The sequence below is a fragment of the Christensenella tenuis genome (assembly GCF_014287795.1).
GTDB classification, from domain to species: domain Bacteria; phylum Bacillota; class Clostridia; order Christensenellales; family Christensenellaceae; genus Christensenella; species Christensenella tenuis.
On record NZ_JACOON010000005.1, the window covers coordinates 1 to 114337 of the forward strand.

The window sequence follows — 114337 nt, forward strand, 5'->3', positions numbered from 1 at the left end:
CAGTTCTATTTCAGGACGACGGACGTAACGGGAGTGATCGAGCTGCCGAGCGGAACGGAAATGGTAATGCCGGGAGATAACATCGAGATGGAAATCAAGCTGATCACGCCGATTGCAATCGAAGAAGGCCTTCGGTTCGCAATTCGTGAAGGCGGCCGTACGGTAGGATCCGGGGTAGTGTCGGGCGTTATCGAATAAGAAAAAACGCATATAAGGATTGATGGAGGTATCAACGGAGATTGAGTTTTGTTTCCGTTGATGTATCTGGAAACAAATTAAGGGAGCGGAAACCCGCTCCCTTTTAGTGTCATGTCACACATTCGTCAATGAACGGACGTATTATCAGGCAGCATGGGATTGTTGAGTCCACTGGTATTTGATATAGTTACACACAGCACATGCTGCAAAGCAGGCGGTGAACAACTACCAGAGGCTTTGCAAAATATTTATCATCAAGAGGAGAGAACATGAAGAAAATTGTACTTGTAGTGGCAGCAGTGGTGCTGTGTATGGCATTCGCTGTAGGATGTGCGGCCCCGGCGGCTGCTCCGTCAGAGTCTGCCCCGGCATCGGAGGCGGCTTCTGCGGAAGCATCGGGAGAGGCCTCTGCGGCGGCAAATACGGATTATATGTCCTGGACCGCTACAGAATGGGAAGCGGCGTCGGATGCGGAAAAGACGGCGGCGTCGGAAGCGTTGCTGCTTGATATCGGCGACTACCTGATGGATGGTTTCGCAGCTATGGTGGAGCAGGCCAAAACGGATGACAGCGTGAAAGAACAGATTGACAGCCAGGTGGAAAGCCTGAAAACTCAAATCGAGACCTTCCTTGCAAGCTCGTCGAGTTTCACGATCGGCGACCTGGCGCAGGCCAGCAAGCAGGCTGTAGGCAGCGCGGAATAAGAAGCACAAATAAAAACAGACCTGTGCGTTATGCACGGGCCTGTTTTTTGTTTGCTCAGGAAAAATAAACGATGTATCCCTGCACCAAAATATAAATGATAATAAACGGCAGGACATATTTACAATACCACCGTATTTTTGAGGGAAATGCAAGACCGCTTCCCGTGTTTGCCTCGGCGAGGAAGCCCTTCCAGCCCCAGCCGTATTTGGTGACGCAGAATAAAAGGTAAATGAGGGCGCCGATGGGCAGCAAGTTATTGCTGACGATGAAATCCTCGAGGTCAAGCACCGTCGTTCCCGGGCCGAGCGGTTGGAATCCGGAGAATAAATTATAACCAAGGATGCACGGAAGCGCCAACCCGATCATCAGAAATGTGTTGATGAGCGCGGATTTCCTGCGCGACCAGCCAAACAGGTCCATGCCGAATGAAAGAATGTTTTCAAATACGGCAATGACCGTGGAAAAAGAAGCAAAAATCATAAAGATGTAGAAAAAAGCCCCCCAGATCTGCCCGCCGGCCATTGAATTGAAAATATTTGGAAGCGTAACAAAAATCAGGTCAGGGCCGCTCCCAGGGTTTACGCCAAACGCAAAGCAGGCCGGGAAGATAATGAGGCCGGATAAGAGAGCGACGGAAGTATCGAGCGCCGTGATGCTGACGGATTCCCCAAACAGCCGCCGGTCGCGGCTGACATAGCTGCCAAAAATCGCCATACTGCCAATCCCTACGCTTAATGTGAAAAAAGCTTGCCCCATGGCGGCAAAAATCACCTCGGGCAAACCGTGTTCCATCAGCTTTGAAAAATTGGGCTGCAGATAAAACGCGATACCGGCCTGCGCGCCGGGCAGGGTGACGGAGCGGATGACCAAAACAACCATCACTGCAAGCAGGCTTGTCATCATAAATTTGGAAACCTTTTCCACGCCCTTTTGCAGGCCGAGCGCGCATACGAAAAAGCCGACGGCAGTAATCAGGACCATCCAGCCGATCTGCGGGAAAGCATCCGCCTTCATGGCGGCGAATTCAAGCTGTACTCCGGCGGCGGAAAGGCCCACGAAATCTCCGGATAATGTTTTCACAAAGTATGCGATCATCCATCCCGCGATGGTGGTATAAAACATCATCAAAAGATAATTCCCGGCAATCGCGCCGTAGCTGAACAGGTGCCATTTGCTGCCTTTCGGTTCAAGGGACTGGAAAGAGCGTGCAACGCTTTTCTGGCTGGCGCGGCCCACTGAAAATTCCATGACCATAATGGGCAGGCCAAGAATCACAAGGAAAATCAGGTAAATGATAAGGAAGGCTGCTCCGCCGTATGCGCCGACCACATAAGGAAACCGCCAAATATTGCCCAGGCCGATGGCGCAGCCCGCTGAAATTAAAATAAAACCCAGACGTGAACCAAAGGTTTCGCGTTTCAAACAGATACCCCCGAAATTTTGAATTTACCCAAGCGCCACATCGAGTATCATCATAAGAATGAATCCAACCATCACGCCCGCTGTACCGGAATGGGAATGCTCGCCAAGATGCGCCTCGGGAATCAGTTCTTCCACCACGACATAAATCATCGCCCCCGCGGCAAACGCAAGCAGCCACGGCATAATGCCGGAAATAAGGCCGATCAGGGCCACTGCGGCCACTGCGGCAATCGGCTCCACCGCGCCAGACATGGCCCCCCACAGAAAAGCCTTTCCACGGGTCAGGCCCTCCTGGCGCAAGGGCAGGGCAATGGCGGCCCCTTCGGGTACGTTTTGCAGCGCCATACCAATGGCAAGTGCAATTGCGGAGGCAAGCGTCACCGTTTCACCGGCGCCTGCCTGCGCTGCAACGGCGAATGCAAGGCCCACCGCAAGGCCTTCCGGAATATTGTGCAGGGTGACGGCAAACACCAGCATCGTGCGCTTCCCGAGGTGCGAATGCAGTCCCTCCGGCTTGCTGCTGCCCGGATGCTGGTGGGGAAGGAGATGGTCGAGCGCAAAGAGGAAAATACCCCCGAGTGCAAAGCCGCCCGCCGCCGGAATCCATCCGGTTGTGCCTTGTTCCTCCGCCATTTCAATGGCGGGAATCAGCAAAGACCAAACAGACGCGGCAATCATAATACCCGCCGCAAAGCCGAGCATAACGCGCTGTATTTTTGGATTAATTTCACCGCGGAAAAAGAAGACCGATGCAGAACCGGCCGTGGTCGCCGCAAACATCAGGCCTGAACCCGCAAGAGCAAGCAGGAATGGATTCATAGTAGTTCTTCTCCTCTGAAAATAAATAATTACATATCATTAATAAGCCGGAAAACGAAAGGCGAAACGGTTTTCATTAAAAAATACGCGAGCAAAAAAGAATTGCAGGACAGTTTTTGTTTTTTGATTCGCACAGAGGCTATTCCCGCCTTTAGGGGAAAAACCTATGCAGAGATATACCGGAACAGTTCACCACCCTATTAACCCATATACTTTTTCTGTCTGGAAAATATCGAAAAGACCTTTCGCGCAGGGCGGCGCGGGATATCCCGCGGTAACAAAGTAAAAAGTTCAGCCTTGTTTGGCCTGCGCTGTAGAAAGATAGCGTTCCGGCTTTTGCTGCGTTACCGCAGGCGGCTGGCCATCGAGGGGCTCCTGCACGAGCCCGGCGCAGCGGGACGCGCGGGGAGAAAAAGGAACCGTCCGCCAGATGAACCTGCCTGCATAACCGGGAGGCAAACACAAGGACGAGTTCCGGCAATTGGCAGCAACTACTTTTCCGGCGGAAGGTCGAGCGCCGCGCGTGCAAGGTTGCGGGATTTCTTACTGGAATTTTTATAAGAGTCAATAATTTCTTTATAAGGAAGCAAAGCTTTTGCTTCGCGGTCCTTGACAGAAGGGCTGTTTTCGCCAAGCAAAAGAAAATCGCAGGATACACCCAAATATTTTGCGAGAGTAATTATCGTATCGCTTTTGACCTTGGAAGTGGGGCGAGCCTTCCAATTCGTAAATGTACCTTCAGAAATACCAGTATCCTTATGAACCTGATAGGGAGTGATTCCAGAATCCTCCAATATTTTTAGTATTCTTTCAGATACTTTCATAGAACCCCTTTTTAAATTATAATTTAGCATTGACGCATACATTTAAATGTAGTATACTTAATGAAAAGCAAAACACACCCCAAAAGTGGCTTTGCTTCCACAAGTAAGCGGACAGGGCTCGCAACCATTTCGCTTACTTGTAGTATGATTTTATCACAGCGCTTTTGATTTTACAAGGCGGTGAATAGGATGAACGAGACAACCGTATGCGAGGGGTGCGCCGTAAAGGGCGACAAAACCTATTGCCTTTCCTGCCGCATCATACAAAGCTGCATCGAACGGATGCGCGAAGTGCTCAGCGGATGCAGGCTCGATGAATGCAACATACTTGCCCGGGAGATAAAGCATCTCACGGAACTGGAATATGCCCGTGGACGGGCCGCCGGTTATGAGGCTGGGGTTGCAGAAGCGGATGAACTAAAGAAACGATACCTCGCGCACATGGAGCGCAAAGCGGTTGAAATAGCTTCAAACTGCCGATAAACCTATAAGCGGGGGGCGTCGAGAGGCCTTGCCGTTTCGTCTGTAATTACGGGCAAGGGCCGCCGGGCGTCTGCCAGCGGGCGCCCAAGAGAGGAACGCGGCTGGATGGGAGAAGGCTTAAACGCTTTTCCGCAAGCAAGGCAAGCGTACAGCACGCTGCAAACCCGAAAAAAAAAAGACCGTTCCCCGAAAGCCGGAACGGTCTTTTTTTAATACTTTATCCGTTGTAATGCATCGTATGAAAAGAAGATATTTTTGAAATTTCCGCGGGGATTTCAAGTGTGTTGAGAATCTCCACAAAACGTTCGCATACATCCGTTTCGGAAGAACGCTGCGCTACATTGATAACCAGTTCTCCCCGGTAAGAAACGATTGCCAGCGTAAAGGGATTGATCGCCGTAGGCAGGCAGGGATAAATTTCTTCTATATACGGCTCCATAGACGGCGGCAGGTCAACCCGGCCCATGTTGGTAATGACGTAAGTCGCCTGTCCGGAAGTTTGCTCGATCGAGGTGCGGACCAGTCTGCATTTTTCTTCGAGGGGAAGGTCTGCGTCCAGAAGCTCCAGCGTTTCCACAGCGGTCTTTTTTGCGTCTGCAGCAAGTTCCGCTGCCTGCGTCTGGAAATCGAGCAGCCCTTTTTCTATCTTCAAAATATCTTCAAACGGCAGGCCGGCCATTTTCCGGTCATAGGGAATGCCTGCGCCTGCAATGAAGCAGCGCGTCGTTTTGCTTGGAAAATAGGGGCGCAGGTTGACGGGGATTGACGCGATCACCGGCCGTTCTTCTTCCGGCGCGCAGTATTTTTCGTGTACCGCACTTGAAAACAGAGGACAGATAAATGTCACAGGACTTGCCTGGTACTCTTTTACCACGCCGTGCAATTTGGAAAACGGCAGGCGGATTTGTACGACGGTATCTTCCGGATTGCCGTCGGTGGTCACGCCGGGCACCCGGAAGGCGGGAAAACGGGGATATTCGTTTGGCTGCGCCAGATCGATTTTCATCACGGCGTCTTCGGCCTCTTCGGCCTCAAATTCCGTGTCCGACGTGCGGATATCGCCGGGCTCCACCGGAAGTCCCAAAATGCGGAAATAGTGGTACAGCAGGGATTTCAGGAAAACGAGGAAACCGAGGCCGTCGGCGAGGGAGTGGAACCAGTCGGCCCGGATGGTATCGCCCTCATAGGTGATGCAAAAGAGATAGCCGTTCGTATCGTCCGTGCCCATTGTGCGCACTTCCGTTCCATCTCCCGGGAAAACGGGTGCGGGAAGGTCGATGGGAATGTAAAAGTAATTTGATTTGTCATGGGCGAGCCCTACCGCCATTTGCGGGAAGCGCCCGAGCGTCTCGTCCGCAGCCTTGCACAATGCGGCCCCATCCACCCTGCGGTCAAGCCGCACGGTAAAACGGGGAACACAGCCGCACGAAAGATGCGAGCCGTATAGATATACTTTTCCGTTCGCGTCCAGCGCGAGCGCGGGATTGTCATTTGTTTTCAGCATGGTTGTTATCCTTTCCAACATTTGTCTGGTCTCGTAATTATTGTATCATCGGGATATTATCGAAACAACAAAAACCGTCCGCCGAAAGATTAAAATATGAAAAACGCCCCCATAACGCATATGGGAGCGTAAAAAACGTGCCAGACTTCCGCGGGATATTCCTCAGTGGCAGTCTCCTGCGTGCTCATGCTTGCAGCATACCGTATCGTCGGACACCAGCGCGCCGTCAAGGAACTTTTGGGCCGCATCCTTTGCCGCGCCCTGCGCGCCCGTTACAATTTCGATGCCCTTTTCGTCAAATTTCTCTCGCGCGCCTGCGCCCATGCCGCCGGAAATAATGACGGTTACTCCGCGGCCTGCCAAAAATTCGATCAGGTTGTGGTCGTGCCCGGGGCTCGCGATGGTTTCCTCCGCTGCGATCTTTCCGTCCTCAACGGTAAAAAGGTTGAAGTCGGAGCAATGTCCGAAATGCCCGGAAACGTTTAAGCCTTCACTTGCAACTGCGATTTTCATGATCGGTCCTCCTTGTGGTTCAAAAGAATTATTTACTCCCCGGAGGGAACTTATTTATGAACATATGTTCTTTACTCTCTGTTAAGCATATCACTTTTTTGGCATATGTCAATCATTGGAGGAATAAAAAACAGAATATAATATAGAAGGGGAAATTTTTAGCACTTTGAAATCGCAATATCTTGTGCCCCTGTTTCCGGCGGGCCACTATTTTTAATTTTTTGGGAAAAAGCGGAAAAAAGTTCAAAAAAAGCCTTGAAATTGCGGATTTGGTCATGTATAATTTAGTACGTTGCGCTATAGGCGTATTTTGGGATGAGGCGAGAGGTTACCGTGAGCCAGCGGATAGTTCCCGCCGACAAAAGTCCGGACAGTGATCCGGGCGGCTCCAAAAAGGGCAGGACAGAAACGTTCTGTCCGAAAAAAGCAAAGCGACACACCCGGCTATGTGTGTCAGCGAAGGCGGCTTTGGCCGCGACACTTGAAGGAGGAGAAACAAATGGCAAGCCAGAGAATTAGAATCAAACTGAAAGCTTACGACCACAACCTGATCGACCAGAGCGCTCAGAGGATTGTGGACACGGCAAAACGTACGGGCGCAAAGATTTCAGGCCCCGTGCCGCTTCCCACGAGCAAAGAGATCGTAACGATCCTGCGTGCGACGCACAAATACAAAGATTCGAGAGAACAATTTGAAATCAAAACACATAAACGCTTGATCGACATCCTCGAAGCAAATGCAAAGACGACGGACGCTCTCATGCGTCTCGACCTTCCCGCGGGCGTGGACATCGAAATCAAACTGTAAACAAGCGATAAGACGGAGGAGAAAACATGAAAGCTATACTGGGTGAAAAGATCGGCATGACTCAGATCTTCGCAGAAGACGGCAGAGTCGTTCCCGTAACAGTAGTAAAAGCCGGACCTTGCGTTATCGTTCAGAAGAAAACGGTAGAGACCGACGGATACAACGCGGTGCAGGTAGGGTTCGGAGAAGTCAAGGAAAAGAACGTAATCAAACCGAAAAAGGGCCATTTCGCAAAAGTAAAAGCAGCCCCCACGCGTTACCTGCGCGAGTTCCGCACAGACGAAGCGGAAGAGCTTGAGGCGGGCAGCGAAATCAAAGTAGATGTGTTTGAAGCGGGCGAGAAGATCGACGTTTCGGGTATTTCCAAGGGCAAAGGCTTCCTCGGCGTCATTGCGCGCTGGGGCCAGCACAGGGGGCCTATGAGCCATGGTTCGCGCTATCACAGGCGCCCCGGTTCCATGGGCGCATGCGCATCCCCGGCGAAAGTCATGAAGGGCAAACGCCTCCCGGGACGCGGCGGTTTCGATAAAGTGACCGTGCAGAATCTCGAAGTTATCAAGGTTGACACCGACAAGAACCTCTTGCTCATCAAGGGCGCGGTTCCCGGTGCCAAGGGCGGCCTTGTGACCATCAGAAAAAGCGTTAAGTCGCTGTAAGACCGCTTGAAAAGGAGGAAGTAATTATGCCAAACGTATCAGTATATAAGACCGACGGCAAAGAAGCAGGCAAAATCGAACTGAAAGACGAAGTCTTCGGTGTAGAAATAAACAAATCGGTAATGCACGACGCGGTTGTGGCGCACCTGGCCAACAGACGGCAGGGTACGCAGTCCGCATTAACCCGCAGCGAAGTGCGCGGCGGCGGCATCAAGCCTTTCCGCCAGAAGGGCACGGGCCGGGCGCGCCAGGGCACGATCCGCGCACCACAGATGACGCACGGCGGAGTTGTGTTCGCACCCAAGCCGAGGGATTATTCCATGAAGCTCAACAAAAAGGTGCGCGCGCTTGCAATGTGCTGCGCACTGTCGCAGAAGGTGCTGGATGAAGACATCATCGTAATGGAAGACCTTAAGATGAAGGCCCCCAAAACGAAGGAGATGGCGGCAATCCTGAAAAACCTGAAAGCGGAAAAAGCACTGATTGTAACGAGCGGTAAGGACGAAGATGTTGTCCGCGCTGCCGCGAACATCCAGGGGGTCAAAACAATGCCGGCTGCAACGCTCTCTGTGTATGACATCCTGAAATACGACAAGTTCATCGTAACGAAGGACGCCGTAAAAGCAATCGAGGAGGTTTACGCATAATGAAAGACACGCATGATATTATCATAAAGCCCATTCTTTCAGAGAAAAGCTACGACCTGATCCCCAAGAAAACCTACACGTTTTTAGTGGAAAAAGGCGCCAATAAGACGCAGATCAAGGCTGCGGTGGAAGAAATCTTCGAGGTGAAAGTGAAACAGGTCACTACATCCCGCAAAGAAGGCAAGCTGAAAAGACAGGGACGCACGGAGGGCAGACGCCCGGAAACGAAAAAAGCTTATGTGACGCTCACGGAAGAATCCAAAGCAATCGAATTCTTCGAGAGTATGGCACAGTAAGCGCGTAAGGGAGGTTCTATAAGTTATGGCAATCAAAAAATATAACCCAACTTCTCCGGGCAGAAGATTCATGTCGGTTTCAGCTTTTGAAGAAATCACGACGAAAACGCCCGAAAAATCGCTGCTCGTCTCGCTGAAGAAATCCGGCGGACGCAACGTGCACGGCCGTATTACGGTTCGCCACGTGGGCGGCGGCGCAAAGAGAAAATACAGGATCATCGATTTCAAACGCGATAAAGACGGCGTGCCGGCTAAGGTTGCGACGATCGAATACGATCCGAACCGCAGCGCGAACATTGCACTGCTGCACTACAAAGACGGCGAAAAGAGGTACATCATCGCTCCCTACGGCCTGAAGGTAGGCGACGAAGTGGTCTCTGGGCCGGAAGCGGATATCAAACCCGGCAACGCGCTTCCGCTGGCGTCTATCCCGGTTGGTACGATGATCCACAACGTGGAAGTGAAGCCGGGCAAGGGCGCACAACTCGTGCGGAGCGCGGGCAACGCGGCACAGCTGATGGCCAAGGAAGGACGGTACGCACAGGTGCGTCTTCCCTCCGGTGAAGTGAGGATGATCCTCATCGGCGCGAAAGCGACGATCGGCCAGGTGGGCAACGTAGATCAGGAAAATATCAATATCGGCAAAGCGGGCCGTAAGCGCCACATGGGCATTCGCCCCACAGTGCGTGGTTCCGTTATGAACCCGAACGACCATCCGCACGGCGGCGGCGAGGGCAAATCCCCCGTTGGACGCCCGGGTCCTGTTACTCCCTGGGGTAAGCCTGCTCTTGGGTATAAGACACGCAAGAAGAAGAACCCGACGGATAAATTTATCGTAAAACGCAGGAACGCTAAATAATCGAAGGAGTGAATTTGCAGATATGAGTAGGTCAGTAAAAAAGGGACCGTTTATAAATGAAAAGCTTCTGGCACGCGTTCAGGAGATGAACGAAAAGAATGAAAAGAAAGTGCTGAAGACTTGGTCACGCCCGTCGACGATCTTCCCGGATATGGTTGGTCACACGATCGGTGTGCACGACGGCAGGAAATTTGTTCCGGTCTATGTCACGGAAGACATGGTCGGGCACAAACTGGGCGAATTCGCCCCGACGAGAACGTTCCGCGGACACGCGGGCGAAAAATCGTCTAAATAACCTGGAAGGAGGGTAAGTTTTATGGCGACAAGAGAAAGAGAAAAAGCTGCAAAGCGTCAGGAAGAAAAAGATAGAAGACCGAAAGCCATTGCGAAGTATGTTCGCATTTCCTCCCGTAAGGTAAAGGCTGTCATTGACCTTATCAGGGGTCTTAACGTACAGGACGCCAATGCTGTTCTGATGAACACGCCGAATGGCGCGACGGAACCTGTTTCCAAGGTTCTTAATTCTGCGATTGCGAATGCGGAAAACAACATGAACCTTTCGGCCGACACATTGTTCGTTGCCGAGGCGTTCGCAGACCAGGGCCCTACGCTCAAGCGGTTCAGGCCGCGCGCACAGGGCAGGGCATCCCGCATCCGTAAACGTACGAGCCACATTACAATTATCTTGGATCAGGTTAAGTAAGGAGGAATACGATGGGTCAGAAAGTACATCCGCATGGTTTTCGGGTTGGAGTCATCAAAGACTGGGACGCCAGGTGGACAGCCAAAAAATCCAAATTTGCCGATTATATCGTGGAAGACGATAAAATCAGGAAATTTTTAAAGAAAAAACTCTTTGCCGCGGGCATCTCGAAGATCGAGATCGAGCGTGCGGCACAGAAAATTTCAGTCAATATCTTTACCGGCAAGCCGGGTATCGTTATTGGCAAGGGCGGCACGGGCGTAGAGCTCCTGAAAAAGGACCTTGCAAAGCTTACGGGCTCTGCGGTTGCCGTTAACATCATCGAAGTGAAGCGCGTAGACGTAGACGCACAGCTCGTTGCGGAAAATGTCGCGCAGCAGCTTGAAAAGCGCATTTCGTTCCGCCGTGCGATGAAGCAGTCCATCGGCAGGACGATGAAGGCCGGCGCAAAAGGAATCAAGATTATGTGCTCCGGACGTCTCGGCGGCGCGGAAATCGCCCGGGTAGAGCAGTATCACGAAGGCTCCATCCCGCTGCAGACAATTCGTGCGGACATCGACTACGGTTTTGCAGAAGCAAATACGACATATGGTAAAATCGGGGTTAAGGTGTGGATCTACAAAGGTGAGATCCTCGGAAATCCTTTAGCGGAAAGAGCAAAACCTTCAGCAGTGGAAGGAGGCAGAAAAAATGTTAATGCCAAAAAGGGTTAAGCGTAGAAGACAGTTCAGGGGCCGTATGAAGGGCAAAGCCCTTCGCGGAAACACAATCAATTACGGCGATTACGGTCTTGTGGCAACGGAGCCCGGCTGGATTAAGAGCAACCAGATCGAGGCGGCCCGTGTCGCTATGACAAGATATATCAAGAGGGGCGGAAAGGTCTGGATCAAGATCTTCCCGCACAAGCCGGTAACAGAGAAACCCGCCGAGACCCGCATGGGTTCCGGTAAAGGTTCCCCGGAATACTGGGTAGCGGTCGTAAAGCCGGGCAGGGTAATGTTCGAGCTTGCGGGCGTATCCGAGGAGACCGCTCGGGCGGCCCTCACGCGTGCAGCGCATAAATTGCCGATCAAATGCAAATTTGCGATCAAAGAGCAAAATAACGAAGCAGGTGGTGAGCAGGATGAAGGCTAAAGAGATACGTGAACTGACAAAAGACGAATTAGTCGCCAAGCTGGGCGACCTCAAGACCGAGTTTTTCAACCTGCGCTTTCAGCTCGCAACGGGCCAGCTCAACAATCCTTCCAGCATCAAGAATGTGAAAAAGGACATCGCACGGGTGAAGACGGTTTTGAGAGAAATGGAACTAGGCCAGAAGGTTGCCGAGTAAGAATAAGGAGGACGTCTTCGGATGAGTGAACAGGCAAGAGGGTACCGTAAAGAGAGAGTCGGAACGGTAGTAAGCGATAAAATGGACAAGACGATCGTCGTTGCGATCAAAAGCAGAAAGACGCATCCCTTGTATGGAAAGACGATCAACTACACCAACAAACTGAAAGCGCATGACGAGAACAACGAAGCGGGCGTGGGCGATACGGTACGGTTGATGGAAACGCGGCCTCTCTCTAAGGATAAGAGATGGAGACTGGTCGAGATCGTTGAAAAAGCGAAATAAGGACGATGAGATGATGCGCGGACATGGCTTTTGGGCCCGCGCGTAAAGGAGGAGTCAGGATGATACAGCCAGAAACACGCCTCAAGGTTGCGGATAATTCAGGCGCTAAAATAATCCAGTGCATTCGCGTGATGGGCGGAAGCGTCAAAAAGACGGCGAACATCGGCGACGTGATTATTGCGTCCGTGAAAACAGCGGCGCCCGGCGGCGTAGTAAAGAAAAAAGACGTGGTGAAAGCCGTTGTCGTGCGCTCCGTCTCCGGAGTAAGGCGGCAGGACGGTTCACACATAAAATTTGACGAGAATGCAGCAGTGATTATTGATGCCAATAAACAGCCGAAGGGCACCCGTATTTTCGGGCCTGTTGCCAGGGAGCTCCGCGACCGCGATTATATGAAGATCGTGTCGCTTGCCCCGGAAGTTCTTTGAGGAGGAGGCACGGGATATGAATACAATCAATATCAAAAAAGGCGATACCGCAGTAGTGATCTCCGGAAAAGAAAAGGGAAAACAGGCAAAGGTGCTCCGCGTCGAGCCTGCGAAGAACAAAGTGGTTCTCGAAGGTACGAATATGCTCACCAAGCATAAAAAACCGAAAAACCAGACGACCCCAGGCGGAATCATCAAGCAGGAAGGTGCGCTCGATGCATCCAACGTGATGGTGGTTTGCCCTAAGTGCAACAAGGCCACAAGGGTCGGACACAAAATCGAAAATGGCGAGAAGTCCCGCGTTTGCAAAAAATGCGGCGCTGCGCTGTGAGTGAAGGGAGGTAATTATCTGATATGCCGAGATTAAAAGATACATACAAGGCGGAAATCGTTCCCGCTATGATGCAGAAGTTCGAATATAAGAACGTTAATCAGGTACCCAGGCTCGAAAAGGTTGTAATCAATATGGGCCTTGGCGAAGCAAAGGATAACCCGAAAGCCCTTGACTCCGCAGTGGAGGATCTCACGGTTATCGCAGGACAAAAGCCGGTTGTTACGACGGCAAAGAAATCCGTCGCGAACTTCAAAGTCCGCGAGGGCATGAAGATTGGTGCGAAGGTAACGCTTCGCGGCGACAGGATGTATGAGTTTATCGATAAGCTCATCAGCATCGCAATCCCGCGTGTGCGCGATTTCCGCGGCCTTTCCCCAAAGTCGTTTGACGGCAGGGGTAATTTTGCAATGGGCTTCAAGGAACAGCTCGTGTTCCCGGAGATCGAATACGATAAGGTTGATGCGATCCGCGGCATGGACATCATCGTTGTTACGACAGCTGGAACAGACGAAGAAGCAAGAGAGCTGCTCGCCCAGATGGGTATGCCGTTTGCGCACTAAGGAGGAAAATAATGGCAAAGAAAAGCATGATCATAAAGCAGCAGAGAGGATCCAAATTTTCTACACGCAATTATACGCGTTGCCGCATTTGCGGAAGGCCGCATTCTGTCCTTAGAAAATACGGAATCTGCCGCGTTTGCTTCCGGGAACTCGCGTACCGCGGGCAGATACCGGGCGTTAGAAAAGCAAGCTGGTAATATAGAGAGATAAGCCCTTGTGACCACCGCCCGGGCGGACGGAACGGACAAGGGCGGGCGCCGGAAGGCGGAAAATCCGAACCGCGGCGTCTTACCCAGAGGATAAAACAAGGAGGAAACAATATGCCGGTTACAGATTCTGTCGCAGATATGCTGACTCGCATCCGCAATGGACTTACCGCAAAGCATGAAGTTGTGGAAGTACCTGCGTCCAATATGAAAAAGGCAATTGGTCAGATATTGCTCCAGGAGGGCTATATCAAAGGCTGCGAATTTATAGATGACGGCGTGCAGGGCACGCTCAAAATCAAGCTGAAATACGGCCCCAATGGCGAAAAAGTTATTTCGGGCCTGAAAAAGATTTCAAAGCCCGGCCTTCGGGTGTATGCAAGGCACGACAAACTGCCTCGCGTCCTGAATGGCCTTGGAATCGCGATCATCTCCACATCCAAAGGCATCGTGACGGACGCGCAGGCGCGCCGCGACGGTGTAGGTGGAGAAGTGCTCGCCTATATCTGGTAGTTGGAGGTTAAATATTATGTCGAGAATTGGAAAAATGCCTATCGATTTACCCTCCGGCGTAAGCGTTTCGCAGGATGGCGGCGTCGTGACGGTAAAGGGCAAAAATGGTGAACTGCAATCGAAGTTCAGCGATAAGATCACGATCACACAGGAAGGCGAACAGCTCGTCCTGACGCGTGAAAACGATCAGAAGGAATCAAGGGCGCTGCATGGCCTTACGCGTGCGCTCCTTGCAAATATGGTAAAAGGCGTTTCCGAAGGCTTCCAGAAGAACCTGGAAATCGTCGGCGTCGGTTACAGGGTACAGCTGCAGGGCAAAAAGCTTGTGTTCGGACTTGGATATTCCCACCCGGTTGAAGTCGAACCGCCGGCAGGCATCACGTTTGAGGTTCCCAACCCGAACAGCGTGATCATCAAAGGCATCGACAAGCAGGCAGTCGGCCAGTGCGCAGCGAACATTCGCGCCCTTCGTCCGCCGGAGCCGTATAAGGGCAAAGGCATTAAGTACGAGGGCGAATATATCCGCCGCAAAGTCGGTAAGACTGGCATGTAATGGAGGACGTGGATTATGATTAACAGAAAAGACAGAAATGAAATCAGAAAAAAGCGTCATCAGAGAATCCGCAATAAGATTTCCGGTACGGCGAGCCGTCCGCGGATGAATGTTTACCGGAGTTTAAGCAACATTTATGTTCAGTTTATTGATGACGTTGCGGGAAACACGCTTTGCTCCGCTTCCTCCATGGACGCCGAGATCAAAGCCAAGTGCCAGGAGGCAACAAAAACCGAAGCCGCGAAGATGGTGGGCGAGCTGGCTGCACAGCGTGCAGCAAAGGCTGGCATCAGTGAAGCCGTCTTTGACCGCGGGGGTTATCTTTATACGGGCAGAGTAGCACAGGTTGCGGAAGGCGCCAGAGCTGCCGGCCTCAAGCTTTGATAAGGAGGTACGGAAACATTGCAGAGAGATAGAGCAAATGATGCAGGCGGAGTCGAATACAAAGAAAAGCTGGTTTCGATCAACCGTGTTGCGAAAACCGTAAAGGGCGGCCGTAATATGCGTTTCTCGGCGCTGGTGGTAGTTGGAGACGAAAATGGCCACGTAGGCGTTGGCATGGGGAAAGCCGCTGAAATTCCGGAAGCGATCCGCAAGGCTGTTCAGGCTGCGAAGCATGACATCGTTACGGTAGCGCTGAAAGGGACGTCCATTCCGCACGAGGTCATCGGCAAATTCGGGCGCGGCAGGGTGTTGCTGCTTCCCGCTTCCGAAGGTACCGGCGTAATCGCGGGCGGCCCGGCGCGTGCGGTTCTGGAACTGGCAGGCATCAAAGATATCAGAACAAAATCGCAGGGTTCAAATAACCCGATCAACTGCGTGAAGGCTACGCTCGAAGGCCTCCGCGAGCTGCGGAGCGCCGAGCAGGTGGCACGCCTGCGCGGAATCAGCGTAGATCAATTACAGTAAAGGGGAGGCCAAGGCTTATGAAACTGAATATTAAACTTGTCAAAAGCCCCATTGGTTACGCGCAGGATCAGAAAGACACCGTAAAGGCGCTCGGACTGCGTAAGATCGGCCAAGTGGTACAGCGGCCGGACAATCCGCCGATTCGCGGGATGGTTTTCAAGGTAAAACATCTGGTGTCGGTTGAAGAGACGAAATAACGAAGGAGAGAGCTTATGAAACTTCATGAACTTGGTCCTGCGGAGGGCGCCAGAAAGTCCTCGAAACGCGTGGGCAGAGGATGTGGCTCCGGTGTAGGCAAAACTTCAGCAAGAGGCCAGAAAGGCCAGAAATCCCGTAGCGGCGGCGGTGTCCGTCCCGGGTTTGAAGGTGGCCAGATGCCGCTTGCAAGGCGTTTGCCGAAGAGGGGTTTCACCAATATATTTGCGAAGGAATATGCAACGATTAACGTTTCTGACCTCGAGAAACTCGAGGACGGCGCAAGCGTAGACGTTCAGACGCTGATTGACGCCGGTATGATCAAAAAGGCATATGACGGCCTGAAGATTCTCGGGAACGGAGAACTGAAGAAAAAAGTTACTGTAAAAGCTGCGAAGTTTACAAAAACGGCTGAGCAGAAGATTACAGCCGCTGGCGGCAGCATTGAGGTGGTATAATGTTTAAAACCATTGCGAACGCATGGAAAATGCCGGACATCAGGAAAAAAATCCTGTTTACGCTGCTGATGCTTCTCGTATACCGTATCGGTGCGTATATCCCGGTTCCAGGCGTGAATGTAGAGTTCATTGCAAATCAGGTTGCAGACTATGATGTGCTTGGCTTTCTGAATCTGTTTTCGGGCGGTGCGCTCGGCAATATGACGATTTTTGCGCTTGGTATCGTTCCGTATATCAATGCATCCATCATCATGAACCTTTTGACCGTGGCGATCCCGAAATTGGAACGCATGGCGAAGGAAGGCGATGATGGAAGAAAGAAGATCGCTTCCATCACAAGATACCTCGGCGTTATCCTTGGCCTTGTACAGGCGATCGGCATCTTGCTTGGATTTGGTTCGCAGGCGGTACAGAATCCGGATAATCCGTTTGACTATATCACAATCATCATATGCCTCACCGCGGGTACGGCGCTCATCATGTGGATTGGCGAACGTATTACAGAGAAGGGAATTGGCAACGGGATCTCCCTGCTGATCTTCATTTCCATCATTTCGCGCGTACCGGCGATGATCCAGGACATTATCACCAAGGTAGAACTGGGTACGATTAGCTTTTGGTCTGTCCTGATTGTGATTGCCCTTGCGTTTATCATCATTCTCGGTATCACGTTTGTCGATCTTGGCGAACGCAGGATTCCGGTACAGTATGCAAAACGTGTCGTGGGACGGAAAATGTATGGCGGACAGTCCACACATATTCCGATGAAAGTCAACCAGAGCGGCGTTATGCCCCTGATTTTCGCGGTAACGATCCTTATGCTTCCGGGCATGATCGGCCAGTTTTGGCCGGAAAGCGGATTTTACCAGTGGTACCTGCAATATGCCGGGCCGGACACATGGATTTATGCCGTTGTGTACGCGCTGTTGATTCTGTTCTTCTCTTACTTCTATTCGCAGATTGCTTTCAATCCGGTGGATGTATCGAAGAACCTGCAGCAAAACGGCGGGTTTATCCCGGGCATTCGTCCCGGCAAACCAACCTCTGATTATCTGGCCAAAATTTTGTCGCGGATTACGCTTTTCGGAGCGCTCTTCCTTGCGGTCGTGGCGGCGGTGCCGACACTTGTTACCGGCCTTACAGGGGTCGCAAGCGTATTCGGCGCAACGAGCCTGCTGATTATGGTCAATGTGGCGCTCGAAACCACAAAGCAGCTTGAGTCACAGATGATGATGAGGCATTACAAAGGATTCCTCAATTAAGATGAGTGGGCGCGCACAGTGCCGTCTTTGGCCGGCACTGTGTACGCTTGGATAGAAACGCTCCTGAAAGAGCAGAGAGGGAATTACCATGAATGTAATTTTCTTAGGCCCTCCCGGATCGGGCAAAGGCACGATGGCGGTAAGGGTAGGCAAAGAAATGAATCTGGCGCATATTTCCACGGGCGATATGCTGCGGGCTGAAATGAAGGCGGGCAGCGAGCTTGGAAAGCTGGCCAAGTCTTACATTGATAAAGGCGCTCTCGTTCCGGATCAGGTGATCATCGACATGATGGGCGAGCGCATGAAAGCGGACGATGCAAAAGGCGGCGTACTGCTCGATGGATTCCCGCGTACGGTTGCGCAGGCAGAAGCGCTTGACGCGATTGCAACGATCGACGCGGTGGTAAACCTTGAGGTAGATGTGCAGGTGATTGTAGACCGTGTGCTCGCGCGCCGTGTATGCCCGGATTGCGGCGCGGTATACAGTACGAAAAACCATAGCGGCGAGGCATGCGACAAGTGCGGCGGCGCGTTGATTACGCGCGCAGACGACAATGAGCAGACTGTTCGCGAACGGTTTCGCGTTTACGAGGACCAGACGGCTCCGCTGATCGAGTTTTATTCCAGACGCGGGCTTGTATCCAATGTGGACGGGACAATGCCGATCGAAGAAGAAGCCGCCTACATCGTGGAAGTGCTGAAAAAGGTATGATTAATATCAAAACGCCGCACGAGATCGGGCTGATGCGCGAGTCGGGGCGGCTGCTGTACAACTGCATGCAGGAAGTTCTTACGCACGTAAAGCCGGGCGTGACAACCATGCAGCTCGACCGGATCGTCGAACAATACCTGGGAGACGCGGGGGCGACCCCTTCCTTCAAGGGATATAACGGTTTCCCGGGCAGCATTTGTACTTCAGTGAACGACGGCGTGGTACACGGAATCCCTTCCAACCGGGAAATCCTGCGGGATGGGGATATCCTGAGTATTGATATGGGCGCGATCCTCGGAGGATGGCAGTCAGATATGGCGCGTACTGTGGCCGTAGGCGATATTACCTCCACCGAACAGCTCCTGATCGACGTAACGCGAGAAAGCTTCTTCGCGGGAATGCGCGAGGCGCGTGCAGGCAACCGCCTGCGTGATATCAGCCGCGCAATCGAGGAAGTCATTCTCAGGAACGATATGGGCATTGTGCGGGAGCTCGTAGGCCACGGCATTGGCCGGGAGATGCATGAATCCCCGGAAATTCCAAACTTTTCTTTCCGCGGGCCGAATCCGCGGCTTGATGTCGGGATGGTTCTTGCGATCGAGCCGATGGTAACGCTTGGGGGAGATGCGGTGCGCTGGATGGACGACGGCTGGCTTGTAAAGACAGCAGATGGAAGTTTGGCGGCCCATTACGAAAACACCGTGGCAATCACGGAAAACGGACCGGAGATATTGACTGCTCCGTGATGAATCAACAGTAAAAGGGGAGAAGACATTGGGTAACTACCCCGTAGAAATAGGCCGGGTTGTAATCAGTAAATCCGGCAGGGACAAGGGGCGGCCGTTCCTAATCGTGGAGCTACCGGGCGAACCTTATGTGTTGATAGCAGACGGGGCGCTTCGGCGGTTGCGGAAGCCCAAAAAGAAGAAGCTGAAGCACCTGGAATTTACAGGAATTGTCCTTGAAGGGATCCAGGATAAGCTGAAACAGGGAACAAAGGTGTTCGACGCGGAGCTTCGGAGCGCGCTTAAGAACACGATGCAGGCAAAGGAGGAGTAAATTTGTCTAAGAGCGACGTAATCGAAGTGGAAGGAACCGTTACGGATACGTATCCCAACGCTTCATTTGAAGTAGAGCTTGAAAACGGACACAAAGTACTGGCACATATCTCAGGCAAGTTGCGTATGCATTATATTCGTATACTGCCCGGCGACAAGGTGACGGTAGAACTCTCACCCTACGACCTCACCAGAGGCAGGATCACGTGGCGCGGCAAAGCGTGACGTGTGTGGCGATAGATACGAATGAAAAGAGGAGGCTTTTAAGATGAAAGTAAGACCATCGGTAAAACCCATTTGCGAAAAATGCAAAATCATCAAGAGAAAAGGGAAAGTAATGGTAATCTGCCCCAATGTAAAGCATAAGCAGAAACAGGGCTAAGGAAAATAACGTTTATACGGGCGGCTGGTTTGCGCAAAAGCCGTCAGGGCGGCGCAAATATTACGTATAAGCTTTATATAACGCGGATGATATGATATAATAACTAAACTGTCATCCTTTTTGGAAACAAAGATATCGGCGGCGACCCCGCTTAAAATTCACGGAGGTGGAAAGAGAAGTATGGCACGTATTGCTGGCGTAGACTTGCCCAGAGACAAACGCGTTGAGATCGGGCTTACATACATTTATGGTATTGGCCTCAAGACGTCTCAGCAGATTTTGTCTGCGACAAATGTGAACCCTGATATTAGAGTGAAGGATCTCGACGAGAACGACCTTTCCAAAATCAGGGACTATATCGACAAAAATCTTCAGGTGGAAGGTGACAAAAGAAGGGAAGTATCCCTCAACATCAAACGCCTGATGGAAATCGGTTGCTATCGCGGCATCCGTCATAGAAAAGGTCTGCCTGTCCGCGGGCAGAGCACAAAGCAGAATGCACGCACGCGTAAAGGCCCGAAGCGGACAGTTGCGGGTAAAAAGAAATAAGGAGGAATAGATAATGGCTGCACCTAAGAAAAAAGTGTCCAGAAGACGCAGAGAAAAGAAGAACATTGAAAAAGGCCAGGCGCATATTCGTTCTTCCTTTAATAATACGATTGTAACAATGACCGATATGCAGGGAAATGCCCTTTCACAGTCGAGTTCCGGAGCCATGGGCTTCCGCGGCTCACGGAAGAGCACACCCTTCGCTGCGCAGGTTGCTTCTGAAACGGCTGCAAGAGCGGCAATGGAACACGGCCTCAAGTTCGTGGAAGTGTTCGTAAAGGGACCGGGCTCCGGCAGGGAGGCCGCGATCCGCGCATTGCAGACGGCTGGTCTTGAAGTAACGCTCATCAAGGATGTGACGCCGATTCCGCATAACGGATGCCGTCCGCCGAAACGCAGAAGGGTATAAGGAGGTACGTAAATTATGGCAAGATATACAGGACCGGTTTGCCGCTTGTGCCGCCGGGAAGGCGCAAAGCTCTTTTTGAAGGGTGACCGCTGCTATTCTCAGAAATGCGCTTTCACGCTGCGCCCGAATGCTCCCGGACAGCACGGAGCCGGCCGCCGCGGAAAGATGTCCGAATATGGAACGCAGCTTCGTGAAAAACAGAAGGTAAAACGCGCATATGGCATTCTGGAAAGCCAGTTTAGAAAATATTTTGATATTGCAGCAAAAATGAAGGGTAAAGCGGGCGAAAACCTGCTCCAGCTCTTGGAGCGGCGTCTTGATAATGTGTGCTTCCGCCTTGGTATCGGCGACAGCCGTGCGCAGGCGCGCCAGCTCGTGATGCATGGTCACGTCTTGGTCAACGGCCACAAGGTAGACATTCCTTCCTATCTGGTGGATGCGGGCGACGTTATCACAATAGCGCAGCGTTCCGCTTCGCAGGAATACTTCAAAACGCTGAAAGAAGAAGGTGGAAAAGGCGTTCCGAAATGGCTGGAATTCGACGTTGCCGAGCTTACGGGCAAGGTTGCCGCACTTCCGGAGAGGGACGATATCGACCTCACGATCGAGGAGCACCTCATCGTCGAGTTGTATTCCAAATAATGGGAACTCCTTCAGTTGCGTGCGTGCGTTATGCGTGCGCGTAAACATTACCATAAGGGAGGTTAAATATGCTTGAAATCGAAAGACCGAATATAGAATGTGTCAGCATGAGTGAAGACAAAAAGTATGCCAAGTTTGTCATGGAACCTTTGGAACGTGGCTTTGGCACGACGCTTGGGAATTCACTTCGGCGGATACTGATGTCTTCCCTGCCCGGCGTGGCAGTAACAAGCGTAAAGATAGACGGCGTTTTGCACGAGTTTTCGACCATCGAGGGCGTTCACGAAGACGTGACCAATATCGTGCTGAATTTGAAGGGACTGTGCGCAAAAATGCACACAGACGAGCCCAAAAAGCTGATCGTCAACGCGAAAGGCCCTAAGGATGTAACGGCGGCAGACATCGAGACGGATTCGGAAGTCGAGATTGTCAATCCTGACCTGCACATCGCAACGCTCGATAAGACAGCCAATCTCTACATGGAGATCGTGCTTGAAAAAGGCAGAGGGTATGTGCTCGCGGATAAAAACAAGGATCCGAATATGCCGATTGGCGTAATCCCGATGGATTCCCTGTTTACGCCGGTAACAAAAGTCAATTTCGCGGTGGAAAACACGCGTGTCGGCCAGATTACGGACTTTGACAAGCTGACGCTTGAAGTATGGACGAACGGCAGCGTAAACGCCGACGAGGCGACGTCGCTTGCCGCAAAGATCATGAGCGAGTATCTTGCGCAGTTCATCAACCTGACGGACCACGTAAGCGATGTTGAAATCATGGTCGAAAAAGAAGAAGATAAAAAAGAGAAAATACTGGAAATCACGATCGAGGAACTGGATCTCTCGGTGCGCTCGTACAACTGCCTGAAACGCGCGGGGATCAATACGGTAGAAGAACTCATCATGCGCGACGAAGAAGAAATGATGAAGGTGCGCAATTTGGGTAAAAAGTCACTCGAAGAAGTGCAGCAAAAACTGGAAGCGCTGGGGCTTTCGCTGCGCAAGGACGACTGATTGCAGTAACGAAAAGTACGAAGGAGAAACGCTATGAGAAAATTAGGCAGGCCTTCCGACCAGAGAAAAGCGATGCTTCGCGGGCTTGTGACGTCGCTGATCTGGAACGGCAAAATAGAAACGACAATGATGCGTGCGAAAGAAACGCAGAGGATTGCGGAAAAGCTGATCACTAAGGCGATCCGCCAGTATGACAACACGGTTGAAGTCGAAAAAACAATCGACGGCACGAAAACCAAGGTAACAAACGATTCGCCCGCAAAGCTGGCCGCGCGCCGCATGATCATTTCCTATTTGTATAACGTTCCGGAAGCAAAGCTGGAAAAGGAAAGCAAATACGATTACAGAAAGCGCACGGGGGATGTCAACATGCCCGTTGTGGAAAAATTGTTCCGTGAAATCGCGCCGAAGTATGCACAGCGCGCGAAAGACAAAGGACAGGGCGGCGGATATTCCCGCATCATAAAGAAGGGGCCGAGGCGCGGTGACGCGGCCGAGGTCGTGATCCTTGAGCTGGTATAAAAACGCCGGGGGAACATTATATTGAAATTGGGGAGGAAACTTAATAGCATATTAAGTTTCCTTCTTTCGCTCATTAGGAAAGATGCTGCAAAGCGCAGCTTTTGAGCGGCGTCTTTGCCTATGGATAAGAAGGGAACGGGAAATGATTGCACGCCCTGTCTTGTAGGCAACCTGCTTTTTCATACGGAAGAAGAGCGAAAAAACGATTGCATGCGCCGCCGGGATGCTTTTTGAACATGCGGGGCCAATTTGCGGAAAACCGTTTCCGGCAGGGGGCATAAAGGCGGGAAGCCGCGGGAATGTAATAATGGATAAAGTGATTGACGCACAAAATATAAAATACGCATATCCGACCATCGAGGGAACGGAGCCCAAGCTCGCGCTCAGGGGCGTTACCCTCACAGTGGAGCAGGGGCAGTTCATAGCTGTGCTGGGGCATAACGGAAGCGGGAAATCTACGTTTGCAAAACATATCAATGTGCTTTTGCGTGCGCAGGAGGGAACGCTTACGGTGGTGGGGCTAGATACGGCAGACGAAACAAACGTATGGGACATCCGCAGCCATGCAGGCATGGTATTCCAAAACCCGGATAACCAGCTCGTTTCTACGGTGGTGGAGGAAGACGTGGCATTCGGTCCGGAAAACCTCGGTGTGCCGCAGGAACAGTTGCGGGACCGCGTTACGGAAGCGCTTCGGGCCGTTGGCATGGAAGGATTTGAAAAACGCGCGCCGCATATGCTCTCCGGCGGACAGAAGCAGCGTATCGCTATTGCGGGCGTGCTTGCTATGCATCCGGATATCATCGTATTTGATGAGCCGACGGCCATGCTCGATCCGCAGGGCCGCGCGGAGGTCATGGATACAATCCGCTACCTGAATAAAGAAGAAGGAAAGACGATTGTGCTCATTACGCACTATATGGAGGAAGCCTCGGAGGCGGACCGCGTATTTATCATGACGGACGGCGTGGTGACGGACGAGGGAACGCCGCGCGAAGTGTTTTCCCACAAAGAAAAACTGGAACAGGCGGGGCTGCTGCCGCCGCTTGCGACACAGGTTTACTATGATCTCAAAGAAAAAGGGCTGGAACTCGGTTTATGCCCTGTCACCCTTAAGGAACTGGTGGATGAATTATGCCGCTTAGCGTAAACAGCTTGAACTATTTTTACATGACGGGAACGCCCTTTGAGGTACAAGCCTTAAAAGACGTTAGCCTGACCATTACAGACGGAGAATTTGTAGGCATCATCGGCCATACGGGCTGCGGAAAGTCCACGCTCATTCAACTGATGGCAGGTCTTTTGAAGCCTGCTTCGGGTACGGTGGAGGTGGAGGGAGAGGATATCAACGCCTCCGGTTACGACCGTAAGCGGCTGCGCCGTACGGTAGGCGTGGTGTTCCAATACCCCGAATACCAGTTGTTTGAAGAAACCGTAGGCAAGGATGTGGCCTTTGGGCCTTTGAAAGCGGGCATGACGGAGGCTGAGGCGGAAAAAAACGTGGATACCGCACTTGAACTCGTGGGTTTTGAACCGGCAAAGATTAAGTCCCTTTCGCCGTTCGACCTGTCCGGCGGGCAAAAACGCAAGGTGGCGATCGCGGGTGTGCTTGCCATGGATCCGCAGATACTGATCCTTGACGAACCGATTGCGGGGCTTGACCCGCTCGGACGCGAACAATTTATGCAGCTCGTCAGGAAGCTCAACGATTGCGGGGTCACGATCATTATGATCTCACATAATATGGACGGTCTTGCGGATTATGCTTCCCGGATTATTGCCATGGATCATGGCGAAATTTATGCGGACGGTACGCCAAAAGAAGTGTTTGCAGACCTTGGAAGGCTCAAAAAAGTGGGCCTCGGGGCAAGCGAGTCACGCGAAGCGGCGGCTATGTTGAAAAACTGCGGCTGGAATCTTCCAGACGATATCATCAAAAAGGATGAGCTCGTTGCAGCAATCTTAAAGCATAAAGAGGATGGCAAATGCTGAAAAATATCACATTGGGCCAGTACTTTCCGGGCGATACGGTCGTCCACAGACTGGACCCACGCATCAAAATACTGGTGGCGCTCCTTTTTTTGGTCGCCGTATTCGTGGTTCGCACGATGTGGGGCTTTCTTGCGCTCGCCTTGTTGTTTACCCTGATTATCGCGCTTGCGAAAATCGGGCCGGTTACAATCCTGAGGAGTATCCGGCCGCTGCTTTTTATCATTATATTTACCTTTGTACTGAATATTTTATTTTACAGCGGACAGACTATTTATTGGCAATGGGGATTTCTTACCATTTCTAAAGAAGGGATTGAAAAAGCGGTGTTCATTGCGATCAGGCTTGTACTGCTGATCGTGGCGACCAGCCTGCTGACCCTTACCACATCCCCCATGCAATTAACAGATGGCATGGAGAGCCTCCTTTCGCCATTGAAAAAAATCAAATTTCCCGTACACGAGATGGCGATGATGATGAGCATTGCCATGCGCTTTATTCCCACACTGGTAGAGGAGACAGACCGCATCATGAAGGCGCAGACCGCGCGCGGTGCGGAATTTGACAGCGGAAATCTGCTCAAAAAGGCGAAGAACATGATTCCCCTCCTCGTGCCGCTTTTCGTAGGTGCGTTCAAACGCGCGGACGAGCTTGCGCTCGCGATGGAAAGCCGCTGTTACCACGGCGACGAGGGAAGGACACGTATGAAGGTGCTGCACCTCAAACGGATGGACGTCTGGGCCCTGATCCTTATGCTTGCGGTGAGCATTCTGTTTATGGTGTTCCTGTAGTGGGAGGTAAATTATGAGCAGGATTGCGCTCATCATTGAATACGACGGCACAAATTATTGCGGCTGGCAGATCCAGAAGAACGGCGTCAGCGTCCAGCAGCGGCTGGAGGAAGCGCTCGAAAAGGCGCTTGGCATGAAAACGGCGGTCGTGGGTGCGGGGCGCACGGATGCACGTGTCCATGCCCTTGGGCAGGTGGCGCATTTCGACGCGGATACCGATATTCCGGCCGATAAGTTTTTTTATGTGCTGAACACGCTGCTGCCCGACGATATCCGCATCAAAAAGTCCTTCACAGCGCCGGAGGGCTTTCACGCGCGTTTTTCGGCGAAGGGCAAGCACTACCGCTATGTGATACGGAATGCGCGGGAAAAAGGCGCGGTAGACCGGCTGTATACCATGTTTGTGCCCGTGCCGCTCGATGTGGAAAGGATGCGGCAGGCGGCGAAGCAGGTTGAAGGAGAACATGATTTCGCGGCGTTTTGCGCGGCAGGCTCGGACCTTAAGGGGACGACGGTGCGTACGGTTTATTCCGTGGATGTCACAAAAGACGGCGATTACATTATGATCGACGTAAAAGGCAGTGGTTTTTTGTATAACATGGTACGCATTATTGCGGGCACGCTCATCTCGGTGGGAAAAGAAAAGCTTTCTCCACAGGACGTGAGGAATGCCATTGAAGCGAAAGACCGCACGCTTGCCGGGGCGACCGCGCAGGCACAAGGGTTGTTTCTTATGGAAGTATATTATGAATTTTTTCACAATTCGTATTGAAAGTTAACGCCGGAGTATTGTATGATGGTAACAGTGCGGTAATAACGGGGAAATCCCGTGTTAATAATTTGAAGTAATGAGGTAAAATTTTATGGGTGTCACAATCAGGAAGTACGCCGAACAGGACATTCCGGCCATGATGGATATTTGGAATGCGGTTGTTGAGGAAGGAGAGGCGTTTCCACAGGCGGACATGCTCAGTGAATCGGGTGCAAAAGCATTTTTCGGTTCCCAGTCTTACTGTGGTGTAGCGGAAGACGGGGGAAAGCTCGTAGGCCTCTATATTTTGCATCCAAATAACGTTGGGCGTTGCGCGCATATTGCCAACGCTTCCTTTGCGGTCAGTTCGGATTGCAGGGGCAAGGGAATCGGCGAACAACTGGTGCGCGACTGCATGGCGCAGGCGCGGGAGCTTGGATTCCGTATCCTCCAATTCAATGCCGTTGTGGAAGACAACATTGGCGCGATTCATTTGTATGAAAAGATTGGTTTCCGGCAAATCGGACGTGTGTGCGAAGGATTCCAGGCCAAAAACGGCGAATATAAAGATATTCTGCTGTATTACAGTGAACTGTAAGCTTGTAAGCTGAAATTTCAGAACCGGTTCGGCTCGCTGCCTCGATGGCGGCGGGCTTTTTTATATAACATTAGTGTGAAAAAGTTCCCGGCTGTGCAGGGGGGAGCATCTCTTCTTTTGCTACAACCCCCTTGACATTAACGCCGGTAGTTGATTCTGATTAACGCGAAAGATGAAAAGGGCAAGATTTTCGTTTCGACGGCGGCAGTGCAGGGCCGCAAAAGAAGTGCCCTTTTCAATGCGCCGTCAGGCACGGCCAGCATCAGCCCTTAATAGTGCCGGTGCAAACAAGCTGCTAGCCAAACTGGCAGTCTTGCTACGAGGGCGGCATCAATAATAAAAAAGATAAAATGAAACATTGACTTTAATAATATTAAATGATATATTTAATATTATTAAAGGAGAGGTCGGAATGGCAGTTGAAATAATCCCGGAATGGATGGCGGCACTTGAAGATGAAGATATATCCTTCATCAAAAATTTTGTGCTCGCATCCGGATCCCTCAAAGAGATGGCAAAACACTACGGCGTCACCTACCCCACAGTGCGCCTGCGGCTCGACAAGCTGATCCAGAAAATCACTATCAGCGACAATTATGCCGAAGAGCCGTATGTAGCGCTCATTAAGCGCATGGCGGTAAACGACAAGCTGGATTTCGATACGGCAAAACTTCTGATCTCAGAATATAAAAAGCAAAAGGGGTGAAACCAAATGGTAATGGCAGGTTCGATCATACTTCTTCTGGCGCTTGTTGTGGCGGTCATTGCCGTCATGTGCGTCGCAGAGGGCTTTATTGTACGTAAATTTGGACTTTGGGGGCTTGTGATTCCCATTGTGTCCTGCGTTATGGCGTTTCTCAACATTGTGTTCCTCATTGGCGCGGCGATCCAATTTATTACCTTTGTCGCCATTTACCGGAAACAGAAAAAGCAGGATGAGATCGATAAGATGAACATACAAGACCTGTAAATTGGCGCAGAGGCCGCTTTTTTCATGAAAAAGCTTGACAACCGTGCGGATTTTCAGTAAACTATTTCATGCGCCTGTATGCACAATTAGCCCTGTGCACGCGCAAAAGCGGCGGCTTTCGGCACTGGGAATTGGGACCTCCCGGGAAAGGAAAACGCTGCGCCCGGAACATAAAATTGAAGATACCATGGGAGGAAAGCCTAATGAAAACATATATGGCGAAACCCGGCGAAGTAGAGCAGAAGTGGTATATTGTCGATGCTGAGGGACAGGTATTCGGCAGACTGGCAAGCAAAGTTGCCAATATCCTTCACGGAAAGAATAAGCCGGAATATACGCCGCATGTAGACACGGGAGACTATGTCATCGTAATCAATGCGGATAAACTCGTTTTTACGGGTAAAAAACTGGATCAGAAATTATATTACAGACACTCGGGATATCCGGGCGGCCTGAAGACCACGAAATACAGGGACCTGATGGAAAACAAACCGGAATTTGCCCTGTATGAAGCGGTCAGAAGAATGCTTCCTAAAAATAAGCTGGGCAGGAAGATGCTCAAAAAACTGCGCGTATACAGAGGCGCGGAGCACAACCACGCGGCCCAGAAGCCCGAAGCAATAGAGCTTTAAGAGGGAGGGAAGGTTTAAATGGCAAAGAAAGAACAGTTCCTGGGAACAGGCAGAAGAAAAAAATCCATTGCCAGGGTCCGTATCATGTCGGGCACAGGCAATATCACAGTGAACAAGAGGGATGTGGAAGAGTTTTTCGGTTATGAAACACTGAAGATGCTCGTGCGTTCTCCATTCGTCGTAACGGATACGGTAGGCAAATACGATGTATTTGTTTCCGTTAAAGGCGGCGGTTATACGGGCCAGGCAGGTGCGATCCGCCATGGCATTGCCCGTGCGCTGATCAAAGCGGAGCCGGAGCTCCGCCCCGCGTTGAAATCCGCAGGGTTCCTGACGCGCGACCCGAGGATGAAGGAAAGAAAGAAATACGGCCTCAAAGCAGCAAGAAGGGCGCCGCAGTTCTCCAAACGTTAAAAAACATATCAACAAAACCCGCAAACCCGTATGGTTGGCGGGTTTTTTGTTTTTAGAAATTGTGTTTTTGGAAGCCGGAAGACACAACCTCAAAACTGATTTTTTACAGTTGGGATTTGGAATTTCTATGCTGAAAGAATATACGATGGAAGCGGCAGGGGGACAGGGAGATTTTTCCGTGATTTGCATAGTTTTTTCCAGGAAATTGTTGTAGAATAGACAAGACGATCGGAGGCATAGGGTAAGATGGAGAAATTTAAATTTACAACCAAAACCAACTATGAGGTATTCCGGGATTACTGGATGTTTACATTATTCGAAAAGCGGGGCGCAAATGGGAGCCGGAGCGGATTCGTAAAATACATGACGGTTCTTATTGTGATCGTTGCGGCACTGGCGGTGCTTTGCGTCTGCAATGCGGCGTTGATGGGTAATGCGCTTGGCCTGATTCCGCTGATTCTGCTGATCGGAATTGGCGCGGCATTGGTTTCCGCGCTTGTTACCGCGACAAAATCGCAGCCGAAGCGGCAGTATAAACTGGTGCAGGAAGCGGTGGAAAGCCCGCAAAACTACATCTTCACAGAGGAGCGAATGGAAGTGCGTGAATATATTCCCGAAGAAGACAGGGAGTCGCTCGCCGAATTTCCATATGAAAAAATCATCAGCGGATATGAAACGCAAAAAGCGTTTTATTTGTTTATCAGCGAGACAGAGGCCTTTTTGATCCCCAAAGACCAGTTGGGAGAGATTCATCCAAAGGCACTCGAGGCATTTCTCGCTGAAAAACTGAACGGAAGGTTTTCTGTAAGCAAAAAAAGCTGAAGTTTTGTGTTTAAACGGCATCTATGGTATTATTGGTAAGGTATCATGAATAAAAAGGGGATTTTCCTATGACGTACGATGTAATTATAGCGGGTGCAGGCCCGGCGGGCCTTACGGCGGCAATTTATGCGTGCCGCGGCGGCCTCAATACACTGGTGCTGGAGCGCGCGTTTGCCGGCGGTCAAATGGCGATCAGCCATATTATTGACAATTATCCCGGTTTTGAAAACGAGGTAACCGGCGCGGCGCTTGCGCACAGCATGAAGCTGCAGGCGCAAAATTTGGGCGCGGAGATCATCACGGAAGAAATTACAAAATTCGAGCTTCAGGAGCCGGTGAAAAAGATCACGACCACAAAAAATACGTACCAGGCAAAAGCGGTTATCCTTGCGATGGGCGCTTCGCCCAGAAAGCTTGGCGTGAAAGGCGAAGACGCGCTCATCGGGGCGGGTGTTTCCTATTGTGCAACATGCGACGGAGCCTTTTTCCGGGGGCGGGATGTCGCCGTGGTCGGCGGAGGGAATACGGCGGTGGAAGATGCGCTGTACCTTGCGAAGTTTTGCAGCAAAGTTTATGTCGTCCACCGGCGGGATCAATTCCGTGCAATGAAGGGAATGGTAGATGCGGCCGCGAAACTGCCGAATATAGAATTTGTGCTCTCCCATACGCCGGAGTCGATCAACGGGGAAAACACGGTGGAAAGCCTGACGGTAAAGGATGTGAATACTGGAAAAACGAAGGACCTTGCGGTTGCCGGCATTTTTATCGCGGTAGGACAGACGCCAAAATCGGATTTGGTGAAGGACCAGGTTGAGACTGATGAAGCAGGTTTTATCAAGGCGGATGAATCCTGCAAAACAAACTTGCCGGGAGTCTCCTGCGCGGGGGATATCCGCACAAAGCGGATGCGGCAGATTGTTACGGCGGTTGCGGACGGCGCGATGGCGGCGGATAACAGCCTTGGGATAGACTGCGTCCTGCAGGCGGCAAAGGCGCAGGAGCAATAGAATTTTCAAGTAGAATCAAAGGGGTATATTATGGCACGATTATTCGGTACGGACGGGGTGCGCGGCATTGCGAACGAAAAGCTCACGTCCAAACTGGCATACGATTTGGGACGTGCAGGCGCATATTGCCTGACCAACGAATTGCACAAGGCACGGATTTTGATTGGAAAAGACACGCGGGGTTCGGGCGATATGCTCGAGTCTGCGCTTGTAGCGGGCATTTGTTCCGCGGGAGCGGAAGCGGTGGTGGCGTGCACGCTGCCAACTTCGGCAATCGCGTACCTGACCCGCCATTCGGGATATGATGCAGGCGTGGTGATCTCCGCGTCGCATAATACCGTGGAGTATAATGGGATCAAATTTTTCAATTCCAGCGGGTATAAACTTGCGGACGAGATTGAAGACCGCATCGAAAATATTATCATGAACCATTCGGAAACCGTACCGCAGCCCACAGGTAAAAATATCGGCAGACGGGTTCGCCTCAAAAAAGCCGCGCAGGATTATATGGATTTTGTGGTGGAAACGACGGATGTCCGCCTTGACGGAATGAAAGTGGTTCTCGACTGCGCCAACGGGGCGGCAAGCGAGGTTGCGCCATGGATTTTTAAGCTTCTCGGCGCTGAGGTTATTCCTTACTATAATATGCCGGACGGTACAAATATCAATGAAAATTGTGGTTCTACCCATCCGGACCAGCTGTGCCGGCTGGTATCCGAGCTTGGCGCGGATGTGGGCCTTGCCTTTGACGGCGATGCGGACCGGCTGATCGCAGTGGACGAGCATGGCGGTATTGTCGACGGGGATAAGATTATGGCGATCTGCGCAATGGATATGAAAAAGCGCGGCGTCCTTAAAAAAGATACGGTGGTTGCCACCGTTATGAGCAACATGGGGACGGAAGCCACCCTGAAAGAGAATGGAATCAATCTCCTGCGCACGGATGTGGGAGACCGTTACGTACTCGAGGAAATGCTGGCAAGCGGTTATAATTTTGGCGGCGAACAATCGGGGCACATCATTTTTCTCGATCATAATACGACGGGCGACGGTATCCTTTCCGGCGTGCAGCTGATGTCTGTGATGAAGCGGGCGGATAAACCGCTTGCGCGCCTCGCGCGCCCGGTCAGCACGTATCCGCAGGTGCTCGTGAATGCTTTGGTAAGCGATGAGAAAAAGCATGATTATGAGAAAGACAGCGAAATTCTTGCGGCCATCAAACAATTGGAACAGGATTTCCATGGCGAAGGAAGGGTGCTGATTCGCACTTCGGGTACGGAACCTCTGGTGCGCGTTATGATCGAAGGGAAAGACAAAGAAGCAATCACCAAGCAGGCTGTGGCCGTGGCAAAACTGATCGAGAAACGGCTGCGGTAAAATATGGTGTAAAAGAGCATATATGTGGCGCTCTTTTCGTACATCAAAAGGGTTGTTCGGCCTTGCCGCAGCGGTTTTACAGCGTAGGTTGGCGGACGTATATGCATAAGGTACCGTTTAAAAATTTTCTCAGGGCTTTTGGCCCCGCTTAAAGGAGCGTAAGGGACTGCGCTCCTTATTTTTATTTATTTTTGTATGGAAATAAGATATAATAAAATAGATATTGAAAGATATTGACTCCGGTCAACAGGAAATCAGGAGAGGTATTATGTGTGGAATTGTAGGATATATCGGAGATAAAAATGTCATTCCGGTTCTGATCGGCGGCTTGCAGAAGCTGGAATACCGCGGATACGACAGTGCGGGAATTGCGTATCTTGATAACGGGAAAATGACGATTTACAAAGAAAAAGGCAAGCTTGCCGAGCTTGAAAAAATGGTGGCGGACAAATGCGCGGAGCATACCATTGGCATTGGGCATACGCGCTGGGCCACGCATGGGGAACCCAACCAGCTCAATGCACATCCTCATGTAAATGCGGCGGGGGACCTTGCCATCGTGCATAACGGAATCATCGAAAACTATCTCCAGCTGCGGGAATGGCTTACAAAGAAGGGGATTTCCTTTGTTTCCGAAACGGATACGGAAATCATCGCCCATCTAATCAATTACTATTTGGTGGACGACCTCAAGGAGGCGGTGGCCCAGGCGATTTCAAAACTCAAAGGAAGTTATGCGATCGGCGTGGTCTGCGAACGTTTTCCAAATGAGATTGTCGCGGTCCGGAAAGACAGTCCGCTTGTCGTAGGGGTTGGTAAAAATGAAAATTTGATTGCGTCGGATATTCCTGCGCTGCTTGAATATACACGCAATGTGTACTTCCTGAATAATGGCGAAATTGCGGTGGTAAAGCAAGACAGCGTCTGCCTCTATGATGAGGTTCTCAATCCCACTTCACGCGAAGTCTTCACTGTGGAGTGGGATGTTTCCCAGGCGGAAAAAGCAGGCTATCCGCATTTTATGCTCAAGGAAATTGAAGAACAGCCGCGCGCGCTTGCGGAAACGCTGAATCCGCGTGTGAAAGACGGAGAGATCAATTTTGACGAAATCGGAATAGACGACGCCATGCTCGCGGGGATCAAGAAAATAACGGTCATTGCGTGCGGCACCGCATACCATGCGTCGTATGTGGGCAAGTATATTATCGAGCGTTTTGCACGTGTGCCGGTGGAAGTGGAAATCGCTTCCGAATTCCGGTATAAAAATCCCATTATCAATCAGGACAACTTTGTGATTGTGGTCAGCCAGTCGGGTGAAACGGCAGATACGATCGCTGCGCTGCGCGAAGCAAAAAGCAAGGGGGCATCCGTACTGGCAATTGCCAATGTCGTGGGCTCCACCATTGCGCGTGAAGCGGATAAAGTACTGTATACGCGCGCGGGGCTGGAAATTGCGGTTGCCTCAACCAAGGCGTATACTACGCAGCTCATGGCGCTTTATATGTTTGCGCTCAAGCTGGCGTACGCCAAGGGTGGAATTACGCAGGATGAATATCACGCATACGTCGCAGAGCTGCAAAAAGTGCCGGAGAATGCGGAAAAAGTGATCCAAAACAAAGAACTGCTGCAAAAGTTTGCTTACGAGCATTTCACGGAACACAGCGTATTTTATATTGGCAGGGGCCTCGATTATGCGATGGCGATGGAAGGATCGCTGAAACTGAAGGAAATCAGCTACATCCATTCGGAAGCGTATGCAGGCGGAGAGCTTAAGCATGGGACCATTGCGCTCGTGGAGGAAGGAACGCTGGTTGTCGCGGTGCTGACGCAGGGCGATCTCATTGAAAAAGCCTTAAGCAATGTAAAAGAGGTCACGTCGCGGGGCGCGGTTGTGATGGTGGTGACGCAGGAAAAATATAAAGATTTGGTCAAGGACGTGGCGGACAAAATCGTTACCATCCCCGACGCCATAGATTTTGAGGCGACGATTACTTCCATTATTCCAATGCAGATTTTTGCTTACTATATGTCCGTGCAAAAAGGATGCGATGTAGATAAGCCGAGGAATCTGGCGAAAAGCGTGACTGTAGAATAAACATATCAGCCTGAATTTCAAACCGCCGGGAGCGGAGGCTTCCCGGCGGTTTTTACAAATTGTTCATGCTGGAAACATGATTCTGTGGTATAATCAGGCATATGGCAAAAAACACATAAAGAAGGCAAGCAGGATATATGACGGAAACCGGGACAAGAGTGGCAAAGAAGCAGGAAGAAAAAGCCAAAAATATATGGGGCTGGGTGCTCGCAATTGGAATCGCGGTTGCCGTTGCGTTTTTGGTACGTGCGTTTTTATTTGAAATTATACTGGTGGACGGCCCCTCCATGCAGCCTACGCTGCATACGGACGAACGGCTTGCGGTGGAAAAGGTCAGCCGGTATATGGGCCTTCCGGAGCGCGGGGATATCATTATCGTACATTATTCAGACGGCACAAATAACAATTATGTAAAGCGTGTGATCGGGCTGCCCGGAGAAACGGTGGAGGTTCGTGACAGTACGGTTTACATCAACGGCGAAGCGTTGGATGAAGAATATATCAGCACACAGCCATATGCGGATATGGAACCGGTGGTCGTACCCGAAGACACTGTGTTCGTAATGGGGGATAACCGGGCCAATTCTATGGACAGCCGTATAGTAGGGCCGATCCGCCATGACCAGATTGTAGGGCATGCAATGGCCGTTATCTTTCCGTTTAATGAAATACGCAGCCTTGACGGAGCTTGAGGACGCATTTTTGCATCGGCGCAAATGCGCCATTTTTTTTCGCGGAAATATCTTGACAAACGAAACGGTACGGAGTATATTATTTTTAACGGAACCGTGCTCGAGCACGGTAGATGGATGAATGTTTACAACAAGAGTCGTGGAGGAAGGACGTTTTGGGCGTAACGATCAAGCAAATCGCACAGATGGTGGGCGTGTCGCGTGGAACGGTGGATCGTGCAATCCATGGCCGGGGCGATGTCAACCCGGAAGTCAAGGCAAGGATCGAGCAAGTGATGCGGGAGACAGGCTACCGGCCCAATACTGTAGCCAAGGCGCTTAAAACGGCGCAGACTCCCATGACGTTCGGCGTTTTGATTCCCGCGGGAAACAGGTTCTATGAAGATGCTGCCAAAGGGCTGTGTGAAGCGGAAGAGGTTTATGCTCCGTATGGAGTCGCCATCAGGCGGATGGAAGAGACGGAATTGACGGCCGTACGGCAGGCCGAACAGCTTGCGCAGCTTGAAAGTGAAAACGTGAATGGAATTATCATGACGGCCGTGGACGATCCGGTTGTACGGCAGGCTGTCAACAAAATCGCGGAGAAAATTCCGGTGATTACCTATAACTCAGACCTCACAGACACCAGGCGCCTTTGCTTTATCGGGCAGGATCACATTGCCGCGGGTCGTGCCTCCGGCACATTGATGGGGAAGATGATCCGGCGGGAGGGAACGGTTGCGGTGCTTGTGGGAAGCAAACATATGCTGGCGCACTTGGAGCGCGCAGAAGGCTTCCGGCAGGCGCTCCGGGAACAGGGCGGCAATACGGTGCTGCCGGAATTGTATGAGACCCATGAATCGGACGGGCGCGCGTACAGTCTTGTAAAGTGGCTTGTGGAAACGCAATGCGATCTTGCGGGCATTTGTGTGACGGGCGGCGGCCAGGCGGGTGCGGGCGCGGCACTTGCGGCTTCCGGAAAAGCGGCGGATATACGGCTTGCATGTTATGACACGCTGCCGGAGACCATACAGCACGTGAAGGATGGCGTTGCCGATTATACGATTGCGCAGGATCCATTTTTGCAGGGCTACCTGCCGGTAAAGATCCTGTATGAATATTTGGCCTTTGGGACAAAGCCAAAACGGGAAAAACTTTTTACGCGTATCGATATTCGCGTAAAGGATAATATCATGGATGCAGGTTATGAACTTTTTACCGGGTGGAACGGGAAAAGATAAATATGTGGCAAACCAAACAAACGGGGAGGAAAAAACAATGGCGGACACATCAAGACAAAGACTGGTCAAAACATTGAATCACGAGGATCCGGGCAAGGTGGTTGTGGATCTTGGCAGCTCGCTGGTAACGGGAATTTCGGCGGTGGCGCTTTCGCGCCTGCGCGATGCGCTCGGGCTGGAAAAGCGGCTGGTGAAGGTTTACGAACCCATGCAGGTCCTGGGGCTGGTGGAAGACGACGTCCTTGAAGCGCTGGGGGTCGATGTAGTCGGCATAAGCACGCCGTATACGTGCTATGGAAACAAGAATGAAAACTGGATTCCGTGGCAGGTGCGGGGCGTAGACGTCCTGGTGGGGGAAGGATTTGAAACCACGATGGACGAAGAGGGAAACACCTATGTCTATCCGCAGGGCGACCGGTCCGTACCGCCGAGCGCTAAAATGCCCGCAGACGGCTATTATTTTGACAACATCGTGCGCCAGGGCGATATCAGCCATGAGAACCTGAATGGCCGCGAAGATTTTAAAAATGATTTCGCCTGCATGACGGATGCAGTGGTGGAATCGATCCGGGAGCGCACGGAATATTATTACAACCATACAGGCTATGGCATCAACATTGGCAATTTCATGTGCGGCCCCGGGGATGCGGCGGCAATTCCGGGTGCGGGCCAGAAAGAGACAAAAGGTATCCGCAGCATGGAAGAATGGCTCGTCGCGCACTATACGGAGCCGGAATATGTGCATGACGTTTATGATTACCTTGTGGAGGAAGCGCTTAAATCCTATGCGAAGCTAAAAGAGGCACTGGGCGATATGCCGCAGGTTATCCAGGTCAGCGGTACGGATTTCGGCACGCAGCGTACGGAATTTATTTCGCCGGATATGTATCGGGAATTCTATAAACCGTATCATGTTAAGGTCAACAAATGGATCCATGAAAATACGAACTGGAAGGTGATGTACCATACGTGCGGCTCCATTGTTAATCTGCTGGACGACCTCGCAGAGGCAGGAATCGATATTCTGAACCCGGTGCAGTGCTCGGCGGAAGGGATGGATCCGCATATGCTTAAAGAGAAATACGGCGACAAATTTGTATTCTGGGGCGGCGGTGTGGATACGCAGAAAACGCTGCCGTTCGGCACGCCGGACGAAGTATATGACGAAGTCGCGGAACGGCTGAAAATCTTTGCGCCGGGCGGCGGATTTGTGTTCAATTCGATCCATAATATTCAGGCGCCTACGCCGACAGAGAATATTTTGGCCATGTTCGAAGCGGTCAAAGACTATAATAAAGATAAATAAAAATTCATGCCGGGGCAGCTTTCAAGCCGCCTGGCATGAACAGGAAAAGGAATCTTCTATCAAAACGGCAAAGGCCCCGTCATTCAGCGGGGCCTTTGCCGTTTGATTTCCTGCCGTGTTTTTTACAGTAGAATTATTTTCCGGTTTCCGCATATTCGTGTGCGCGGTAAGGATTCTGTACTTTGAAAAATCCGCCGTCTACGCCGATAATTTCCCCCGTCACATAGCCTGCTTCAGGGGAAGAAAGGAAAGCGACGAGCGCTGCCGCTTCTTCGCCGGTACCAAAGCGTTTCAAAGCAATCTGCTTCACTTGGACGTCGCCGCGCTCACGAATCATGCCGTCCGTCATATCCGTGTGGATGATGCCCGGCGCGTAGGCGTTTACGGTAATGTCATACGGTGCAAGTTCCCCTGCCATAATCTTGGTAAACATATTGACGGCGGCCTTGCTGCAGCCATAGCCCACAAGCCCTACGTCCGCAAGCGTCGCGGAAATAGAAGAAGCGTTGACAATTCTGCCGTATTTGTTTTTCTTCATATAGGGGATGACGGCTTGCGTCATCAAAAACTGGCTTTTGAAATTGATGCTCATATAACGGTCGAGGTCGTCTTCGGTCATATCTTCAAGAAAGGCAAAATCGAAAATTCCCGCGTTATTGACAAGGATATCGATCCGCCCGAACCGATCGCCCACCGTTTTCACGATCCTGTCAACGTCCGCTTTTTTGCTGACGTCGCCCTGAATGACGTCCGATTGCGGGGAAAGTTTCTGTAGCTCCTCCTTTACTTCCAGCGCGCTCTGTTCGTTGGAGCGGTAAACCGCGACCACGATATCGCCCCTTTCGGCGAGCGCCAGACTCATACTCTTGCCCATGCCGCGCGTTCCGCCTGTTATAATTGCAACTCTTTGTTCACTCATTGTTTTCACCTCGTCGATTTTATCTTTCTTTAAGAGAGAGCTTAAACGTTTTCTGTTAAATAACATTTTCACATAAAAATGATAATTTAGAACAAAACTCTTAAAATTTCTTTCATTTTAGCAAGGCAAAGCGGTGCTTGTCAATCATTTTTTTGAACGTTCCAAAAAAATTTGGAAATTTTGAAAAAAGTTATTGCTTTTGAAAAAACCGTGTGATAGAATACAACCAATAAAACGAATGGAACGTTCCAATATGAATGGCCGTTCGATGATAAATAAGCATTTAAATTTTTATAGTATTTTATAGTATACTTTTGCGTACGGGAGAAAAGGCATAAAAAAAACGCCCAAATGGGCGTTGAAGATGTAGAAATTCAGGATTCTTAAAAGTATAGTCAAAAGTATAGATAGAGAAATCAAAGAACAACAAACTGCATACTGATACCAGAAGCAAAAGGGCCGTGCGCCCGGTGCGTCTTGTTTGCAGCGACATCTGAACAACCGGACACATTGTCTCCCGTAAAGGTTGCGGGGCAAAGGAGCGGTAATCGTATCGCCAGGGAGCGAAGGAAGAACCGCCGCTATATACGCTTTTCCGGGCAGGGTCTGCGCAGACAGGGAATCTGAAAAATTCGGAGGGTTTATTAATGAACGTCATGGACAGGTTTTCAATGAAGGGAAAAGCCAGTGTTATCACGGGCGCTGCGCAAGGTCTTGGGCAGGCAATGGCGGAAGCGCTTGCATCCGCGGGTTCCGATATTGTAATTGCTGAAATCAATACGGATCTGGCTGCCGAAACGGCGAAGGAAATTGCCAAAACCTATGGCGTGCGCGCGGAAGCGGTTCAGTGCGATGTTACCTCCCCGGAAGATAACCGGAAATTGGTAGAATATACGGTAAACACATTCGGTAAAATTGACGTTATGGTAAACAATGCCGGGATTGTAAAACATATTCCAGCGGAAGATGTAAAACCGGAGGAATGGCTCGCGGTAATAGGCGTCAACCTCAACGGCGTATTCTTCGGCGCACAGGCGGCAGGCCGCGCGATGATCAAGCAGGGATTTGGCAACATTATTAATACGGCGTCTATGTCCGGGCTGATTGTCAACACACCGCAGCCGCAGGCTTCCTACAACGCATCCAAAGCGGGGGTAATCCATCTTACGAAAAGCCTGGCGTGCGAATGGGCGCCTTACAATATCCGGGTCAATGCAATTTGCCCCGGCTATATGCAGACGGAAATGACGAAAAAGATTTTTGCGGACGGAGGCGAGTGGGTTGATACATGGATGGCAATGTCGCCCATGAAACGCCCGGGGACTCCGGATGAGCTGCAAGGCGTGGTTCTGTACCTCGCAAGCGATGCATCCACCTTCACAACGGGAACGGCCATTTCTGTAGATGGCGCGTACACCTGCTGGTGAGAATCAGCAATACCATTGTTTCATGATACGGCCAATGGCTGTATGTGATATATTTGGGCAATTTGCCCTGGCATTATAGGGAGGAAAATTATGAGTAACCAGACCGGAACAGAACTTTCCGCCAGGAAGAGCGGAAAATTCGGACAAATTATGGCAAAGCCGGAAATGACGGCGCTCGTCGCACTCATTGCATTGTGCATCATCATGTGCGTCCTGAGGCCTGAAACGTTTCCGACACCAACGAATGTGTTCAACATCATCAGACAGTTCTCGCTGAACGCGATCCTCGCGGTTGGTATGGGCCTGATTATCATCACGACGGGCATTGACCTTTCCGTCGGATCGGTTATCGCGGCTTCAGCGGCATTCGGCACGTACATTGCGCGTGCGAACGAAGGCACACCCGGCATCGTCGTACTGCTGCTCATCCTGGGCTTTGGCGCAGGCATGGGGCTTGCAAACGGCCTGCTGGTTTCCAAAGTAGGGCTTCCGCCGTTCATCGCGACCCTTGGTATGATGAGTATCGGCAGCGGTATCGCCCTTTTGATCACCAACGGATCGCCAATCAGCTATGAGCCGACATGGATTTCCGTATTCGGCGGCGGCTATATCGGGCCGGTTCCGGTTTCCGTAATTGTCATGGCGGCAATCGTTATTATCGGATTTATCTTTGCAAACAACACCATGACCGGCAGGAACATTTACGCTGTTGGTAACAGCGCGCCGGCAGCGAAGCTGTCTGGTATCCCGGTCGACAGGATCCTGACCCTCGTGTATGTCATTGAAGGACTTTTGGCAGGCCTGTGCGGACTGCTCTTGGTCGGCCAGATGAACAGTGCGGATCCGTCCTTTGGTAAAGGATACGAACTCGACGTTATCGCGGCAGCCGTTATCGGCGGCATCTCGATGTCGGGCGGCGAAGGAAACATCCTCGGCACGGTCGTCGGCGCGGCGCTCATGGGCGTATTAAAAAATATGTTCGTACAGCTCGCGGTTTCCGGCTACTGGCAGACCGTTATCCTTGGCCTGATTATCATCGGCGCGGTTGCGATCGACAGTGTCAGGAAAAAACGCGCAGCCCGTTAAGCGCGGCTTAATTACCCTTGTATTCAAACCGGCATGCCGGTTGAATAATAAAAAATCTGGGAGGAAAGATTATGTTAAAAAAGACCTTAGTAACCCTCGTTGCAGTTATTCTCTGCGTAGCGATGCTGGTTGGCTGCTCTGCACCGGCTGAAACGCCGAGCGCTGAAGCATCCACGGAAGCGTCCACAGAGGCGTCTACGGAAGCTTCGACCGAAGCGTCCACGGAAGCATCTGAGCCGGCTGGCGACTTCACGCCCGCTGCGGATCTCGAGATTCCGGCTGGTAAAACGCCGCTGTCTCTGCCTGTAGACCAGGTTGCGGAAGAACCCCTCAAGATCGCTACGATCATGGTTCAGAACAACCCCTTCGGTGCGGCTGTTCTCGTAGGCCAGAACTGGGCAAAAGAAGTTCTTGCCGACAGGAACTGCACGGTTGACTGCCTGTCCGTAGAAGACTTCGATCCTCAGAAATGGACGAGCGTTCTCGAGAACTGCATCGCTTCCGGTTATGATGCGATCACGTTCTTCGGCCTTTCCGAAGCCCTGCAGCCGACGGTTGACAAGGGCGTTGACGCTGGCATCCTGATGTATGCGTTCAACACGGAACCGGGCGAAAATTCCAAGCGTCAGGCTTATTATGGCCAGGACGGTACATACGGCGGCCAGGAATGCGGCAAGAAGCTCGAAGAGCTGATGGGCGGCGAAGGCAAATATGCGATCATCACCGGCGACTTCACGGTTCTCGGTCATGAACTCAGAAGAAAAGGCGCTCACGAAATCCTTGATGCGAACGATAAGCTGGAGATGGTAGCTGAAGTTGAGAACAACGATAAGGCTGAAGAAGCTTACACGCAGACGACAAACATCCTGACGGCAAATCCGGACCTCAAAGGCCTGTATGTAACGGCTGGCGGCCCGTCCGGCGCTGCGAAGGCTCTGGAAGACATGGGCCTGCAGGATCAGGTAATGCTGGTATGCCATGACGTTCTTGCTGAATCCGCTCCGTACATTGCGAACGGAACGATCAAGGGCTGCATGGACCAGGATCCGTTTAACCAGGGTGCACAGCCGGTTATCGACGCGTTCAATCAGCTCGTCGCTGGCGAAGGCCCGAAAGAAGAAATCACATGGTACGAAGGCGTTATGGCTACGCCTGAAAACGTAAAGGAACTGTTCCCGGAACTGTTCTAAGCGGAAAAGTGTTTGAGGATGTGGGACTGCGCGCTGCGCAGTCCCGGTCCTTCAAAAAACGGAGGTTATTAATATGAGCAAAGATCTCATTTGCAAAATCAACGGCATATCTAAGATCTTCCCAGGTGTTAGAGCTCTTGATAACGTAAGTTTTGATATTTACAGCGGCGAGGTGCACGCGGTTGTCGGTGAAAACGGCGCGGGCAAATCGACACTGATGAATATACTGTCCGGAGTCTATCCGGCGGAAGAAGGAACAGTTGAATTTGAAGGGAAGGAAGTTCACTTCAGAGAGCCGAAGGAAGCGCAGGAAGCGGGAATCGCAATGATCCACCAGGAACTGTCGCTCGCGCAGCATATGACGGCTGCGGAAAACGTGTACATCGGCAGGATGCCTAAAAAGGGAATGTTGATCGACCGGGCAAAGATGTATAAAGACACGCAGGACTTTTTGAACGAACTTGGAATTGACTATATCAGCCCCCGGGCGCTCGTTAAGAATCTGAGCGTATCCGAACAACAGCTTCTGGAAATTGTAAAAGCAATGTCTTTCCGTTCCAAGATGCTGATTATGGACGAACCGACGGCTTCCCTTACGGAAGGTGAAATTAAGTTCCTGCTCAAGATTGTGGATAATCTGCGCAAGAACGGCGTTGCAATCCTCTACATTTCCCACAAATTAGAAGAAATTATGGAGATTGCGGATAAAATTACAGTGCTGCGCGACGGAAAGCATATCGAAACACGTGAAAAGAAGGATATGGATGAACAGACGATGATCAACCTGATGGTTGGACGCGAGTTCGACCAGTCTGCGCACCGTGAGTTCCTGAACGATTATGATACGCGCAAGCCCATCCTTGAGGTGGAAAACCTTTCGGATGCACGCGGCCGCGTAAAGAATGTTTCTTTCAAACTATATGAAGGCGAAGTGCTTGGCCTCACCGGCCTTGTCGGCGCAGGGCGCTCCGAGCTTTTGGAAACGATTTTCGGTGCGCATATGAAAACAGGCGGAACCATCAAATTGAGTGGGGAAGAAATTAGAATTAGAAATACGGAAGACGCAATCAATCATGGTATGGCACTGATTCCAGAAGGCCGGAAGATCCAAGGCCTGTTCCTCAAAATGTCCGTGGAAGACAACATGACAATGGTTTACTTAAAGCGCCTGAAGAGTGCGCTTGGCCTCTTAAATAAAAATAAAGTTAAAGGCATCTCGGATGAATATGTGGATAAGCTGAATATTAAAACGCCATCGCTCCAGCAGTGCGTCAACAACCTTTCCGGCGGTAATCAGCAAAAGACGATCGTTGCGCGCTGGCTGATGAACGGGCCGAAGATCCTGTTTATGGACGAACCTACGCATGGTATCGATATCGGCGCAAAATCCGAAATTTACCGCATTATTGATGATCTTGCAAAAGAAGGCGTATCGGTTATTCTTCTCTCTTCGGAACTGCCGGAAGTTTTGTCCATTTGCGACAGGATCATGGTAATGCATCATGGGGAACTGAGAGGTATTCTGATGCACGATGAGGCAGACCAGGTGAAGATCATGTCTTACACGCTGGATTCTGCGGGATCAGATGCGCGTGCAAGTCAGACCGCTTAATATTGGCATAAGATTTTACAAAAGAACAAGGCGGTTTTAGGCTTAATTTTTCACCGCCTTGTTTTTTTACGCCGCATAGGCCGGATTCTTGTAGCTTTTTGACATGATTTGCGTTCCACAGGCGGCGGGCAAACCAACCTTTTAAGGAGGATCAGGATGGCACATAAGGAATTCAACGAAAATTTCGATCTTACGGGAAAACGGGCAATCATCACAGGCGCCGCAAGCGGCATTGGTTTTGAAATCGCGAAAATGTATGCACGCAAGGGCGCGGACATTATCGTGTTTGACCGCAGCGAGTCCGAAGAACTGGAACAGTATGTGAAAGGGCTCGGGCGCGAATATATGGCATATCAGGGCGATATCACAAAAGGCGCGGAGCGCCAGGGTCTCGTAGATGCGGTGATCGGGCGTTTCGGTAAAATTGATATCCTCGTGAACTGCGCAGGAGTTGGCCTGATTGATAAAGCAGTGGATATGACCGAAGAGATGTGGGATCTCACAATGAATGTGAACCTCAAAGGCATGTTTATGCTCAACCAGATCGTAGGGCGCACGATGATTGAAAATGGCGGTGGAAAAATCATTAATATGGCGTCGCAGGCAGGAATTGTCGCCCTTGATAAACATATCGCCTATGGCGTGGCAAAGGCGGGCGTCATCTATATGACGAAACTCCTCTGCTTTGAGTGGGCGCAATATAACATCAATGTCAACGCCATTTCCCCAACCGTTATTTTAACGCCCATGGGCGAAGCTGCCTGGGAAGGCGAAGTGGGCGAAGCCTTTAAGAAGACGATTCCCGCACGCAGGTTCGGTTATCCGGAAGAGGTTGCGGCATGCGCGGTGTTCCTCGCGAGCGACGCAGCAAGCCTGATCAACGGGGAGAACCTCGTGATCGACGGCGGCTATACGATTCAATAAAGAAAGTGAGAAAATCATGAGCAATCAATTGACGTTTGAAACATTACCGGGAATTGTAGATATCAGCGCGCTTTCCGTCCCGACGACGGAAGCGGATGTGGAGGAGCTTGCGAAGGCAGCGAACCAATATGGGTTTATCGCAGCTTTTGTTATGCCCTGCAATATCGAATATTTAAGGCAGCAGCTTGGCGCGGATACGAAAGTGATTATGGGGGCGCCGATCGGCTTTCCTACCGGGACAGACCTCACGCAGGACAAAGTGTTCCAGGTAAAAGAGATGAAAAAGCTCGGCTGCACTGAGTTTGATATGGTAATCAGCGTATCCAAGCTGAAATCCGGCAAGCTCGATTACGTAAAGAACGATATTGCCGCCGTGATTGAAGCCGCGGACGGATATCCGGTCAAAGTAATCCTTGAAGTAACCTACCTTACGGACGATGAAATCAAAACCGGAAGCGATATCGTGGCAGAATCGGGCGCGCAGTACGTAAAAACAGGCACAGGATATTCGCCCAGGCCGACGGAAGTACGCCATGTAGAGCTCATGAAACAGACGGTGGGCGACCGGGTGAAGATTAAGGTAGCTGGCGGCGTGCGGGATTTTGATACGCTCAAAGCCTTTTATGATGCCGGCGCGCAGCGTTTTGGGATCGGCATGAAATCGGCAATCAGTATTTTGGAATCTATCAGGAATCAGTAATTCTTCATTTTTTCCTCTTCAAGCGGATAGGGGAACGGATTCGCCGTTCCTCCGAACCGCGCATAATGGAGCAGATTCATTTTCAACCAGTCTTAAATAATTATTTTGATAGGAGAAAAAGACCATGGAAAAGAAAAAAATCACTGTACAAGAAATTGCAGACGCGCTCGACCACTCCCTTCTGCGTCCGGATATTACGGTCAAGGAATTAAAAGAAGGCTGTGATCTTGCAAAACAGTATAAATGCGTTTCGGTATGCGTACGTCCTTCGGATCTTCCCATTGTAATCGAAGAACTGAAGGGAACGGATGTGCTTCCTACGACGGTTATCGGTTTTCCGCACGGAACCTGCACAACGGAGACGAAGGTATTCGAAACCAAGGATGCGGTCGAAAAGGGTGCCGTGGAAGTGGACATGGTCATGAACATCGGCAGGTTCCTCTCCGGCGAATATGATTATGTTCTGGATGAGATCAAACAGGTTGCAAAAGCGGCGCATGATGGCGGCGCGCTTCTGAAGGTGATTTTTGAAAATTATTACCTCACGGACGAGCAGATTATCAAAGCGAGCGAACTGGCGAAAGAAGGCGGCGCAGACTTTTCCAAAACGTCTACCGGTTATGCGGGCGGCGGAGCGACAATCCACGACCTTAAGATTATGGTAGAGCATGCGGATGGCATGAAGGTAAAGGCTGCCGGCGGAGTAAAGACGCTGGATGCCGCGCTTGCCGTCCTTGCGACAGGTACGGTGCGCATTGGTACGCGTTCCTCCAAAGACATTCTGGAAGAAGCGGTAAAGCGTGAGGAAAAAGGCGAACTCTTTTTGAGTGACGAGGGCGAACTCGGAACAGGGTATTAATGAACCGGGTTCAGCAGGCAAGACGGACGGAGTAGGGCTATGGCAACGATGAAGGATGTTGCGAAGCTGGCGGGGGTATCTCATGGCACGGTTTCCAACATTATAAATGGGGCAAAAGGGGTCAGCCTCGATAAAGTAAAACGCGTGGAAAAGGCAATGAAAGAGCTCGCCTATGAGCCCAATGCCATTGCGCGCAGCTTAAAGCTGAGCAAATCGATGCAGATTGACGTCATCATGCCCAACATCGTTGCCGCGGCCATGGCCCAGATGTACACTGACCTGTCCGCCCTGTTTGCGGAAAAGGGTTATGTTACCAACCTGCATATCACAAACGAAGATGCGGAATTGGAAACGCGGCTGCTCAACATGTCCCTGATGCATAATGTAGACGGCGTCATGCTACTGACCTGCCAGCCCGGGAATACGGAATTGTTCCAGCGGCTTAGGCAAAGCGGGCTGAAGATCATATTTATGCAGCGCCAGCCTGACGATGAGCAGCGGCATTATGTGGGGCTTGACGCCCAGGAGCAAACGAAAAGTACCGTTTCACAGCTTCTGGAAACAGGATATCAGGATATTGGCATCCTCCTAAGTCCGATCCAGTATACGCTGGAAGAACAAACGTTTGACGGCTATGTGGAAGCGCATCGCGATCATGGCCTGACTGTGCAGCAGCATCTGTGCGCAGTATCGAGCTATGACCGCGAGGGTCTTCTCAAGGAAGCGATTCGCCTCATTGCATCAAGCAAACCGCCGCAGGTGATCCTTGTCATTTGTTCGCAGGCGATGGATGCGGTTTTGAAAGCGTGCGAAGTGCTGCATGTTCCCAAACAGTCGCGGCCGCTTGTGGTAGCCAATATGCCGATAACATGGACGCTGACTTCACGTGAAGGCGTCATTGTCGTTCCGCATCCGTATATTACATTGACTGAAGCGGCATTTAATATGATGCTGGACTACATAGACGAAGGACAGAAATTCGCGGCGCGTACCGTCTTCCTGAAGGTGAAGCCCATACACCTGAAAGAACTGGATCCACAGCCGGAGATTCGGGTGAAGGAGCCCCGGCGGAAGCTGCGTGCCCTGCTTACGATCGACCGGGCGAGATATGCAATGGAAACGCTGAAGTCCGATTTTGAGGAAAAAACCGGCTATGAGCTTGAAATTGATGCCAAATCCTATCCAAAAATGTACTGGGCGATCAAAGATGAATGGTATAATGATTATTATGACGTATTCGACGTAGATATTCCATGGCTTGCGGAATTTGCACAGAAAAAGGTTGTGGAAAACCTGGATGGCTATCTTGCGGAAGACCCGGATTACTACGACGACATGCTGCCCGGGATTTTTGAAAAATATGCCGAGCGGCAGGGATCTGTTTATGCGATTCCCTTTACATTCTGTACGCAGCTGCTTTTTTACCGTAAGGATTGTTTTGCGGATATCCGCATGCAGCGTATGTTTTATGAGCAGCATAAAAAGGAATTAAGACCGCCGCGCACATGGGAAGAGTTTAACGCGGTGGCACAGTTCTTTACAAGAAAATACAATCCGGATTCCCCTACGGAGTTCGGAACGACGCTCGGAAGCCGAATGTCGTCGGGCGGCGTATGCGAATATCTCCCGCGGCTATGGTCGTTTGGCGGAGAGGTGCATGACGGCAGACACTTTACGCTCGACAGCGCAGAGGCAGTGGCGGCGCTCAATAATTATAAGGAGAGCTTCCGGTATGCCTCGGCAGAATCGTGCGACAACTGGTGGGGGGAACAGGCCGCGGAATTCCGCAGCGGAAAAGCCGCGATGATCACGATTTTTACGGATAATATGTCCACGGTTACGGAATGGAGCAAATCCAAAGTCAATGGCAAGATCGGTTTCGATCTTATGCCCCACAAAGTGGGTGTGGACGGTGGATGGGCCCTTGCGGTCAATGCCTCCAGCAAACAAAAAAGAGCGGCGTTTGAGTTTATCAAATGGGCGACAAATAAGGAAATTTCGGTTCTCAATACCATCCTCGGCGGGTTTGTCCCGCGCATGACGGCGATGGAAAACCTCGAAGTTTCGAACGTTTACCCTTGGTTGCACAGGACGGTGGAAGCAAGCGGGTTTGGGCGCATGAGGGAACTACCGCTCAAAGCGGACGGTACGTGTCTTTCAGAACAAATTTTTGAGGATATCCTCGGAAAAGCGGTATACGATACCGTAACAGGGCAATCGGATGCACAGACTGCGCTTACGATTGCAAATAACGAATTAAATGTATTACTGGCAGAAGTTGAATTGTTAAAAGCAGAATAAAGAAGCAAAGGAGCATGGGGAAAATGGAACAGAAAATTATCGCGTGGGACCTTGGAACGGGCGGAAACAAAGCGTCGTTATATGACAGCGACGGAAATTGCATTGCAGCGGCATTTATGTCTTATAATACGACCTACCCGGCGCACGGCTGGCATGAACAGAAGCCGGAAGACTGGTGGGATGCAATTGTAAAAAGTACGCGGCTGCTCCTCGAAAAAACGAATGTAGATAAGAACGACATCACATGCTGCGGTATTTCAGGCCACAGCCTTGGCGCGGTGCCGATTGGCAAAGACGGCACGCTCCTCAAAGAAAGCACGCCAATTTGGTCGGATGGCCGTGCAACAAAACAGGTAGCGGACGTATTTCAGAATTACAGTGAAGAAAAGTGGTACATGACGACAGGAAACGGCTTCACGCCGGCGTTTTATTCCGCTTTCAAAATTTTATGGTACAAAGACAACGAGCCGGATATTTATAATAATATCGGCAAGGTTATCGGCACGAAAGACTACATCAATTACAAGTTGACAGGCCGCCTGTGCACCGATCCTTCCTATGCCTCGGGCAGCGGCGTATGGGATTTGGAAAAGTGGGCTTATTCGCCCGAACTTATCCGCGCAATGGGCCTTCCGGCTGAAATTTTCCCGGAGGTCGTGGCTTCGACAGATGTAATCGGCCAGATTTCAAAGGAAGCGGCAGAGGCGCTGGGCCTCACCACGAATGTAAAGGTCGTTTCGGGCGGCGTAGACAATTCCTGCATGGCGCTTGGCGCAAAGGCGTTCAAGGAAGGGCGCGTATACAATTCCCTTGGTTCTTCTTCATGGATTGCGGTTTCTTCGCAGAAGCCGTTGCTTGAAGCAAATTCCCGCCCTTATGTATTTACGCATGTGGTCCCTGGCTATTTTGCCTCCGCGCTGTGCCTTACGGCGGGCGGTACATGCTTCCGCTGGATGCGTGACCAGATGTGCCAGGAATTTGTGGAAGAAGCGGCAAAAACGGGCGGCGACGCTTATGACCTGATGACGCAGGAGGCGGCAAAATCCCCGGTAGGGGCCAACAAACTGCTCTTTAACCCAAGCCTTGGCGGTGGGATGCCGATGGATAAAAGCTATAACCTGCGCGGCGCGTTTATGGGCCTTGACCTGATCCATACGCGCGCGGATGTAATTCGTTCTTCCATGGAAGGAATTTCCATGGGGCTTAGGGCCTGCCTTGATAAACTGCGTGAGCTGACGGATATTGCGGATGAAATGCTCCTCGTGGGCGGCGGCAGCAAGAGCGCCCTGTGGCGGCAGATCTATGCGGACGTGTACAAGATGCACGTTCTGAAATCCAATATCGACGAACAGGCGGCAGCGCTCGGCGCGGCGGCATGCGCGGCGGTAGGCACGGGCATCTGGTCTGATTTCGATAAAATCGACGCACTGCATAAGATTGAAGAAAATGTCGCTCCTATTCCGGAAAATATGGAATATTATGATAAAATGATGAAAGTATATTACAAAGCTTCGGACAGCTTATCCGATATCGGCGATATGCTCATGGAACTCTAAACAGAAAAGGCGGAACGGAAGGCATTCCGTTCCGCTGTTTTAAATAAGGAGAAGAACGATGGAATTGTTTGGGAAAAAAGTAACCAAAGCGGAATTAACCAAATATGTAGGCGATATGTCGCAGATTGCGGATGCGCGCGAGGGCGTGCTGACAGCGGGAAAAGCGGATGGCGTACGGGTAATCGACGTAAAAACGGGCGGCGGTTTTTCATTCTCTATCCTACCCTCGCGGGGGATGGATATCGCATGGGCCGAATATAAGGGAACGCCGGTTGCCTATATCGGGAAACCCGGGGTGGTAGGCCCGGCATATTTTGAAAAAGACGGCCTCAGCTTCATGCGGGGATTTTTCGCCGGACTTATGACAACATGCGGCCTCACCTATATGGGTGCGCCCTGTACAGATGAGGGCGAAGCGCTTGGCCTGCACGGCAGGATCAGCAATACGCCTGCGTATGACGTAAGCGTCAGCAAAGAGTGGGAAGGCGATGATTATGTGATCCGTATTCGCGGCAAGGTAGCGGAAAGCGCCGTATTTGGCGAGAATATGGTCCTGACCCGTGAATTCGTGGTAAAAATGGGTGAAGCCTGTGTACACGTACACGACCATGTGGAAAACTGCGGCCACGACGATGCGCCCTTCATGCTGCTCTATCACTGTAATTTCGGCTATCCGCTGGTCAGTGAAGATACAGTGCTGATCGAGCCGGAAGGCACCAAAGTGCGGGCGCGGGATGCGGAAGGCGAAAAAGGAATCGACCGCTATATGAAGTTTGAAACGCCCACGCACGGCTATAACGAACAGGTATTCTATCACGATATTCCCAAGGTAAAAGGTGATGAAAGCTATTCCTGCCTGTATAATGAAAAGCTTGGTTTGGGCGGTTATGTGAAGTTTAACCGTGAACAGTTTACGCACTTCGGCGAATGGAAAATGATGGGGGAAGGCGATTATGTGGTTGGCCTCGAACCGTCAAACGGCCTGCCGGAAGGCCGCGCGGCGGCGCGTGAACGCGGCCAGCTTATTATGCTGAAGCCCGGCGAGACGAAGGACTATGAATTCACCATTGGGGTAGTGGAAGGCAAAGACGAAATCGCGGCGGTTCTCTGAGGCGGTTGCCATGAAAAGAAGCCTTATCAATGCTAAGATAGCGTTAGCAAAACGTGTGTTGAAGCAGCTTCATTTCACGCTTCCGCCGTTTGCCTATTGGACAATGGACGAATGGAAGCAAAAAGGAAGCTGTATTGAAATGATCCGCAGGACGATGCTCGGCTGGGATATTACCGATTTCAGCAGCGGGGATTTCGAGCGCGTTGGAGCCGTGCTGTTTACCTTGCGTAATGGAGATGCATATGATCCCGCAATTGGTACGCCATATGCGGAAAAAATCATTGTCGTGCAAAACGGACAGATTTTGCCGCTGCACAAACATATGAAAAAGACGGAAGATATCATCAACAGGGGCGGCGGAACCATGCTTATGACTCTTTATGGTTCTGATTCTTCCGGCGGAGTGGACCGCGAAAGCGATGTGCAGGTGTACTGCGACGGAGAACTTAAAACCTATGGAGCGGGAGAGACCTTCGAAGTGCCGGTAGGTGCAAGCGTAACGCTCACGCCGGGAATATATCATCTGTTTGGTGCGCGCTGCGAAGGAGAAGCAATGCTGATTGGCGAGGTATCTTCTGTCAATGATGATAATACGGATAACTATTGGGCAGAAAAAAGAGAACGTTTTTCAAGTCTGGAGGAAGACGAAGCGGCCTTGTGCCCCCTATGTAACGAATATGATTCGTTCCTGTAAATAAGTTCCTTCCTTATAGTATTTAGTTGCAAAGGGGCCTGTATCATTCTATGATACAGGCCCCTTTGCTTTATCACCTGATGTCAATCTTTCTGGATTTCTTTTTTTCCTCGCCGCTCTTTGGCAAAACGACTTTCAAGACGCCATCTTTATATTCTGCAGTGATTTCGTCTTCTTTTACATCGCTCACCGAGAACGAACGGGAAACACGGCCCATACGGCGTTCATTCACTACATAATTATCTTTTTCGGTTTTGGATTCTTCGTTCATATCTGCGCTGATCGTAAGAATCCCTTCGTCATAGGAAACGTCGATCATCTCCCGGTGAAGTCCCGGAAGATCGGCGTCAACCTCATAGCGGTCGTCTTTATCCTTGACGTCCACCTTGAAATTGGTGAATCCATCCGATCCATTGAAGAAGTTGCGCATAAAGCCTCCGTCCCAGAAATCGAGGCCGTCAAATCCACGTGAGAGACCATGCCGGCGGCCAAATGGAATTAATCCTGCCATTTTCATTCATCTCCTTTTTTTTTCTTTCTATTTAAATAATACCAATCCGGCAGGAATTTAAACGTCTGAAGTTGTAAAAAAAATATGAATTTAAGCTTCGATCAGGAGCCGCTCTTCCACCTTGCACAAAAAGGTATAAAAAGGGGAGAGGAGCAAAAAACCCTGGGCAAGCGTCTTAAATAAATCCGGGGAGAATAGAAGATCCGCATCTGTGCTGCTTCTCATCCAATCCAAGTTTTTACGGTCAAGCCAGTTGCGCAGGGGCTGCGGCGCATCAGGGCATTTACTCCGTTTGTAAAAATCACCCTCCAGGACAAAGGTTTTTTGCTTTTCAAGGGCAGTAAACGCTTCATAAAAGTCTTTGTCTCCAGAGAGCGCCAGTTTACGGATCATTTCCATGGTGCGTGGCGGAGCTCCGTAATATCCGCAGCCATAGCGGAAACCTTGGGGAGAAAATTCGAGAACAAATCCGGGAGGACAGCTAAATTCTTTTTTCCCCCGCGAAAACACAATCCACATTACTTCACGGTATAATGACTTATCATGAGAGAAACGCGTATCGCGGTAAATACGTGAGATGGCCTTGCCCACTTTGGGCTCGGTAATCATCAACGGATCGATTTTCCGCATAGTAGGCGCAAGAAGGGTAACAAGCTCCGCCATCGGCGCAAGCACATACCGCTGGTATTCCGGCTTATGGGCATGGAACCATTCCCGGCTGTTGTTAAATTTGTTTTGTGCTAAAAAATCAATCGTTTGTTTTGAAATTGGCATTGTTCTTTCCTCCTGAAGTTATTTTACCACAAATAAGAAAAAACAATAAAAACCCCCCGCAGCCGCGGGGGGCTTTTGCAAATACTGCATGAAAATCAATCATCGCTGACTGAAATGACGCTTACCGGGCATCCGCTTTCCGCTTCAAAAGCGCTTTCTTCATTTTCCGGCGTAATCTCTCCATAAACCTCTGCTACATTGCAGTCTGTCATGCGGAACACTTCCGGGCAAACGCTTTCACAAAGACCGCAGCCAATACAGCCGTCCCCGATTACTGCTTTTTTCATTTTATCGACCTCCTTGTTCTCCCAATGCTCCCCGGCCCGTTATGAAATAACTGGCCGGAGAGTCACCGGCCGTCGCCGCCACGGCTACTTGTATGCCGGCGGCGTGTATTTTAACCAAACACTACCCCATACATATTCTCGCAAAAGGTGCTTTTACCTCATTCTTTTGTTTCCCCAGAAGGGAAGATAACTGCCAGAAACATTTTAAATTTTTCTACAGCATAGACTGCATGCGGATGCCGCGCGGGCATCAGGATGGCTTCGCCTGCACGCAGGGTATGCTTTTCTCCGTCAATTGTAATCTCGCCGATACCGTCCAGCGCAATCACAAGGGCGTCCCCATGGGATTCATGCGTACTGATTTCCTCCCCTTTGGCAAACGCAAACAATGTAAGGCTTACTGCGCTGTTTTGCGCAAGCGTTTTACTCGCAACCTGCCCGGGAGAATAATCCACGAGCCCCGCAAAGGGAAGTACGGTTGCAATTTCAATATTTTTCATCAATTGATCCATCTTCTGCCTCCTTCCAATTCTTCTTTTTTAATAAGCATTTTGGGAGCTGGCAAACAGAATTTTTAAGGAAGCGGTTTAGTTCCCTGGAATGGGGTTAAAAATATAGCACAATCAAAGGAGGTAATTGCTATGAGCAAGAGAGATATTAATCCCGGTGAATTTGCAGAAGAAGACGAAGTTGTAATGACGGATACCAAACCGGCAGATGTGGAACAGTTTAAAGACGATGGTGTATCGGCCGCATTTCTGCGCTTTGATGACATGGATGAAGATACAACAGAATCGGATAAATAGAGAAAAAAGCATAAAGGCTGGCCCGGAAGAAAGAATCCGGACCGGCTTTTTTGATACGGTTTTCTAAAAATATTCTTCCTGGCCAAATTCCCGGGAATTTTAATCAGATGAAAAGTCCCGTTCCCCTACAATGAATATTAGTGGAAAAACATCAAGAAAAATGGGGGAAAACAAAATGGGCTATAAAGAATATGGATATGCGCGGGTATCGACAAAAGATCAGCACGAAGACAGACAGATTTCCGCTTTGCTTAAGGTGGGCGTCAAAAAAGAGAATATCTTTATCGATAAACAAAGTGGAAAGGATTTCGAGCGTCCCAAATATAAAAGACTTTTAAGAAAGCTGAAAAAAGGCGATACTGTTTTTATCAGCTCAATCGACCGCCTGGGCAGGAATTATGCGGAAATCATGGAGCAATGGCGCATCATGACCCGTGAAAAACAGGCGGATGTGGTGGTTCTGGATATGCCGCTGCTGGATACGCGCCAAAAAGGGGACGACCTGACAGGAATATTTATTGCGGATCTGGTATTGCAAATCTTGTCATATGTGGCGCAAAAAGAACGGGAAAATATTCGGATCAGGCAAGCGGAAGGGATTGCCGCCGCCAAAGCGCGGGGTGTAAAATTTGGCAGGCAGAAAATAGCACTTCCTCAAAATTTCCAAGAAGTAGCGGCGCTGTGGAGAAAGAAAGAAATTTCACTGCAGGAAGCATTAGAAGAACTGAAAATTGGCAGAACTTATTTTTTCAAAAAAGTAAAAGAATTTCAAATTTAATAGTCCGGAAGAAATAATTCGCAAAATTATACTATGTCTGATGGGAGTGCTGCTGGCGCTTGTGGAGTATGTTGCTTCGATCCTGATTAACTTGGATTATGATGCCCGAACAATGCTCCAGCCGAAACAGACGGGCGTGGCACTAAACCAGGCGGATGCAACGTCCCCAAAAACGGGTAGCGCTGATCTGGCAATGATCCTCACAATAATTGCGATTGTTGCTGCAAGTACAGTTTTCTTTGCTGGTAAACAGCTTAGAAAGGCTGAAAGATAATATTTCCCGGGAATATTATCAAAGCATGAGATATGCAGAAAAAGGCCTATCTTTCGGGATAGGCTTTTTTTGTAGAGCGAATTGGTCAATAAAAAACTTGCCGGGATAACTGGATTTACTCTTCGTGGGAAAACCCATGCCGTTCGGTACCGCAGGATTCCGGCGTATAATAACCGGTACGCTCGGCCTTTTTCGATTTTTTATAAAGGGACGTAAGAACAATAAGCAGCATAGCGGTCCCGATTCCAAGAGCCAGCCAACCGTTTGCCGTGATGCCCGCTATCACATAGGAAACCAAGCAACAAATAGCGACGAGCATGGCATAAGGAAGCTGTGTGGATACATGTTCAATATGGTTACAATCTGCTCCTGTAGAGGCCAGTATGGTCGTATCGGAGATTGGGGAAACGTGGTCGCCGCAAACTGCCCCAGCGAGAACCGCCGCGACCGTAATGGTGAGGAACTGGCTTCCCATATCTCCAAATATTGCCGCAGCGATGGGAATGAGTATGCCAAATGTTCCCCAAGATGTTCCCGTAGCAAAAGCAAGCCCTAAAGCAACAAGGAAGAAAACGGGCGGAAGGATTGCATGTGCCAGTTGGTTGTCGCTTACCAAATGGCTGACAAAGCCGCCTGCATTCAGGTAATCCTCGCTGCAGATTCCTGATAATGTCCATGCGAGGGAAAGAATCAGGATTGCCGGCACCATGGCCTTGAAACCACGTGCAAGGCCGCCTGCAAATTCGCGAAACGTAATGATTTTCCGTGGAATATAAAGAAAGAAAATGACAATAACCGCAAAAAATGACCCAAGCACAAGGGAGAGGGAGGAATTGCAATTGGCAAAAGCGCCGGCAATATCTGCTCCTTCGAAGATTCCGCCGGTATAAAGCATAAAAAAGATACACAAACCAATCAGGGATAAGATAGGAATCAACAAATCGTATACCCTACCATGCTTTTTTGGGCGCGCGATGCTGTCCTCTTCTTCCTCAGGGAGGACTTCGGCAGGTTCTTTGGCAGCCGCGCGTTTCATCGCGCCAAAATCAAAATTCATCACGATGATAAATACGACCATGATTAGTGTCAATATGGCATAATAATTAAAGGGAATAGTCTGTATAAAGAGGTTAAATCCGTCGATACTGCTGTCCTCCGGCAGGGAGGAACCGACTGCCGCCGCCCAACTGGAAATTGGGGCGATAATGCAGACGGGAGCCGCGGTTGCATCAATAATATAGGCGAGCTTTGCGCGTGTAATACCGTAACGGTCAGTTACCGGCCGCATCACTGTGCCGACAGTCAGGCAATTGAAATAATCATCTACAAAAATCAACGCGCCGAGGCCTGTGGTAGCAAATAAAGCTCCGCGTTTTGATTTGATGGATTTTGACGCCCATTCTCCATAGGCGCAGCTTGCCCCCGATTTTGTCATCAGGGCGACGATCATTCCCAGAAAAATGAGAAAGATGATGATATTCATATTGTTTCCCACACGTTCTCCCATTACGGTGAACGTCGTCTCGAGAGCGGGAATTACCTGAAATCCAGTGAAAAATAACGCGCCCGAAATAATTCCGATGAAAAGCGATACATATACCTCTTTGGTGAGCAATGCCAAAACGATCGCAACGGCCGGTGGCGCCAGTGCCCATATGGTCTCCTGCATGTCCTGATCCCCCTTTTTATGCCGCTTTACTGGTCGGCTGCTTCACGGATCCGTTTGCCTGCCAGACGGTAAGTTGTCCAGGCATTCATCGGAACTGCCCCCATAGCATGATAAAAATCAATAGACGGCTGGTTCCAGTCAAGGCAGGTCCATTCCATCCGCTGGCATCCGCGGCGCACTGCTTCGGCGGCAACTGCCTGGAACAGTTTTTTTCCGATCCCCAGTCCGCGCATTTCCTGGTCAACGAATAAGTCTTCAAGGTATAGGCCGGTACGGCCCTGGAATGTTGAAAAATTTTCGAAATACAAAGCAAAGCCCACCGGTTTTCCTTCATATTCCGCAATCAAAACCTCGGCGGCGCCCTGGTCAAACACATAGGTTTCAATGCTCTGGACCGTTGCGACAACCTCGTCGCTCATTTTTTCATAGGCAGCTATTTTTTGTATAAATGCGAGCACCAAACCAGCATCAGTTCTTTGTGCCTGGCGTATATTTAATTTTTGTTCCATTATGAAAGTCTCCGCCCAATCAAATTAAGTTACTTTCAGAATAGCACAGAACGCAAATGCCTTCAATAAAAAATGCCTTTTCCATGTATCTGTAAATAGGGCGTATCAGAATAAGGATCTGCTGGATCCGAAATATGGCAGGCAGGAAAAGGACGATGCGCTCGGTATATGTCGGCATGTTGACCGGCCCAGTGACGAAGGGGATCGCGGATAACAAATTATACGAAGCTTATGAACTGCCCGGAAAGGAAGGCGTCTTATATTAGCAAAGTATTTACTGCCGGGCCGGACGGCTAATCCCGGCAGGGGAAGGAGGTGTAAATTATGGCAACCGCAGCATTGTTTTTGTTATATTAAGCGCATGGTTTTTAGTAGGATCAATTAAACACTGGAATAGATAATGATAGGGGGAATTTAGACTGCCGGGCAACTACCAAAAGGAAGCGGCTTGGATTAAGGGAACGTATACTGACCTCCGGGCGGGAGTCGATAAGGAACTTGCAGACAAGCTGAAAGCATATCTGGAAGAAGAAGCTATAAACTTACGCAGACTGTCTCCGGGAAAAAATAAAAGAGACAATAGGCCGCTCTAATGATGAGCGAGCATCTAGGCTATGAGCCGTATGAGCGTTCAGACGAGGCAAACTCACGCAATGGCAAAAAAGCCAAACGGCTACGGAGCAAATATGGCGAAATACCCGTTGCGGTGCCACAAGACCGCGAGAGCACGTTTGAGCCAAAGATCGTGAAGAAGCGGCAGAAGGATATTTCCAGCATTGAGGACAAGATAATCTCCATGTATGCCAAAGGCATGACAACACGGCAGATATCCGAACAGATCGATGATATCTACGGGTTCGAGGTCTCAGAGGGCCTTGTCTCAGACATCACTGACAAGCTGCTGCCGCAAATAGAAGAATGGCAGCACCGACCGCTCAGCGAGGTATATCCAATCCTGTTTATAGACGCAGTGCATTTCTCAGTCAGGGATAATGGTGTCATCCGCAAACTGGCGGCGTATGTGATACTGGGCATCAGTGAGGAAGGCCGCAAAGAAGCGTTGAGCATCCAGATAAGCGAAAACGAGAGCGCGAAATACTGGCTTTCTGTGCTGAACGAGCTAAAGAATCGCGGAGTCAGGGATATCCTGATCCTGTGTGCGGATGGGCTTTCAGGCATCAAGGAAGCGATTGCAGCATCTTTCCCCGAAACAGAATACCAACGCTGCATCGTGCATCAGGTACGCAATACGCTGCGCTACGTGGCGGAGAAGGACAAGAAAGCCTTTGCCACGGATTTGAAGACCATCTATCACGCGCCCACTGAGCAGAGCGGATTTGAGCGCATGGAGGCGATTACAGAGAAGTGGCGCGATAAGTACCCCCACGCCATGAAAAGCTGGTCAGCGAACTGGGATGTCATCTGCCCGATCTTCAAATTTTCGATGGAGGTGAGGAAGGTCATCTACACGACCAATGCCATCGAAAGCCTGAATAACACCTACCGTCGTCTGAACCGCCAGAGGAGCGTATTTCCAAGTGATACAGCGCTTTTGAAGGCTCTATATCTAGCAACATTCGAGGCCACCAAAAAATGGACGATGCCGCTCAGAAATTGGGGTAAAGTCTACGGTGAACTGGCGATTATGTACCCTGAGCGACTACCAATCTGATGTTTTTCTGTTGACAATGCCCTTCTGGGGCTGTATATTGTGAAAAAGGCTCGGGAGACGAACCCGGCTCCCAAACCTTAAATAAATCTTGTCATTGAAAGCCTATTTACAGAGATTATTTCACAGGCCCATCATATATCTGTTGCGTTCAAAATAGCAATTAGAATGATAGTCTTCACCTGTGTAAATTAATTCATCTGAACGAACCTCTAACGCGACATGTCGTAAACGCCATTCTTCCGAACAGTTTTCGCTGTGCTCCGGAAACGGGATAACCGCAATTAACTGCAAATCACGCCATTCTTTACGTTCTTCACGCATCTCTAGTATTGTCTCTCCGCACAAAATATCAAATCCTCGTGCCATTCCACAAAGAAAGAATTGAAATCCGTCTAAGATTGCACAAGCGATGGCTTTGTGTATATCTGATTTCAATTGCTGGTATTGCGGATTATCCACTACTAGACTAAATGAAAATTTCTCTGGTCTATATCCACTAAAGCAACAAGTTTGATTTTTATATTCATATTCCATAATAGCCACCTTTTTTAACAAAACGACTTCGACCAGCAGTGCTGGTCATCATGTGCATGATATTACCATATACTGTAATAAAAAACAAGCACTAAAGGTCAAAAGAGGGATATATGTTTAAAAATAAAAACACGGATGGCAGTTTAAATATTTGTGGTGCAAGAATTACCGCTTTGCGTAAAAAATTGGGCATATCGCAAAGGGCACTGGCAGATAAAATTCAATTGCAAGGTATTGATTTGAGTAAAAATGCAATTCAGCAGATAGAAAGTGGCGAACGATTTGTAACTGATATTGAGCTAAGAGCTTTTGCAAAATTTTTCAAGGTTGCTTCGGATGCATTGTTAGATTAACAGCATCAGACATTGCGAGAGCGAATCAATGCTATCGAGGCGCACCATTGAAGCCTTACTTAACAGAACATAACTTATGCAACTCCAAAAAGGTATCATTAAATCCGCTGTAATTCTCCCACGGTATAGATCTTAATATCTTATCGCCCGCATCGAATGTCCGATGTGGAGAAACTACGCTAAAGTAAGTACCGAAAGATATCTTTGACTTTATACCTCTCCTCTTTAGATATCTTTCTTTAATATTTTCTATTGTTTCTAATGAAGTTGTAAATTTATCGCACTGCTCAACTAAAGTATTTTCACAATAATCAATTTCTTTTCTGCAACTTAGTAAAAAATTTTCTAAAGTTCCTACAGTATCAAATGGAATAACCAATGGTAAGATCAACAATGGTTGCCTTCTCTCGGAATACTGCAACTCAGCCCATTCATTATTTTCCAAATTCACATCTTCTAGTGAATTAGATACTATTATCCTTGAAATATCTTCAAGAATATTATGTTCAGCATGCTCATCATCTCGATCAAAAAGAAGCACCATACGTTCAAACGGTTCACTGTTAGACATGCTATTAATATCTAAGACCTGTGCAAATCCATCTTTGATTGCAGTAATACCACCGACCGCGTATATACATAATAAATCTTCACCGGGGTTAATATACCATGAAAATTCTTGTGTCATACTATTTTCAATACCAAACTCAAGAATTCGTTCGGATATTCCACGGCATTGACTCTCTTTTTTCGACAAAAAGATCCATTCGTCTGTTTTGCTTAAATAGTAACTTAATATTATTGCATCAGTTTTGCCTTCGCAGATGATGATACTTTTCATTTATCTTAACTCCGCATTGTTTCTAAATCGTAAATTAAAAGCCTTTTGTCCATCTATCACCCGCGCATATGTTCTGTCACTATCATTGTCTAACATTATAATCTTCAATAAGTTTGATCTGCCCTGACAGCATTGGATAATTTTATCTAATGCTTCCTGACTATGTGTAGTAAGAAATAATTGAATATGATTACGCTGGCATACTTCGATTAAAAATTTGAATACATTATCCATAGCTTTTGTATGAATAGACGACTCAAATTCGTCAATTAGTAATATTCCACCATCCATTGAAGCGATTGTTGATGCAAATAAAACTACTTTTTTAGTTCCATCCCCATATGATGATAGCGGTATAAAACCATTACGTTTGTTTTCAATAAACATCACTCTCTTATTGGTATCGTCATCGACATCAATTCGCACATCTACAACATCTGGATCAAATAACTTTAATAATTCAATAGTATAGTAATAAGCATCTTTTTGGCGAATAGATGGTAGGGGGAAATTTGAAGTAATATGATCGATTGGAGAAATGTATTTTATACTAGAAGATCTAGACAGAGTTCCTTGGATTCTCTTATACTTGTGAAACTCGAAATATGATACCTCGCGTTCATAAAATTCTAATTGCCTATTTTGTTGAGGAAAGACACTATATATTTCGCCAGTTAATACATCTATTTCCTCCGAAGGCATATTTCGTTTCTGATTTGAAGACAATGCTTCCATCTCATCTGGATTAAGTATGGTTCTTTCTACATGACCATTTAACTTAATACTAGAAACCTCATCTTTTATGAAAGCTTCTATATCAAGGTAATATTGATCTCCACGCTTAACTAAAGCAGATAGTAACGAGCCATAACTTGAAGCACGATAAAAAAACGGCGAAGCAACATCTCGTTGTCTAGCAACATAAGCGATATTGTTAATGTTATGTGGCAAACAAGAAATGCGGATCGCCTCCAACACACTAGTTTTTCCACTATTGTTGTCTCCAACAATAACATTTATATTGCCAATATTAGAGATTCTTACGTCCCTCAACCCACGATAAGCACGGATATGCATGTCAGATAGATATCTATTCATAATTTTGTGCTCACCTCATAATACCTTCAAATTACTAAATCATAAAATACATACATCTGGTGTCAAGCAATTTTATTGCCAAAAGCAAAGTTTTTAGCTATTCGCGCTAAATGACAAAACATTGTGTTTAGCCAAACTTTTAAATAAAACTGATCTAATTGCATTTTACCTTATACCTCGCAAATAATCAATATTCACAAGAAATATACGTACAGATTAAATGTCGGCAATCAAAATTTATTAAAATATTGTAAACATCATAAAATAAGCGAGAATTAAAAATTAAGAAAGTTTTGAGTCTTTTTACAAAAAGGACAGATTTACTGTCTGCCCTTTAAACTTATTATCATTCCAAACGCCAAATCTATCAGATATAAACGATTAGTCTCTTTAAGACAAAATAGATGCAGGCAAAACGGTGTTCTTGAAGAAATAAGCTGTATAGAATGAGAGATTGCCTTTGTTGGATTTTTCTAGAATCCCAATTTGACATTCACTTAATATTAGGATATTCCTTATAAGTCCGTCCGCACAAAAGCGCTCCATTTTTCTTTTTTGGCATACCACCCCATTGCTTAAAGAAAAAAGCCGTATTGCTTTCTTGGGATTTACATAGCAATTCGCTTACCCATTCCTCTTGTAGCTCTCGAAAACCGAATCCAGATTCTCCACCTACAATTAACCAGTCAATTCCTCTCAGATCAATATCATTTATGGATTCAAGCAAGGGTTCAGCCGATATAAACTTTATACATGCATTTGTTTTTTTTAATAACTCGCATCTATAAAGAGCTTTTCGATTTTCTATGCTAGTACCCATCCATATATTATCTGTCCAAGTTATTCTATCAGATAACTCCACTAATCTTTCTGCCCTTTTAGTTAATACCTGAAAAGTATGCCAATTAGCCTTATTCATTATGGTAAACAATTCTAAAATATCATTATCCGAAACATCTTCATGAAATATGTCTGACATCGAATTGACGAATATCATTTTAGATTTTTTCCAAGTTAATGGCTTATCAAACAAGTCCTTATGTATAGTTACATCAAAGCCATTTTTGTATCTCGGATTATTCATCGCTTTGAGTCTCTTTGCAAATGATTCAGCATAACAATTCTGGCATCCATCTGATACTTTAGTACAACCAGTTATTGGATTCCATGAGACTTCAGTCCATTCTATTTTCGTATTATTCATAAAAACCTTCTATCATCATACATTATTGAAAGTGTATAATATTATCTCTCCCAATTTTTGCACCATATAATTGTGCAAGCAATTTCTTTATTTCCGGCTTGTAGCCCTCACACGGAAATATCGGATGATTATCTAGATCAGCGTACACTTGCTCTAACCGAACTTCTTTCATTTTACCATACTTTGCATAAATATAACTGACAATATCACTAACCGAATAAGCATTTTTATCAGAACACAACTTAAACGAACCTTCATTATCAAAATCTATCGCAAATTGACTAGGATTATGGTGAGATACCGTCACGGTAGATTTATCTCCCGAGACTTTCCAGGCTGTCTTTTTGAAAAGACGGAATCCTATAATGCTTTTGCTATAATAAATTAGATTATAGACTAGTCCATTATTTTGATTATAAAATGGAAAAGAAGCCAAATGGACATCGGTTTTATTGTCAGATTTATCTCTTATGATTTTTTTGACCAAATTATCCAATGCCGTTTTATCCGTACAGATTTCTACCAAGTCCTCAATCGCTTGTTGGTATGTATCAATATATTTCTTTTTTTTGGTTTCATCTCTTACTTGCGCAACACCTCTTGACGTATCCATCACTACATGATTAATAACTACCTCCGCCCAAGAGTTCAAAAATGGTGTTATCGCGTCCCATTTTATCGCTGCGTGATATGGATCATAAAACAAAAGTTTATTAAATCCTTTGAATTCGACCATATCAAATTGTCTCAAGAAGTCGTTACCATCGGTACACGAATACGTTATCTTTATCTTTGTTGTGTCAATGGCAGACAACTCTTTTTTTAAAATATCAATTTTAGCTTGACTCATATCGTTATAAAAAAGATAAACTTTTTTATTCGCAAATTCAGGCTTTTGCATCACTTGATTTAAACATTTAGCAACGCGAACAGGAGTCCCCATAATTTTTTCTTCGTTTTCACCAATACCATATCCACAATTACACATACAGTCAATAAAAACTACCCCTTTTGAAGTGGATAATCCTAATATCTTATAAGCCCAACCCTCTACATACTTTTCAATGAGTTCAAATTTTCTAATCGTATGTGGTTTTATAGTATCAGGCACAAATTTTTTCATCTTGAACCTCAGTAATAAAATTTGAATGTCTCTACGCCATTGGAATAATAAAATGTAAAAAATATACAATAATAATAGCACAATTTAGTAAAAAGAGAAACCTATACAAAATATCCATTTAATTACTCATAAACTTACTCAAATTTCATATGCAAAAAGGACAGGCTCATCGCCTGTCCTTAAAACTGATTGTCATCCCGAACACCCCATCTAAAAAGAAAAGGTTCGGATATGACCGATTTGGTGGAGACAGCTGGGCTCGAACCAGCGACCCCCTACATGTGAAGCAGGTACTCTGACCAACTGAGCTATGCCTCCGCTGGTAACTATTATAGCACACCTCCTTCATATTGCAAAAGAAAATTTCATAAAAAATTGATGGATAACAGATAGGAAAAAATCTTCTTTTGATGTAGAATATTAATAGCAAATCAAAAGGGCGGTAAAAATCATGATTGAAACACAAAAAACAGGAACAAAAGACGGCAAGGATGTTTTTATTTATACATTTTCGAATGAAGCCGGCGGACGTATGAAGGTCACGAATTACGGCGGGACCATCATGTCTGTCGAAATGCCGGATGCCGATGGAAATATCGCGGATGTGGTGCTCGGTTTCGAAACACCGGAGGAATATTTCGGAGACCATCCGTTTTTCGGTGCAACGGTAGGCCGCTATGCCAACCGAATCGCAAACGGGCAGTTCACTGTGGGAGGGAAGGACTATGCCATTCCGTGCAATGAAAACGGCGTAAACCTGCTTCACGGCGGCGATCATAGCTTCAACCGCAAGGTGTGGGAAGGAGCGGCGGATGGCAATACGCTGACCCTCACTTATTATAGCCCGGATGGGGAAGACGGATTCCCGGGAGCGGTAAATGTGCGCATTGAAATGACCCTGACAGATGACAATACGGTGCGTCTCGAATATTTTGCGGAATCGGATGCGGATACCATATTGTCCCTTACGAACCATTCCTATTTTAATCTGCGCGGGGCAGGCGAAATTGGAGACCATGTGCTGACCATCGACGCCGGGGAATATACGCCGGTGAATGAAAACCTGATTCCGACCGGCGAAATTGCCGAAGTTGCAGATACGCCGCTTGATTTTACACACCCGCACCTGATTGGCGAGCGGATCGAGGATCCATTCCCGCAGATGAGGCTATGCGGAGGGTACGATCATAATTTTGTTTTATGGGGCGCGGGCTTCCGGCGCGCGGCACGGGTGGAAGACCCGCAGAGCGGCCGCATCATGGAGGTCTATACGGATAAACCGGGTATGCAGCTCTATACGGCAAATTTTGTGCCGGAGATGAAAGGCAAACATGGGGCGCAATATGGGCCGCGTACAGCCTATTGCTTTGAGACACAGCTATTTCCGGACAGTATGCATCACGACGAATTTCCATCCTGTATTTTACAGAAGGGAAAGACCTACCATGACGTAACGGAATACCGGTTCCTCACAAAATAATGGAATTCTTAAAACTTTTGAAACGGCGGATGAAGAAATCCGTCGTTTTTGTTAGGATTTTATAAATTTTAGCGGATAAGCATTGGAGCATAGGGTAAATATGATATAATAAAGTCATTATGTAAAGACGGGGAAGGAACGACATGGACGACGGGCAACAGCGCTATGATTCGGACTGCCGGACGGGGCTTACGGATGCACAGGTCAAAAGCCGCATCGACGAGGGGCTCACGAATGCATATAATACGAATACGACAAAATCATATAAGCAGATCTTCAAGGATAACCTTGTAACCTTTTTTAATATATTGAACATGGTGTTCACGGTTCTTATTGTGATGACGGGTTATATCAAGGAACTCGTCTTTTTACTGGTTGTCGTGGGGAACCTGGTCATTGGAATCGCACAGGAAATCGTAACCAAGAAAACGCTCGATAAACTCTCGGTCATTGTAGCGGCCAAGGTTACTGTGGTAAGAAACGGGGCAGAGAAGGAAATCGGGGTTTCGGATATTGTCCTTGACGACGTCATGCAGCTTAATCCGGGCAACCAGGTATGCGCGGACGGAGTGCTGCTTGAAGGAACGGTAGAAGTCAACGAATCCCTGATTACGGGTGAATCGGATGTTGTAGCAAAAGGCCCGGGCGACTTCCTTTATTCGGGCAGCTTTATCGTATCGGGAAATGCCTATGCGCGTGTGGAGCGCGTGGGTATCGAAAACTACGCCAACAAAATTTCCTATGATGCGAAGGTTTCCAAAAAACGTACGTCCGAACTGCGCAATTCACTGAACCGTATCCTGAAAATCATCAGTATCATTATCGTACCTGTGGGTGTCCTGCTATTCCTGAAACAGGGACTTGTGGTTGGGCTTCCCGTGCCGGATAATACGGTCAAAACGGTGGGCGCCCTCATCGGCATGATTCCGGAGGGGCTTATCCTGCTCACCAGTATTTCTCTCGCCACCAGTGCCGTAATTCTTGCCACAAAGCGGACGCTTGTGCAGGATCTCTATTGCATCGAGACGCTTGCGCGCGTGGATATCCTGTGCCTCGATAAGACGGGAACGATCACCGAAGGCAAGATGCATGTGGAGGAAGTGATTCCTGTGGACAGTACGAAAGATTTAGACAGGATTCTCTCCAACATGGCGGGCGCACTGCAGGACGACAACGCGACCTTCCATGCAGTAGTAGAGAAATTCGGCAAGAGTTATGACCATGAGGTGAAAACGATTGTGCCTTTTTCCTCGGCACGAAAATACAGCGGCGTAAGCTTTGAAGGACAAGGAACCTATTTTCTCGGGGCGTTCGAGTTTATCTTCCCCAATGGATATGAGGGCCTCGATGCGGAAAAATACGCAAAGAAGGGAAGCCGGGTGCTGGTGCTCGCGCACAGCGACGCCACCGACGTACTGGATAACAAGGTTCCCGGAGGGATGCGTCCAATCGCATTCCTGCTTATTTCCGACCGGATTCGGGCGGATGCAAAGAAAACGCTTGAATTTTTTGAAAATCAGCAGGTAGAGGTTAAAATCATATCCGGCGACAGCGCGGTTACGGCAAGTGCAATTGCAAAACGGGCGGGTGTGAAAAATTACGAGGCCGTGGACGCGACTATGCTGAAAACAAAAGAGGACATTGAAGCGGCGGCTGAAAAATATAATGTATTCGGCCGGGTAACACCTTCACAGAAAAAAGAACTGATCGCGGCCATGAAACGCAAGGGGCATACGGTCGCCATGGCGGGCGACGGCGTCAACGACGTACTGGCCTTAAAGGAATCCGATTGCAGCATCGCCATGGCATCAGGCAGCGATGCGGCGAAAAACATCGCCAATCTTGTCCTGCTCGATTCCAACTTTGCCACCATGCCTGATATCGTGAACGAGGGGCGCAAAGTCATCAACAACATCGAGCGTGTAGCTACCCTTTTTATCACCAAAACGGTATATGCGGTGCTTCTCGCTTTCGCAACGGTGATCCTGCTCGACAGCAGCTATCCGTTTACGCCCCTGCAAATGACGCTGATTAGCTTTGTGACCATTGGCTTCCCGGCGTTCTTCCTTGCCCTGGAACCAAATTTTGCGCCGATCAAGGAACATTTCCTGATTAATATCCTGAAAAAATCCCTGCCAGGGGGGCTTTCCGTGATTATCGGAATTCTTGCGGTCAATGTGCTTGCAGGCGTCTTCCAATATACCCCATCCGCGGTATCCACAATGTGCATGCTCATGGCGGTTGCCGTCGGCATGTGGGTGGTAGCCAAGGTCAGCATGCCGTTTACCACGGCGCGCAAAATTATCCTTGGGAGTGCTATTGGGCTGTTCTTCCTGTGCCTCATCTTCCTGCGCGGATTTTTCGATGTAGCGCCCATTAACCTGCCCCAGGCGGTTGTAGTGTGCGTATTCACGGCGGTTGCGCCGTTTATGATGCGGGGATTCGAACGCATTGTGGAGAAGCGGGCAGACAAATTCCTTTCGAAAAAGCTTGTGCGCAGGAGCCTGCATATTACAGACGACGAATTAAATGCTAAATAAACTACAGAGCATCCTTTGGGCGCAAATAAAAAATGCCGGCAGTCCGGCATTCTTTATTTCTTATTATTGTTTAATGCACCGCACGGGGTCCTTTGTATGGACGCGTAAAAGGCATGAAAAACGATTCTTCAAACGGACGGAAAGGCACCATCTGGTAAATCTCGTCAATACGCTTCAAAATATCTTCGGGGAGAGGTCCTTTATCATAGGAAGCAAGATTGCGTTCCACATTCCGTACCTTTCCCGCTCCCGTCACAACCGCATGAATATCCGGATTCGAGAATGCAAACCGCATTGCAAGATCCGCAACGTCCATCCCAAGATCGTCGCACAGTTCGTACAATTTTAAATATTGCTGCTGGCGGGGCTTTGAAAGCCATGCGGGTTTCGCCTTCACCTGCTCGTCATACCGTTTTGCAAGTGCGCCCTGTTGCAGTGCGGAACCAAGTAAAATGCCCATATTCTGCTTTTTTGCCGCGGGGATCACTTCAATGGCGGCTTCCTGCCACAGCAGGCTATAGTTGAATGCGGTGAGGATTACATCGAAAAAGCCGCTTTCAATGATTGGGACGATTTCATAAGCGGTCGTTCCCCCGATTCCGGTATATTTGATGACGCCCTGGCTCTTCAGGTCGGACAGCACATCCATGACCGGGCCGTAATATTCTTCAGGATGATTGAGGTCCTGAGGGCGTTTCCACCAGTCATATTGGTATGGACGGTCGGGTTCGTGCACCATCCAGATATCGATTTTGTCACGTTTCAACCGGTTTAAGCTGTTTTCTACGGCGCGCATCAGGCAGTCCCTGTCTTGGGGCAGGAACGGCTGCGGATCGTTGCTGAACTTCGTGGATACGAATAGTTCTCCTTTAATTTCAGGCAGGATTGTTCCAAGCACTGCCTCGCTGTTTCCGTAAGCGGGCGCAGTGTCAATGAGGTTGACTCCCCGATCTACCGCAAGCTGCAATGCGGCGGCGAATTCTTCCCGGGACGTGCGCACGTCCCCGCCCATCACCATACGGCTGACATTTAAATCAGTCCTGCCGAGCTTCACATATTCCATCATTCATCCTCCGTCCTTTTCTGTCAGGTCGTTTATGACCGCTTGATGATCATAATTTTATTATCTCACAAACGAAACGTCACATCAATCACAGGTGAAACAAAAAAATGTCAAAAGGAGCAAAAACATGTTGAAAAATTACAATAAAACCGTTTAATTCTTCATTGATTCCCGCTGTAATTTTCAGTATAGTTATACTAATAAATAAAAAATAGTAAAGGGGAATCACTATGAGTAAAATCTTAGCATTTGATTTCGGCGCCTCCAGCGGCCGCGCAATGATTGCACAATATGCCGGCGGAAAAATTACGATGGAAGAACTCCACCGTTTTACGAATGATCCCGTTTCAATCAACGGAACACTTTACTGGGACGCGCTGCGGCTGTTCTATAACATCAAACAGGGAATTACCAAAGCAGTGAACGCGGGCGGCTTCGATATGATCGGCATCGATACATGGGGCGTTGATTTCGGGCTGATCGGCGAAGACGGGCAGCTTGTGCAGAACCCTGTGCATTACCGCGACGAACGTTCAGAGAAACCTTTCGAAGAATTTATGAAGCGGATTGATCCGGATGAGCTGTACCAAACGGTAGGGCTGCAGCATCTCGCCATCAATACGCTGTACCAGCTGCTTTACCTGAAAGAACAAAAACCGGAACTCCTTGCGGCGACGAAAAAGGTATTGTTTACGCCCGACCTGTATAATTATTTCCTGACGGGTGAAATGCGTACGGAATATACGATTGCCTCCACATCCGAAATGCTGGATGCCAAAAAACGCGACTGGAGCGGTGAAGTCCTGGAACTTGCAGGGATTCCGCGGGAAAAACTCTGCGATATCACACCTCCGGGGTCGGAGTGCGGGCTGCTGCGCGACGATATCTGCGAGGAACTCGGCGCGCCCAAGGCAAAGGTTATGTGCACAGCTTCCCACGACACGGCGGCGGCGGTTGCCGCAACCCCGACGCAGGAAAATGATTTTATATTCATTAGCTGCGGTACATGGAGCCTGCTCGGTACAGAGCTGCACGAACCATGCATCAATGAAAAGGGCGCGGAATATAATTTCGCCAATGAAGGCGGGGTGGAAGGCACTTATCGCTTCCTGAAGAACATCATGGGCACATGGCCGATTCAGGAATCCCGCCGCCAATGGATCCGTGAGGGCAAGGAATATGGATTTGGGGAACTTGAACAGATGGCGAAAGAATGCACTCCCTTCCGCAGCCTGATTGACGTTGACAGCCCCGAATTTGGCAAGCCGGGCAACCTGCCCCGCCGTATCCGTGCCTACTGTGAAAAGACGGGGCAACCCGTACCGCAGACGGAGGGCGAGATTATCCGCTGTATCGACGAAAGCCTGGCCATGAAATTCCGTTACAGCATCGAGCGCCTTGCGGAATGCACGGGCAAAGAATATAATACGGTACATATCCTCGGCGGCGGCACCAAGAGCGCCCTCCTGTGCCAGATGACTGCCGACGCAACCGGCATGAACGTGATCGCGGGACCGGATGAAGCCACTGTGCTCGGAAATATTGTGGTTCAGTTGATTGCGGCAGGTGAAATCAAAGACATCAAAGAAGCGCGCCGCGTAGTCGCCGCTTCCTGCGAGCCCAAGACCTATACGCCCCAAAATACGGCGGAATGGGATAAACAGTATGCGCCTTTTGTCAAGATCATAGAAGGCTGACGCAAATACGGCGAAGGGAACGCGCGATGCGTTCCCTTTTTATATCGCGCGGGAAAGAACGCACGGACGGAAATAAAACAGGTTCCCTGAATATTGAGCTTGCGTGAAAAGCGTCACTGCTGCGCGGCTGAACGCTTTTTCGAGTATGCGGCGCTTTTACTGCGCACAGGCCGCGGACGTGAAACCGCCATATTCGCGGGCAAGGGCGTACATATTACCCTCACCTACAAATAACAGCTTATAAAAAGCCGGTCGGCTGCCCGCGGTAAAAGGGTATCAACAGTCCGGAATATTATATTATTTGTAAGAATTTGTTCATAAAGTACCGCCCACCCAAAAGATGCTTTATGTTATAATGAAAGACGTAGGTCAAGGGTGGAATTTTTTGTTTCCCCTTCACTTCGTGCAGGGCTTTTTTATGCCCGGAAGACGCCATTTTGGAGGCAGCCTTTGGAACCGATCATCGCAGCAAGGAACCTGAAAAAGATATACCGTATGGGAAGTGCCAAAATCCATGCGCTCGACGGCGTGGATCTTGATGTTAAGCCCGGACAGATTTGTGCCATTCTCGGCACGTCAGGCAGCGGAAAATCGACGCTGCTCTCCCTTCTTGCGGGGTTGGAACATCCGACTTCGGGAAGGATTTTTATCAAGAAAAAACCAACCTATAAAATGAATGAAAGCGAGCTTGTGGATTTTCGATTGAAACATATCGGCTTTGTTTTTCAGTCGTTTAACCTGATGCCGACCATGACGGCGGTGGAAAACGTGGCGCTGCCCTTAATGTTCCGGGGCGTGCCGCGCGCTGCGCGCATGAAAGCGGCAAAAAAACTGCTTGTGGAAATGGGGCTTGGGCAGCAGCTTAAAAATCTTCCGAACCAGCTTTCAGGCGGCCAGCAGCAACGCGTATCGATCGCGCGCGCCATCATTGCCAAACCGGAAATCATCTTTGCGGACGAACCGACAGGAAACCTTGATTCCGTGACCGCAGAGCAAATTATGGATATTATGTGCGGGCAGGCGAAGAAACGCGGAGCGACGCTTTTGTTTGTAACGCATGACCCAACCAAAGCGGAATATGCCGATCAAGTCATCCATATCATAGACGGAAAAGTGGCAAAGCGCGAATTGCGCGAATCTGCTGAAATAAGTGCTGGAGACATCATACAGGCGGAATTAGGAATACAGGGAGAGGAAAAATGAAGAAACGGATCACACTCATCGCACTCATCGTCATACTCGCATTTTCGTTCGCGCTGCCCACCGCGCTTGCCGCGGATATGCGCGGAACGGCGCTCCGAATTGACAGCAAAAGCCAATACGAGGGAATGAACGCCACCTACCAAAATGGTTACAGCCCCGCTGTATCCGGAGGGGCGGCGCACATCATCCTTCCGCTGGTTCCCGGCCCGGGAACGGAACAGGTGAAAGACAAGGAGCAAGTCAATATTTCAGTTAATCTTGGCGATCCCTCTACGGCTCCATTCGTATTTAATAATTACGATACGGCGGTATCCTTCGAAGATCATAAATTAGCGGATGGAAAGACCAAACAATCCTATCTTGTGAACCTTAACCTGCCGCTTGCAGAAAACCGGGTGAACGGGAACTACCCGGTTGTCATTACGGCGAAATATCCGCTCGTGGACGGCACCATTAAAACGCAGGAGTTCACGGTGTTCGTCAAGGTGACAGACGGAAAGGATCCATCGGAACCGGCACCCGAACCAAGCGGGGAGCCTTCCGGGCAGCCGACGGAGGAACCAGGGACGGATCCGGGAACAGACCCGGGGATCGATCCCGGCACGGGCGGCGGTGACGGAGGAAGCGGGGTGAGCTCCCAGCCCAAGGTCATTATCAGCAATTATGAAATCAGTCCCGACCCGGTGAACGCGGGTGAAAAGTTTGCCGTAAAGGTGACGCTTACCAATACGAGTAAAAAGACGAGCGTAAAAAATATCACGGTCACGTTCAAAAGCCAGACGACAGACCTGATGCCCGGCGATAATACCAATACGGCATACATTGAAAAAATTGGACCGAAGAAAACGGCGGATTTCAGTTTCACGATGGAAGCGCGCGCCGATGCCAAAGCGGGGCCGCAGAAGATCGATATCGCCATTGCCTACGAAGACAGCCAGGCGGCGCAGCTTACGGCGGCAGATGAAATCAGCGTAGAGGTACACCAGAAAATCCGCCTTGAATACGATCCGCCGAAATTCCCATCGGAAGTTTACATGGGCGATACCACCTCCGCGAGCCTCAACCTATACAACAAGGGCAAAAATACCCTTTATAATGTGACGGTCGTGCTTGACGTCCCCGGCCTTACGCCGGAATCGAGCGCTTTTCTTGGAAACATGGAATCCGGCACGGCGAAGACAGCGGACATCTATGCGTCCGTTGCCCAGGATCTGAATGCAGGAATGGATGGCATGGATGGCGCGGGAGCCGGAAATGCTGAAGCAGCTCCTGCAGCGGATGCCGCGGTGATTGGCGGCGCGGATGAACCAACCTCGATCGTCGTATCCGGGGAAAGCGCCCCTGTGCAGGAGACAGGCGGTATAGACGCGGCAGATTCCGTGCAGCCCGGCCCGGTGGAAGGAAATTTCGTCGTCACTTATGAGGATGAATACGGCGAAGAATACGAGATGAAGGTGCCGGTGGAAACGATTCTCACGCCCATGCCGGATTACGGCGGCATGGACCCCGGTGAAGAGCTTCCGCCAGAGGAGCCAGCCGGTTTTCCGTGGTGGGGCTGGGTGCTCATTGCGGGCGCGGCTGCTGCCGTGGTCATTACGGTCGTGGTAAAAAAGAAAAAGAAGAAACGTGCGCAGGAACTTTCGGAGGACCTCGAAGACGATGACATTTATTGATATTGTCCTCCTTGCGGCGTCTAACCTTTGGCGGCGCAAGATGCGGACCATACTGACTGTCCTTGGCGTGATTATCGGTACGGCGTGCATCGTCATCATGGTGGCGCTTGGCCTTGGAAACCTCGAACAGTTCAACCAGAGCATTATGCAGAGCACAGACCTTACACGAATCGAGATCTCGCCTATGGGCTCGGGGGAAAACGCCAAGCTTACGGATGCCAAACTGAACCAGATCCGGGCCATCCCAGGAGTGAAAAACGCAACCGGCCTGATGAGTATTCCTTCGTATATTGTGATGGGGAAATATAAAGCGGACACCTATCTTTATGCGGTTGACCCGCAAACGATGGATTTTAAATTCATGGAGGGTAACGTTTTCTCAGACAGCCCCAATGTGGAGCTTGTCGTTGGCGCGAACGCCCGCCAGTATTTCCAGGACCCGAATGCTTCCGGCGGCATGATGGGCGGCGTAATGATGTCCGGAGGCTACGCGGTTGCCGCAGCGGACGGCGAATACCAGGAGCCGACCGGGCCGGACGTAGACTGGGTGGGTATGAACGTGAAATATTACCCGGGCAGCGGATACCTGATCGAAAACCCGGATCCTTCCACTCCCGACCAGCCGACACCCAAGGAATACCGTGGAAAGATAACGGGCATTCTTAAGCAGTCGGACAGCCAGGAAAGCTATAATATCTATATGAGCATTCCCGCCGCCAATATGCTAATCCGCGAAAACCGCAAGCTGATGGACCAGGCCGGGATCAAAGAAGGGCAGTATTCTCAGGGTTACGTGAACGCGGTGGATGTGGATGCAGTGGAAGACGTCCTCAAGGCGGTCAAGGAAATGGGCTTCCAAGCCTATAGCCCTACCGAATGGATCACTCAGATGCAGGAAGAGCAAGCGCGCCAGCAGTCCCAGCTCATCGCGATCGGCCTTATCTCCCTACTGGTATCCGCGATCGGCATCGCCAATACCATGCTCGCGAGTATCCTCGAACGGGCACGGGAGATCGGCGTGATGAAGGTCATCGGCCTTTCCATCCGCAGGATCAACCTGATGTTCCTCGTGGAGGCGGCAATGATCGGCCTCATTGGAGGGCTGATCGGCCTTGGAGTCAGCTATATCTTTGGTGCGATTGCAAACTTCGGCGGCGGTGAGATTAGCTTCCTCGGGATGTATTTCCAGAACGGGGTACAGCTTTCCATTCCATGGTGGCTCAGCCTCGGCGCGATTGCAATCGCCGTAGGCGTGGGCATTGTGTCTGGCATCTATCCCGCTTGGAAGGCGACGAAGATGAGTCCGCTTGAAGCGATCCGCAGTTCCAATTAAAGCAAGAAACGCCCGGCAGGTTTTGCCGGGCGCTTTTGATTAAAAAACGGTTTGAACGGGCCTTTGGGTGGTATATTGATAGTATCCGGTGAGAAAACAGTATCAGCGGGCATCAATGGAAATTTTTTGAAAAGAGGGAGAAAAATATGTATCATCAGAAAATTCGCGCCGTACAATATGGCTGCGGGAAGATGGCAAAGTACACGGTCCGGTATTTGTATGAAAAAGGTGCGGATATCGTGGGAGCAATCGATGTGAACCCGGACATCGTAGGAATGGATGTGGGGGAATGGGCAGGCCTTGGCGTGCGTCTCGGCGTCCCGATCCGAAGCGATGCGGACGCGGTTTTGGATGAATGCGACGCGGATATTGCAGTCCTCACCCTGTTCAGCTTCATGGACGACATGTATCCCCATATCGAAAAATGCGCCGAGCGGGGCGTCAATGTAGTAACCACGTGCGAAGAAGCAATTTATCCGTGGACCACCTCGCCCGCCCTGACGAATAAATTGGACGTCCTTGCCAAGGAAACGGGCTGCACCATCGTAGGGACGGGTATGCAGGATATCTATTGGATAAATATGATCGCGTGCGTTGCGGGCGGCGTCCATACCATAGACCGCATTGAAGGCGCGGTCAGCTATAATGTGGAGGATTACGGCCTTGCGCTCGCGCAGGCGCACGGCGTAGGACTTACGCCGGAAGAATTCGAAAAGCAACTGGCCCACCCGGAGGTTTTGGAACCGAGCTACGTGTGGAATTCCAACGAGGCGCTGTGCGCAAAAATGGGCTGGACGATCAAATCCCAGACGCAAAAAAGCGTGCCGTATTTTTATGACAAAGACCTGTATTCCGAAACCATCGGGGAGACGATCCCGAAAGGAAACTGCATTGGCATGAGCGCGGTTGTTACGACGCAGACGCATCAGGGGCCGGTCATTGAAACACAGTGCATTGGCAAGGTATACGGGCCGGATGACGGCGACATGTGCGATTGGAAGATTCTTGGCGAACCCAATACGGAGTTCCACGTCATGAAACCCGCAACGGTGGAGCACACCTGCGCGACAGTCGTGAACCGTATCCCGACGATTCTGGATGCACCGGCAGGCTATGTGACGGTCGACCAGCTTGATCCGCTGGAATACCTTTCCTACCCAATTCATATGTATACGGAAGAATGGTAAAATATGGACAAAAACGCCCGTGGGGATTCCCTGCGGGCGTTTTTTGCCGTTTACAGATTTTTCATCCTTTCGCCACACAGCCTTCACGTTGCGCTTGCATAATAGGACCAGATCAAGAAAGGAGCAACAACAGGTATGAAAAAAATATTAACGGTCCTGTTGTGCGCGATCCTCTTCCCCCTGCGATAGGCCGAACGAGGCCTTTGCTTGTGCACATTCCTGTTCATATGTTCATATAATTTTTTCAACTTTCGGCTCAAATAAAGCAGCAGACGCAGATAACGTTCCCTGTGCGGCATATACGCCAACTTCCTGTCTTCCAAAATAGTTCAATAATAAACTATTTTGGCGAGCCGGAAAGGCGCTGTCAAGGAAAAACAAAAAAGTGGCATCCTGCCGGAAAGAAACGCTATGAACGAAAGCTTACGGTTTTCCCGGTTTATTTTCCGGGCACAGGAGATGAACATGATGCTCCTTTAAAAGAGACTCCCAAGCCGCTCCGGGATAGCGGTCGGTGACGAGCACATCAATATCATCTAAACTGCAAACGATACTGAAAGCAACCTTGTCCAGCTTGGAAGAGTCATGAAGCGCTACAATTTTTTTAGAATGTTGGATCATAACTTTTTTTAACCGTGTTTCCTCCTCGTTGGTATCCGTGATCTGGTTATCTGAGGAGATCCCTCCGCTGGAGAAAAACATAATATCGCAGTTGCAGTTGTGCATCATGCTTTCCGCGGCACTTCCAACATAGGAGACAGCATTTTCCAGAACATAGCCGCCGGTCGAATAGACTTTGAGCTTTGGGTAGTTGGAAAGGGCAAGCGCTACCCTTGGGCTGTTGGTGATCACCGTATTGGATTTATGTTCCAAATAGGGGATCATATTAAAACAAGTGGAAGAGGAATCGATGATGATAACGTCGTCATCCCTGATTAAAGATGCCGCAAGGGCGGCGATGATCTTTTTTTCACGAGAATATTTTTCATTTCGTACGACAAGAGGGACATCCGAATGCATACCCTCCACAAGAGTGGCTCCGCCGAACGTACGGCGGATCTGCCCGATTTCAGACAGATGCTTCAAGTCGCGCCGTATTGTCGCTTCGCTGGCATACAATTCTTTCGAGAGCTTTCGTACGCTTATGCATTGGTCTTTTTTCAGTAATTCTATGATCCGGTTATACCGTTCCTGAATCAGCATGGGGATCTCCTTTCGCAGGAAGAAATCTGATTGAAATGTAGCATAGATTGAACGTGTTTTCAATACAATGATTAAAAAATGTATCGGCGTACGACTGGTTTGGACTGGCTGGCAAACAGAAACGCAATTCCGAAACAGTCAGGCAATATTTGGGAAAGATGCGCAGTGCGCGGAGGATGAGAGATTTGAAAACAATAAAATATGATTGAATTTGATCGAATATTAAAAAATATGTGAATGTTTATCAATATATTGCGGCGATATAGTCAAAAATAATCACGCGTGATAATATACTATTAAACAAATGTGAATCAGTCTTTTATAACATCAAATACCTATAAATAAAAAAGTATCGAGGATAAAACGGCCATGGGGAAGGAATTGTTTATTGGCGCGGATATAGGGACGTCGAACGTGAAAGCGGTCATTTTCGACGAAACCGCAAATCAGCTGGGGGAAAGCACAAGGGCATATCCTACGTTTTTTCCGAAACAGAACTGTGCGGAACAGGATCCGCAGGACTGGTGGCGGAACTTCACAGCGGCGGTAAAAGATCTGAAAAGCATCTGTTCCGGACGGCATGTTGCGGCGGTAAGCATCAGTTCGCATGTTCCTTCGCTTACGCCGGTCGACAGAAACGGAAACGCATTTATGCGATCTTTGATTTGGATGGATAACCGTTCGCTCCCGCAGTGCAGTAGGCTGGAAAAACATTTTAAAAAGCTCCTACAGGAGAATACGCCCGCCGAACTGCTGCCGTACCATTTTTTACCAAAACTGCTTTGGTTCCGGGAAAATTGTCCGGAAGCATACGGGCGGACATGGAAATTTTTGCAGCCGAAAGATTACGTTAATTATAAATTGACAGGGCGCGGCATGACGGACGTTTCCTGTGCGGGCCTGAACCATCTTTTCCATGTTTATGACAGGAAATATTCCAAAGAAGCGGCAAAGGAACTGAAGATCGATCTGGAGAAAATGCCGGAGGTGTGCCGGAGTGCAGATATTATCGGAACGGTTCTTCCGGAACCTGCGCGGGAATTGGGGCTTTCCGAAGATACAGCGGTACTCTGCGGAGGAGTGGATACCGCCATGGCAGCGCTAGGATCCGGAATACTAAAAAAAGGGGACATCATCATTTCGGCGGGGACGGGAGGAAATATTGTATTTTGTACGGATAAACTCGCGGAAAACCCGCATTTGGCAGTGCTTCCCTATGTAGTCGACGGACTGTACCTGCAAACCGCCGTGCAAGTGAATATCGGCGGTGTACTGAAATGGTTCGAAAATTGCTTTGGGGAAGAGTATGCTGGAATTGCGAAACGGAAACAGAGGGATCCCTACGACGTCATTACGCAGTGTGCCGCCACAAGGCCAGCGGGAGCGGGCGGGCTGATGATGCTTCCTTTTTTAAACGGGGAACTGGCGCCAGTATACGATCCCCATACGAAGGGTGTGTTTTGGGGAATATCGCCCAATACGCAAAGGGATGATTTTGCCCGCGCCGTTCTGGAAGGCGTGTGTCTTTCTATCCGGCAAAGCATGGATATGGTAGAGGAAGGACGAAGTACGGCGGACTGCATTATGGTCGCAGGGGGGATCGCCCAAAGCGCCAAATGGATGCAGATCATGGCGGACGTATTGCAAAAACCGGTCGTAACAGGGCCGGGGACCGCAGAGGCGCCGGTGGGAAACGCGCTTTTAGGGATTCGGAAATTCGGATTTTGCCAGGAGTATTTGGATGTGCTGCCCAATTTGTCGGCGGAATATATTCCAGATCCGCGCAACCGCAGTATCTACGAAAAACTCAGCGAACGTTTCCGAAAGCTTTATTCCATGTCAAAAGAATTGTTCCGGGAATCCTTTCGGGACGGGAGAGCCTGAAGGAGGGCCGGACGGAAGCGGGGGATCCGCCCACATCGTATGACCTTTGTTTTTCCTAACCGGAAAAACAAATATTGATAATACCAGGAGGAGAAAAGGAATGAAAAAAAGGGGAATGATCTTGGCTTTGGTTCTTACTGTGGTTTTTGCATGTGCAGCGTGCACAACTACGCCGCCTGTGGCGAGCGGGCCTGTGGAAGCGGGATCGGAAACATCTGCAGAAATGTCGGCGGGCAGCGAAGGGGGAATGAAGATCGGTATGTCGCTGGCGGATTATTCCAACCCAGTCTGGGCAGATGTGTCGAAGGCTGCGGAAGAACTTTGCAAAGCAAACGGGGCGGAATATACGGCAGTCCAGTTTGACAATGACCCGCAAAAGCAGGTTTCGCAGATAGAAAATTTCGTATCGAGCGGCTATTCCGGCATTATCCTGAGCCCTACGGATCCGGGATCGATTGAAGATGCCTGCAAGGCTGCGATGGAAAAAGGAGTCGCGGTTGTCGTATATGGAGCGGAACTCGAAAATATGACCTGCAATTACAATGTCCCGGAATATGAAGCGGGATATGCGGCGGGCCAACTGGCGGCAGACTGGGTTGAAACGCGCGAAGCGCTGATGGCAAAGGACAAAATTGAGATCGGGATACTGAACTACCGGCAGACGCCGCAGACGATCGGGCGGGAGGACGGATTTGAGGCTGCGATGAAAGAGCGGGTTCCCTCCGCAGAGATCGTGATCCGCACGGAAGCGCTGACAGCGGAAGAAGGGATGAAAGCAACGGAGACCTTCTTCCAGGCCCATCCGAACCTCGACATTATTTATTCGATCGGCGGTGGAGGCGGAATGGGTGCGAACGAAGCGGTGAAAGCAATGAATAAGGACGCTGCGGATTTTGGTATCTTCTGCGTGGATTCGACCCAGGAGATCTGTCAGGCAATTAAAAATGGAGAAGGCCTGAAGGGAATCATCAGCCTTGGCTCCGGACGCGAACACGGCGAAGCCATGGTAAACCTGGCTATGGAAGCGGCAGCGGGAGAAAAAGTGGAATTTAACAACTTCATGCCGATCATTCCGGTGAACAGTGAAAATGTAGAAGAATTTGCAGAGGAAAACGGATATACGCTTACCTGAAGACAGGGACAGGGCTCCGGGCCCGGCGTTTTCCGGGCCCGGGGACACTATGAGGAGAAGGTCAATGTCAAATCGAGCCATAATCCAACTGAGTCATATAACAAAGCAATATCCGGGCGTCGTTGCATTGGACGACATCAGCCTGGAAATACGGGAAGGCGAGATCCTTGCGCTTGCGGGAGAAAACGGCGCAGGGAAATCTACGCTGATCAAAACGATTGCAGGGGCGATTACGCCGAGCAGCGGGACGATTGGGATCAACAACCGGGAGTACGGCTCCCTTTCCCCGGCACAGGCGCGTGAAGCGGGAGTCAGCGTAATCTACCAGGAGTTCAACCTGGTAAACGAACTGAGCGTAACGGACAATATTTTTTTAGGAGAATATAAGATGAAGGGGCTGGTTCTGGATAAAAAGGCAATGCGCCGGAAGACCGAGGAAGTTTTCCGGCAGCTCGATATCCATATTTCCCCGGACACGCTTGTAAAGGATCTGTCGGTTGCATACCAGCAGATGGTAGAGATTGCGAAGGCGATCGCAAAGAATGCGAAGATACTGATCATGGACGAACCCTCGGCCCCGCTTACGGGGCAGGAAGTGGAAAATATGTTCCGCGTCGTCAGCACCTTAAAGAAAGCGGGCGTTACGTTTATCTATATTACGCACCGTCTGGAAGAAATTTTCAGGATATCGGATCGGATCGCAGTCATGCGGGACGGAAAGTTGATTACGGTACGAAATACAAAGGACATAAACGAAGACGAACTCGTAAGACTGATGATCGGTCGGGAATTAACGGGAACTTATCCGAAGCACGAAATGAAAGAAACAGATGACATCGTGCTGAAGATCGACGGGCTTACGGGGAACGGCTTAAAAGACATTTCACTGGAGGTTCGGAAAGGGGAGATTCTGGGGATCGGGGGACTGGTGGGTGCCGGACGGACGGAACTGGCAGAGATGCTGTTTGGGATCGTTCATCCGGAGCGGGGAAGCATTGCGGTCAACGGAAAACCGGTTTCCATCCAAAAACCGCTCGATGCGATCCGCAGCGGAATCGCGCTTGTGCCAGAAGACAGAAAACGGCATGGAGCGCTGCTGCACCTGTCCATCCAGCAGAATATTTCGATTCCCAGCCTGCCCGGGCTATCTAAAATGACGTTCATCCATTCGGGACGGGAACAGAAGCTGGTGGATCAATATATGAAAGCGCTCAGGATCAAAGCGCCGGATTCCCGGCAACTGGTGAAAAACCTGTCGGGCGGAAACCAGCAAAAGGTCGTTTTGGCCAAATGGCTTGCGATGGAACCGGATTTGATCCTGTTTGACGAACCGACGCGGGGAATTGATATTGGCGCGAAATTTGAAATCTACCAGATCATGACGGAGCTTGTGAAAAAAGGAAAAGCAATCATTATGATCTCTTCGGAAATGCCGGAACTGATCGGTATGTCAGACCGGATCGTGATCCTGCGGAACGGGCGGCTCACCGGATACCTGAAAAAAGGGGAATTCGACCAGGAGCAGATCATGCGGTACGCGTCTTTATCATAAGGAAAGAAGGGGAATACAGCAATGGCCTTAAAAGTAAACGTTGGAGAAAAAATTAAGAAATATATTATTGTGATCGTACTGTTTGCGCTGGTTGCCTTTTTCAGTATCTTAACGCCAAGCTTTTTGACGGTGGATAACCTGCTGACGATTGCGCGCCAGGTATCCATGACGGGAATAGCGGCGGTTGGGATGATGTTTGTGCTCCTGATCGGGGGGATCGACCTTTCGATCGGGTCGCAGGTGGCCTTTGTTAACATCCTGTGCGCTTTCCTGATCATCAATGCGGGCGTACCCGTCGTTCCGGCGATTCTGATTTGCCTTGCAGTATCTACGGCGACAGGCCTTTTGATGGGAACAATGGTGGCGGTCATCCGGATACCGGCGTTCATCGCGACGCTATCTTTTATGAATATTTTAAAGGGAGCGGCGCTGTCTATCAGTTCGGGACTGCCGATCTATGGATTCCCGGAAGGTTTTAATATGGTCGGGCAGGGCTATATTGGGATCGTTCCGATCCCGGTGATCATTATGGTCGTTGTATTTATTGCTGGAGCATTTATCCTGAACAAATCTTATTTAGGACGGTATTTTTATGCAGTAGGCGGAAACGAGGAAGCGGCAAGGTTGTCTGGAATCAACGTAAGGATGGTGATCCAGCTGGTATTTTCCCTCAGTGCTTTTTTTGCAGCTGTATCCGGCCTCGTTACGTTGTCCAGATTGAATTCAGGATCACCGCAGACGGGCGACGGCTTTGAATTCGATGTCATCACAGCCGTTGTTTTGGGGGGTGTGAGCATATCGGGCGGCTCGGGAACGATGCTTGGGACGGTCGTCGGCGTACTGATTATGGGTGTGTTGAGCAACGGCCTTATTATGCTCAATACAAGTGAGTATATGCAGCTGATCATCAAAGGCATTGTGCTTGCATTAGCCGTAGGAATCGATTGTGTCCAGAGAAACCGAGTCAAAGTGAAACCGTCGGCAAAAGAAGCGGAATAATAGAAACCACAGCATGGTAAGGAGAAGAAAAAATTGAAAACACTATCATCACGAGAACGGGTAAAAATCGCGCTGGATCACAAAGAACCGGATCGGGTGCCGTGCGATATTACGATTGCACCGGATGCTTATATGGAATTGTGCAAATATACCGGTATCCCCTATGAACCCTTTTGGTGGGACGATGGGAACCACGCATACCCGTCGCCGGAAATGCTGGAATTGCTGCATGTAGACGTGATGCACGTCCCGATCAATTTTACTCCGCCGGGATTCACGATCAAAGATAATACGGTGGTAGACCCGTTCGGGATCACGAAAAAAAAGATCGTTTCCAACGATGGATGGTTTTCCTATGTGATGGTTACAAATCCGCTGAAGGATGCGGAAAGCGTGGAAGATATATTAAATTATAAATGGCCAACGCCGGAGGATCTTCTGGATTTTACGGGCGTAAAAGACCTTGTGAAAAGTTATTATGAAAATACGGAATACGCGCTTACGACATACGTCGGCGGGCATATTTTCGAAGGGGCGCATTTTTTGCGCGGAATGCAGGAATTCATGATGGATTTTTATGACCATCCGGATATTGTATGCGCCCTGATGGATAAGATTTTGGAGGTAAACCTTGGCTTTGACGCCCTGTTCTTAAAAGAAGCCGGGCAATATATGTCCTATATACGCCTGAACGGGGAAGACATGGGGACGCAGAACGGGCCGATGATCTCACTGGAAATTTTTGACGAGTTCATCAGACCGCGCCTCGAGCGGGAGTGGAGGGCGTTCAAGGACGAATATACCAAAGTAAATGCGGAAGGAAAACTGGCGATCCATACGTGCGGGGGGATCTATCCGTTCATATCGAGTTATATCGATATGGGTGCCGATATCCTGAACCCGGTCCAGCCGAATGCAAAGGGAATGGATACCAAACAAATCAAAATGGAATTTGGGAAAAAACTGAGCTTCCACGGAGGAATAGAAACGCAGGAGACCCTGACGGAAGGCGACCGCGGTAAGATCCGGGAGGAGGTAAAACGCAGGATCCGGGACTTAGGCCCGGGCGGGGGCTATATATGTGCCCCTTCGCACAACATCCAGTTCGGGATGAAACCGGAGGCGATCCTAGCCCTATACGAAGCGATTCACGAATTTGGAAAATATCCGATCATTGAAAGAAAGGACTGAAAACGAGATGAACTGCCTAGCGATCGGCGACCTGAAGGTGACGAGCGAAATTTTTGATAAAATATTGGAAGGATGCAGCCTTTTCGACAGGTATGAATCTATCGAGTGGCATGCGGAAAAAGACGGTGTGGACTGGAGGAACGTAGTACGCAGGGTGGAAACGATGGGATACCGCTCCTACGACCCACCGGATGGCCTTGCGGAACGCATGAAGAACGTGGAGATACTGTTTGTGCACCTGTGCCCTGTTTCGGAAAAAGTGATGGATGCCGCTCCAAAACTGAAATATATTATGACGGTTCGCGGGGGTGTAGAGAATATCGACGTTCAGGCGGCCCGGAAAAGAGGAATCAGCATCATCAACTGCCCGGCGCATAATGCCGTCGCGGTTGCGGAATATACGATCGGCCTCATTATCAGTGAAATGCGGAATATCACGCGGGCCGACAGGGCGCTCAGAGACGGGATGTGGCGGGAGCAATACCCAAATTCGCAAAAAATAAGGGAACTCAGCGATGCATGCGTCGGCCTGGCGGGCCTTGGGACGATAGGCCTTCTTGTCGCAAAGTACCTGAAAGCATTTGGAACGAAAGTGCTTGCTTATGACCCCTGCCTTGACGCCGGAACCGCCAGGGAAAACGGGATCATCCCCGTAACCATGCAGGAACTGCTCGAACGGGCGGACATCGTATCGTTGCATGCAAGAATTCCAGCGGGATCACCGCCTATTATCGGGGAAGAAGAACTTAGGAAAATGAAACCAACGGCTTATCTGATCAATACGGCAAGGGCGGCCCTTGTGGATATGGAAGCACTGGAAAACGCGCTGAAAACCGGGGAGATCATGGGCGCGGCAATCGACGTTTTTCCGCAAGAACCTGTCGACAAAGAGGAACCGCTGCTCAAAATCGATTCCGTAACGGTGACCAACCACCGCGGAGGAGATACCTATAACAGTTATGCGATGGCCCCAGCCCTTCTGGTGAAACAGCTCAGGGAATATCTGGAGACTGGAAAGGGAAAGTGCATCATCCATTAAAAGAGAGAAAAGGCCCGGCGCCGCCTTCCCCCCGCATGACAAACGCCCACGGATCCTTTATAGTGGAGGGAAAAGCAAGGAGGAAGAAGAAAGCTGTTGTTTTTGAAGAAAAAGGAAAATTCGCGTTTGCGGAACGTTCCGTTCCGAAGCTGGTGAAGGAAATGGACGCGATCGTGCGGATAGCGCTCGCGTCCGCCTGCTCAAGCGGCCTGTACATCAAACACGGAAGTATCCCGCGGGCAAAAGAAGGCGTGATCGTAGGCCATGAAATGGCAGGTGTGGTGGAAGCGGTTGGCACAGGCGTAAAACGGAAGAATGGTAAAATATGGACAAAAACGCCCGTAGGGATTCCCTGCGGGCGTTTTTTGCCGTTTACAGATTTTTCATCATTTCTCCACACAGCCTTCACGTTGCGCTTGCATAATAAGACCAGATCAAGAAAGGAGCAACAACAGGTATGAAAAAAATATTAACGGTCCTGCTGTGCGCGGTCCTCATGATGGGATTCACCGCCTGTACGCAGCAGGCGGCGGAGCCTTCGTCCGCCGCCCCGGCGGAGGAAGCGGACGTACAGGTTCAGGATGATGCGATATATGGGCAAGTGACTGCGATAAGTGGGGATGAGGCGGCGATTGCCCTCGGGACAATGACAGGAGGAATGGGCGGCGGAACTCCGCCGGATATGGAAAACGGGGAAATGCCCTCCGGCGAGGCGCCGGAAATGCCGGGCGGTGAAGCGCCGTCCGGAGACGCGGAAAATGGCGAGGCGCCGCCGGATATGGAAAACGGGGAAATGCCCTCCGGCGAGGCGCCGGAAATGCCGGGTGGTGAAGCGCCGTCCGGAAACGCGGAAAATGGTGAGGCGCCGCCGGATATGGGCGAAGGAGGCCCCGGCGGGATGGGCGGTTTTACTGCGGATGAAAATGGCACGGAAATTACCGTTGACCTTACTACAGTCACCATCACAAAACAGGATGGCGCGAGCGAGACGGAAGCATCGCCTGCCGATCTTACGGAAGGCACAATCGTCAAAATGGAGGGCTCGGGCGAAGGCGCATCTTTTGTTCCCACGGCCCTTGAGATTGTAAATACGGGCGGCGCTGGCGGGCCGGGCGGGGATATGAGCGGCTCGGAGACGGGGAGCATCGAACTTACGGGTATACTTACGGTAGACGGTACCAGCGAGGCCTCGGACGGCGAAGAAATTACCTCCTCGTCTGCCGACGAAAATACCGTACTTGTAAAAAACGGCGGAAGCCTGGCCCTTAAAAACGGGACGCTTGGTAAAACAGGGGACACGTCGAGCGCGGATGAAAGCAATTTCTATGCGCTAAACGCCATATTCGCGGTGACGGGAGGCAGCACCGCCGAGATATCGGATACGGCATTGACTTCTTCTGCGGAAGGGTCGAACGCTATCTTTGCAACGGGCGAAGGCTCAACGGTCACGGTGGATAACGTCACCATCCACACGGCGGGGAATTCTTCCCGCGGCCTTGACGCGACTTATGGAGGGACGGTCAACGCCACGAATATAGATATCACGACGGAAGGGGCGCATTGTGCGCCCATCGCCACAGACCGCGGTGAAGGAACCATCACCGTAGATACGGGAACAGTTTTTGCAGCGGGCGACGGCAGCCCCTGCATCTATTCGACAGGCGACATCACGGTAAAGAACCTCACAGGGACAGCGACAGGCAGCCAGGCGGCAGTCGTGGAAGGGAAAAACTCCATCACCATGACGGACACGGACCTCACCGGAGCGGGGGAAAATGGTATTATGCTTTACCAGAGCACTTCCGGCGACGCGGCGGAGGGAACTGCACATTTCGACGCGGCAGACAGCAAAATCACGACCACGTCGAACGGGCCGATGATCTATGTGACCAATACGCAGGCAGAGGCAGTCTTTGAAAATACGGAGCTCGTCTTTACAAGCGGCGTCCTTGCGAATGTGGCAGGCAATGAAACCAATAACTGGGGCACCCCCGGCTCAAACGGCGGGCAGTTCACCCTGACGGGTATAAACCAGATATTTGAAGGCGATGTGACATGCGACGAGATCAGCACCTTTGCGCTTTCCCTCACACAGGGCAGTACATTTGCAGGCGCGGTCAACACAGGGAACACCGCGCAGGAGGTCGCAATATCCCTCGATGCGGACAGCACATGGACGCTGACCGGAGACAGCTATGTGACGGTTCTTACAAATGCGGATGAAACGTGTGCGAATATCGTAAGCGGAGGATATAACCTGTATTACGACGCAGATGCGGCCGGAAACGAATGGATTGGCGGGCAGACGATATCCCTTGCGGGCGGCGGCAGCCTGATGCCGGCATAAAGGAAAAAACCGGGGACGGAAGCAATGCTTCCGTCCTTTGCGGTTGGTGCGTTGCCAGAGGAGAGAGCTGCGGAGCGCATAGCCTTTTTTATCTTTATTTGCTATAATAATTTTGCGGAAACAGGTTGGGAAGAATGGAGATAAAGCGGTTGAATTACGAGGTGCGCAGCGTAGCAGAGCAGGATTATAAAGAAATACACAGGATTTATGCGCCCTATGTACGGGATACGGCAATCTCCTTTGAAGTGGATGTGCCTTCCGAAAAAGAAATTAAGGAACGGATTGCGGCGGTTTCAAAGAAGTATCCTTATTTGGTTTGCGTGGAGGACCGTAAAATCATAGGCTACGCTTATGCTTCGGAGCATCAAAAGAGGGCTGCGTATTGTTACGGTGTCGATGTTTCCATTTATCTTGAACAAAACCGGCATTCGGAAGGATTCGGGACTTTACTGTATAAGCGCCTGTTTGAGTTGCTGGCCAAGCAGGGCTATATGAACGCCTATGCGGGAATTACACTGCCAAATGAAAAAAGCTGCAAGTTACATGAAAAATTTGGGTTTGTCCCAGTGGGAACCTATCATAAGACAGGCTATAAATTTGGCAGGTGGTACGACGTCTTGTGGATGGAGAAGCGCATCCGGGAGACGCTTCCACAGGCGGGAATTCTTGATATACGAGATATAATCGGATAAAAAACAGTTTCTTTTTATACTATGGGGACAGACTGCGGTAACCCTGGAAAAAATGAAAGCCCTGGTGTTTTGCAGGCAGCATGGTTTTTATAAAAAACGGCAGGGCCAAAAACCACAATACCGTTTCCGGCATTTATGCCGTCTTGATAGAGCCGCCGCTTGCCCCGTTATTGTTGTGGGACGACTGCGAAAAAGACGAGAGCCTCCATGCCGTCCGCAATCAGGCTGTGCGTATGTCCTTTCGGGCAATAGTGACATACCCCGGGCGCGAGAACTTCCCCGGCTCCGTCGCAAAACGCCTTTCCTGTTCCCGAAAGGATAAAAATAATTTCGCTGCCCGTTTCATGGGGATGCGGGCCAATCGATGCGCCGGGTGCGAGCCGTCCATGCATAATGCGGTTGTTTTCGTCCGCGAACATCCGCGCATAAGTGGACTGCTTCCCGCCATAGAAGTTCTTGATTTCCGTTTCATCCAGTTGGTTAAAATCAATCCGCATACCTTATTCCTTCCCGTTTTCGATTTCGCTCCGCTTTTTTTTCGGTAATGCGCGAAGCCCGGCTTCGTATGCCCAATCGGCCATCTCGCGCACGGTTTCTTCAGGAATAGCGCCCTCGAGATACAGCGAATTCCAATGTACCTTATTCATATAGTAACCGGGAACGACCGCGCCGGGATACTGCTTTCGCAGGAAATCTCCCAGCGAGGGTTCGAGTTTTATCGTAAAAATAGGCTTTCCATCCTTATCGCCGCCCTGCATGGCAAACATTTTTCCGCCTACAAAATAGCGGGTGGCCTCCCATTCGGGCTGGTAGTCTTTGACCACGCCCGCTTTTTGAAGGAAATAACCGCCGAGCCATTCATAATTCAACGGACCATCCCGCTTTCACGGATCAGGCGTACCGCGCGTTCAATGGTGGGCACGTCCGCCACCAAGGCAAGACGCACGAAGCCTTCGCCCGCAGGACCAAAGCTCTCGCCGGGCGTGCAGATCACTCCCGTTTTATCCATCAGCTCGAGTGCGAACTCCCACGATTTTTCATAGCCTTCTGGCAGCGGCGCCCATACGAACATGGTGCCCGGGGAATCGGGAACGTTCCAGCCGATGCTCCGCAGGCCGCCGCACAGTGCATCCCTGCGCTCGCGGTACCCCTTGCGGTTGCGCTCCAGAATATCCTGGGGTCCGTTTAATGCTGCAATGGCCGCCTTTTGCACCGGGAAAGAGATGCCGTAATCGATCTGTGAACGCAGGCAGCGGAAATTACGGATGATCTCCGTATTGCCCATGGCAAAAGAGATGCGCAGTCCGGTCAGGTTATAAGATTTGGAAAGGGAGTTGAACTCAATCCCCACGTCCATCGCGCCCGGAACGGCAAGGAACGACATTCCCGGCTCGCTATCCATCACAAGTTCGGAGTAGGCGTTGTCATGGACGACAATCACATCGTATTTTTTCGCCCATGCGACGAGTTTTTCATAAAATGCATAATCCGCGACCGCCGTCACCGGGTTGTTAGGATAGGAAACGACGATCATTTTTGCCCGCCGGGCGACATCTTCTGGGATGCTGCCAAAATCAATCAGGAAGTTATTTTCCTTTTTCAGCGGCGTATAATAGATTTCCGCTTCCGCCATCCGCGGGCCGAACATAAATACCGGATAGCACGGGTCCGGAGCGATCACAAGATCGCCGGGGTTGCAGATCGGGAGCGCCACATGCGCCATACCCTCCTGCGTGCCGTAAACGGACATCACCTGCTGCGGCGTCAGGGAAACGTCGTAACGGCGGCCGTACCACGCGATTACCGCCTCCACGAGTTCGGGAAGGTCGGCGAGGGAATATTTAAAGTTATCTGCTATGCCCGCCGCTTCTTTGAGCGCCGCGATCACATGGCCGTCCGGCCTGAAATCGGGCGTGCCTACCGAAAGGTTGATGACCTCCATGCCCTTCTGCAGGAGTTCCGCGCGCTTTTCCTCCAGCTTGGAAAAAATGTTCAAATCGAACACTTTCATTTTATTTGCAAATTTCATGTTCCGCCTCCGCAAGTTGTGGTTAATTGATATATGGATATCTTACCGCAAACATGCTGCGCCTGCAAGCGCAATCCTCGGTATTACCGGGACTGAAGTTGACAGCGGCGCAGCGCGCGGGGTATACTGGAAGCCGGAAATAAATAGTTCGATTTCGGTAGGCGAGGTTATCGCAGGGATACGGATTGCTGCCGCAAAATAGTGGAGACACTATGAGAGGGTCAGCAGTTTATGTCGAAACCAAGGCATAGACTAATGCAATTTCATTGCCCTGCGATGCTGAAGCTTGAACGGTAGCGCGATTTTTCGCGTGTTTCTGATGTGGGACCAGTCCTGCTGTTGCGTTCATGCTTCGGCGGGACTTTTATTTTCCATGATCCGATTACGAAAGGAAGTGAGAAACGTGGATATGGCAGACCGAAGGACAGACCAAGGCCCGGGAGGACAGCGCATTGCGCCGCGTTTCTCCGGGGCCGAAACTTCAGATAGGAGGTAAGGACCCATGAACAGGAAAACAAACAACGCCCTGCAAACGCGCGGGGCCATGGAAGCAAAGGAACGGCTGCTTTGGGCTTCGGGAAAGAGCCAGGACAGCGTCCTGAAACAATATGCAAATACATATGACGGCTACCCTGGGAATAGCGTCCGGGAAATGCGCGTGCGCTTCGGCGAAAACCGTATCACCTATGGAGGCGGGGATTCGCTCGGGAAAAGGCTGGCAAAGGCATTTTTAAATCCGTTTACGGCCGTACTGCTGGTTCTGGCGGTCATTTCGTTTATCACGGACGTAGCATTTGCACAGCCAGGGGAACAGGACGCCCTTTCCGTTATCATCGTGCTTGCGATGGTAGCGGTAAGCGGAACGCTGCAATTTGTACAGGAAACGCGCTCGGGTAAGGCAGCGGAGCGGCTGTCTGAACTGGTGGAGACTACTACCGCCGTAGTGCGGAAAGGTATTGAGGCGGAAATCCCGCTCGACGAAGTTGTGGTAGGCGATGTCGTGCGCCTTGCGGCGGGCGACATGGTTCCCGCCGACCTGCGGGTGTTGCAGGCAAAGGATTTATTCGTAAGCCAGTCGTCCCTCACGGGGGAAAGCGAACCGGTGGAGAAATACGGGCGCGCGGTGCGCGGCGGAGAAACGGATGCGCTCCAGCGCGATAACCTCGCTTTTATGGGAAGCAATGTGGTAAGCGGAAGCGCGACCGCCCTTGTGATTGCCGTGGGCGACGATACGGTGCTTGGTTCCCTCGCCCGCCAAATTACTGGCCAGAAGCCCAAGACCAGCTTTGAAAAGGGAGTCAACTCCGTTTCGTGGGTGCTCATTCGCTTTATGTTGGTGATGGTGCCCGTCGTACTGTTCCTGAACGGTTTTACCAAAGGAGACTGGATGCAGGCGTTCCTCTTCGCCATTTCCGTGGCCGTGGGCCTCACGCCTGAAATGCTGCCCATGATCGTTTCAGCGAACCTCGCCCGGGGCGCGGTGGCGATGTCGAAGGAAAAGGTCATCGTCAAGCAGCTCGGCGCGATCCAGAATTTCGGCGCAATGGACGTGCTGTGTACGGATAAGACGGGAACGCTTACGCAGGACAAGGTGGTGCTCGAATACTCGCTTGATATCCATGGCAACGAGGATGCGCGCGTGCTGCGCCATGCGTTTCTTAACAGTTACCACCAGACAGGGCTGCGGAACCTGATGGACGCCGCCGTCATGAACCATGCGCAGGATGTGGGGATGGAGGAACTTGCGGAGGATTACCGCAAGGTGGACGAAATTCCCTTTGATTTCAACCGCCGCCGCATGAGCGTGGTCGTCGCGGATAAAAAGGGGAAAACGCAGATTATCACCAAGGGTGCTGTCGAAGAGATGCTCGCGGTAAGCTCGTATGCGGAATATAAAGGGGAAGTAATTCCCCTTACGGAAGAGGTGCGGCAAGAGATCCTTGGAACCGTCGCCGGATATAACGCGGACGGAATGCGGGTTCTTGGGATTGCGCATAAATTGAGCGCGGATACGGGCCGCGCGTTTTCCGTGGACGATGAAACGGATATGGTGCTGATCGGCTATCTTGCGTTTCTTGACCCGCCGAAAGAAAGCACGGCGCGGGCGCTGAAACAACTGTATCAATATGGCGTCGGCATAAAGGTGCTGACGGGTGACAACGATGCAGTCACCACATATATCTGCCGCAAAGTGGGAATTCCGGCAAAGCATATCCTGCTCGGTGCGGATGTGGAAGGAATGGACGATGCGGCGCTGCGTGAGGCGGCGGAACGGACGCATGTATTTGCCAAGCTTTCCCCACAGCAAAAGGCGCGGATCGTGCGCGTGCTGCGGGCCTCGGGGCACGCGGTAGGCTTTCTTGGCGATGGTATCAACGACGCGGCCGCCATGAAGGAAGCGGACGTGGGGATCTCCGTGGATACGGCGGTAGACGTGGCAAAGGAATCCGCTGACATTATCCTGCTGGAAAAGGACCTCTCCGTGCTCGTACAGGGCGTGATCGAAGGGCGCAAGACCTATGCCAATATCATCAAATATATCAAGATGACGGCAAGCTCCAATTTCGGCAATATGTTTTCTGTACTGGCAGCAAGCGCGTTTTTGCCTTTCCTGCCCATGACGCCCGTGCAGATCCTTTTGCTGAACCTGATTTACGATGTTTCGTGCCTCGCCGTGCCGTGGGACAATGTGGATGAGGACTACCTGCGCGTCCCGCGCACATGGGACGCTTCCTCCATCAGCAAATTTATGGTGTGGATCGGCCCGTCAAGCTCGGTATTTGATATCACAACCTATCTCGCGATGTATTTCCTCATATGCCCGGTGGTATTCGGCGGCGCTTACCATACCCTTGGGGAAGCGGGACAGGAAAGTTTTGCGGCGCTGTTCCATGCGGGATGGTTTGTGGAATCCCTATGGACGCAGACGCTTGTCATCCACATGATCCGCACGCCGCACACGCCGTTTGTGAAGAGCCGGGCGTCGTGGCAGCTCACACTGCTCACCTCCATCGGCATTGCGGTGGGTACGGTGATCCCCTATACCATCGTGGGCAGGGAACTTGGCATGATGGCCATGCCCGGCAGCTATTTTATTCTCCTGCTTTTCACGATCCTGGCATATATGGCGCTTGTGACGGTGCTCAAGAAACTGTTTATCCGAAAGTATGGAGAATTGCTGTAAGGCGCCGCTTGTCCCTGCGGATAAAAGCCCCTATCCATTTTTTGCCTTTTTATGGAGAGCGGCTGAAATAACGCTTTTTTGTAAGACAAAACTTTTATAGGATCAGCAAAGGCCGCCAGCTCAGATGGCGGCCTTTGCTGCTTTGGGATGCCAATAACATAGGACTGGTTTGACCCGATACACAGAAAACGAAAATCTATCTGTTTATTGCGATGATGCAAGTTGCACAGGGATAGGGCGTGAGGGCTGCCGCGCAGCCGGCCATACCGAAACCGGCGAATCATTTAGCGGCAATGGGAATATAGAACCTGAAAATACTGCCGTGCCCGGCTGTGCTTTCAGCAGAGATGCCGCCTCCGTGGACGCATATTATCCATTTGACGATGGGCAGGCCAAGGCCGCTGCTGCTTTCCGTATTATGCGCGGTGCGTGCGCTGTCGGCTTGGAAAAAGCGTTCCCATATGTGCGGCATATCTTTCTCGCTTATACCTATACCGTTATCTTCAACAGAGCCGCGCACAAAGCCGCCGTCCTTTTTAAGCCGCAGCCTTATATAACCGCCTTCTTCACCAAAACGTATGGCATTTTCAATAAGGTTTATGAGCATGCGCATCATCAAAAGTTCATCCGCATATACATATAAACCGGGGGAGATATCTTTGTGGATTGTGATGCCGCGCTCTGCGGATTTTGAGGAAAGCTCATCGGCGACTGATTCCATAAGCGAGGAAAGGTCGAGGGTTTCCTTTTGGATCGCCTGGGTTCCGCTATCCATGCGCGAAAGCAGCAGCAATTGGTTTACAAGCCCGGACATACGTTCCGTTTGCTGCAGGATAACATTGAGCGCCTGCGTCTTATCAGCTTCGCCGCCACGGGTAAGGGCGTAATCGCATTGCGTGCGGATGACGCTGAGCGGCGTGCGAAGTTCGTGCGATGCATCTGATGCGAAACGTTTTTGCTGTTCGAAGGCTGATTGCAGGCGGGAGAACATTTGATCGAACGTATCGGCGAGCTGTCCAAATTCATCTTTTTGGCCGATAAGGCCTATCCTGCGCGTAAGGTCGTCACCGTCGGCAATACTGCGGGCAGTGCTGGTGATGCGCACCATAGGCCGGAAAGCGCGCCATGTTATATAATATCCGCCAAGGGCAGCTAATAAGGCCAGGGGAACTATCATCCATAAAAATACGCGGGTAGAGTAGCTTTCTACATTTATTACGGAATCGAGAACCATACATGTTCTGATCCAGACGTACACATCGCCGCGCACGTTGTAGAGCGTATCGTATACATGCCACACACGCCCGGAATCGCCTGTGACGCGGCGTATTTCACCCTCGCGGAAATCAAGATCGAAATCGGGGATGCGTCCATAATGCATAATATTTCCGCTGTTGTCATATATCATGACGCTGGCATAATCGATATCGTTGATATCATGATCGATCTCAAGCCCGCCTTCGTCAATATCTATCTCGTCCATGGCGGCTGCCGCCGCATGGTGGAGTGTTTCGCTTACGTAGGCGGCTGCCTGGCTGCCGCTGCTGAAACGCAGTATAAGGAACACGGCCACTGCGATCAGTATGAGCATGGCAGTATACCAAAACACAACACGTTGGCGGATGCTAAGGGTTTTCATTTTTCCAGCCTCATTACATAACCGACGTTTCTGACCGTGTGGATAAGTTGCGGACGCCCCTCGCGGTGCAACAGGTTGCGGAGCTTGCGTATGTATACATCTACAACGTTAGATCCCCCATCATAATCGTAGCTCCAAATATGTTCTTCTATACGTGGGCGTGACAATACAACGCCGGGATTACGCATGAAATATTCAAGTATAGCGAATTCGCGGCCGGATAAAAACAACTCTTCTTCGGCAAGGAATACGCGGTGGCTTGCAGGATCCAGCTTAAGGTCGCCAAGGACAAGAAGATTGGGAGAACCGTTTTTACCGCGCAGCAAGACCCTCAGCCTGGCAAGCAGCTCTTCATAGGCAAACGGTTTGACAAGGTAATCGTCCGCGCCCGTGTCGAGGCCGTTTACACGGTCTTCGATGCTGTCACGTGCGGTAAGCAAAAGAACCGGCGTATTGTCTCCGGCGCCGCGCATCCTATGAAGTATCTCAAGGCCGTCTATCGAAGGCAACATTATATCGAGGACAATGCCGTCGTAATCGGCGGATTCTATATAGTCAACGGCCTCGCATCCGTCAAGGCAACTGTCTACGGCATAACCCTCATCGGTTAAAATTTTTGAGATAAGCTTGTTGAGTTCAGGTTCATCTTCTACGACGAGTATACGCACCCTGTCTCCTCCTTATATTAATATACGCTGTGTTTTGAATAAATATATTATATCAATATGAAATACAAATGAAAGCGAAAATCTTTTTTGTTTTCATTTGTATTTCATTTTCAGATGATATTGTTTGGGCATGAAAAGAACGGCAGAAAATGCCGAAAAATCAGGAGGAATTAAAAATGAAAAAGAAACCAATCATGATCCTTGCGGCAGTAGCCTTAACAGCTGTTTTAATGATAGGATGTTCGCCGGCAGCACAAATACAGGCTGCAGATATGTCTGCCCTGCAGCAGCAGCTGGAACAGATATCGGGTGATATTTCATCGCTTAAAGCAGATGTGGAAGGACTTAAAGCTGGAGCGGCACAGCAGGATACAAGTGCGGCGGACAATACAAAAACAGAAAGCGCACCCGCAGCTTCTGAAGCCCCGGCGGCCACAGCGACACCAATACCCCAGGCATCAGCCGGAACACGGAAAAGTACCGGCGACTATGATATCGCGGGCCTTACGGATAAGGTGAACGCTGTAATAGGAAAGATGGAAGCTGCAACAGCGCAGAATATGTTCGACGTTAAGTCGGAAGCAAAAGCGGTAGAGCGTGAAATAGAGATGCAGGAAGACACGGCCGAGTACGATTACAGGCAGGGAAGCCTGAGCCGTGCAGACTATGGTTCGATAGATTCTGAATTGGGACGCCTGGAAGATCAACTGGATCATGCAGAAGATGCTATGGAGTTCAGACTGGGATATGACGACTAAATCATATAAAACTATGGGGACGTCCAGTTAATAGAATTAAAAAGAGGAGACGGGAGGCAGGCCGGACCATAAGCCGGCCTGCCTGTTTTTATGGATAATGACGCTGCGGTAAATGATGGGAAGTTGGCAGTATATCCTGTTATATGATTTTTTACTGTGCTGGCTGTGGATTTATGAAATTACTGTTGCCTGCTTGTGTTATCTGCCCATAAAGGAATATAATAAGAAAGAATATTTGTGCTTATGGCCATATAGGTCCGGTTTCAGGAATCTACCCGCTGCATGGGCGCGGATGCGTGCAAGGCAAAACAGCGGTGAACAGGGAGAGTCACAAGATGGGAATCCAATTAAAACAGAATTATGTCAATGAGGAAAATGTGTTGTGCTATAACTGCGTACACTACGGCGTACTGACTTTTGCGCCGGGTATGCCGGAGATCCGGTCTTGCCAGGTTTATGGGGATATTGATCCCGATATGCTGACAGGGGAGAAAAACAAATGCAGCCATTTTGAACCGAGAAAAGGAACGGAATACTAAATGTTTGTAGCAGACCTGCATATCCACTCCAAATATTCCCGTGCGACCAGCAAGGAATGCGTGCCTGAGTACCTCGACCTGTGGGCGCGCCGCAAAGGGATCGATCTTCTCGGCACAGGCGATTTTACGCATCCCGCGTGGCGGGAAGAATTGAAGGAAAAGCTGATTCCCGCCGAAGAAGGCTTATACCGCTTAAAAGAGGAATACCGCCTTGCGGACGAGGTAGAGGGAAAGCCCGCGCCGCCGCGGTTTGTCCTTTCAGGGGAGATCAGCTCCATCTATAAACAGGGCGGAAAGGTGCGCAAAATCCACAATGTGATCCTGCTGCCCTCGCTTGAGGCGGCGGAGAAGCTGGCGGGCAAGCTCGAGCTTTCGTTCAACCTGCATTCGGACGGGCGGCCCATCCTCGGCCTTCCAAGCCGCGACCTGCTTGAGATCACGCTTGATATCTGCCCGGAGGCCATATTTATCCCGGCACATATTTGGACGCCGCATTTTTCGCTGTTCGGGGCCTATTCGGGGTTTGACGCCATCGAAGAATGTTTTGGCGACCTCACGCCGCATATCCACGCACTCGAAACGGGCCTGTCGTCCGACCCGCCTATGAACTGGCGGCTGTCGGCGCTCGACGGGTATGCGATGGTCTCCAATTCGGACGCGCATTCCCCCGCGAACCTTGCGCGGGAAGCCAATCTTTTTAATACGGAAATGAGCTATCCCGCCATTGCGGTTGCGCTTGAAAACCATGATACCGATGAATTTTACGGGACGCTTGAATTTTTTCCGGAGGAAGGGAAATACCATAACGACGGACACCGGAACTGTAAGGTGTGTATGACGCCGGAGGAGACGATCGCCGCGGGAGGAAAATGCCCGGTCTGCGGACGGCGCATCACCGTGGGCGTTTATCATCGTGTGGTGGAGCTTGCGGACCGCGCGGCAGGGTATCGCCCCGGGGCCGCAAAGCATTTTGAAAGCATCGTGCCGCTTCCTGAGGTGGTAGCTTCGTCGATGGGACTTACACCCGCAAGCAAGAAAGTACGCGCGCAATATTTGGAGCTGCTCCGGGAGCTCGGCCCGGAGCTTACCATCCTGCGTGAAACGCCGCTCGCAGAGATCGAGCGGACGGCGGGCGTGTGCATCGCGGAGGGTATTCGCCGCCTGCGCTGCGGAGAAGTGGAAATACATCCCGGTTATGACGGCGAATACGGGAAGATCCTCGTGATGGATAAAAGCGAGGTGCAAACGTTGTCCGGCCAGCTTTCCATGTTTGCGGACGAACCTAAAAAGAAAACGGAAAAACATGCCCCCGCGCGGGCGGAACTGCCAAAGACGGATGAAAAGCCGAAAGAAGCGGCCGTGGCAAAAACGGACGGGAATCCTTACGGACTCAATGACGAACAATGGGCGGCTGCATCTGCTGTGGAACCTGCGGTCGCCGTACTGGCCGGGCCGGGCACGGGCAAAACACGTACCCTTGTGTACCGCGCCGCCTGGCTTGTGGAACAATGCGGCGTGGCCCCGGAACACATCACGGCGGTTACGTTTACGAATAAAGCCGCAAACGAGATGCGGGAACGGCTGGAGGCGTATTTCAACGATAAAAAGACAGCGAAGGCAATGCACATCGGTACGTTCCATTCCCTTGCCCTTGGCATGTTGAAAGAGTGGAATAAAAGCGTAACGGTAATCGACGGGCAGGAAGCGCTGGCAATTCTTTCTGAAACGCTTACCGCGTGCAACTGCGCCATGAAACCCCGCGATGCGATGCAGGCGGTTTCTAAAATCAAGAACGGCGCCGCAGGGGAGATCCCGCAGGTGGTATACGACGCCTACTGTGCGCGGCTGCGCTCGCTTGGCGTACTTGACTTCGACGACCTCCTGACCGATACTCTGGAAATATTTCGTGAGGGCGGCGCAAAGTGCGAAGCGGTCTTCCCGCGTTTTGGGCACTTGCTTGTGGATGAATTCCAGGACGTGAATCCCGTGCAACTGGGCCTGATCCGTGCATGGGGCGCAAAAAGCAAGGGAATCTTTGTGATCGGCGATCCAGACCAGTCTATTTACGGCTTTCGCGGTTCGGATGCACATTGCTTTGAACGCCTCAAAGCGGACAGGCCTGTCCGCGAGATACGGCTGAAAAAGAACTACCGTTCCACGCCTGAAATCATAGGCTGCGCCCTTCCGGTGGTTCGCCACAGCGAACCGGTGTTGGAGGCACAGCGGGGGAGCGGCGTGAAAACACGGCTTTTGACGGCGGATTCTCCCTTCTCAGAGGCGTTGTTTATTGCAAAGGAAATTAACGCCATGGTGGGCGGGGTAGATATGCTTGCCGCCCATGCGCAGCATAAAAAGGGAGCGGATACCGCTTATGGCCTGTCCGACATCGCCGTGCTCTACCGCACGCACCGGCAGGCGGAATTGATTGAGGAGTGCCTCGTAAAGGAAGGAATCCCCTATGTGGTGCTGGGAAAAGACGATACGCTTGCCGACCGCCGCGTACGCGGCGCACTTGCGTTTTTCCGCGTTCTATGCGATCCGAAAGACAGTGTCTCCCTCGGAACCTGCCTGCGGGCGGATAGCGTCACCCCGGCAGCGGCAGAAAAAATACTGGACGCTTACGGCCGGGAGAAGAAAACGGTATCTTCGATTGTGTCCGTTTTAAAGGATGTGGGAGAAACGGAGCTTGCCGGGCGCTTTGAAACCTGTGCGCCGCTGATGCGCAAGGCCACACCGGCAGAGCTTCTTGACCTGTGGCTTTCAGGGCACGGATATGGGGAAGAAATGCCTGTGTGCCTGAAACGCCTGAGGAATATGGCGGTTTTCCATCTCCGCATGGCGGATTTTCTTGCGGCCCTCACGTTCGGGACGGAAGGGGACGTGAAGCGCAGCGGGCAAAAGGCATATACTGCGGACGCGGTCACGCTGATGACGCTGCACGCGGCCAAGGGTCTTGAATTCCCGGCCGTATTCCTGTGCGGCGTAACGGATGGTTTGGTTCCGTTCCGCAGGAAAGACGGGGAATGCAGCGAGCAGGAGGAACGCAGGCTGTTTTATGTGGGTATGACCCGCGCGCAGGACGAGCTTATTATGCTCACGAACAAAGCGGAACGTTCGCCCTTCCTTGCGGATATTCCTTCCCGGCTCCTTGCCGAGGGCCCCGCGCATACGCGCAAAAAACCGGCGGGCAAGCAGCTTGGATTTTTTACAAATTGAGAGGACGCCGTGCAAAAAGCAGAGAAAGGGACGCCCTGCCGCCTGCGGGGCGGCGCGCCGTACAGACTGCGGCCGTAACGGGGAGGAAACGGGTTGAAACTTCTGATCGACCAGTCGCCGGACAATGAAGAGGTAGAAATTACCATCAAGTGTGGGATGATAGACCCAGGGCTTGAAAAGCTGATCGAGCAAATCAGGCTCTATTCTTTTTCCATCACGGCAAAAAAAGAGGGCAGGACCTATCCCATCAGTTTAAGCGACATTTATTATTTCGAATCTATTGACAACCGCACCTTCCTGTACGCGGAACACGAGGTATACGAATGCGGACTCAGGCTGTATGAGCTGGAACAGCAACTGACGAAAACAGATTTTGCCCGCGTGAGTAAATCGTGTATTTTAAATGTCAGGATGTTAAAAAGCGTCCGCGCGCTGCTGAACGGAAAAATGGAGGCGGAGCTTGAGAACGGGGAAAAGGTGATTATCAACCGCCATTATGTAGAGAAACTCAAGCGGAAGCTGGGGCTTGCCGGAGGTGAAAAGGATGTCTAAACTTAAATTCTATATCACTATGAATTGCGTATCCTTCACAATATTGGCGCTGGTCTATACGATACTGTGCCTGTTTGGACTGTCGGCCGTAAATGAAGCAGCGATATTGATCCTGCTTTTGATGACAACGTGCATTGCGGCAGTGATTTTTTTCACAGACAAGATCCCGATCAATTCCATACCGCTGCGGATGGCTGTCGATCTTGCGGCGGTGATTGCGGTGGTGTTCCTCATCGGCGCTCCATTGGGCTTTATTCCGCTGGAGCCAGAATACGTACTGGTTGTATTGGGGATGATAGCGGTTGTCTATTTTGCGACGTTCGGCGTACTCGTCGTCAAAAACAAGGCAGATGCGGAGGATATCAATAAAAAGATTAGAAAAATGAAACGGGAAAGGTAAGAGGCCGGTGCGGCCATGAAATCAAAACAGCCTGCTCGTGCAGGCTGGAAGTTGCCATAATATGCATTAAATAATACAAACTACCACATATATCATTATATTGATAAGCATAATATACCATTTTCGCGCTTAAAATGTCAATATAATATTGCACAGACAACAAGGCAAAAGGGCAAAAAAAAGCGGTTTTTGGAAATAGGGCCGGTTTTCGCATGACAGAATGTGAAAATCGGTTCTGTTTTTTGTGCGCTTATCAACATAATGCATATTATCGCAATAGAAATAGAAGGACTACCGGGGAAACAGAGGGCGAAACCATAAGGAATATGTGAAGGGAAGCTTTTTATGTCATTTTAATACTGGAAGAAGAGCAAAACAATTTATCTTTTTAAATACGAACCATGAACCAAGGAGAAAGGGAAATGAAAAGGAGAAAGAGAATTTTATCTGCCATTGTGTGCATCGCAATGGTGCTGACGCTGTTTGGCGGCGTGGCACTGGCGGAGGAAACGGACACAGCGGAGCCATCCGCGGCTGTGAGCACAGAGCCGGCAGAACCCGCGGAGGAAACGCAGGAGCCTGCTGAAAGCATGGGGCCGGAGGAAAGCGCAGAATCGGCGGCGAGCGAAGAACCGAAGCCGGAGGAAAGCGCAGGCGCGGAGCCGGAAGAAACGGCTGCGTCTGTAAAGCCTGCGCCGAGGATGGCTATGGCGCCGTTGGCGGCGGGCGGAGATACGGTGACGGACGCCAAAACATTTACCTTTAAGCCCGGAACCACAAATGAAGAACTCGCGGCGGCATGGGGCGAGGGAGCAGCAAGCATTGCGGATAATGGCGATGGAACCTATACGGTCACTCTGCTCAAGAATATTGAAATGGGAAAAAGCCAAAATATCAATTTCGGCGAATTCTCCCTCGGTGCCGGGCAGGCGCGCATGATACTTGACCTGAACGGAAAAACGGTCACGGGAACGAGCATCGTCATTGCAAACTTGGGCAACCTGACGATCACAGGAAATGGTTCGGTCATTTATGATGGCGGACAATATTTGGCGGCGGTCAACAACGCCGGATATAACCTGACGATTGAGGGCGGAACATTTACCTGCAACGGCGCGGGCAGCGCGTCCTATAATGCAGCGGTCAGCACGGCGGCAGGCGTGACGACGGTCATCAACGGCGGTACGTTCAACGGCGGCAGCGCGGGGGCGGTCATCTCGTATGGAGATACCGTGATCAACGGCGGCACGCTGAACGGAGAATACGGCGTGATAGCGAAGGTAAATTCGTCCGGTACCGAGGCGGGCAGCATAACGTTCCCGGAGGGTTCGTCTGCTGTTGTAAATGCAGAGACGGCACCTTTTGTAGCGCATGGCAGCAATGGAAAAGCCGGAAGCATCACGGTGGCCGGCGGGACCACGACGGGAAGCAGCCTATTGAGAACGATGGGTACGGTGGACGATAAAAAGGCGGTCCTGACAGTCACCGGAGGAAAGCATGAAGCGGACCCGTCTGATTATATCCCGGAGGATATGTGCGTGGTCGTCAATCCTGACGGCACATTTACGGTCGGAGAATATGCGGCGCAGGTCGGAGATCAAAAGTATGCGACCGTACAGGAAGCAATCAACGACGCGCAGCCAAACAGTACGGTCGAGATCATCGCACAGGAAGCGGTGACGGAGAATCTGACGATCAGCAAAAACCTGACGATCGCAGGGCAGGGAAAAGATACTACGGTTTTAAAAGGAAAGATCACGGTCTATGGCTGTACGGCCGAGTTGAAAGACTTGAGGGCGGAGAACAACACGGCTACCGCCTATGGAACGGCGCTCATCACTTTCCCTGCGGCGCAGGCGGCAGCAGACGTGACATTTACGGATTGCACGGTTTATGACAATGATACGGCGTTCCGTCTGGAAAGCGAGGGCTCTTCGCTGACGCTCAATCATACAGATGTGACAGGTGCGGCACATTACGGCGTTGGCCTGCGGAATGAAAACCAGACATTGACCGTAAACGGCGGAAGCATCACCGGCTGGGGCGCGGTCATGACGTCGGCGGGAAGCCTGCCGAATGGAACTGAGGACAGCGGTACGAAGATCGAGATATCCGGCGCGAAGATTGTTGCAACGGAGGGCGCGTCCGGCGGATATTACGGGGCGATCGTCCTGCAGGAGAGTTATCACGGAGTGGAACTGACGATACGGGATTCAGAAGTGATAGGAGAAGGCCTGCATACGGCGGCGCTCGACATCCGCGCATACGGCAGCACCATCATGGTGGAGAATTCGACGCTGCGCGCCGACAGCCTGATATATGGCACGCCGGACGGCGAGACGGGACAGCCGGGTTATTATGGGCCTGTTACCCTGAGCCACAATGCAACGTATGAAAAAGTATATACGACGGCGGCCGACGCCCCTGAAACGGCTGTGATCCTCGATGCGGCGACAAGCGTGGAATGTAAACCGATGAGCGAGGGCGGTACCTATCCGATCATCAAGCGCGGACAAGACACGGCGACGATCGGCGGCACGACCTATGACGTAGTCGCGGGAGGAAGTATCAGCGAGGCGATCGCTGCAGCGGAGGATGGCGCAACGCTGCGCATTCAGGCCGGAACATATACGGAGCCGGTAAAGCCGCAGGCAGGAGACTCGCAGCATGTAAAAGAGAAATCCATTACCCTGTTGGGCGCGAATGCGGAAAATGACCCGAACAGCAGCGCGTGGTTAAGCGAGGAAACAGTCCTGACGGGCGGCATGTATCTTGGCTATGACGACAGTCATACCCGTAATTACAGCATTACGGTAAAGGGCATTACGTTCCAAGGAAAAGGCCTCACCATAGCGGACGAAAAGGACGTTGTGATCGAGAACAATAAATTTACCGATATTACCGATGCAAATGCGATCGCAGTGCTCGATCAGGAATGCGATGGCATGAAAGGTTCTGTTATTGTGAAAAACAACCGCATCGTGGGTGTGACGCACGCATCGGGCATGGGGATCAATCTGCGTAACCCTTATGACGCTCTTGTGACGGGGAACTATATCGAAAACACGAATCACAACGCGATCCTGTTCCAGAAAAACAGCGGATATGACAGGCATGCGGGAAAAGTAGAAATTACCGGAAATACGATCATCAACTGGGATGCGGATAACGATGCTTCCGGCGGACGCGCTATTCGCATCGACACGCAGGGGAACGGCTCCGGAGACGATACGGGAAAAAAGTTTGTCATCACAGGCAACAGTATGCAAAAGCCGGATTATGACCCGGCAACAGCGACAGACCCCGATTTCGCGAAGATCACAGGCGTTGGTGAAAATGCAGTAGACCTGTGCGGGAACTACTGGAATTCAGAGGAACCGGATTTCGACACGATCATTGCGGTCTATAAGGACGGAAGCGCAGTCTGCCCGAACGTATTCTATAACACATATTATGCGGATAAAGGCTTGACGAAGCTGATTGTTGAGGCGGACGGCATCGTACTGAACCAAACGACGGCAACGGCGGAGATCGGAAAAACAATACAGCTTACTGCAGCGGTAACACCGGAGAATGCTACGGACAAGACTGTAAAATGGAGCTCCTCCAGCGACACAGTCGCAGGCGTTGACCAAAATGGCCTCGTTACGGCCAAGACGGCCGGACAGGCGGTCATCACTGCAGAAAATTCGGCTGGTGATACGGCCGAATGTATCGTCACGGTGACGAAACAGCAAGTGAAAACAGTCACCTACACCGACGCGGCGACGGGCGTGACGCTGAACACGGACACGACAAAGGTGCCGGAGGGTTCTTATCTGCTCGTGAAGCCGGTGGCGGAGACGGAGCAGGCGCATGCGGCCGCAAAGGAAGCGCTGAAAGACAAGGCGGGGCGGTTCGTGCTGTATGATATCACGCTGGTGAACGCGGTAGGCGAGCCGATCCAGCCCGCGGGCGACGTGCTGATCGGGATCCCGACGCCGGATGGGTACGACACGTCGAAGCTGGCGGTACACCGCATCAATGAGGACAAGACGACGGTGGAGCACGGGGTGACGGTGCAGGACGGCGTCTCTTACTTCCAGACAGACCACTTCAGCAAATATGCGCTGATCGAAAAGGGAAGCATGAGCGGAGCGGGAACCGGAACGGAAGACACGGCGAAAGATGAGGGCACCGACTCCTCCGATACGCCGAAGACGGGCGACACGGCGGACATGACGCCGTATATCCTGCTGGTCGTCATCGCGGGAGCGGCTGTTGCTGCGGGGATCGCGGTCACGGTACGGAACCGGGGAACTGCGAAAAATAAATAACAGCAGGGAAAACGAATCAAAACAGCTTCGCGGCAAAAGCCGCGGGGCTGTTTTTGACTGGGCAGCGGACAATCGAGGCCATCGCGGCAGGCGGGACGTTCGCTTTCGCCGTGTTTCCATTCTGGCCTGTCTTTGCATTTCACCATGGAAAAAATGCACTTTGCCCAAAACCGCTTGAAGCGGTCTTTTTTTATTGGTAACGTAAATCCTGTAAAAACCGAAAGGACGGGAAAAGCATGACAAAAATTATTACGGTAGAAGGCCTGAAAAAATCCTATGGAAAAGTCCAGGCTGTGAATGGGATTGATTTTTATGTAGAAAAAGGAACGTTGTTTGCCTTTCTGGGGCCGAACGGCGCAGGAAAATCAACCACGGTCGATATGATTTCGACGCAGATTAAGCCGGATGCGGGGCGGGTTCTGGTGGACGGGTATGAACTCGGACGGGAAGACGGAGCCATCCGGGCGGAGATCGGCATCGTTTTCCAAGACAGCGTCCTCGATGCGCTGCTTACCGTACGCGAAAATTTGCTGTTGCGCGGAAGCCTTTACGGAATGGAAAAAGATGCGCTTCGGGATGCTGTTGCATCCGCTGCATTTGCAGCGGATGTGACGGGCTTTTGGAACCGTCCGTACGGCAAGCTCTCCGGTGGACAGCGGCGCCGGGCGGATATCGCGCGCGCACTTGTCAATACGCCGCAGATTTTATTCCTGGATGAACCGACAACGGGCCTCGACCCGCAAACCCGCCGCAAAATCTGGAATACGGTTCATATGCTGCAAAAGGAACGCGGCATGACGATTTTCCTCACTACGCATTATATGGAAGAGGCGGCGCAGGCAGACTATATCACCATTATGGACCACGGCAGTATTCTCGCCAAAGGAACGCCTGCGGAGCTCAAGGAAAATTATACCCGGGATATGCTCAGGATTACGCCCAAAAAGGACGAAAAACTCTCGGCGCTGCTGGGCAAGGAAGAAATTGCGTTTCAAAAGTCGGGAGGCGATTTTATCATTCAATTGCGGCATACGGCGGATGCAATCGGTATTATAGACAAATGCAGGGAAGAGATTGCCGGTCTCGAAGTGCGGCGGGGAACGATGGATGACGTCTTCCTGAATATTACAGGCGCGAAAGTGAGGAACTGATTATGTGGGCCATGACAAAACGCAATTTAAAAGTATTTTTCAGGGACAGGAGCGCGGTATTTTTCTCCCTGCTCGCTGTGTTCATCATCATCGCGCTATATGCGGTATTCCTCGGGGATACGATCACCGGAGGGATGGAGGGCGTGAAGGGGATTGATTTCCTGATGAACAGCTGGATTATCGCGGGGATTCTCGCCGTGATTTCCATGACATCCACGCTGGGCGCGTTCGGTATTATGGTAGAAGACCGCGCGAAAAAGATCATGAAGGATTTTACGGTGTCTCCCATCGGACGGGGCAGCCTCGCGGGCGGCTATATCTTCTGTGCATTTGTTGTAGGCGTTATCATGAGCCTGCTTGCGCTGGTCGCCGGTGAGATTTTTATTGTTGCGTCCGGCGGCGAGGTACTCTCCATGGAAAATATGCTCAAAGTGATCGGCGGAATCTTCCTTTCGGTCCTGTCGTCAAGCTCCATCGTGCTTTTTATCGTCTCGTTCTTCAAAAGCCAGAATGCGTTCGGTACGGCAAGCACAGTCATCGGTACGCTGATCGGCTTTCTTACAGGCGTTTATATTCCCATCGGAAGCCTTCCCGAAGCGGTGCAGGGCATCATCAGGGCGTTTCCGGTCTCTTATTCCGCATCCTTTTTCCGTACGGTAATGACGGAGCAGCCTGCCTCAGTATCCTTTGCCGGCGCTCCCGAAAGCGCGCTGCGGGAATTCGATACGGCGCTTGGAGTAAAATTTGAATTCGGAGGGGAAATGACGACGCTTGCGGCCTGCATTGCCGTGATGGCCATAACGGCAGCCATATTTTACGCGCTTTCCATCTGGAACCTCTCGAGAAAGAAAAAATAAAGGGCATATAAAAAGGGCTGGAGCCTGACCGTACAGGCATCAGCCCTTTCAAACGCGACGGTAAGCGGCCTTGGGTAAAGCCGTCAGCCGTCCCCTTGTTTTATATTTGCATTTATATAGTCCAGCACATCCTGAACAGTGTCCAGGAGTTTTAAATCGCTGTCAGGAATGGAAAGATGAAACCGGCTCTCACAGGCCGCCACGGCATCGAGCAGGGAAAAAGAATCAAGTTCCAGATCGCCTATCAAACGCTTTTCCGGCGTGATCTCGCTTACTTCGCATGTAGAATATTCCGCAAGGAGTTTCTGGACTTCCGATAGGTTTGCCATACGGGTTCCTCCGATTTCCAACTTGTTTTTCTCCATTATCGCTGACCAGCCCCCGTATAGTCAAGTCTTTTAAAACCGGGGATTGGAATCCGCGCTTCAAAACAGATGCAAAAATCAAAAAAGACCGCCTTCCGGCAGTCTTCACATAAAATACAAAAAAATATCATCAAAAAACAGCTAACCGCCGGAATAAGCATCGTCCACGATTGTAAAAATTTCGTCGATCCATAATCCGGAATCCCGCGCCTCCCGTGTGACGCGAATAAACATCTCGCGGATTTCCTGCTTTTTCATTTCCTTGATGTGCGCGGCATTGTCCGCCACAAAATCGCCCTTTCCCGTTACGGAATAGAGAATCCCCTCCCGTTCAAGGATCGCATAAGATTTTTGGACGGTGTTTGGGTTGATACCGAGCTCTTTCGCGGCCTTGCGAACGGAAGGAACCTGCTCGTGTGCGAGCAATTTTCCTGTCATCACCAAAGTCTTGATTCCCTGAACAATTTGTTCATAAATTGGTTTTTTCGACGCAGGGTCGAGTGTTACCATCATTTTACCAATGCCTTTCCAATCTGTATTAATTGTATTAGTACGATTATTATATTTGAAAGAAAGAAGCATGTCAAGCAGCGCAATACCGGGAAAATTTGCTGTTTTTTTCCCTATGTTCAGAAAAATTGAAAATTTCACCAAAATTGCTCAAAAAAAACGGGAATAAATTGCTCATTTCACTTTCAAATAAACAAAGAAAGTATTATAATGAAACTGGCCAAATTTTTCAATTTTTTTTTACGGTGCTGCGCCCCGGTGCAGATTGCCGATTCTTTATAGAAGTCTTTAAAAATACAATGCAATCATAGGAGGAAGTACCAATGGACATTATGTTTTGGGCCTTGATCGGCGCTGTTATTGCACTTGTGTTCGCGGCAGTCACCGCATCCGGTGTGCTGAAAAAAAGCGAAGGCAGCGAAAAGATCAAGAAAATTGCCAGTGCCATCAGGCGGGGCGCAAACGCCTACCTGAAGCGCCAGTATAAGACGGTTGCAATTTTTTTCGTGATTGTCACCATCGTTTTGGCAATCCTGGCCGCAACGGGCTTCATGACGTTCTTTGTACCGATCGCATTTATCGTGGGCGGCGTGTTTTCCGCGCTCGCGGGTTTCATCGGCATGAAGATCGCCACGGCGGCGAACTCCCGTACGGTTACGGGCGCGACAAAGAGCCTCAATTCGGCTTTGCGCGTTTCGTTCTCGTCGGGCGCGGTCATGGGAATGACGGTCGTAGGCCTCGGCCTTCTGTACCTTACAATCTGGTATTTTATACTGAACGCGTATTTTGCGGGCGATACGGCGCAGATTGCGAGCAACATGCTGATGTTCGGCATGGGCGCTTCGTGCATGGCACTGTTTGCGCGTGTGGGCGGCGGTATCTTCACCAAAGCGGCTGACGTAGGCGCAGACCTCGTTGGCAAGGTGGAGGCGGGCATCCCGGAAGATGACCCGCGCAATCCGGCGACCATCGCGGATAATGTCGGCGACAACGTCGGCGACGTCGCGGGTATGGGCGCGGACCTTTATGAATCCTACGTCGGCTCTATTATTTCGGCGGGCGCCCTCGCGGTAGCGGCGGGCCTCGGCGGCGGTGGGCTGGCGCTTCCGATGGTACTCGCGGCGCTGGGCATCGTTGCCAGCGTAATCGGCAGCTTTTTCGTAAAAACGAAGGAGAACGCTTCACAGAAAAACCTGCTTTCCGCGCTCCATAAGGGCGTGTATATTGCAGCGGCGATCGTTGCCGTAGCCGGCTATTTCCTGGTAACGGGCATCCTCGGACCGGACCACATCGGCGTGTATGTAGCCATTCTTTCCGGTCTTGTTGCCGGCATCATCATCGGCTACTATACGGAATATGTCACGTCCGACCACTTCAAGCCCACCAAAGACCTTGCAGAGTCTACAGTAACGGGGCCGGCAACCACGATTATCAGCGGTATCGCGCTTGGCATGAAATCGACGGCGATTCCGGTCATCGTAGTGGTTGCGAGCGTGCTCATCAGCTACTTTGCCTCAGGCGGAACGCTGGGAAGCGGCAGCTTCGAAGTTGGTCTGTACGGCGTTGCAATCTCCGCGGTAGGCATGCTTTCCACGCTCGGTATCACGCTTGCAACGGATGCTTACGGTCCGGTTGCGGATAATGCGGGCGGCCTTGCGGAAATGAGCGGGCAGGATCCGGTCGTGCGCGAACGTACGGATGCGCTCGATTCCCTCGGAAATACGACGGCTGCAACAGGCAAAGGTTTTGCCATCGGCAGTGCGGCGCTTACCGCGCTTGCGCTGATCGCGGCGTTTGCGGATCAGTGCCAGATCGAAATGTCGGCGCTCTCGCTGCTCGATCCGACGGTTCTGATGGGCCTGCTGATTGGTGCGATGCTCCCGTTCTTGTTCTCGTCCATGACGATGAGCGCGGTCGGGAAGGCGGCAATGAAGATCGTTGTCGAAGTACGGCGGCAGTTCCGGGAAATCAAGGGAATTATGACGGGCGAAGGCGAGCCCGATTATGAGTCGTGCGTAGATATCTGCACGAAGGGCGCATTGCACCTGATGCTCGCCCCGGCGATCCTTGGGTTCGTTGCTCCAATCATTGTGGGCCTTATCCTTGGCGCAAACGGCGTAGTCGGTATGCTCGGCGGCGCAACGGCTACGGGCTTTGTGCTTGCGGTCATGATGTCCAATTCAGGCGGCGCGTGGGATAACGCGAAGAAATACATCGAGGGCGGCGCACATGGCGGAAAAGGCAGCGAAGCCCACAAGGCCGCTGTTGTCGGCGATACGGTAGGCGATCCTTTCAAGGATACGTCCGGCCCGTCCCTGAATATCCTGATTAAGCTGATGTCCATGGTGGCGGTCGTTTTTGCGGCGGTTATCGTACAGTATGGCATCTTGCAGTAAGAATTTGAATCAAAAAAGACGCTGCCTTTGGGCGGCGTCTTTTTTGTATCGGTAAATTACTTTTCTTCCATATTGTTCAAAGCATACTCAATACACTGATTCACAATTTTATTGAAGGAAACGCCGGTTTTCTCGCTCAGTTCCATAATTTTCTCAAAATATTCCGGTTTCAAACGGATCGTCCGGTTAATGGACGAAATTTTGCCGTCGTTTGTATTGACCCTGAATTTTTCCATACCGTTGCCTCTCCTGTAATTAATATTGTAATTTATTTGAGAAAGCATTATAATGTACAATAATGTAATTAAAAAATAATTACAATTAAAATAACGGAAAAGCACGCGTAAATAATGACAGAAACCGGGCATTTCAGCGGGCAGGACAGATTTTGTTAAAATAAGGAATTGGATTGTTTTTCATATAGTGAAGACGTATCATAAATTCAATATCTTTAATATATACATATTCAGAAAGGTATTTTTTAATGAGGGATAACTGCAGAAAAATAGAATATTTAACCATCCTGAATGAAGCGCTTGAAGCGCTTGCACCTTTCGTGATCGGACAGGGCCCGCTTGCGGAGATTATTCAAAGTTTTGCGGCCTTTGTACAGCGCTTTTTACCGGTATGCGGCGTTGGGCTCATTAGCCTTTCGGAAAATTACCGGGTGAGGGAAGCCGCGGTATGGCGTGACGGAAAAATTATGCCGGAAGAAGCAGCCCGGTATTTTTATGAATTAGACTTCAGCGAATGGAAGGATTGCCTTCAGGCAAACGAGGAAATTGACGATAAAACGCTGGGCAGGATCATGGAACTAAGCTGTCGTGCGGAAGAGGACGCGTCCTTGTTTGCGGCTGTCCCCGTTTTTTATTCCGGCCGGATTCAGGGCGCGATTGCGGCGGAGAAAGAACAGGAATGGACCGAAGAGGAAAAAGAATTATTGGCGATGCTTGCGCAAACCTCCCAAATTGCCCTTGCCAACCGAACGTATTGCCAGAACCAGTTGGAGCAGACATGGGTGTTTAACGAACTTATGGACAATATGCGGGCGAATATTTATGTAACGGATCTCGACACAGACGAGGTTCTTTTTATGAATAAAACAATGCGTAAGGAGTTTGGCGTCAAGGAACCCATCGGAAAAATATGCTGGCAGGTTCTGCAGGAGGGAAAATCACAGCGGTGTGATTTTTGCCCGGTAGACAAACTGCAGCCGGATTCTTCCTATGTGTGGGAAGAATATAATACGGTGACACATAAGCATTATGAAAATTATGACAGCACAATGCGCTGGCTCGACGGGCGAACGGTGCATTTCCAGCAGTCTGTGGATATTACGAACGCGAAAAAAATGTCGCGCGAAGCAAATTTTGACGAGCTCACGGGGTTAATGAGCAGGCGCGCAGGCAAGGAGCGGCTTTCGGCAGCGCTTGCACAGGCGAAAAAAGAGAACGTATCGGTTTCGGTATGCCTGTATGATGTGAATCTCTTAAAGAGAGTAAACGATACCTATGGCCATATAGAGGGCGACAAGCTGCTTACGACGATTGCAAGAGTGGTTGCTGGTTCCCTTGAAGAGGGGCAATTTGCTTTCCGTATGAGCGGAGATGAATTTATGGTCGTGTTTTACGGGTGCGGCGAAAAGGTGGCCGACAAAGTGATGCAGCATGCGCAGGAGGAACTGGCGAGGGTCAGGGAACGGGAAAGGACACCGTATGAGATCAGTTTTTGCTATGGCGTACTCGGGATTGGCCCACAGGATACGGGGGATATAACGAAAATCATAACGGAAGTGGACGAGCGGATGTATAAACAGAAGCGGATGTACCACAACGGCAGGATAAGCCGCGAACGGGCGGAAGCAGGAGTGCCGGGGGAGTTTTCCTATGATAAAGAACATCTGTATGAAGCGCTCGCGGCCAGCACGGATGATTATATCTATATTTGCAACATGAAAACGGATATGTTCCGTTTCCCTCCGGACATGGTAAAGGAATTTGCCCTTCCGGGGGAGATTGTATATGGCGGGGATTCCGTATGGACTATGCTGATCCACGAAGACGACCGCCTTGCGTTTGCACGTTCGATGGAAGAATTGCGCGCGGGAGTTACGGATATACATGATATGGAATACCGTGCGCGCAATAAGGATGGAAGATGGGTATGGATCCATTGCCGGGGACGGGTATCGCGGGACGAAAACGGCGAAGCGGAGCTGTTTGCGGGCATCGTCACAAAGCCGGAAAAATGGAAAACCACGGATTGAACCTCCGTGGTTTTTTACTGCCCGGTTATGTGGAACGGTCCGGCCCGCCGTCATTCGTACGGCTGTGATAAATATGCGGCGATCCGCTCGCCCACATTCCGTTCCAGGTTTTTATAGAAAAGCGCGATATCGAGCATGTGCAGAGACCCGCGGTTCATCAGGAATTTTTTAAAAAACCACCGCGCCTTGTAAAGCTCGTAAGCCGCGTCGTCGTCGATCATTAAGACGCCGCGCTCTTCGTCTACATACGCGCCCGTATAATGGGGGACTTCGTATTTGAATTTTTTCCCAAATTGGAATAGTACTGCGCCATCGTTTTGGGATTTATCCGCATAAACGCTGTCATGCCGCCAGTTCAGCGGGTTGACGCACAGTGAGTCCGGGCGAATGAAGCGCATCAGGGGAAGCCCGTTTGCGGTTGTGTTGTAAGAAATAATCACCCCTGTATCGTGTGCTGTATTGGCGAGCCGAAGATGCGGATATCGCTTGAAATCACGCCGTGTAAGCGAAAAACCAATCAGGTATGCCGCAACGAGCTTTTTGCGAAGGAACGGGTCGGAAAATTCCCGGCGCATGAGCTGGAGAAGCATGGCGCTTCCCTGGCTGTGGCCTGCGAGGATGAACGGCCGTCCGTTGTTGTAATGCTCAAGGTAATAGTGAAACGCGTCGCGCACGTCTTCATAGGGCATCCGTTCCGCGCGCATGACTTCGGGCAAAGGCATTTTAAAGCTTTCCGTACCAAGCTGGCGGTAATGCGGCGCATAAAAATTGCAATGGCGCGCAAAAAGCTGGCCCTGCCAGGCAGACATCCCTTTAGCGATCCACAGGTAAATCGGGTTTTTCATACTCATATGGTGATGTTTTTTTTGAAAGGGGTGCGCATAAACGGTGGGATATACATAGAATACATCCACCGGTTTTGTTTCGCTTTTCTTGTTTGGTAAAAAAGCCCAAAGGCTCTTTTTTGAGTAATCCATAATACACCCGCCTGCCCGTATTTAGTATCGTATCATATTAAGGGATGGATTACAAACGCGGTATGG

General features: G+C 50.4%; 120 protein-coding genes, 1 tRNA gene, 1 pseudogene and 1 riboswitch. Of the genes and pseudogenes, 93 read left to right on the forward strand and 29 right to left on the reverse strand.

What is annotated here, in order from left to right:
- Both H8S18_RS09480 and H8S18_RS09485 read left to right on the forward strand, forming a co-directional pair.
- On the forward strand, nt 1–198 hold a 198-nt coding region (locus tag H8S18_RS09480), incomplete at its 5' end, for an EF-Tu C-terminal domain-related protein (protein WP_456237102.1).
- 269 nt (nt 199–467) lie between these two features.
- A complete protein-coding gene (locus H8S18_RS09485) occupies nt 468–902 on the forward strand; it encodes a hypothetical protein (RefSeq protein WP_186858078.1) in 435 nt (144 codons plus the stop codon).
- Between the two features lie 55 nt (nt 903–957).
- Here the strand turns inward: H8S18_RS09485 and H8S18_RS09490 are convergent, their stop codons facing one another.
- The 3 genes from H8S18_RS09490 to H8S18_RS09500 form a co-directional block, all read right to left on the reverse strand.
- A complete protein-coding gene (locus H8S18_RS09490) occupies nt 958–2325 on the reverse strand; it encodes a sodium-dependent transporter (RefSeq protein ID WP_186858079.1) in 1368 nt (455 codons plus the stop codon).
- Between the two features lie 24 nt (nt 2326–2349).
- Entirely contained in the window at nt 2350–3144 is a 795-nt protein-coding gene (locus H8S18_RS09495) for a ZIP family metal transporter (protein ID WP_186858080.1), read from the reverse strand.
- 491 nt (nt 3145–3635) lie between these two features.
- On the reverse strand, nt 3636–3968 hold the full coding sequence (locus H8S18_RS09500) for a helix-turn-helix domain-containing protein (protein WP_186858081.1): 333 nt from the start codon (nt 3966–3968) through the stop codon (nt 3636–3638).
- 189 nt (nt 3969–4157) lie between these two features.
- Here H8S18_RS09500 and H8S18_RS09505 point away from each other — a divergent pair, with 189 nt between their 5' ends.
- Complete coding sequence (locus H8S18_RS09505) at nt 4158–4451, forward strand: hypothetical protein (protein WP_186858082.1); 294 nt, start codon at nt 4158–4160, stop codon at nt 4449–4451.
- A gap of 217 nt (nt 4452–4668) precedes the next feature.
- Here the strand turns inward: H8S18_RS09505 and H8S18_RS09510 are convergent, their stop codons facing one another.
- Together H8S18_RS09510 and H8S18_RS09515 are read right to left on the reverse strand one after the other, a co-directional pair.
- Nucleotides 4669–5976, reverse strand: coding sequence for a hypothetical protein (locus H8S18_RS09510; protein ID WP_186858083.1), 1308 nt, complete (start codon nt 5974–5976; stop codon nt 4669–4671).
- 141 nt (nt 5977–6117) lie between these two features.
- Nucleotides 6118–6468 carry a NifB/NifX family molybdenum-iron cluster-binding protein gene (locus H8S18_RS09515; protein ID WP_186858084.1) on the reverse strand — a complete coding sequence of 117 codons (351 nt, stop codon included), beginning with the start codon at nt 6466–6468 and terminating at the stop codon, nt 6118–6120.
- Between the two features lie 499 nt (nt 6469–6967).
- Between H8S18_RS09515 and rpsJ the strand changes: the two genes are divergently transcribed.
- From rpsJ to H8S18_RS09755, 48 genes are all read left to right on the forward strand, one after another.
- Entirely contained in the window at nt 6968–7276 is a 309-nt protein-coding gene (rpsJ, locus tag H8S18_RS09520; protein WP_186858085.1) for a 30S ribosomal protein S10, read from the forward strand.
- 26 nt (nt 7277–7302) lie between these two features.
- A complete protein-coding gene (gene rplC / locus H8S18_RS09525) occupies nt 7303–7932 on the forward strand; it encodes a 50S ribosomal protein L3 (RefSeq protein WP_186858086.1) in 630 nt (209 codons plus the stop codon).
- Between the two features lie 26 nt (nt 7933–7958).
- The gene (gene rplD / locus H8S18_RS09530; protein WP_186858087.1) at nt 7959–8579 is read left to right on the forward strand and encodes a 50S ribosomal protein L4; all 621 of its coding nucleotides are present in this window, start codon (nt 7959–7961) and stop codon (nt 8577–8579) included.
- Complete coding sequence (gene rplW / locus H8S18_RS09535) at nt 8579–8875, forward strand: 50S ribosomal protein L23 (protein ID WP_186858088.1); 297 nt, start codon at nt 8579–8581, stop codon at nt 8873–8875. The genes rplD and rplW overlap by 1 nt, the downstream gene beginning before the upstream one ends.
- Nucleotides 8876–8900: 25 nt before the next feature.
- Nucleotides 8901–9734, forward strand: coding sequence for a 50S ribosomal protein L2 (rplB, locus tag H8S18_RS09540; protein ID WP_186858089.1), 834 nt, complete (start codon nt 8901–8903; stop codon nt 9732–9734).
- 22 nt (nt 9735–9756) lie between these two features.
- The gene (gene rpsS, locus H8S18_RS09545) at nt 9757–10029 is read left to right on the forward strand and encodes a 30S ribosomal protein S19 (RefSeq protein WP_186858090.1); all 273 of its coding nucleotides are present in this window, start codon (nt 9757–9759) and stop codon (nt 10027–10029) included.
- Between the two features lie 21 nt (nt 10030–10050).
- Nucleotides 10051–10437: a 50S ribosomal protein L22 gene (gene rplV, locus H8S18_RS09550; protein WP_186858091.1), complete on the forward strand. Its 387-nt coding sequence runs from the start codon at nt 10051–10053 to the stop codon at nt 10435–10437.
- Nucleotides 10438–10448: 11 nt separating this feature from the next.
- On the forward strand, nt 10449–11150 hold the full coding sequence (rpsC, locus tag H8S18_RS09555; RefSeq protein ID WP_186858092.1) for a 30S ribosomal protein S3: 702 nt from the start codon (nt 10449–10451) through the stop codon (nt 11148–11150).
- On the forward strand, nt 11128–11571 hold the full coding sequence (gene rplP / locus H8S18_RS09560) for a 50S ribosomal protein L16 (RefSeq protein ID WP_186858093.1): 444 nt from the start codon (nt 11128–11130) through the stop codon (nt 11569–11571). Before rpsC ends, rplP begins: the two co-directional genes overlap by 23 nt.
- The gene (gene rpmC / locus H8S18_RS09565; protein ID WP_186858311.1) at nt 11561–11767 is read left to right on the forward strand and encodes a 50S ribosomal protein L29; all 207 of its coding nucleotides are present in this window, start codon (nt 11561–11563) and stop codon (nt 11765–11767) included. Before rplP ends, rpmC begins: the two co-directional genes overlap by 11 nt.
- 21 nt (nt 11768–11788) lie before the next feature.
- The gene (gene rpsQ / locus H8S18_RS09570) at nt 11789–12052 is read left to right on the forward strand and encodes a 30S ribosomal protein S17 (RefSeq protein WP_079546083.1); all 264 of its coding nucleotides are present in this window, start codon (nt 11789–11791) and stop codon (nt 12050–12052) included.
- A 59-nt stretch (nt 12053–12111) separates the two neighbouring features.
- On the forward strand, nt 12112–12480 hold the full coding sequence (gene rplN / locus H8S18_RS09575; RefSeq protein WP_186858094.1) for a 50S ribosomal protein L14: 369 nt from the start codon (nt 12112–12114) through the stop codon (nt 12478–12480).
- Nucleotides 12481–12496: 16 nt separating this feature from the next.
- Nucleotides 12497–12811: a 50S ribosomal protein L24 gene (rplX, locus tag H8S18_RS09580; RefSeq protein WP_186858095.1), complete on the forward strand. Its 315-nt coding sequence runs from the start codon at nt 12497–12499 to the stop codon at nt 12809–12811.
- Nucleotides 12812–12834: 23 nt separating this feature from the next.
- Nucleotides 12835–13374 (forward strand): 50S ribosomal protein L5, encoded by a 540-nt coding sequence (gene rplE, locus H8S18_RS09585; RefSeq protein ID WP_186858096.1) that lies wholly within the window; start codon nt 12835–12837, stop codon nt 13372–13374.
- A gap of 11 nt (nt 13375–13385) precedes the next feature.
- Complete coding sequence (locus tag H8S18_RS09590) at nt 13386–13571, forward strand: type Z 30S ribosomal protein S14 (RefSeq protein ID WP_066522698.1); 186 nt, start codon at nt 13386–13388, stop codon at nt 13569–13571.
- Between the two features lie 123 nt (nt 13572–13694).
- The gene (rpsH, locus tag H8S18_RS09595) at nt 13695–14093 is read left to right on the forward strand and encodes a 30S ribosomal protein S8 (RefSeq protein ID WP_066522697.1); all 399 of its coding nucleotides are present in this window, start codon (nt 13695–13697) and stop codon (nt 14091–14093) included.
- A gap of 16 nt (nt 14094–14109) precedes the next feature.
- Nucleotides 14110–14646, forward strand: a complete 537-nt coding sequence (gene rplF / locus H8S18_RS09600; protein WP_186858097.1) for a 50S ribosomal protein L6 — start codon at nt 14110–14112, stop codon at nt 14644–14646.
- Nucleotides 14647–14661: 15 nt separating this feature from the next.
- Nucleotides 14662–15030 carry a 50S ribosomal protein L18 gene (gene rplR / locus H8S18_RS09605; protein WP_186858098.1) on the forward strand — a complete coding sequence of 123 codons (369 nt, stop codon included), beginning with the start codon at nt 14662–14664 and terminating at the stop codon, nt 15028–15030.
- An 18-nt stretch (nt 15031–15048) separates the two neighbouring features.
- Nucleotides 15049–15555: a 30S ribosomal protein S5 gene (gene rpsE, locus H8S18_RS09610; protein WP_186858099.1), complete on the forward strand. Its 507-nt coding sequence runs from the start codon at nt 15049–15051 to the stop codon at nt 15553–15555.
- 17 nt (nt 15556–15572) lie between these two features.
- A complete protein-coding gene (rpmD, locus tag H8S18_RS09615) occupies nt 15573–15752 on the forward strand; it encodes a 50S ribosomal protein L30 (RefSeq protein WP_066686436.1) in 180 nt (59 codons plus the stop codon).
- A gap of 15 nt (nt 15753–15767) precedes the next feature.
- Complete coding sequence (rplO, locus tag H8S18_RS09620) at nt 15768–16208, forward strand: 50S ribosomal protein L15 (RefSeq protein WP_186858100.1); 441 nt, start codon at nt 15768–15770, stop codon at nt 16206–16208.
- On the forward strand, nt 16208–17470 hold the full coding sequence (secY, locus tag H8S18_RS09625) for a preprotein translocase subunit SecY (protein WP_186858101.1): 1263 nt from the start codon (nt 16208–16210) through the stop codon (nt 17468–17470). The genes rplO and secY overlap by 1 nt, the downstream gene beginning before the upstream one ends.
- An 88-nt stretch (nt 17471–17558) precedes the next feature.
- Entirely contained in the window at nt 17559–18182 is a 624-nt protein-coding gene (locus H8S18_RS09630) for an adenylate kinase (protein WP_186858102.1), read from the forward strand.
- On the forward strand, nt 18179–18928 hold the full coding sequence (map, locus tag H8S18_RS09635; RefSeq protein WP_186858103.1) for a type I methionyl aminopeptidase: 750 nt from the start codon (nt 18179–18181) through the stop codon (nt 18926–18928). Before H8S18_RS09630 ends, map begins: the two co-directional genes overlap by 4 nt.
- 28 nt (nt 18929–18956) lie before the next feature.
- Nucleotides 18957–19241, forward strand: a complete 285-nt coding sequence (locus tag H8S18_RS09640) for a KOW domain-containing RNA-binding protein (RefSeq protein ID WP_186858104.1) — start codon at nt 18957–18959, stop codon at nt 19239–19241.
- Between the two features lie 2 nt (nt 19242–19243).
- Complete coding sequence (infA, locus tag H8S18_RS09645; protein ID WP_046444729.1) at nt 19244–19465, forward strand: translation initiation factor IF-1; 222 nt, start codon at nt 19244–19246, stop codon at nt 19463–19465.
- A gap of 43 nt (nt 19466–19508) precedes the next feature.
- A complete protein-coding gene (gene rpmJ, locus H8S18_RS09650) occupies nt 19509–19622 on the forward strand; it encodes a 50S ribosomal protein L36 (RefSeq protein ID WP_046444730.1) in 114 nt (37 codons plus the stop codon).
- Nucleotides 19623–19802: 180 nt separating this feature from the next.
- Nucleotides 19803–20171, forward strand: coding sequence for a 30S ribosomal protein S13 (rpsM, locus tag H8S18_RS09655; protein WP_066522685.1), 369 nt, complete (start codon nt 19803–19805; stop codon nt 20169–20171).
- A 13-nt stretch (nt 20172–20184) separates the two neighbouring features.
- The gene (rpsK, locus tag H8S18_RS09660) at nt 20185–20580 is read left to right on the forward strand and encodes a 30S ribosomal protein S11 (protein WP_066522684.1); all 396 of its coding nucleotides are present in this window, start codon (nt 20185–20187) and stop codon (nt 20578–20580) included.
- Between the two features lie 15 nt (nt 20581–20595).
- On the forward strand, nt 20596–21222 hold the full coding sequence (gene rpsD, locus H8S18_RS09665) for a 30S ribosomal protein S4 (protein WP_186858105.1): 627 nt from the start codon (nt 20596–20598) through the stop codon (nt 21220–21222).
- 68 nt (nt 21223–21290) lie between these two features.
- Nucleotides 21291–22235 carry a DNA-directed RNA polymerase subunit alpha gene (locus tag H8S18_RS09670; protein ID WP_186858106.1) on the forward strand — a complete coding sequence of 315 codons (945 nt, stop codon included), beginning with the start codon at nt 21291–21293 and terminating at the stop codon, nt 22233–22235.
- 33 nt (nt 22236–22268) lie between these two features.
- A complete protein-coding gene (gene rplQ, locus H8S18_RS09675; protein WP_186858107.1) occupies nt 22269–22757 on the forward strand; it encodes a 50S ribosomal protein L17 in 489 nt (162 codons plus the stop codon).
- A 304-nt stretch (nt 22758–23061) separates the two neighbouring features.
- Nucleotides 23062–23907 (forward strand): energy-coupling factor transporter ATPase, encoded by an 846-nt coding sequence (locus tag H8S18_RS09680; RefSeq protein WP_407926966.1) that lies wholly within the window; start codon nt 23062–23064, stop codon nt 23905–23907.
- Nucleotides 23892–24749 (forward strand): energy-coupling factor transporter ATPase, encoded by an 858-nt coding sequence (locus H8S18_RS09685; protein ID WP_186858109.1) that lies wholly within the window; start codon nt 23892–23894, stop codon nt 24747–24749. The genes H8S18_RS09680 and H8S18_RS09685 overlap by 16 nt, the downstream gene beginning before the upstream one ends.
- Nucleotides 24743–25537 (forward strand): energy-coupling factor transporter transmembrane component T family protein, encoded by a 795-nt coding sequence (locus H8S18_RS09690; protein WP_186858110.1) that lies wholly within the window; start codon nt 24743–24745, stop codon nt 25535–25537. The genes H8S18_RS09685 and H8S18_RS09690 overlap by 7 nt, the downstream gene beginning before the upstream one ends.
- 13 nt (nt 25538–25550) lie before the next feature.
- Nucleotides 25551–26309 carry a tRNA pseudouridine(38-40) synthase TruA gene (truA, locus tag H8S18_RS09695; protein ID WP_186858111.1) on the forward strand — a complete coding sequence of 253 codons (759 nt, stop codon included), beginning with the start codon at nt 25551–25553 and terminating at the stop codon, nt 26307–26309.
- Nucleotides 26310–26400: 91 nt separating this feature from the next.
- Nucleotides 26401–26886: a GNAT family N-acetyltransferase gene (locus tag H8S18_RS09700; protein WP_186858112.1), complete on the forward strand. Its 486-nt coding sequence runs from the start codon at nt 26401–26403 to the stop codon at nt 26884–26886.
- Between the two features lie 412 nt (nt 26887–27298).
- Nucleotides 27299–27592 (forward strand): DUF2089 family protein, encoded by a 294-nt coding sequence (locus H8S18_RS09705; protein WP_186858113.1) that lies wholly within the window; start codon nt 27299–27301, stop codon nt 27590–27592.
- Between the two features lie 6 nt (nt 27593–27598).
- Entirely contained in the window at nt 27599–27856 is a 258-nt protein-coding gene (locus tag H8S18_RS09710; RefSeq protein WP_186858114.1) for a hypothetical protein, read from the forward strand.
- A gap of 203 nt (nt 27857–28059) precedes the next feature.
- Entirely contained in the window at nt 28060–28488 is a 429-nt protein-coding gene (gene rplM / locus H8S18_RS09715; RefSeq protein ID WP_186858115.1) for a 50S ribosomal protein L13, read from the forward strand.
- An 18-nt stretch (nt 28489–28506) separates the two neighbouring features.
- Nucleotides 28507–28902: a 30S ribosomal protein S9 gene (gene rpsI / locus H8S18_RS09720; RefSeq protein WP_186858116.1), complete on the forward strand. Its 396-nt coding sequence runs from the start codon at nt 28507–28509 to the stop codon at nt 28900–28902.
- Between the two features lie 246 nt (nt 28903–29148).
- Nucleotides 29149–29724 (forward strand): YcxB family protein, encoded by a 576-nt coding sequence (locus H8S18_RS09725; protein WP_186858117.1) that lies wholly within the window; start codon nt 29149–29151, stop codon nt 29722–29724.
- Between the two features lie 68 nt (nt 29725–29792).
- Nucleotides 29793–30731 (forward strand): thioredoxin-disulfide reductase, encoded by a 939-nt coding sequence (gene trxB, locus H8S18_RS09730; RefSeq protein ID WP_186858118.1) that lies wholly within the window; start codon nt 29793–29795, stop codon nt 30729–30731.
- Between the two features lie 30 nt (nt 30732–30761).
- Nucleotides 30762–32108, forward strand: coding sequence for a phosphoglucosamine mutase (gene glmM, locus H8S18_RS09735; RefSeq protein WP_186858119.1), 1347 nt, complete (start codon nt 30762–30764; stop codon nt 32106–32108).
- 268 nt (nt 32109–32376) lie between these two features.
- Nucleotides 32377–34203 (forward strand): glutamine--fructose-6-phosphate transaminase (isomerizing), encoded by a 1827-nt coding sequence (glmS, locus tag H8S18_RS09740; protein ID WP_186858120.1) that lies wholly within the window; start codon nt 32377–32379, stop codon nt 34201–34203.
- Between the two features lie 137 nt (nt 34204–34340).
- Nucleotides 34341–34895, forward strand: coding sequence for a signal peptidase I (gene lepB, locus H8S18_RS09745; RefSeq protein ID WP_186858121.1), 555 nt, complete (start codon nt 34341–34343; stop codon nt 34893–34895).
- A gap of 113 nt (nt 34896–35008) precedes the next feature.
- Complete coding sequence (locus tag H8S18_RS09750) at nt 35009–36115, forward strand: LacI family DNA-binding transcriptional regulator (protein WP_186858122.1); 1107 nt, start codon at nt 35009–35011, stop codon at nt 36113–36115.
- Complete coding sequence (locus H8S18_RS09755) at nt 36081–37421, forward strand: uroporphyrinogen decarboxylase family protein (RefSeq protein ID WP_243165121.1); 1341 nt, start codon at nt 36081–36083, stop codon at nt 37419–37421. Before H8S18_RS09750 ends, H8S18_RS09755 begins: the two co-directional genes overlap by 35 nt.
- Nucleotides 37422–37554: 133 nt before the next feature.
- Here H8S18_RS09755 and H8S18_RS09760 read toward each other — a convergent pair whose 3' ends face one another.
- Nucleotides 37555–38340, reverse strand: coding sequence for an SDR family NAD(P)-dependent oxidoreductase (locus H8S18_RS09760; RefSeq protein ID WP_186858123.1), 786 nt, complete (start codon nt 38338–38340; stop codon nt 37555–37557).
- Between the two features lie 647 nt (nt 38341–38987).
- Between H8S18_RS09760 and H8S18_RS09765 the strand changes: the two genes are divergently transcribed.
- From H8S18_RS09765 to H8S18_RS09815, 11 genes are all read left to right on the forward strand, one after another.
- Nucleotides 38988–39767 (forward strand): glucose 1-dehydrogenase, encoded by a 780-nt coding sequence (locus H8S18_RS09765; protein WP_186858124.1) that lies wholly within the window; start codon nt 38988–38990, stop codon nt 39765–39767.
- A 90-nt stretch (nt 39768–39857) separates the two neighbouring features.
- The gene (locus tag H8S18_RS09770; RefSeq protein WP_186858125.1) at nt 39858–40853 is read left to right on the forward strand and encodes an ABC transporter permease; all 996 of its coding nucleotides are present in this window, start codon (nt 39858–39860) and stop codon (nt 40851–40853) included.
- Between the two features lie 71 nt (nt 40854–40924).
- Entirely contained in the window at nt 40925–42043 is a 1119-nt protein-coding gene (locus H8S18_RS09775; RefSeq protein ID WP_186858126.1) for a sugar ABC transporter substrate-binding protein, read from the forward strand.
- Between the two features lie 73 nt (nt 42044–42116).
- Nucleotides 42117–43655, forward strand: coding sequence for a sugar ABC transporter ATP-binding protein (locus H8S18_RS09780; RefSeq protein ID WP_186858127.1), 1539 nt, complete (start codon nt 42117–42119; stop codon nt 43653–43655).
- Between the two features lie 156 nt (nt 43656–43811).
- Complete coding sequence (locus H8S18_RS09785; protein ID WP_186858128.1) at nt 43812–44579, forward strand: GolD/DthD family dehydrogenase; 768 nt, start codon at nt 43812–43814, stop codon at nt 44577–44579.
- Between the two features lie 16 nt (nt 44580–44595).
- Nucleotides 44596–45279 carry a deoxyribose-phosphate aldolase gene (gene deoC / locus H8S18_RS09790; RefSeq protein ID WP_186858129.1) on the forward strand — a complete coding sequence of 228 codons (684 nt, stop codon included), beginning with the start codon at nt 44596–44598 and terminating at the stop codon, nt 45277–45279.
- Nucleotides 45280–45403: 124 nt separating this feature from the next.
- Nucleotides 45404–46138, forward strand: a complete 735-nt coding sequence (deoC, locus tag H8S18_RS09795) for a deoxyribose-phosphate aldolase (protein ID WP_186858130.1) — start codon at nt 45404–45406, stop codon at nt 46136–46138.
- A gap of 39 nt (nt 46139–46177) precedes the next feature.
- Nucleotides 46178–48439, forward strand: a complete 2262-nt coding sequence (locus H8S18_RS09800) for an extracellular solute-binding protein (protein ID WP_186858131.1) — start codon at nt 46178–46180, stop codon at nt 48437–48439.
- Between the two features lie 23 nt (nt 48440–48462).
- Entirely contained in the window at nt 48463–49995 is a 1533-nt protein-coding gene (locus H8S18_RS09805; protein WP_186858132.1) for a xylulokinase, read from the forward strand.
- A gap of 58 nt (nt 49996–50053) precedes the next feature.
- The gene (locus tag H8S18_RS09810) at nt 50054–51106 is read left to right on the forward strand and encodes an aldose 1-epimerase family protein (RefSeq protein ID WP_186858133.1); all 1053 of its coding nucleotides are present in this window, start codon (nt 50054–50056) and stop codon (nt 51104–51106) included.
- Between the two features lie 10 nt (nt 51107–51116).
- On the forward strand, nt 51117–51800 hold the full coding sequence (locus H8S18_RS09815; RefSeq protein WP_186858134.1) for a D-lyxose/D-mannose family sugar isomerase: 684 nt from the start codon (nt 51117–51119) through the stop codon (nt 51798–51800).
- 73 nt (nt 51801–51873) lie between these two features.
- On the opposite strand, the gene H8S18_RS09820 is transcribed toward H8S18_RS09815, so the two are convergent.
- From H8S18_RS09820 to H8S18_RS09835, 4 genes are all read right to left on the reverse strand, one after another.
- Nucleotides 51874–52311: an Hsp20/alpha crystallin family protein gene (locus tag H8S18_RS09820; protein ID WP_186858135.1), complete on the reverse strand. Its 438-nt coding sequence runs from the start codon at nt 52309–52311 to the stop codon at nt 51874–51876.
- 90 nt (nt 52312–52401) lie between these two features.
- Nucleotides 52402–53085 carry a DUF2461 domain-containing protein gene (locus H8S18_RS09825; RefSeq protein WP_186858136.1) on the reverse strand — a complete coding sequence of 228 codons (684 nt, stop codon included), beginning with the start codon at nt 53083–53085 and terminating at the stop codon, nt 52402–52404.
- A gap of 95 nt (nt 53086–53180) precedes the next feature.
- Complete coding sequence (locus tag H8S18_RS09830; protein ID WP_186858137.1) at nt 53181–53372, reverse strand: ferredoxin; 192 nt, start codon at nt 53370–53372, stop codon at nt 53181–53183.
- A gap of 158 nt (nt 53373–53530) precedes the next feature.
- Nucleotides 53531–53884 (reverse strand): cupin domain-containing protein, encoded by a 354-nt coding sequence (locus tag H8S18_RS09835; RefSeq protein ID WP_186858138.1) that lies wholly within the window; start codon nt 53882–53884, stop codon nt 53531–53533.
- A gap of 129 nt (nt 53885–54013) precedes the next feature.
- Between H8S18_RS09835 and H8S18_RS09840 the strand changes: the two genes are divergently transcribed.
- Both H8S18_RS09840 and H8S18_RS09845 read left to right on the forward strand, forming a co-directional pair.
- Entirely contained in the window at nt 54014–54178 is a 165-nt protein-coding gene (locus H8S18_RS09840; protein ID WP_186858139.1) for a hypothetical protein, read from the forward strand.
- Nucleotides 54179–54353: 175 nt separating this feature from the next.
- A complete protein-coding gene (locus H8S18_RS09845) occupies nt 54354–54956 on the forward strand; it encodes a recombinase family protein (protein ID WP_186858140.1) in 603 nt (200 codons plus the stop codon).
- Nucleotides 54957–55345: 389 nt separating this feature from the next.
- On the opposite strand, the gene H8S18_RS09850 is transcribed toward H8S18_RS09845, so the two are convergent.
- Both H8S18_RS09850 and H8S18_RS09855 read right to left on the reverse strand, forming a co-directional pair.
- Complete coding sequence (locus H8S18_RS09850) at nt 55346–56899, reverse strand: Na+/H+ antiporter NhaC family protein (RefSeq protein WP_186858141.1); 1554 nt, start codon at nt 56897–56899, stop codon at nt 55346–55348.
- Between the two features lie 26 nt (nt 56900–56925).
- Nucleotides 56926–57408 (reverse strand): GNAT family N-acetyltransferase, encoded by a 483-nt coding sequence (locus tag H8S18_RS09855; RefSeq protein ID WP_186858142.1) that lies wholly within the window; start codon nt 57406–57408, stop codon nt 56926–56928.
- Between the two features lie 595 nt (nt 57409–58003).
- Between H8S18_RS09855 and H8S18_RS09860 the strand changes: the two are divergent.
- Nucleotides 58004–59080 (forward strand): annotated as a pseudogene (locus tag H8S18_RS09860) (IS256 family transposase); the annotation flags it as partial.
- 120 nt (nt 59081–59200) lie between these two features.
- Here H8S18_RS09860 and H8S18_RS09865 read toward each other — a convergent pair.
- The gene (locus tag H8S18_RS09865; protein WP_186858143.1) at nt 59201–59614 is read right to left on the reverse strand and encodes an SLOG family protein; all 414 of its coding nucleotides are present in this window, start codon (nt 59612–59614) and stop codon (nt 59201–59203) included.
- A 113-nt stretch (nt 59615–59727) separates the two neighbouring features.
- Here H8S18_RS09865 and H8S18_RS09870 point away from each other — a divergent pair, with 113 nt between their 5' ends.
- Complete coding sequence (locus H8S18_RS09870) at nt 59728–59967, forward strand: helix-turn-helix domain-containing protein (RefSeq protein WP_186858144.1); 240 nt, start codon at nt 59728–59730, stop codon at nt 59965–59967.
- A gap of 55 nt (nt 59968–60022) precedes the next feature.
- Here H8S18_RS09870 and H8S18_RS09875 read toward each other — a convergent pair whose 3' ends face one another.
- From H8S18_RS09875 to H8S18_RS09895, 5 genes are all read right to left on the reverse strand, one after another.
- Complete coding sequence (locus H8S18_RS09875) at nt 60023–60808, reverse strand: DUF3226 domain-containing protein (RefSeq protein WP_186858145.1); 786 nt, start codon at nt 60806–60808, stop codon at nt 60023–60025.
- Nucleotides 60809–61906: an AAA family ATPase gene (locus H8S18_RS09880; protein WP_186858146.1), complete on the reverse strand. Its 1098-nt coding sequence runs from the start codon at nt 61904–61906 to the stop codon at nt 60809–60811.
- Between the two features lie 493 nt (nt 61907–62399).
- Nucleotides 62400–63110, reverse strand: a complete 711-nt coding sequence (locus H8S18_RS09885; RefSeq protein WP_186858147.1) for a DUF5131 family protein — start codon at nt 63108–63110, stop codon at nt 62400–62402.
- Nucleotides 63111–63132: 22 nt separating this feature from the next.
- On the reverse strand, nt 63133–64233 hold the full coding sequence (gene tcmP / locus H8S18_RS09890) for a three-Cys-motif partner protein TcmP (RefSeq protein WP_186858148.1): 1101 nt from the start codon (nt 64231–64233) through the stop codon (nt 63133–63135).
- Nucleotides 64234–64474: 241 nt separating this feature from the next.
- Nucleotides 64475–64551 (reverse strand) — tRNA-Val (locus tag H8S18_RS09895).
- Nucleotides 64552–64684: 133 nt separating this feature from the next.
- On the opposite strand from H8S18_RS09895, the gene H8S18_RS09900 reads away from it, so the two are divergent.
- Nucleotides 64685–65713: an aldose epimerase family protein gene (locus H8S18_RS09900; RefSeq protein ID WP_186858149.1), complete on the forward strand. Its 1029-nt coding sequence runs from the start codon at nt 64685–64687 to the stop codon at nt 65711–65713.
- 143 nt (nt 65714–65856) lie between these two features.
- Entirely contained in the window at nt 65857–68253 is a 2397-nt protein-coding gene (locus tag H8S18_RS09905) for a cation-translocating P-type ATPase (protein WP_186858150.1), read from the forward strand.
- A 70-nt stretch (nt 68254–68323) separates the two neighbouring features.
- Here the strand turns inward: H8S18_RS09905 and H8S18_RS09910 are convergent, their stop codons facing one another.
- Nucleotides 68324–69319 (reverse strand): aldo/keto reductase, encoded by a 996-nt coding sequence (locus tag H8S18_RS09910; protein WP_186858151.1) that lies wholly within the window; start codon nt 69317–69319, stop codon nt 68324–68326.
- 221 nt (nt 69320–69540) lie between these two features.
- On the opposite strand from H8S18_RS09910, the gene H8S18_RS09915 reads away from it, so the two are divergent.
- The 5 genes from H8S18_RS09915 (at nt 69541) to H8S18_RS09935 (ending at nt 76409) form a co-directional block, all read left to right on the forward strand.
- Nucleotides 69541–71013 (forward strand): rhamnulokinase, encoded by a 1473-nt coding sequence (locus tag H8S18_RS09915; protein ID WP_186858313.1) that lies wholly within the window; start codon nt 69541–69543, stop codon nt 71011–71013.
- 450 nt (nt 71014–71463) lie between these two features.
- Entirely contained in the window at nt 71464–72216 is a 753-nt protein-coding gene (locus H8S18_RS09920; protein ID WP_186858152.1) for an ABC transporter ATP-binding protein, read from the forward strand.
- On the forward strand, nt 72213–73889 hold the full coding sequence (locus H8S18_RS09925) for a COG1361 S-layer family protein (RefSeq protein ID WP_186858153.1): 1677 nt from the start codon (nt 72213–72215) through the stop codon (nt 73887–73889). Before H8S18_RS09920 ends, H8S18_RS09925 begins: the two co-directional genes overlap by 4 nt.
- A complete protein-coding gene (locus tag H8S18_RS09930; protein ID WP_186858154.1) occupies nt 73876–75222 on the forward strand; it encodes an ABC transporter permease in 1347 nt (448 codons plus the stop codon). The genes H8S18_RS09925 and H8S18_RS09930 overlap by 14 nt, the downstream gene beginning before the upstream one ends.
- Before the next feature lie 146 nt (nt 75223–75368).
- Nucleotides 75369–76409: an NAD(P)H-dependent amine dehydrogenase family protein gene (locus H8S18_RS09935; protein ID WP_186858155.1), complete on the forward strand. Its 1041-nt coding sequence runs from the start codon at nt 75369–75371 to the stop codon at nt 76407–76409.
- Nucleotides 76410–76832: 423 nt separating this feature from the next.
- Here H8S18_RS09935 and H8S18_RS09940 read toward each other — a convergent pair whose 3' ends face one another.
- Nucleotides 76833–77612, reverse strand: coding sequence for a DeoR/GlpR family DNA-binding transcription regulator (locus H8S18_RS09940; RefSeq protein WP_186858156.1), 780 nt, complete (start codon nt 77610–77612; stop codon nt 76833–76835).
- A 369-nt stretch (nt 77613–77981) separates the two neighbouring features.
- On the opposite strand from H8S18_RS09940, the gene H8S18_RS09945 reads away from it, so the two are divergent.
- The 9 genes from H8S18_RS09945 (at nt 77982) to H8S18_RS09985 (ending at nt 88448) form a co-directional block, all read left to right on the forward strand.
- Nucleotides 77982–79496, forward strand: coding sequence for a xylulokinase (locus H8S18_RS09945; RefSeq protein WP_186858157.1), 1515 nt, complete (start codon nt 77982–77984; stop codon nt 79494–79496).
- A 100-nt stretch (nt 79497–79596) separates the two neighbouring features.
- Nucleotides 79597–80628, forward strand: a complete 1032-nt coding sequence (locus H8S18_RS09950) for a sugar ABC transporter substrate-binding protein (protein ID WP_186858158.1) — start codon at nt 79597–79599, stop codon at nt 80626–80628.
- Nucleotides 80629–80692: 64 nt separating this feature from the next.
- A complete protein-coding gene (locus H8S18_RS09955) occupies nt 80693–82180 on the forward strand; it encodes a sugar ABC transporter ATP-binding protein (RefSeq protein WP_186858159.1) in 1488 nt (495 codons plus the stop codon).
- Between the two features lie 21 nt (nt 82181–82201).
- Nucleotides 82202–83179, forward strand: a complete 978-nt coding sequence (locus H8S18_RS09960; RefSeq protein ID WP_186858160.1) for an ABC transporter permease — start codon at nt 82202–82204, stop codon at nt 83177–83179.
- Nucleotides 83180–83212: 33 nt separating this feature from the next.
- Nucleotides 83213–84370, forward strand: coding sequence for a uroporphyrinogen decarboxylase family protein (locus tag H8S18_RS09965; RefSeq protein WP_186858161.1), 1158 nt, complete (start codon nt 83213–83215; stop codon nt 84368–84370).
- Nucleotides 84354–85409, forward strand: a complete 1056-nt coding sequence (locus H8S18_RS09970; protein WP_243165122.1) for a 2-hydroxyacid dehydrogenase — start codon at nt 84354–84356, stop codon at nt 85407–85409. Before H8S18_RS09965 ends, H8S18_RS09970 begins: the two co-directional genes overlap by 17 nt.
- Before the next feature lie 62 nt (nt 85410–85471).
- Nucleotides 85472–85870: an alcohol dehydrogenase catalytic domain-containing protein gene (locus tag H8S18_RS09975; RefSeq protein WP_330598761.1), complete on the forward strand. Its 399-nt coding sequence runs from the start codon at nt 85472–85474 to the stop codon at nt 85868–85870.
- Nucleotides 85867–87756, forward strand: a complete 1890-nt coding sequence (locus tag H8S18_RS09980; RefSeq protein WP_186858162.1) for a hypothetical protein — start codon at nt 85867–85869, stop codon at nt 87754–87756. The genes H8S18_RS09975 and H8S18_RS09980 overlap by 4 nt, the downstream gene beginning before the upstream one ends.
- A gap of 149 nt (nt 87757–87905) precedes the next feature.
- Complete coding sequence (locus H8S18_RS09985; protein ID WP_186858163.1) at nt 87906–88448, forward strand: GNAT family N-acetyltransferase; 543 nt, start codon at nt 87906–87908, stop codon at nt 88446–88448.
- 167 nt (nt 88449–88615) lie between these two features.
- On the opposite strand, the gene H8S18_RS09990 is transcribed toward H8S18_RS09985, so the two are convergent.
- From H8S18_RS09990 to H8S18_RS10000, 3 genes are read right to left on the reverse strand one after another with little or no spacing between them, the layout of a single operon-like run.
- Nucleotides 88616–88945, reverse strand: coding sequence for a cupin domain-containing protein (locus H8S18_RS09990; RefSeq protein ID WP_186858164.1), 330 nt, complete (start codon nt 88943–88945; stop codon nt 88616–88618).
- 3 nt (nt 88946–88948) lie between these two features.
- Entirely contained in the window at nt 88949–89317 is a 369-nt protein-coding gene (locus tag H8S18_RS09995; RefSeq protein ID WP_186858165.1) for an MmcQ/YjbR family DNA-binding protein, read from the reverse strand.
- The gene (locus tag H8S18_RS10000; RefSeq protein WP_186858166.1) at nt 89314–90477 is read right to left on the reverse strand and encodes an aminotransferase class I/II-fold pyridoxal phosphate-dependent enzyme; all 1164 of its coding nucleotides are present in this window, start codon (nt 90475–90477) and stop codon (nt 89314–89316) included. Before H8S18_RS10000 ends, H8S18_RS09995 begins: the two co-directional genes overlap by 4 nt.
- A 146-nt stretch (nt 90478–90623) precedes the next feature.
- Nucleotides 90624–90779: riboswitch (M-box (ykoK) riboswitch) on the forward strand.
- A 200-nt stretch (nt 90780–90979) separates the two neighbouring features.
- Between H8S18_RS10000 and mgtA the strand changes: the two genes are divergently transcribed.
- A complete protein-coding gene (mgtA, locus tag H8S18_RS10005) occupies nt 90980–93661 on the forward strand; it encodes a magnesium-translocating P-type ATPase (RefSeq protein WP_186858167.1) in 2682 nt (893 codons plus the stop codon).
- 280 nt (nt 93662–93941) lie between these two features.
- Here the strand turns inward: mgtA and H8S18_RS10010 are convergent, their stop codons facing one another.
- The gene (locus tag H8S18_RS10010) at nt 93942–95300 is read right to left on the reverse strand and encodes a sensor histidine kinase (RefSeq protein WP_186858168.1); all 1359 of its coding nucleotides are present in this window, start codon (nt 95298–95300) and stop codon (nt 93942–93944) included.
- A complete protein-coding gene (locus tag H8S18_RS10015) occupies nt 95297–95968 on the reverse strand; it encodes a response regulator transcription factor (RefSeq protein WP_186858169.1) in 672 nt (223 codons plus the stop codon). Before H8S18_RS10015 ends, H8S18_RS10010 begins: the two co-directional genes overlap by 4 nt.
- Before the next feature lie 176 nt (nt 95969–96144).
- Here H8S18_RS10015 and H8S18_RS10020 point away from each other — a divergent pair, with 176 nt between their 5' ends.
- The 8 genes from H8S18_RS10020 to H8S18_RS10055 all read left to right on the forward strand — a co-directional run bounded on the left by H8S18_RS10020 (nt 96145) and on the right by H8S18_RS10055 (nt 107757).
- Nucleotides 96145–96726, forward strand: a complete 582-nt coding sequence (locus H8S18_RS10020) for a hypothetical protein (RefSeq protein ID WP_186858170.1) — start codon at nt 96145–96147, stop codon at nt 96724–96726.
- Between the two features lie 335 nt (nt 96727–97061).
- Complete coding sequence (locus H8S18_RS10025) at nt 97062–97265, forward strand: hypothetical protein (RefSeq protein WP_186858171.1); 204 nt, start codon at nt 97062–97064, stop codon at nt 97263–97265.
- Nucleotides 97266–100481 (forward strand): UvrD-helicase domain-containing protein, encoded by a 3216-nt coding sequence (locus tag H8S18_RS14850; RefSeq protein ID WP_186858172.1) that lies wholly within the window; start codon nt 97266–97268, stop codon nt 100479–100481.
- Nucleotides 100482–100574: 93 nt separating this feature from the next.
- The gene (locus tag H8S18_RS10035) at nt 100575–101033 is read left to right on the forward strand and encodes a LytTR family DNA-binding domain-containing protein (protein WP_186858173.1); all 459 of its coding nucleotides are present in this window, start codon (nt 100575–100577) and stop codon (nt 101031–101033) included.
- Complete coding sequence (locus H8S18_RS10040) at nt 101026–101433, forward strand: DUF3021 family protein (protein ID WP_186858174.1); 408 nt, start codon at nt 101026–101028, stop codon at nt 101431–101433. Before H8S18_RS10035 ends, H8S18_RS10040 begins: the two co-directional genes overlap by 8 nt.
- Nucleotides 101434–101855: 422 nt before the next feature.
- Nucleotides 101856–105749, forward strand: coding sequence for an Ig-like domain-containing protein (locus H8S18_RS10045; protein ID WP_186858175.1), 3894 nt, complete (start codon nt 101856–101858; stop codon nt 105747–105749).
- Nucleotides 105750–105985: 236 nt separating this feature from the next.
- Nucleotides 105986–106900, forward strand: a complete 915-nt coding sequence (locus tag H8S18_RS10050; protein WP_186858176.1) for an ABC transporter ATP-binding protein — start codon at nt 105986–105988, stop codon at nt 106898–106900.
- Between the two features lie 2 nt (nt 106901–106902).
- Nucleotides 106903–107757, forward strand: a complete 855-nt coding sequence (locus tag H8S18_RS10055) for an ABC transporter permease (RefSeq protein ID WP_186858177.1) — start codon at nt 106903–106905, stop codon at nt 107755–107757.
- Between the two features lie 83 nt (nt 107758–107840).
- Here H8S18_RS10055 and H8S18_RS10060 read toward each other — a convergent pair whose 3' ends face one another.
- Together H8S18_RS10060 and H8S18_RS10065 are read right to left on the reverse strand one after the other, a co-directional pair.
- Nucleotides 107841–108086, reverse strand: coding sequence for an acyl carrier protein (locus tag H8S18_RS10060; protein WP_186858178.1), 246 nt, complete (start codon nt 108084–108086; stop codon nt 107841–107843).
- A gap of 177 nt (nt 108087–108263) precedes the next feature.
- Nucleotides 108264–108635 (reverse strand): GntR family transcriptional regulator, encoded by a 372-nt coding sequence (locus H8S18_RS10065; RefSeq protein WP_207721738.1) that lies wholly within the window; start codon nt 108633–108635, stop codon nt 108264–108266.
- Between the two features lie 320 nt (nt 108636–108955).
- Here H8S18_RS10065 and H8S18_RS10070 point away from each other — a divergent pair, with 320 nt between their 5' ends.
- Nucleotides 108956–111028: a sodium-translocating pyrophosphatase gene (locus H8S18_RS10070; RefSeq protein WP_186858179.1), complete on the forward strand. Its 2073-nt coding sequence runs from the start codon at nt 108956–108958 to the stop codon at nt 111026–111028.
- Nucleotides 111029–111084: 56 nt separating this feature from the next.
- Here H8S18_RS10070 and H8S18_RS10075 read toward each other — a convergent pair whose 3' ends face one another.
- Nucleotides 111085–111264 (reverse strand): ribbon-helix-helix domain-containing protein, encoded by a 180-nt coding sequence (locus H8S18_RS10075; protein ID WP_186858180.1) that lies wholly within the window; start codon nt 111262–111264, stop codon nt 111085–111087.
- Nucleotides 111265–111512: 248 nt separating this feature from the next.
- Here H8S18_RS10075 and H8S18_RS10080 point away from each other — a divergent pair, with 248 nt between their 5' ends.
- Nucleotides 111513–113294 (forward strand): sensor domain-containing diguanylate cyclase, encoded by a 1782-nt coding sequence (locus H8S18_RS10080; RefSeq protein ID WP_186858181.1) that lies wholly within the window; start codon nt 111513–111515, stop codon nt 113292–113294.
- Nucleotides 113295–113344: 50 nt separating this feature from the next.
- Here the strand turns inward: H8S18_RS10080 and H8S18_RS10085 are convergent, their stop codons facing one another.
- Nucleotides 113345–114271, reverse strand: coding sequence for a DUF3089 domain-containing protein (locus tag H8S18_RS10085; protein ID WP_186858182.1), 927 nt, complete (start codon nt 114269–114271; stop codon nt 113345–113347).
- Nucleotides 114272–114337: the final 66 nt, after the last annotated feature.

What these genes read in the sequence shown, in the direction of transcription:
- H8S18_RS09485 (WP_186858078.1), top strand. Translation starts at nt 468, where the DNA reads ATGAAGAAAATTGTACTTGTAGTGGCAGCAGTGGTGCTGTGTATGGCA.
- H8S18_RS09495 (WP_186858080.1), bottom strand. Translation starts at nt 3,144, where the DNA reads ATGAATCCATTCCTGCTTGCTCTTGCGGGTTCAGGCCTGATGTTTGCG.
- rplW (WP_186858088.1), top strand. Translation starts at nt 8,579, where the DNA reads ATGAAAGACACGCATGATATTATCATAAAGCCCATTCTTTCAGAGAAA.
- H8S18_RS09755 (WP_243165121.1), top strand. Translation starts at nt 36,081, where the DNA reads ATGAACTTTTTACCGGGTGGAACGGGAAAAGATAAATATGTGGCAAAC.
- H8S18_RS10050 (WP_186858176.1), top strand. Translation starts at nt 105,986, where the DNA reads ATGACAAAAATTATTACGGTAGAAGGCCTGAAAAAATCCTATGGAAAA.
- H8S18_RS09945 (WP_186858157.1), top strand. Translation starts at nt 77,982, where the DNA reads ATGGGGAAGGAATTGTTTATTGGCGCGGATATAGGGACGTCGAACGTG.
- rplO (WP_186858100.1), top strand. Translation starts at nt 15,768, where the DNA reads ATGAAACTTCATGAACTTGGTCCTGCGGAGGGCGCCAGAAAGTCCTCG.
- rplR (WP_186858098.1), top strand. Translation starts at nt 14,662, where the DNA reads ATGATTAACAGAAAAGACAGAAATGAAATCAGAAAAAAGCGTCATCAG.
- H8S18_RS10065 (WP_207721738.1), bottom strand. Translation starts at nt 108,635, where the DNA reads ATGATGGTAACACTCGACCCTGCGTCGAAAAAACCAATTTATGAACAA.
- rplX (WP_186858095.1), top strand. Translation starts at nt 12,497, where the DNA reads ATGAATACAATCAATATCAAAAAAGGCGATACCGCAGTAGTGATCTCC.
- H8S18_RS09855 (WP_186858142.1), bottom strand. Translation starts at nt 57,408, where the DNA reads ATGGAACAAAAATTAAATATACGCCAGGCACAAAGAACTGATGCTGGT.
- rpmC (WP_186858311.1), top strand. Translation starts at nt 11,561, where the DNA reads ATGAAGGCTAAAGAGATACGTGAACTGACAAAAGACGAATTAGTCGCC.
- lepB (WP_186858121.1), top strand. Translation starts at nt 34,341, where the DNA reads ATGACGGAAACCGGGACAAGAGTGGCAAAGAAGCAGGAAGAAAAAGCC.
- rplC (WP_186858086.1), top strand. Translation starts at nt 7,303, where the DNA reads ATGAAAGCTATACTGGGTGAAAAGATCGGCATGACTCAGATCTTCGCA.
- H8S18_RS09700 (WP_186858112.1), top strand. Translation starts at nt 26,401, where the DNA reads ATGGGTGTCACAATCAGGAAGTACGCCGAACAGGACATTCCGGCCATG.
- H8S18_RS10020 (WP_186858170.1), top strand. Translation starts at nt 96,145, where the DNA reads ATGAAAAAGAAACCAATCATGATCCTTGCGGCAGTAGCCTTAACAGCT.
- H8S18_RS10045 (WP_186858175.1), top strand. Translation starts at nt 101,856, where the DNA reads ATGAAAAGGAGAAAGAGAATTTTATCTGCCATTGTGTGCATCGCAATG.
- H8S18_RS09930 (WP_186858154.1), top strand. Translation starts at nt 73,876, where the DNA reads ATGACATTTATTGATATTGTCCTCCTTGCGGCGTCTAACCTTTGGCGG.
- H8S18_RS10055 (WP_186858177.1), top strand. Translation starts at nt 106,903, where the DNA reads ATGTGGGCCATGACAAAACGCAATTTAAAAGTATTTTTCAGGGACAGG.
- H8S18_RS09880 (WP_186858146.1), bottom strand. Translation starts at nt 61,906, where the DNA reads ATGAATAGATATCTATCTGACATGCATATCCGTGCTTATCGTGGGTTG.
- H8S18_RS09950 (WP_186858158.1), top strand. Translation starts at nt 79,597, where the DNA reads ATGAAAAAAAGGGGAATGATCTTGGCTTTGGTTCTTACTGTGGTTTTT.
- H8S18_RS09845 (WP_186858140.1), top strand. Translation starts at nt 54,354, where the DNA reads ATGGGCTATAAAGAATATGGATATGCGCGGGTATCGACAAAAGATCAG.
- trxB (WP_186858118.1), top strand. Translation starts at nt 29,793, where the DNA reads ATGACGTACGATGTAATTATAGCGGGTGCAGGCCCGGCGGGCCTTACG.
- mgtA (WP_186858167.1), top strand. Translation starts at nt 90,980, where the DNA reads ATGAACAGGAAAACAAACAACGCCCTGCAAACGCGCGGGGCCATGGAA.
- rplD (WP_186858087.1), top strand. Translation starts at nt 7,959, where the DNA reads ATGCCAAACGTATCAGTATATAAGACCGACGGCAAAGAAGCAGGCAAA.
- H8S18_RS09835 (WP_186858138.1), bottom strand. Translation starts at nt 53,884, where the DNA reads ATGGATCAATTGATGAAAAATATTGAAATTGCAACCGTACTTCCCTTT.
- H8S18_RS09805 (WP_186858132.1), top strand. Translation starts at nt 48,463, where the DNA reads ATGGAACAGAAAATTATCGCGTGGGACCTTGGAACGGGCGGAAACAAA.
- H8S18_RS10080 (WP_186858181.1), top strand. Translation starts at nt 111,513, where the DNA reads ATGAGGGATAACTGCAGAAAAATAGAATATTTAACCATCCTGAATGAA.
- H8S18_RS09510 (WP_186858083.1), bottom strand. Translation starts at nt 5,976, where the DNA reads ATGTTGGAAAGGATAACAACCATGCTGAAAACAAATGACAATCCCGCG.
- H8S18_RS10060 (WP_186858178.1), bottom strand. Translation starts at nt 108,086, where the DNA reads ATGGCAAACCTATCGGAAGTCCAGAAACTCCTTGCGGAATATTCTACA.
- secY (WP_186858101.1), top strand. Translation starts at nt 16,208, where the DNA reads ATGTTTAAAACCATTGCGAACGCATGGAAAATGCCGGACATCAGGAAA.
- rplM (WP_186858115.1), top strand. Translation starts at nt 28,060, where the DNA reads ATGAAAACATATATGGCGAAACCCGGCGAAGTAGAGCAGAAGTGGTAT.
- H8S18_RS09760 (WP_186858123.1), bottom strand. Translation starts at nt 38,340, where the DNA reads ATGAGTGAACAAAGAGTTGCAATTATAACAGGCGGAACGCGCGGCATG.
- H8S18_RS09900 (WP_186858149.1), top strand. Translation starts at nt 64,685, where the DNA reads ATGATTGAAACACAAAAAACAGGAACAAAAGACGGCAAGGATGTTTTT.
- rpsS (WP_186858090.1), top strand. Translation starts at nt 9,757, where the DNA reads ATGAGTAGGTCAGTAAAAAAGGGACCGTTTATAAATGAAAAGCTTCTG.
- rpsJ (WP_186858085.1), top strand. Translation starts at nt 6,968, where the DNA reads ATGGCAAGCCAGAGAATTAGAATCAAACTGAAAGCTTACGACCACAAC.
- rpsK (WP_066522684.1), top strand. Translation starts at nt 20,185, where the DNA reads ATGGCTGCACCTAAGAAAAAAGTGTCCAGAAGACGCAGAGAAAAGAAG.
- H8S18_RS09775 (WP_186858126.1), top strand. Translation starts at nt 40,925, where the DNA reads ATGTTAAAAAAGACCTTAGTAACCCTCGTTGCAGTTATTCTCTGCGTA.
- rplN (WP_186858094.1), top strand. Translation starts at nt 12,112, where the DNA reads ATGATACAGCCAGAAACACGCCTCAAGGTTGCGGATAATTCAGGCGCT.
- H8S18_RS14850 (WP_186858172.1), top strand. Translation starts at nt 97,266, where the DNA reads ATGTTTGTAGCAGACCTGCATATCCACTCCAAATATTCCCGTGCGACC.
- H8S18_RS09500 (WP_186858081.1), bottom strand. Translation starts at nt 3,968, where the DNA reads ATGAAAGTATCTGAAAGAATACTAAAAATATTGGAGGATTCTGGAATC.
- H8S18_RS09885 (WP_186858147.1), bottom strand. Translation starts at nt 63,110, where the DNA reads ATGAATAATACGAAAATAGAATGGACTGAAGTCTCATGGAATCCAATA.
- rplQ (WP_186858107.1), top strand. Translation starts at nt 22,269, where the DNA reads ATGAGAAAATTAGGCAGGCCTTCCGACCAGAGAAAAGCGATGCTTCGC.
- rpsM (WP_066522685.1), top strand. Translation starts at nt 19,803, where the DNA reads ATGGCACGTATTGCTGGCGTAGACTTGCCCAGAGACAAACGCGTTGAG.
- rplV (WP_186858091.1), top strand. Translation starts at nt 10,051, where the DNA reads ATGGCGACAAGAGAAAGAGAAAAAGCTGCAAAGCGTCAGGAAGAAAAA.
- H8S18_RS09910 (WP_186858151.1), bottom strand. Translation starts at nt 69,319, where the DNA reads ATGATGGAATATGTGAAGCTCGGCAGGACTGATTTAAATGTCAGCCGT.
- H8S18_RS09830 (WP_186858137.1), bottom strand. Translation starts at nt 53,372, where the DNA reads ATGAAAAAAGCAGTAATCGGGGACGGCTGTATTGGCTGCGGTCTTTGT.
- glmS (WP_186858120.1), top strand. Translation starts at nt 32,377, where the DNA reads ATGTGTGGAATTGTAGGATATATCGGAGATAAAAATGTCATTCCGGTT.
- H8S18_RS09785 (WP_186858128.1), top strand. Translation starts at nt 43,812, where the DNA reads ATGGCACATAAGGAATTCAACGAAAATTTCGATCTTACGGGAAAACGG.
- H8S18_RS10040 (WP_186858174.1), top strand. Translation starts at nt 101,026, where the DNA reads ATGTCTAAACTTAAATTCTATATCACTATGAATTGCGTATCCTTCACA.
- H8S18_RS09905 (WP_186858150.1), top strand. Translation starts at nt 65,857, where the DNA reads ATGGACGACGGGCAACAGCGCTATGATTCGGACTGCCGGACGGGGCTT.
- H8S18_RS09840 (WP_186858139.1), top strand. Translation starts at nt 54,014, where the DNA reads ATGAGCAAGAGAGATATTAATCCCGGTGAATTTGCAGAAGAAGACGAA.
- H8S18_RS09955 (WP_186858159.1), top strand. Translation starts at nt 80,693, where the DNA reads ATGTCAAATCGAGCCATAATCCAACTGAGTCATATAACAAAGCAATAT.
- H8S18_RS10000 (WP_186858166.1), bottom strand. Translation starts at nt 90,477, where the DNA reads ATGAAATTTGCAAATAAAATGAAAGTGTTCGATTTGAACATTTTTTCC.
- glmM (WP_186858119.1), top strand. Translation starts at nt 30,762, where the DNA reads ATGGCACGATTATTCGGTACGGACGGGGTGCGCGGCATTGCGAACGAA.
- H8S18_RS09770 (WP_186858125.1), top strand. Translation starts at nt 39,858, where the DNA reads ATGAGTAACCAGACCGGAACAGAACTTTCCGCCAGGAAGAGCGGAAAA.
- H8S18_RS10025 (WP_186858171.1), top strand. Translation starts at nt 97,062, where the DNA reads ATGGGAATCCAATTAAAACAGAATTATGTCAATGAGGAAAATGTGTTG.
- rplP (WP_186858093.1), top strand. Translation starts at nt 11,128, where the DNA reads ATGTTAATGCCAAAAAGGGTTAAGCGTAGAAGACAGTTCAGGGGCCGT.
- map (WP_186858103.1), top strand. Translation starts at nt 18,179, where the DNA reads ATGATTAATATCAAAACGCCGCACGAGATCGGGCTGATGCGCGAGTCG.
- H8S18_RS09850 (WP_186858141.1), bottom strand. Translation starts at nt 56,899, where the DNA reads ATGCAGGAGACCATATGGGCACTGGCGCCACCGGCCGTTGCGATCGTT.
- H8S18_RS09780 (WP_186858127.1), top strand. Translation starts at nt 42,117, where the DNA reads ATGAGCAAAGATCTCATTTGCAAAATCAACGGCATATCTAAGATCTTC.
- rplB (WP_186858089.1), top strand. Translation starts at nt 8,901, where the DNA reads ATGGCAATCAAAAAATATAACCCAACTTCTCCGGGCAGAAGATTCATG.
- rpsQ (WP_079546083.1), top strand. Translation starts at nt 11,789, where the DNA reads ATGAGTGAACAGGCAAGAGGGTACCGTAAAGAGAGAGTCGGAACGGTA.
- H8S18_RS09725 (WP_186858117.1), top strand. Translation starts at nt 29,149, where the DNA reads ATGGAGAAATTTAAATTTACAACCAAAACCAACTATGAGGTATTCCGG.
- H8S18_RS09990 (WP_186858164.1), bottom strand. Translation starts at nt 88,945, where the DNA reads ATGCGGATTGATTTTAACCAACTGGATGAAACGGAAATCAAGAACTTC.
- H8S18_RS09705 (WP_186858113.1), top strand. Translation starts at nt 27,299, where the DNA reads ATGGCAGTTGAAATAATCCCGGAATGGATGGCGGCACTTGAAGATGAA.
- H8S18_RS09630 (WP_186858102.1), top strand. Translation starts at nt 17,559, where the DNA reads ATGAATGTAATTTTCTTAGGCCCTCCCGGATCGGGCAAAGGCACGATG.
- H8S18_RS09940 (WP_186858156.1), bottom strand. Translation starts at nt 77,612, where the DNA reads ATGCTGATTCAGGAACGGTATAACCGGATCATAGAATTACTGAAAAAA.
- H8S18_RS10075 (WP_186858180.1), bottom strand. Translation starts at nt 111,264, where the DNA reads ATGGAAAAATTCAGGGTCAATACAAACGACGGCAAAATTTCGTCCATT.
- H8S18_RS10070 (WP_186858179.1), top strand. Translation starts at nt 108,956, where the DNA reads ATGGACATTATGTTTTGGGCCTTGATCGGCGCTGTTATTGCACTTGTG.
- H8S18_RS09590 (WP_066522698.1), top strand. Translation starts at nt 13,386, where the DNA reads ATGGCAAAGAAAAGCATGATCATAAAGCAGCAGAGAGGATCCAAATTT.
- H8S18_RS09870 (WP_186858144.1), top strand. Translation starts at nt 59,728, where the DNA reads ATGTTTAAAAATAAAAACACGGATGGCAGTTTAAATATTTGTGGTGCA.
- H8S18_RS09750 (WP_186858122.1), top strand. Translation starts at nt 35,009, where the DNA reads ATGGATGAATGTTTACAACAAGAGTCGTGGAGGAAGGACGTTTTGGGC.
- rpsH (WP_066522697.1), top strand. Translation starts at nt 13,695, where the DNA reads ATGCCGGTTACAGATTCTGTCGCAGATATGCTGACTCGCATCCGCAAT.
- H8S18_RS09935 (WP_186858155.1), top strand. Translation starts at nt 75,369, where the DNA reads ATGTATCATCAGAAAATTCGCGCCGTACAATATGGCTGCGGGAAGATG.
- H8S18_RS09710 (WP_186858114.1), top strand. Translation starts at nt 27,599, where the DNA reads ATGGTAATGGCAGGTTCGATCATACTTCTTCTGGCGCTTGTTGTGGCG.
- H8S18_RS09810 (WP_186858133.1), top strand. Translation starts at nt 50,054, where the DNA reads ATGGAATTGTTTGGGAAAAAAGTAACCAAAGCGGAATTAACCAAATAT.
- deoC (WP_186858129.1), top strand. Translation starts at nt 44,596, where the DNA reads ATGAGCAATCAATTGACGTTTGAAACATTACCGGGAATTGTAGATATC.
- H8S18_RS10085 (WP_186858182.1), bottom strand. Translation starts at nt 114,271, where the DNA reads ATGGATTACTCAAAAAAGAGCCTTTGGGCTTTTTTACCAAACAAGAAA.
- H8S18_RS09515 (WP_186858084.1), bottom strand. Translation starts at nt 6,468, where the DNA reads ATGAAAATCGCAGTTGCAAGTGAAGGCTTAAACGTTTCCGGGCATTTC.
- H8S18_RS09865 (WP_186858143.1), bottom strand. Translation starts at nt 59,614, where the DNA reads ATGGAATATGAATATAAAAATCAAACTTGTTGCTTTAGTGGATATAGA.
- H8S18_RS09875 (WP_186858145.1), bottom strand. Translation starts at nt 60,808, where the DNA reads ATGAAAAGTATCATCATCTGCGAAGGCAAAACTGATGCAATAATATTA.
- rplE (WP_186858096.1), top strand. Translation starts at nt 12,835, where the DNA reads ATGCCGAGATTAAAAGATACATACAAGGCGGAAATCGTTCCCGCTATG.
- rpmJ (WP_046444730.1), top strand. Translation starts at nt 19,509, where the DNA reads ATGAAAGTAAGACCATCGGTAAAACCCATTTGCGAAAAATGCAAAATC.
- tcmP (WP_186858148.1), bottom strand. Translation starts at nt 64,233, where the DNA reads ATGAAAAAATTTGTGCCTGATACTATAAAACCACATACGATTAGAAAA.
- H8S18_RS09690 (WP_186858110.1), top strand. Translation starts at nt 24,743, where the DNA reads ATGCTGAAAAATATCACATTGGGCCAGTACTTTCCGGGCGATACGGTC.
- deoC (WP_186858130.1), top strand. Translation starts at nt 45,404, where the DNA reads ATGGAAAAGAAAAAAATCACTGTACAAGAAATTGCAGACGCGCTCGAC.
- H8S18_RS09980 (WP_186858162.1), top strand. Translation starts at nt 85,867, where the DNA reads ATGAAAAAAATATTAACGGTCCTGCTGTGCGCGGTCCTCATGATGGGA.
- H8S18_RS10010 (WP_186858168.1), bottom strand. Translation starts at nt 95,300, where the DNA reads ATGAAAACCCTTAGCATCCGCCAACGTGTTGTGTTTTGGTATACTGCC.
- H8S18_RS09960 (WP_186858160.1), top strand. Translation starts at nt 82,202, where the DNA reads ATGGCCTTAAAAGTAAACGTTGGAGAAAAAATTAAGAAATATATTATT.
- H8S18_RS09800 (WP_186858131.1), top strand. Translation starts at nt 46,178, where the DNA reads ATGGCAACGATGAAGGATGTTGCGAAGCTGGCGGGGGTATCTCATGGC.
- H8S18_RS09505 (WP_186858082.1), top strand. Translation starts at nt 4,158, where the DNA reads ATGAACGAGACAACCGTATGCGAGGGGTGCGCCGTAAAGGGCGACAAA.
- H8S18_RS09825 (WP_186858136.1), bottom strand. Translation starts at nt 53,085, where the DNA reads ATGCCAATTTCAAAACAAACGATTGATTTTTTAGCACAAAACAAATTT.
- H8S18_RS09685 (WP_186858109.1), top strand. Translation starts at nt 23,892, where the DNA reads ATGCCGCTTAGCGTAAACAGCTTGAACTATTTTTACATGACGGGAACG.
- H8S18_RS09925 (WP_186858153.1), top strand. Translation starts at nt 72,213, where the DNA reads ATGAAGAAACGGATCACACTCATCGCACTCATCGTCATACTCGCATTT.
- H8S18_RS09815 (WP_186858134.1), top strand. Translation starts at nt 51,117, where the DNA reads ATGAAAAGAAGCCTTATCAATGCTAAGATAGCGTTAGCAAAACGTGTG.
- H8S18_RS09765 (WP_186858124.1), top strand. Translation starts at nt 38,988, where the DNA reads ATGAACGTCATGGACAGGTTTTCAATGAAGGGAAAAGCCAGTGTTATC.
- rplF (WP_186858097.1), top strand. Translation starts at nt 14,110, where the DNA reads ATGTCGAGAATTGGAAAAATGCCTATCGATTTACCCTCCGGCGTAAGC.
- rpsC (WP_186858092.1), top strand. Translation starts at nt 10,449, where the DNA reads ATGGGTCAGAAAGTACATCCGCATGGTTTTCGGGTTGGAGTCATCAAA.
- rpsD (WP_186858105.1), top strand. Translation starts at nt 20,596, where the DNA reads ATGGCAAGATATACAGGACCGGTTTGCCGCTTGTGCCGCCGGGAAGGC.
- truA (WP_186858111.1), top strand. Translation starts at nt 25,551, where the DNA reads ATGAGCAGGATTGCGCTCATCATTGAATACGACGGCACAAATTATTGC.
- H8S18_RS09670 (WP_186858106.1), top strand. Translation starts at nt 21,291, where the DNA reads ATGCTTGAAATCGAAAGACCGAATATAGAATGTGTCAGCATGAGTGAA.
- rpmD (WP_066686436.1), top strand. Translation starts at nt 15,573, where the DNA reads ATGAAACTGAATATTAAACTTGTCAAAAGCCCCATTGGTTACGCGCAG.
- rpsI (WP_186858116.1), top strand. Translation starts at nt 28,507, where the DNA reads ATGGCAAAGAAAGAACAGTTCCTGGGAACAGGCAGAAGAAAAAAATCC.
- H8S18_RS09820 (WP_186858135.1), bottom strand. Translation starts at nt 52,311, where the DNA reads ATGGCAGGATTAATTCCATTTGGCCGCCGGCATGGTCTCTCACGTGGA.